Here is a 112,817-nt window from a genome sequence, read left to right as displayed (position 1 = left end):
CCCGTTGGAGTGGCAGCCCGATGCCTTCCTCGACGACAGCGCCAGCCTGATCCGTTGCGCCAGCCACGGCGCGCTGTTCCTCATCGAGTCCGGAGAGTGCGTCGCCGGCCCCTGCGCTGGCGAGCGCTTGCGCGCCCTGCCCTGCCGGGAAGACGCCGAAGGCCTCTGGGTGGAGCTGGACGACTGACCCAACGGGGGATGGGCGGCAAGCCGCGAGGCAACGGCTAGGCTTGCGGCACAAAGATAAAAAAGAGGAAGGAACGCGCCATGCGCCGATTCAGCCTGCGCTTCGTCCTGCTGCTCCTGTTCGGCCTGCTGCTCTATGCCTGCCGCAATGAACCGGGCCCCGTACGGCTCGCCCCTGGCGTAACAGCGGCGGATTACAGGACTTTCTTCATCCAGGCGGTACGCGCCGAGGGGCACCGCATCGACTTCGAGGAGCGTTTCGATACGGCCGTGCGCCGCGCCCTGGAGGCCAAGGGCTATCGCTACCAGGTGGAACACGGCGACCTGCGGGTGATCTACGCCCTCGGCCTGCAACGCCAGCCGGGCCTGGAAATGCGACCGGTGATCACCCAGGATGGCGTCTTCACCCAGACCCAACTGACCGAAGACACCGAGGCCAGGCTGGCGCTGCGCATCCTTGACGAAAGCAACGGCAGGGTCCTTCTGGAAAGCGTGCTGAGCCGCCAACTGCACGATCCGGCGCTGACCCAGGAAGCGTTCGACCGCGGCGTCGCGCAATTGCTGAAGGACTTCCCGAGTCGCAGTCAACCTTGAATGTCACAGGCCGTCGAAGTCGTCCTCGCGGCGCTCGGTGTTCTCGCCGGGCGTCGACAGCCGGGGCGGCCGCCGTTGCAGCCACCACAGGGCGGCGATCCCCAGGGCAGCCATTGCGCCGCGGAATAGCAAGCCGAACAGGTTGCCGTCGGCCTCCATCCCGCCCTCGATCCAGGCAATCAATAGCCGCGACAGGGTCAGGATCGATTGCAGCAGCACTACCAGGATCAATGCCGGCTGCACCAGCGAAGCCCGGCGCAGGGCGAACAGCAGGAACAACGCCAGGGCGAACTGATGGCCGCCATAGAACACCCGCGCATCGCTGACCGCCGAAGGCTCCATCAGCAGCATGCCACTGAGATTGGCCATCTCGTAGGGACGCACCCAGTACAGCACTCCCAGCGCGCCCCATACCAGCGCCTGAACCAGCAAAACCAAACGGGCGAAGAGCATCCCCTTTCTCCTCGGGCCTGTTGCCCCCAGCGGTCAGTTCGACACCGGCGGCGAACGCCCCGGCAACCCTAAGGACAGCAGACCCAAACCGCGCCGACGAGTTCGCTGCGACAATCCGTCCCTGCCCAACGGCAACCCGGCGCGGCGGGCAGCGCATCGCTTCGTCACAAGTGGATACAGCTCACCGGCTGGGTGGCGGCGGGTGCCAGCGGTATGCTCCCGGCATTCGCTCGCAGCAAGGAGAATCCCATGCGCCGCTTCGCACCCCTGGCCGTCCTGGCCGCCACCCTGCTCCACGGTTCCCTGGTCCAGGCCGCCGAACCGCTGGCCATCGACGTCCACCGCGACGCCAACTGCGGCTGCTGCAAGGACTGGATCAAGCACCTCGAAGCCAACGGTTTCAAGGTCACCGACCATGTGGAAGCAGACATGAGCGCAGTCAAGAGCCGCCTCGGCGTGCCCTACAGCATGGGCTCCTGTCATACCGGAGTGATCGACGGCAAGTTCGTCGAAGGCCACGTGCCGGCAGCCGACATCCTCAAGCTGCGCGAACGTGCCGACCTGGTCGGCGCCGCCGTACCGGGCATGCCGGTCGGCTCGCCGGGCATGGAAATGGGCGACCGCCAGGACGCCTACCAGGTCGTCGGCCTGACCAGGAGCGGCCAGGCCTCGGTACTGGCGGAGTACCCGGGACGCTAACGAAAACGCCGTTTCCCCCAGGGGAAACGGCGTTTTTCCTTGTAGCAGGGCGTGAGGATCACTCCGCCAGGCTATCGACCTTCTTCTGCGGCGACAGCAGCCCGTCGGCGCGGAACATCGACTTGATCCCGCGCACCGCCTGGCGCAGGCGGTCGCGGTTCTCGATCAGGGCGAAACGCACATGATCGTCGCCGTAGTCGCCGAAGCCGATCCCCGGCGACACCGAGACCTTGGCGTCCTGCAACAGCTTCTTGGCGAACTCCAGCGAGCCCAGGTGCGCATAGGGCTCGGGGATCTTCGCCCAGACGTACATCGAGGCCTTCGGGTTCTCCACCATCCAGCCGGCCTCGCGCAGCCCCTTCACCAGGACGTCGCGGCGCTGCTGGTACTGCCGGGCGATATCGCGGACGCACTGCTGGTCGCCTTCCAGAGCGGCGATGGCCGCCACCTGCAGGGGCGTGAAGGTGCCGTAGTCGTGGTAGCTCTTGATCCGCGCCAGGGCCGAGACCAGCTCGGGATTGCCGACCATGAAGCCGATCCGCCAGCCGGCCATGTTGTAGCTCTTCGACAGGGTGAAGAACTCCACGGCGATGTCCTTGGCGCCCGGCACCTGCATGATCGACGGCGCTTTCCAGCCGTCGTAGACGATGTCGGCATAGGCCAGGTCGTGCACGACCATCACGTCGTACTGCTTGGCCAGCGCCACCACGCGCTCGAAGAAGTCCAGCTCGACGCACTGCGCGGTCGGGTTGGAGGGGAAGCCGAGAATCATCATGCGTGGCTTGGGAATCGATTCGCGGATCGCCCGTTCCAGCTCGTTGAAGAAATCGATGCCCGGCACCAGCGGCACCGAGCGCACCTGGGCGCCGGCGATCACCGCACCGTAGATGTGGATCGGATAGCTCGGGTTGGGCACGAGGATGGTGTCGCCATGGTCGAGGGTCGCCAGCATCAGGTGCGCCAGGCCTTCCTTGGAGCCGATGGTGACGATGGCTTCGCTTTCCGGGTCGATCTGCACGTCGTAGCGGTCGCGGTACCAGTGCGAGATGGCCCGGCGCAGGCGCGGGATGCCGCGCGAGGTGGAGTAGCCATGGGTGTCTTCGCGCTGGGCGACGGTGCAGAGCTTCTCGACGATATGCGGCGGGGTCGGCCCGTCGGGATTGCCCATGCTCAGGTCGATGATGTCCTCGCCACGGCGACGAGCGGCCATCTTCAGTTCGGCGGTGATATTGAAAACGTAGGGGGGAAGGCGGTCGATGCGCGCGAAACGGCGCGCAGGGCGTGATTCAGCCATGCTGTCCTCGGAGTAACGTAAGCGCCCGGAACCGTCCGAGCGACGCCGGCCGCTGCGGCGGCCTGGAAAGCACCAGCCAGGCGCTTTCTTGTCGGCGAACATAAAGGCCGATAGGCTGCTTGTCGAGTCCCCCCTCGCGTTTTTCATTCCATTTCACAGGAAAAGGCCCATGTCCCGACGCTACTGGCAACTCGATGTGTTCGCCGAGCGTCCGCTCACCGGCAACGGCCTGGCCGTATTCGACGACGCCAGCACCCTCGATGACGCCGCCATGCAGGCCTGGACCCGCGAACTGCGCCAGTTCGAATCGATCTTCCTGCTGCCGGGCGACGACCCACGGGCCTTCGGCGCACGGATCTTCACCCTGGAGGAAGAACTGCCGTTCGCCGGCCACCCGCTGCTCGGCGCCGCCGCCCTGCTCCATCACCTGCGCGGCGGCGACAACGAACAGCACTGGACGCTGCACCTGGCCAGCAAGTCGGTGGCCCTGCGCAGCGTGCGGGCGGGCAGCGGTTTCTACGCCGAGATGGACCAGGGCCGCGCCGAATTCGGCGCCACCCCGGACGCCGGGACCTGCCGCTGGTTCGCCGAAGCCTTCTCGCTATCGGCCAACGACCTGTCCGGGCATCCACCGCGGGTGGTGAGCACCGGCCTGCCCTACCTGCTCCTGCCGGTAACCGCCGAGGCGCTGGGTCGAGCCCGTCAGGTCAACGATTTGCAAGAAGCCCTGGATAAACTCGGCGCGGCGTTTGTCTATCTGCTCGACGTCGACGGGCGCGAGGGCCGCACCTGGGACAACCTGGGGCTGGTGGAAGACGTGGCTACCGGCAGCGCTGCCGGTCCGGTCGCCGCCTACCTGGTGGAATACGGGCTTGCCGCGCGCGGCGAACCCTTCGTCCTGCACCAGGGACGCTTCCTCGACCGGCCGAGCCGGCTCGACGTCCAGGTCGCGACAGACGGCGGCGTCAGGGTCGGCGGCCACGTCCAACTGCTCGCCCGCGCCGAGCTGCTGACCTCGGCCTGACGGTCGGGGTGGCGCTGGCGGCGGACGACGACAACACTGAAGAAGCGAAACGTACAGGAGAACCGCCATGCTCTGGCGCAAAGGACGACGCAGTGACAACGTGATTGATGCCCGGGGCGAAGGAGGCGCAGGCGGCGGTGGCGGCATGCGCATCGGCGGCAAGGGCCTCAGCCTGGGTGGGGTGGCCATCGTGGTGGTGGTCGGCCTGCTGATGGGCCAGGATCCGATGCAGATCCTCGGGTCGCTGCTCGGCCAGATGGACAGCCCGGCGCCGGCCACCCAGCAGCAGGCCGGCGGTCGGGCCCCGGCGGCCAACGACGAGCAGAGCGAGTTCGTCCGCTCGATCCTCGGCGACACCGAGGACACCTGGGAACAGATCTTCGCCAGCGGCCAGGCACAATACCAACAGCCCAAGCTGGTGCTGTTCAGCAATGGGGTGAATTCCGCCTGCGGCTTCGCCTCGTCGGCCACCGGGCCGTTCTACTGTCCGGCCGACCGCCGGGTCTACCTCGACCTGGAGTTCTTCCGCGAGATGGAACAGCGCTTCTCCGCCGCCGGCGACTTCGCCCAGGCCTATGTGATCGCCCACGAGGTCGGCCACCACGTGCAGAACCTGATGGGCATCTCGGCCAAGATCAACGCAGCCCGCCAGCGCGGCGCGCGCATGGAGGGCGCCAACGGCCTGTCGGTACGCCAGGAACTGCAGGCGGACTGCTTCGCCGGGGTCTGGGCCAACCGTGCACAGCAGCGGCTGAACTGGCTGGAGCCGGGCGACATCGAGGAAGCCCTGAACGCCGCCAACGCCATCGGCGACGATCGCCTGCAACGCCAGGGCCGCGGCATGGTGGTGCCGGATTCCTTCACCCATGGCTCCTCGGCGCAACGCATGCGCTGGTTCAAGACCGGCTTCGAGAGCGGCTCGCCGGCCAGTTGCGATACCTTCAAGGCCCAGACGCTCTGAGCCTCGCCGCCAGCCGGGCGCTTAGCGCCCCGGCTGGCTTCCCAGCGCATTCAACTGATCGGCCAGTTCCCTGGCCTCGTAGGCCGAAGCCAACCCGTCGAGATAGACCTTGCCGTTGCGGATCGGCTCGCGCACCCGCGGCGCCAGGCGCAGGCGCCCGTCCACCAGTACCGCTAGAGTGCGCCCCCGGGCCTCGCCGGTCAGCGCGGCCAGGCGGCGGGCGGCCGGTTCGGTGAAGGTGACTTCGACGCCGGGTCGACCGTTCTGGTCGTACAGGACCTCGGCGCGGAGTACGTCAGCCTGGGTCAGGCTGGGCTTCAGCGCCACCAGCATGGCCTTGCCCTGCGGGTCGGCCAGGGTGCGGAACGCGGCGGAAGGCGTGCTGGCGGTGGCATAGACCCCGAAGCTGTGCTGCGGGATCGGCAGCGGATCGCTGGCGCAGGCGGCCAGCAGCAGCGCCAGGCCCAGCGGAAGGAATGCGAGTTTCGAGCGTTTCATGATGAGGTACTGCAGAAAACCTGGGCGGAGCGTCCGTCCGGACGCCAACGCCTATGTTAACGCCGCCCGCGCCGGGCGGGCGAGCAGGCCCTTCCGCGAGGCGACGATCGACTAGACTGGCGGAAATTCACCCCTCTCCCGCGAACTGGTATGATGCGCGCCTTTTCGAGCCGTATGAACCCCACGCAGGCCGCCGCGAGGCCCCTGGCGTGCGTGGGTCGTTTCATGCGGCTCGCGCATTTTCGGGACTCAGCCGTCTGCCGGGATCGTTCGCGATACCGCGCCGACGATACAGCGATGCAACGCCCGCCACGCGGAAATTCGGTTTTCCCTGGTCGGCGGCCGGCTCCGCGGCCGGCCACTTCTGCTGGCGCCATGGGGATCGTTGCAGAGCACATTCAGGGGAATCCAACATGCTGGAAAAGCTGTTTCAACTAAAGGCGCACAACACCACGGTGCGCACCGAGATCCTGGCGGGGATCACCACCTTCCTGACCATGGCCTACATCCTCTTCGTCAACCCGAGCATCCTCGGCGAGACCGGCATGGACAAGGGCGCGGTGTTCGTCGCCACCTGCCTGGCAGCGGCCATCGGCTCGACCATCATGGGCCTGATCGCCAACTACCCGATCGCCCTGGCCCCCGGCATGGGCCTCAACGCCTTCTTCACCTACACCGTGGTGCTGCACATGGGCCACAGCTGGCAGGTCGCGCTGGGCGCAGTGTTCATTTCCGCCACCATGTTCTTCCTGCTGTCGATCTTTCGCATCCGCGAATGGATCATCAACAGCATCCCCCTGCCGCTGCGCTCGGCGATCGCCGCCGGCATCGGCCTGTTCCTCGCACTGATTGCCCTGCAGAACGCGGGCATCGTGGTGGACAACCCGGCAACCCTGATCGGCATGGGCGACCTGACCAAGCCGGCACCGATCCTCGCCACCCTCGGCTTCATCCTGATCGTCGCCCTGGAGGCGCGTAGCGTCACCGGCGCGGTGCTGATCGGTATCCTGGTGGTCACCGCCATCGCCATCCTGCTCGGCGTGACCCAGTTCGGCGGCGTGGTCTCGATGCCGCCGTCGCTGGCGCCGACCTTCCTCCAACTGGACATCAAGGGCGCGCTGGACATCGGCCTGGTCAGCGTGATCTTCGCCTTCCTCTTCGTCGACCTGTTCGACAACTCCGGCACCCTGATCGGCGTCGCCAAGCGCGCCGGACTGATGGGCAAGGACGGCCACATGCCGAAGATGGGCCGCGCGCTGATCGCCGACAGTACCGCCGCCATGGGCGGCTCGCTGCTGGGCACCTCGACCACCACCAGCTACATCGAGTCCGCCGCGGGCGTCAGCGCCGGCGGCCGCACCGGCCTGACCGCCATCGTCGTCGCCATCCTGTTCCTCCTCGCGCTGTTCTTCGCCCCGCTGGCCGGCAGCGTACCGGCCTTCGCCACCGCCCCGGCGCTGCTCTTCGTCGCCGTGCTGATGGCCTCGGGCCTGGCAGAGATCGACTGGGAAGACATCACCGTCGCCGCGCCGGTGGTCGTCACCGCGCTGGCCATGCCGTTCACCTATTCGATCGCCACCGGCATCGCCTTCGGCTTCATTTCCTGGACCGCGATCAAGGTGCTGTCCGGGCGCTGGCGCGAACTGAACCCGGCGCTGGTGATCCTCTCCGTCCTGTTCGTGATCAAGCTGGGCTTCTTCAACGCATGAGCCGTCCACAGTTCGACCCCAGCGCCTACGCCGCGCAACTGGAAGACAAGAAGTCCCGCCTCGCCGGTTTGCTGGCCCCGTTCGCGGCACCCGCGCCGGAGGTCTTCGAGTCGCCGCGCGAGCATTACCGGCTGCGCGCCGAATTCCGCCTGTGGCGGGAAACCGGCAACGAGAAGCGTCACTACGCGATGTTCGAGCAGGGCGACAAGCACACGCCGATCCTGATCGAGGATTTCCCCATCGCCAGCCGCCGCATCAACGAACTGATGCCGCGCCTGAAGGCGGCCTGGGCCGACCCGGCGCTGGGCTTCAAGCTGTTCCAGGTGGAGTTTCTCACCACCCTGGCCGGCGACGCGCTGATCACCCTCTGCTACCACCGGCCGATCGACGACGCCTGGCGACAGGCAGCGGAAAAGCTGGCGGCGGAACTGGGCGTGAACCTGGTCGGGCGTTCGCGCCGCAAGCGTATCGTCGTCGGACGCGACTATGTGGAGGAGGAACTGTCGGTCGCCGGCCGGCGCTTCCGCTACCGCCAGCCCGAGGGGGCTTTCACCCAGCCCAACGGCGAGGTCAACCAGAAGATGCTCGGCTGGGCCTACGAGGCGCTCGGCCAGCGCGACGACGACCTGCTCGAACTGTACTGCGGCAACGGCAACTTCACCCTGCCCCTGGCCACCCGGGTACGCAAGGTGCTGGCCACCGAGATCAGCAAGTCCTCGGTCAATGCGGCGCTGGCCAACCTGGCCGACAACGCGGTGGACAACGTCAGCCTGGTGCGCCTGTCGGCCGAAGAGCTGACCCAGGCGCTGAACGAGGTTCGCCCGTTCCGCCGCCTGGCCGACATCGACCTGAAGAGCTACGCCTTCGGCAGTGTCTTCGTCGATCCGCCACGAGCCGGCATGGATCCGGACACCTGCGAGCTGACCCGGCGCTTCGAGCGCATCCTGTACATTTCGTGCAACCCGGAAACCCTGGCGCAAAACATCGCCCAACTGCACGACACGCACCGGATCAGCCGCTGCGCGCTGTTCGACCAGTTCCCCTACACCCACCACATGGAAAGCGGCGTCCTGCTCGAACGCCGCTGAGCGAGTGGCCGCGCCCCACGGCGCGGCCATGCCTCAGAGTCGCACCGGGAGGCGCCGCGCCAGGTGCAATCCTTCCGTCGTCACCTCGGCGCCATAGGCCAGCACCTCGACGCCCGCTTGCGCCGCCTCGCGCAACGCCTTGCCATAGGCTGGATCGATCTCGTCGGCGGGGCGCACCGCCTCGACCCCGGAAAGGTTCACGCAGTACAGCTGCACCGCGCGGATCCCCTCCCGCGCCAGCGCCGCCAGTTCGCGCAGGTGCTTGGCGCCGCGCAGCGTCACCGCGTCGGGAAAGGCCGCCACGGCGGTTTCGTCGAAGCCCAGGGTGACGCTCTTCACCTCGATGAACAGTGCGCCCGTGGGGTATTCCAGGCGAAAGTCGGCGCGACTGTTCTCCACGCCGTAGGCCACTTCCCGGCGCAGAGCGGTGAAACCGGCAAGCTCCGCGATGTCCCCGGCCAGCAGCGCCTCCTCTACCAGGCGGTTGGCCCGCGCCGTGTTGACGCAGGCCAGGCGGCCCTGCAGGGTCTCGCTCAGCTCCCAGGTCCCCGGCAGCTTGCGCTTGGGGTCGTTGGAGCGGCTGAACCAGACCCGGCAGCCTTCGCTCATGCAATTGAGCATCGAACCGGTATTCGGACAGTGGATGGTCAGGCGCTCGCCACCGGCGCTCTCGATATCGGCGAGGAAACGCTTGTAGCGACGCAGCAGGCGGCCTTCTTCCAGTGGCTGCTCGAAACGCATCAGGGCCGCCAGTTCTTCAGGCCGCAGGCGATCCGCTCCACCGCTTCCTGCAGGCGCGGCAGGTTCTGGGTATAGGCGAAACGCACGTGGTGGCCGGCCTGGTGGCGGCCGAAATCCAGCCCCGGGGTGAAGGCAACGTGCTCGGTCTCGATGAAGTGCTTGCAGAAGGCGTAGGCATCGCCGCCGAACGCGCTGATATCGGCGTAGAGATAGAAGGCGCCTTCAGGCTCCACGGCGATTCCGAAACCCAGCTCGCGCAGGGCCGGCAGGAGGAAGTCGCGACGGCGGGCGAACTCTTCGCGACGCTCTTCGAGAATGGCGATGGTGGTCGGCTCGAAACAGGCCAGCGCGGCCTGCTGGGCCATGCTCGGCGCGCTGATGTAGAGGTTCTGCGCCAGCTTCTCCAGCTCAGGCACCGCCGCTGCCGGCGCCACCAGCCAGCCCAGGCGCCAGCCGGTCATGCCGAAATACTTGGAAAAACTATTCAGGACGAAAGCGTCGTCGTCGACTTCCAGCACCGAGGCGGCGTCCACGCCATAGGTCAGACCGTGATAGATCTCGTCCACCACCAGGTGCCCGCCGCGGGCCTTCAAGGCGCCCGACAGGCCGGCCAGTTCGTCGCGATCGAGCAGGGTCCCGGTCGGATTCGCCGGCGTCGCCACCAGAGCGCCTACACTGTCTGAATCCCAGTGCCGCTCGATGAGATCCGGCGTCAGTTGGTAACGGCTGTCCGGCCCCACCGGCACCAGTTGCGCGGCGCCTTCCACCAGGCGCAGGAAATGCCTGTTGCACGGGTAGCCCGGGTCGGCGAGCAACCAGTGGCGGCCGGGGTCGACCAGCAAGCTGCTGGCCAGCAGCAGGGCGCCGGAGCCGCCCGGAGTGACCAGCACGCGCTGCGGGTCGAGGTCGACCCCGTAGCGTTCGCCGTAGAATTTCGCGATCGCCTCGCGCAGCGCCGGCAGGCCGCGGGCGGCGGTGTAGCGGGTATGCCCGGCGGCCAGTGCGGCGCGCCCGGCCTCGACGATCGGCTCGGCCGTGGTGAAGTCCGGCTCGCCGATCTCCAGGTGGATCACATCGTGGCCGGCGGCCTGCAACTCGTTGGCCCGCGCCAGCAGGGCCATGACATGGAAAGGCTCGATGGCCCGACTGCGCGCGCTATAGGAGGTAGCCATGGATATTCCGAACTTTGCGAGGAAAAACCGATTCTAACCAAGCCATTACGCGGGCGACACCAGCCTCGACAACCGGGAGTAGCGCCAAGGTTATCGTTCTGGTAAGTTCGCCCGCTTGCGACCGCGGGGCCGGAGAGCCGGCGAGGGAACCCTGCCGCGGACAGGATTAGCGAAAGTGAGAGGCGGCCATTCATGTCCACCAAAGCAAAACAACAGAGCAGCCAGCAGATGACCCGCGGCTTCGAACCCTATCAGGAAACCAAGGGCGAGGAGTACATGAGCGAGCGCATGCGCGCGCACTTCACCGCGATCCTGAACAAATGGAAACAGGAGCTGATGGAAGAGGTCGACCGTACCGTGCATCACATGCAGGACGAAGCGGCCAACTTCCCCGATCCGGCCGACCGCGCCAGCCAGGAAGAAGAATTCAGCCTGGAACTGCGCGCCCGCGACCGCGAGCGCAAGCTGATCAAGAAGATCGACGAGACCCTGCAACTGATCGAAGACGAAGAGTACGGCTGGTGCGACTCCTGCGGCGTCGAGATCGGCATCCGTCGCCTGGAGGCGCGCCCCACCGCAACCCTCTGCATCGACTGCAAGACCCTCGCGGAAATCCGCGAGAAGCAACTCGGCTCCTGAGCCGGACCGACGGGGCGCCAAGGCGCCCCGTTTCGTTTCCGCCGTTCCCCGCCGCACCGCCCGCGCCATGAGCTCTTCCTATGTAGGCCGCTTCGCCCCGACGCCCAGCGGCTACCTGCACTTCGGTTCCCTGGTGGCGGCCGTCGCCTCCTACCTGGACGCACGTGCCGTTGGCGGCCGCTGGCTGGTGCGCATGGAGGACCTCGACCCGCCCCGCGAAGTCCCGGGCGCCCAGCAGGCGATCCTGGAAACCCTGGAGCGCTACGGCTTCGAATGGGACGGCGCGGTGGAGCGGCAGAGCGAACGCTTCCCGGCCTACGCCGCAGTGGTCGAGCAACTGCTGCGCAGCGGCCTGGCCTACGCCTGCACTTGCTCGCGCAAGCAGCTTGAGGGATTCGCCGGGATCTACCCGGGCTTCTGCCGCGACGCCGGGCACGCCCGCGAGGATGCGGCGATCCGCCTGCGCGTGCCGGAGCTGGAATATCGCTTCGTCGACCGCGTGCAGGGCGAAGTCCGCCAGCATCTCGGCCGCGAGGTCGGCGATTTCGTCATCCAGCGCCGCGACGGTCTCTACGCCTACCAACTGGCGGTGGTGCTGGACGACGCCTGGCAGGGCATCACCGACATCGTCCGCGGCGCCGACCTGCTCGACTCGACCCCGCGCCAGCTTTACCTCCAGGAACTGCTGGGGCTGAGCCAGCCGCGCTACCTGCACGTGCCGCTGATCGTCCAGCCGGACGGGCACAAGCTCGGCAAGTCCTACCGCTCCCCACCACTGCCCGCCGAGCAGGCCGCCGCGCCGCTGACCCGCGCCCTGCGCGCGCTCGGCCAGCGGCCGCCGGCCGAACTGGCCCAGGCCAGCGCCAGCGAGGCGCTGGCCTGGGGCGTGGCGCACTGGGACGCCACGCGCATCCCGCGCTGCGCTACCCTTCCCGAGGAACGCCTGTAGCCCGCCCGGCGGCTTGCCGGCACCCACCCGCAGCCTGTAGCCTGCCGGCCCAAGCATGAGGGAAGCGGCATGTACATCTACCGACTGGTCCTGCTCCTGGTCGTGGGCATCTATCTCTTTTCCCCCGCCATCATGGACTGGTGGATCGACCCCAACGGCGCCTGGTACCGCCCGTACCTGCTGTGGCTGATCCTCATCGTGGTCACTTTCATCCTGCAGAGCCAGCGCGATGCTGACGAGCTTTAGCCTGACCCAGCTGATCCTGATCAGCGTCGCCTACCTCTCCACCCTCTTCGGCATCGCCTGGATCACCGAGCGCGGCTACGTGCCGCGCCGGCTGGTACGCCACCCGCTGGTCTACACCCTGTCGCTGGGCGTCTACGCCAGTGCCTGGGCGTTCTACGGCACGGTAGGCCTGGCCTACCAGTACGGCTATGGGTTCCTCGCCATCTACCTGGGGATTTCCGGGGCCTTCCTGCTCGCCCCGGTGCTGCTCTATCCGATCCTCCGGGTGACACGCGCCTACCAGCTGTCCTCGCTGGCCGACCTCTTCGCCTTCCGTTTCCGCAGTACCTGGGCCGGCGCCCTGACCACGCTGTTCATGCTGATCGGCGTGCTGCCGATGCTGGCCCTGCAGATCCAGGCGGTCACCGACTCGATCAGCATTCTCACCCGCGACCCGGCCCAGGAGCGGGTCGCATTCGTCTTCTGCACCCTGATCACCCTGTTCGCGATCCTCTTCGGCGCTCGCCACATCGCCACCCGCGAACGCCACGAGGGACTGGTGTTCGCCATCGCCTTCGAGTCGCTGGTCAAGCTGGTGATGCTCGGCAGTATCGGCCTCTACGCCCTGTACGGCGTCTTCGGCGGGCCGGAAGGCCTGGAAGTCTGGCTGCTGCAGAACCAGACCGCGCTGACCACCCTGCACACGCCGCTGGCCGAGGGTCCATGGCGAACGCTGCTGCTGGTGTTCTTCGCCGCGGCCATCGTGATGCCGCACATGTTCCACATGATCTTCACCGAGAACCTCAACCCGCGCGCGCTGATTTCCGCCAGCTGGGGCCTGCCGCTGTTCCTGCTGCTGATGAGCCTTGCGGTACCGCCGATCCTCTGGGCCGGGCTGCGCCTCGGCGCCTCGACCACACCGGAGTACTACACCATCGGCCTCGGCCTGGCGGTGGACAGCCCGGCCCTGGCCCTGGCCGCCTTCATCGGCGGCATCTCCGCCGCCAGCGGGCTGACCATCGTGATGACCCTGGCGCTCTCGGGAATGGTCCTCAACCACCTGGTGCTGCCGCTCTACCAGCCGCCGGCGCAGGGCAACATCTACCGCTGGCTGAAATGGACCCGGCGCCTGCTGATCGTCGCCATCATAATGGCCAGCTACGCCTTCTACCTGCTGCTGGGCGCCGAACAGGACCTCTCCAACCTGGGCATAGTGTCCTTCGTCGCCACCCTGCAATTCCTTCCCGGCGCCCTCTCGGTGCTGTACTGGCCGACCGCCAACCGCCGCGGCTTCATCTCCGGGCTGATCGCCGGCATGCTGGTCTGGGCGATCACCATGCTGCTGCCCCTGATGGGGAACGTACAGGGCCTGTACCTGCCGCTGTTCGACGTGATCTACGTGCTGGACGACTCCAACTGGCACCTGGCGGCGCTGTCCTCGCTGGCGGCCAACGTGCTGGTATTCACCCTGGTCTCGCTGTTCACCGAGGCCAGCGACGAGGAAAAAGGCGCCGCCGAGGCCTGCGCGGTGGACAACGTACGCCGTCCGCAACGCCGCGAACTGTTCGCCGGCTCGCCGCAGGAGTTCGCCAGCCAGTTGGCCAAGCCGCTGGGCGCCAAGACCGCGCAGAAGGAGGTCGAGCAGGCCCTGCGCGATCTCCACCTGCCCTTCGACGAACGTCGCCCCTATGCCCTGCGTCGCTTGCGCGACCGCATCGAGGCGAACCTTTCCGGGCTGATGGGACCCAGTGTCGCCCAGGACATCGTGGAGACCTTCCTTCCCTACAAGACCAGCGAAGAAAGCTATGTCACCGAGGACATCCACTTCATCGAGAGCCGCCTGGAGGACTATCACTCCCGGCTGACCGGCCTGGCTGCCGAACTCGACACCCTGCGCCGCTACCACCGGCAGACCCTGCAAGACCTGCCGATGGGCGTCTGCTCCCTGGCCAAGGACCAGGAAGTGCTGATGTGGAACCGCGCCATCGAGGAACTCACCGGGGTCGGCGCGCAGAAGGTCGTCGGTTCGCGCCTGTCGGCCTTGCCCGAACCCTGGAAGGGCCTGCTGGAACGCTTCATCGACGCCCCCGACGAGCACCTGCACAAACAGCGCCTGGTCTACGACGGCCACACCCGCTGGCTGAACCTGCACAAGGCGGCCATCGAGGAACCCCTGGCGCCGGGTAACAGCGGCCTGGTGCTACTGGTGGAAGACCTCACCGAAACCCAACTGCTGGAAGACAAGCTGGTCCACTCCGAGCGCCTGGCTTCCATCGGCCGCCTTGCCGCCGGGGTAGCCCACGAGATCGGCAATCCGATCACCGGCATCGCCTGCCTGGCGCAGAACCTGCGCGAGGAACGCGAAGGCGACGGCGAGCTGACCGAGATCAGCGAGCAGATCCTCGACCAGACCAAGCGCGTATCGCGCATCGTCCAGTCGTTGATGAGCTTCGCCCACTCCGGCAGCCACCTACAGGCCCTGGAACCGGTGTGCCTGAGCGAAGTCGCCCAGGAAGCCATCGGACTGCTGTCGCTGAACCGGCGTAGCGTCGAAGTAGAGTTCTTCAACCTCTGCGATCCGGCGCACTGGGTCGAGGGAGACTCGCAGCGCCTGGCCCAGGTGCTGATCAACCTGCTCTCCAATGCTCGCGACGCCAGCCCGCCGGGCGGCGCGATCCGGGTCCGCAGCGAAGCCTCGGAACATACCGTGGACCTGGTCGTCGAGGACGAGGGCAGCGGCATTCCGAAGGCGATCATGGACCAGTTGTTCGAACCGTTCTTCACCACCAAGGACCCCGGCAAGGGGACCGGGCTCGGCCTCGCACTGGTCTATTCGATCGTGGAAGAGCATTATGGACAGATAACCATCGAGAGCCCGACGGATCACCAGCGAGAAGGCGGCACCCGCTTCCGCGTGACCCTGCCGCGGCACCCTGGCCCGACGGCCGAGCTGTAGACGAGCACGTCGAGAGAGCTGAATACATGGCACATATTCTGATCGTCGAAGACGAAACCATTATCCGATCTGCATTGCGACGCCTGCTGGAGCGCAACCAGTACCAGGTCAGCGAAGCCGGCTCGGTGCAGGAAGCCCAGGAGCGCTACACCATCCCCTCCTTCGACATGGTGGTCAGCGACCTGCGCCTGCCGGGCGCCCCCGGCACCGAACTGATCAAGCTCGCCGAAGGCATTCCGGTGCTGATCATGACCAGCTACGCCAGCCTGCGTTCGGCGGTGGATTCGATGAAGATGGGCGCGGTGGACTACATCGCCAAGCCTTTCGACCACGACGAAATGCTCCAGGCCGTGGCGCGCATCCTCAAGGACCGCCAGGAGAACCGCAGCGCGGCCCCGGTCTCCGCCAACGGCGGCAAGGCCGGCGGCGAGCGCGGCGCCAGCCCGGCGGCAGCCGACGGCGAGATAGGCATCATCGGCTCCTGTGCGCCGATGCAAGAGCTGTACAGCAAGATTCGCAAGGTCGCGCCGACCGACTCCACGGTACTGATCCAGGGCGAGTCCGGCACCGGCAAGGAACTGGTCGCCCGCGCCCTGCACAACCTGTCGAAGCGCGCCAAGGCGCCGCTGATCTCGGTGAACTGTGCGGCGATTCCGGAAACCCTGATCGAATCCGAGCTGTTCGGCCATGAAAAAGGCGCCTTCACCGGTGCCAGCGCCGGGCGCGCCGGGCTGGTCGAAGCGGCCGACGGCGGCACCCTGTTCCTCGACGAGATCGGCGAACTGCCGCTGGAGGCCCAGGCCCGCCTGCTGCGCGTATTGCAGGAAGGCGAGATCCGCCGGGTCGGCTCGGTGCAATCGCAGAAGGTCGACGTGCGCCTGATCGCCGCCACCCACCGCGACCTGAAGACCCTGGCCAAGACCGGGCAATTCCGCGAAGACCTCTATTACCGCCTGCATGTGATCTCGCTGAAGCTGCCCGCCCTGCGCGAGCGTGGCAACGACGTGATGGAGATCGCCCGCGCCTTTCTGGCTCGCCAGTGCACCCGGATGGGGCGCGCGCCGCTCAGCTTCGCCCACGACGCCGAACAGGCGATCCGCCATTACCCATGGCCGGGCAACGTGCGCGAGCTGGAAAACGCCATCGAGCGGGCGGTGATCCTCAGCGAGAGCCAGGAAATCCACGCCGACCTGCTGGGTATCGACATCGAGCTGGACGACCTCGAGGACGACTTCGCCGCCGACCTCGGCCTCGGCCCGGCGGGCGCCGCGGCCAGCAACCACGAGCCCACCGAGGACCTTTCGCTGGAAGACTACTTCCAGCACTTCGTCCTCGAGCACCAGGACCACATGACCGAGACCGAGCTGGCCCGCAAGCTGGGCATCAGCCGCAAATGCCTGTGGGAACGCCGCCAGCGCCTGGGCATTCCGCGACGCAAATCAGGGGCCTCGGCCGACTCGTAACACCCTGCAACCTGTTACCGCAGACGTACCGCGTAACAGAAACCGGGTTCATCGGTAACGGGAACCCGGTTTTTTTGTGCCCTCCGCCGACCCACCGAAAACCTCAACCCCTTGATTTTACTGGGTTTCGAAAAACTGGCACGGCATCTGCTTATGTATTGGCACAACAACAATAACAAGCAACGACGAAGACAATAAAAACAACACGTAACGACTCCAGCACAACAAAAACAAAATCGCGGAGGCGCAGCTAACTGATTCTTTTGGAGAGGAGTTGCTGTCGGGACCCGTCCCGCAGCCAGTCGGAAGAAGAATAAAACTGCCTCGAGGCAGCGCACAGACTGGTTGGATCGCTCGACGATCATGGCAGCATCAGCGACCAAAGCAATCCGTTTGCTATTGAACTCCCAGCCTGGGAGATATCCCTGAAGCGACTGGCTCAAGGGACGGGTCGACAAACAAAAACAACAAGCCCGAAATCATAATAAAAACAAAGCACGCACCTACTTGGGGGGGAGCTTCGGCTCCCCCAGTAGCTTCACCCCTCCCTCCGTTTTTCCCGTTTTTCCTTCGCCTTACACCATTTCCCCATCCAATGCTAGAATCCGCGCAGACTATGCGGCCATCCGCATGCCTTGCCAGATTCACCGCAGCCTTCCCGGCCCTCTCCCGCTTCGCGGGAACAGGATGTACGGCCCCTGTTCGTTTCTGTCAGGATGCATGGCGCAGTCGGTTCCGGCGCCCGGGACGCCCTGTGCGTCGCGGGGCCAAACATTCAACGGGTACAGAACACGCCTCGCCCGAGAGGTCCTGATAATGCCGCAGCATTACCCGACGTCCGTCCTGTTTGAGCAACGCAGGCGTGCAATCACCCACATCGTGCTCCCGATAACACATCCATGCTGAAAAAGCTGATCCAGACCATTCGTTCCCCCCTGCGCCGTCCGCGCGCCGTCCGTACAACCCCGGAAGTCATCGGTAACAACCAGCACTCCCTGCGCCGGGACCAGTTCAGCCGGAACGCCGTCAAGGTCGTCGAGATCCTCCAGCGGGCCGGCTACCAGGCCTACGTGGTCGGGGGCTGCGTACGCGACCAGATGCTCGGCATCGCTCCCAAGGACTTCGATGTCGCCACCAGCGCCACGCCGGAGCAGGTCCGCGCCGAATTCCGCAACGCGCGGATCATCGGCCGCCGCTTCAAACTGGTACACGTGCACTTCGGCCGCGAGATCATCGAGGTCGCCACCTTCCGCGCCCATCATCCGGAAGGCCAGGACGATGGCGATAGCCGCGCGTCCAGCAACGAAAGCGGCCGCATCCTGCGCGATAACGTCTATGGCAGCCTGGAAGACGACGCCCAGCGCCGCGACTTCACCATCAATGCCCTGTACTTCGACGTCACCAGCGAGCGGCTGCTGGACTACGCCAATGGCGTTCACGACATCCGCAATCGCCTGATCCGCCTGATCGGCGATCCGGAGCAGCGTTATCTGGAAGACCCGGTGCGGATGCTGCGGGCGGTACGTTTCGCCGCCAAGCTCGACTTCGAGATCGAAAAGCACAGCGCCGCGCCGATTCGCCGGCTGGCCCCGCTGCTGCGGGAAATCCCTTCGGCGCGCCTGTTCGACGAGGTGCTCAAGCTGTTCCTCGCCGGCCGGGCCGAGCGCACTTTCGAACTGCTGGTCGAGTACGAACTGTTCGCGCCGCTGTTCCCGGCCAGCGCCAAGGCACTGCAGGCCAACCCCGACTACACCGGCAAGCTGATCCGCCAGGCCCTGGCCAATACCGATGCGCGAATTCGCCAGGGCAAGCCGGTAACCCCGGCCTTCCTCTTCGCCGCACTGCTCTGGCCGGCCCTGCCGGCGCGCGTCGCGCAGTTGCAGGAGAAAGGCATGCCGGCCATCCCGGCGATGCAGGAAGCCGCCCACGAACTGATCAGCGAACAGTGCCAGCGGATTGCCATTCCCAAGCGTTTCACCCTGCCGATCCGCGAGATATGGGATATGCAGGAACGTCTGCCGCGACGCCAGGGCAAGCGCGCCGACCTGCTCCTGGAAAACCCGCGCTTCCGCGCCGGCTACGACTTCCTCCTGCTGCGCGAAAGTGCCGGCGAGGAAACCGAAGGACTCGGCCAATGGTGGACCGATTACCAGGAAGTCAGCGACAGCGAGCGGCGCAACATGATCCGCGACCTGGTCAGCCAGGAAGACGGCAGCGCCCCGCGCAAGCGTCGCCGCGGCGGCAACAGCGGCCGTCGGCGCCGCGGGCCGCGCAAGGAAGGCAGCGGCGGAAGCGGCGAATGATCCAGCGCGTCTACGTGGCGCTGGGCAGCAACCTGGCCGAACCGCGCGAGCAGATCCAGGCTGCCCTCGATGCCTTCGAGCGGCTTCCCGAGACCCGCCTGGTCGCCGTCTCGCCGCTCTATATCAGCGACCCGCTCGGCCCCGCCGACCAGCCGCGCTTCGTCAACGGCGTGGCGGCCCTCGACACCAACCTGGCGCCGCTCGACCTGCTCGACGCCCTGCAGGCCATCGAACTGGAACAGGGGCGCGTCCGCGACCTGCGCTGGGGTCCGCGCACGCTCGACCTGGACATCCTGCTGTTCGGCGAACAATTGCTCGACCTGCCGCGCCTGAAGGTGCCGCACTACCACATGCAGGCGCGCGCTTTCGTGCTCTATCCCCTCGCCGATCTCGCCCCCGACCTGCGCCTGCCCGATGGCCGCCACCTACCGGAGCTGCTCGCGGCCTGTCCGTTCGAGGGCATCGAACGCCTTCCGGGCGCCTGACCCTGCCTGCCCGCCGCTGCGCGGATACCTCGCGGCGGGCTCTTCACACTGTTACCGAAAAGCTGACGAAGGACGCCGCGGATGGGCGTACACTGCGCGCGCAACCGCAGGCGGCGCGGCGTTCGGCAGTGGCAGTAACGCCGTAACAATGCGGTAACACCTGCAATTGACTTCGAGCCACCCCATCCGGACTATAAGTGGCCGTTTGCCCCGCGCCGGCTCATCACCGGCCCAACGAGGAGCCTTTCCATGCCTGATGTAACCCTGACCACCCTGCAAGGGTTGAAGCAGAGCGGCGAGAAGATCGCCATGCTGACCTGCTACGACGCCACCTTCGCCCACACCGCCAGCCAGGCCGGCGTGGACGTGCTTCTGGTCGGAGATTCGCTCGGAATGGTATTGCAGGGTCACGACAGCACCCTGCCGGTCAGCAACGAGGAAATGGCCTATCACACGGCCTGCGTGAAACGCGGTAACAAAGGTTCCCTGATCGTCACCGACCTGGCCTTCGAATCCAGCCATTCCGTGGCCCAGACCCTTGCCGACGCGGTCCGCCTGATGCAGGCCGGCGCACACATGGTCAAGCTGGAGGGTGGGGCCTGGCTGGCGGAGCCGATCGCCCGCCTGGCACAGATGGGCGTGCCGGTCTGCGCGCATCTCGGCCTGACCCCCCAGGCGGTCAACCTGTTCGGCGGCTTCAAGGTCCAGGGCCGCCAGGAAACCCAGGCGCGCCAGTTGCGCGCCGATGCCATCGCCCTGGAGCAGGCCGGCGCCGCCATGCTGCTGCTGGAGTGCGTGCCCAGCGTGCTGGCCGAAGAGATCACCCAGGCGGTGAAGATCCCGGTGATCGGGATTGGCGCCGGTGCGGCGACCGATGGCCAGGTGCTGGTCATGCACGACATGCTGGGTCTCTCGCTGACCGGCCGCTCGCCCAAGTTCGTCAAGGATTTCATGCAAGGCCAGGAGAGCATCCCAGCCGCCATCGCGGCCTACGTCCGCGCCGTCAAGGACGTGTCCTTCCCCACCGCCGAACACGGATTCAACGCATGAACACCGTCAAGACCGTCCGTGAACTGCGCGCCGCGGTGGCGCGCGCCCGCAGCGAAGGCAAGCGCATCGGCTTCGTGCCGACCATGGGCAACCTCCACGCCGGCCATGCCGCGCTGGTAAAGAAAGCCGGCGAACGCGCCGACTTCGTGGTCGTCAGCATCTTCGTCAACCCGCTGCAATTCGGCCCCAGCGAAGACCTCGACAAATACCCGCGAACCCTCGCAGCCGACCAGGAACGCCTGCTCGAAGCCGGCTGCCACCTGCTGTTCACCCCGACCGTCGAGGAAATGTACCCCGACGGCATGGACGGGCAGACCCGCATCCATGTTCCCGGCGTCTCCGAAGGCCTTTGCGGCGCCAGTCGTCCCGGCCATTTCGAAGGCGTGGCGACCGTGGTCAGCAAGTTGCTGAACATGGTCCAGCCGGACCTCGCGCTGTTCGGCGAAAAGGATTTCCAGCAGTTGGCGGTGATCCGCAAGCTGGTCCGCGACCTCAACCTGCCGGTGCAGATCTTCGGCGAGCCGACGGTGCGCGCCGCCGATGGCCTCGCGTTGTCCTCGCGCAACGGTTACCTCGACGAGCAGCAGCGCGCCGCTGCCCCGGCGATCTACCGCACCCTGCGGCAGCTCGGCGAACGCATCCGCGCCGGCGCCGAGGACTTCCCGGCATTGCTCGCCGACGCCCGCCAGGCCCTAGAACAGGCCGGGCTGCGCCCCGACTACCTGGAAATCCGCGAGCCGATCAGCCTGCGCCCCGGGGTACCCGGCGACCGCCAACTGGTGATCCTGGTCGCCGCCTACCTGGGCAGTACCCGACTGATCGACAACCTCTCAGTCCACCTCGATTGACGCATGCCGAGCCCCCGGTTCCCGGGGGCTTGAGCGCTCACCACGGACTCGCCATACTCTGCCGCCCCCCGCGGACCCGATAGGAGTCGCCCCATGCACGCCATCATGCTCAAAGCCAAGTTGCATCGCGCCGAAGTCACCCATGCCGTCCTCGACTACGAAGGCTCCTGCGCCATCGACGGCGATTGGCTGGACCTCTCCGGAATCCGCGAGTACGAACAGATCCAGATCTACAACGTCGACAACGGCGAGCGCTTCACCACCTATGCGATCCGCGCCGAGAACGGCTCGAAGATGATCTCGGTGAACGGCGCCGCGGCACACAAGGCCAAGGTCGGCGACCGCGTGATCATCTGCGCCTACGCACACTACAGCGAAGCCGAACTGGCCAGCCACAAGCCGCGCATGCTGTACATGGCGCCGGGCAACCAGCTCAGCCATACCAGCGAGGCGATTCCGATACAGGTCGCCTGACCTCGCCCCCTCTGGATAAAGCCCGGTTTCATCCGGGCTTTTTCATGTTCAAATAAGTGCGCCATCGAATTCCAACCAGAAGGTCAGCCATGAAGCACCACCTCACTCCGCTGGATGCCACGCAACTCGACAGTTGGCGCGCCCTGGCCGCCCATCGCCAGGAACTGCAGGACTTCAGGATGCGCCAGGCGTTCATCGACGATCCGGAGCGCTTCAAGCGGTTTTCCTTCAGCGCCTGTGGGCTGTTCCTCGACTTCTCGAAGAACCTGATTCGCCAGGACACCATCGACCTGCTGGTGAAGCTGGCCGAGGAAGCACGGCTGAGCGACGCGATCCGGGCGATGTTCGACGGCGAGGCGATCAATGCCTCCGAGCGCCGGCCGGTACTGCATACCGCGCTGCGTCGACCGATCGGCGACAAGGTGCTGGTCGATGGCGTCGACGTGATGCCGGAAGTCCACCGCGTCCTGCACCAGATGACCGAGCTGGTAGGCTACGTGCACAACGGCCTGTGGCGCGGCTATACCGAAAAGCCGATCACCGACGTGGTGAACATCGGCATCGGCGGCTCCTTCCTCGGCCCGCAACTGGTATCCGAAGCCTTGCTGCCGTTCGCCCAGAAAGGCGTGCGCTGCCACTACCTGGCGAACATCGACGGTAGCGAGTTCCATGAACTGGCCAGCCGCCTGAACGCCGAGACCACCCTGTTCATCGTTTCCTCCAAGTCCTTCGGGACCCTGGAAACCCTGAAGAACGCCCAGGCCGCACGCGCCTGGTACCTGGCCCAGGGCGGCACCGAGGAAGAGCTCTACCGCCATTTCATCGCCGTCTCCAGCAACAAGGAAGCCGCGATCGCCTTCGGCATCCGCGAAGAAAACATCTTCCCCATGTGGGACTGGGTCGGCGGCCGCTACTCGCTGTGGTCGGCCATCGGCCTGCCGATCGCCATGTCCATCGGCATCTCCAACTTCAAGGAGCTGCTGTCCGGTGCCTACAACATGGACCAGCACTTCCAGACCGCGCCGTTCGAACGCAACATCCCGGTGCTGCTCGGCCTGCTCGGCGTCTGGTACGGCGACTTCTGGGGCGCGAACAGCCACGCGATCCTGCCCTACGACTACTATCTGCGGAATATCACCGACCACCTGCAGCAACTGGACATGGAATCCAACGGCAAGAGCGTGCGCCAGGACGGTACGCCGGTCACCAGCGGCACCGGGCCGGTGATCTGGGGTGGTGTCGGCTGCAACGGCCAGCACGCCTACCATCAGTTGCTGCACCAGGGCACCCAGTTGATCCCGGCGGACTTCATCGTCCCGGTGAGCAGCTACAACCCGGTGGCCGACCATCACCAGTGGCTGTACGCCAACTGCCTGTCGCAGAGCCAGGCGCTGATGCTCGGCAAGAGCCGCGAGGAGGCCGAGGCCGAACTGCGCGCCAAGGGCCTGCCGGAAGCCGAAGTGCAGCGCCTGGCGCCGCACAAGGTGATCCCGGGCAACCGACCGAGCAACACCCTGGTGGTCGAGCGCATCAGCGCCCGCCGCCTCGGCGCGCTGATCGCCATGTACGAGCACAAGGTCTACGTACAGAGCATCCTCTGGGGCATCAACGCCTTCGACCAATGGGGCGTGGAGCTTGGCAAGGAACTCGGCAAGGGTGTCTATTCGCGTCTGGTCGGCAGCGAGGAAACCTCGGCCGAGGACGCCTCGACCCAAGGCCTGATCGACTTCTTCCGCGGCCGCCATCGCGGCTGATCCGCCTCTCCCCAAAGCCCGGCCCTAGGCCGGGCTTTTTCATTCCGCCCTGCGATTGACCCCGGCGCCTTCCCCGCTCGCGCCTTTGGCACTTGAACATGGCACTCGCCTGGCCCACCCTTGGTCGAACCTGAAGAGGGGCCGCGTGCGGTCTCTCGACACCTTGCGGAGCAGAAAAACAAAGGAAACCGCCATGTTCGAGATCAGCGTCCACCCGGTGCCGGACGCCGTCCGCCAGCGTGCCTACCTGAACGACGACGACTACCAGCGCCTGTACCGCCAATCCGTCGAGAACCCCGACGAGTTCTGGGGCGAGCAGGCCAAGGCCTTCCTCGATTGGTTCAAGCCCTGGCACAGCGTCCACCACGGCGACCTGAGGAAAGGCCAGGCCACCTGGTTCAAGGGCGGCCAGTTGAACGTCGCCTACAACTGCATCGACCGCCACCTGGAACGCCGCGGCGAACAGATCGCGATCGTCTGGGAAGGCGACAACCCCAGCGAATCCGCGCACATCACCTACCGCAAGCTGCACCACAACGTCTGCCGCCTGGCTAACGTGCTGAAGAGCCGCGGCGTGGAAAAGGGCGACCGGGTCTGCATCTACATGCCGATGATTCCCGAGGCCGCCTACGCCATGCTCGCCTGCGTCCGCATCGGGGCGGTGCACTCGGTGGTGTTCGGCGGCTTCTCGCCGGACTCGCTGCGCGACCGCATCCTCGATGCCGACTGCCGCACCGTGATCACCGCCGACGAGGGCGTGCGCGGCGGCAAGTACATCCCGCTGAAGCAGAATGTGGAAAAGGCACTGAAGGACTGTCCGGACGTCTCCACCGTGGTGGTGGTCGAGCGCACCCAGGGCGACATACCCTGGGTCGAAGGCCGCGACATCTGGTACCACAAGGCGCTCCACGCGGCCTCAGCCGACTGCCCGGCGGAAGCGATGGACGCCGAGGACCCGCTGTTCATCCTCTATACTTCCGGCAGCACCGGCAAGCCGAAGGGCGTGTTGCACACCACCGGGGGCTACCTGCTCGGCGCGGCGATGACCCACAAGTACGTGTTCGACTACCACGATGGCGACGTCTACTGGTGCACCGCCGACGTCGGCTGGGTCACCGGACACAGCTATATCGTCTACGGCCCGCTGGCCAACGGCGCCACCACCCTGATGTTCGAGGGCGTGCCCAACTACCCGGACGCCTCGCGCTTCTGGCAGGTGATCGACAAGCACCAGGTGAATATCTTCTACACCGCGCCGACCGCGATCCGCGCGCTGATGCGCGAAGGCGACGCCCCGGTCCGCCAGACCTCGCGCAGCAGCCTGCGCCTGCTCGGCTCGGTGGGCGAGCCGATCAACCCGGAAGCCTGGGAGTGGTACTACCAGGTGGTCGGCGAGAAGCGCTGCCCCATCGTCGATACCTGGTGGCAGACCGAGACCGGCAGCATCCTGATCACCCCGTTGCCCGGCGCCACTGCGCTAAAGCCAGGCTCGGCGACCCGCCCGTTCTTCGGCGTGCAACCCGTGCTGCTCGACGAGAAAGGCAAGGAAATCGACGGCGCGGGCAGCGGCGTACTGGCGATCAAGGCCAGTTGGCCGAGTCAGATCCGCAGCGTCTACGGCGACCACCAGCGGATGATCGACACCTACTTCAAGCCCTACCCCGGGTATTACTTCAGCGGCGACGGCGCGCGCCGCGACGAGGACGGCTACTACTGGATCACCGGCCGGGTCGACGACGTGATCAATGTCTCCGGACACCGGATCGGCACCGCCGAGGTCGAGAGCGCGCTGGTCCTGCACGATGCGGTGGCCGAGGCGGCGGTGGTCGGCTGCCCGCATGACGTGAAGGGCCAGGCCATCTACGCGTTCGTCACCCTGATGGCCGGCAGTCAGCCCAGCGAGGCGCTGCAACAGGAATTGCTGGCCCTGGTCGGCAAGGAGATCGGCAGCTTCGCCAAGCCGGATCACCTGCAATGGGCGCCCAGCCTGCCGAAGACCCGCTCCGGCAAGATCATGCGGCGTATCCTGCGCAAGATCGCCTGCAACGAGCTGGACAGTCTCGGCGATACCTCGACCCTGGCCGATCCGGGAGTGGTGCAGGGGTTGATCGACAACCGCCTCAACCGCTGACCCGCGCAACCGTCCCGCCGCCCTGCGGCGCGGGACGGTTCCAGTCGCTCCGGCGCCTGGGTTAAGCTCGTGCCTGCCCCGTCGTAGCGAGCCCCCCCATGGAAAGCGTCCGTCGCCATATCGAAAGCCAGGTGCTGAGCCTTACCGGGCTCGCCGTCGGCGGTGTCGACTTCGAATCGCCGAAAGGCGATCCGGGCCTGTTCGGCCCCGACGCCGCCTGCTGGAAGGTCCACGGCGACTTCAGCAGCATGATGATCGGCGGCATCGGCGCGCTGCTCCTGCAGATGCTCCATCCGCTGGCCCTGGCGGGGGTGTGGGACCACTCCAATTTCCGCGACGACCTGCTCGGGCGCCTGCGTCGTACCGGCCAGTTCATCTCGGCCACCACCTACGGCCCGCTGGCCGATGCCGAGCGACTGATCGAGCGGGTCCGGCGCATCCACGAAAGCGTCATCGGCCAGTTGCCCGACGGCACGCCCTACTCCGCCAGCGACCCGGACCTGCTGACCTGGGTGCATGTCGCCGAGGTCAGCAGCTTTCTCAAGTCCTACCTGCGCTATCTCAATCCCGACCTGCCGGGCAGCGAGCAGGACCGTTACTACTCGGAAATCGCCCTGGTCGCCGAACGCCTCGGCGCCCGTGCGGTGCCACGCGACCGCCAGCAGATCGCCACCTACCTGGAGGCCATGCGTCCGCGACTGCGTTGCGACGAACGCACCCGCGAAGTGGTGCGGATTCTCTTCAACGCGCCGGCGCCCAGCACCCTGGCCAGGCCGTTCGGCGCGCTGATGCTGCGCGCAGGCGCCGAGCTGTTGCCGGAATGGGCCGGATCGATGCTCGACCTCCCGTTCAGTCCGCTGCAACGCCGCCTGATCCGCGGCAGCGTCAGGCGCAGCGTCCCCTTGCTGCGCTGGGCGGTGCGCAACGCTTCGATGCATCGAGCCTGTCGGCGCATGGGGCTGCCGCCGGTGAGTCACTGAACTTTCGTGCCGTGACAGCAAGAATACCCGTCCAAAGGCTCTGAAACGGCGCGAATCACGGTCGGAACCTTGAGGCCGTGCCATACTCCAACGCACCGCTTAGAACGGAAAACGAAAGAGAGCCATGCCCAAAGGACTGAAACGCGCTGTCAGCGCCCTGCTGATCACCTTCCTCGTCTATTGCCTGCTGGGCTTCCTGCTCATACCCGGCATCGGGCTGCGCGTCGCCAACCAGCAACTGGCGCAATACGCCACCGTCCCCGCACGTCTCGAACGTATCGAATTCAACCCCTTCAGCCTGGAATTGACCCTCTGGGGTCTGCGCCTGGGCGACGAGAAGCCCCCCCAGCTCGCCTTCCGCCGGCTGTACGCCAACCTGCAGCTGGACAGCCTGTGGAAACGCCAGTTGCACCTGGCCGACGTCGAGCTGGAAGGTCCGCATACCGAACTGCTGTTCGACGAGAAGGGCCAGCTCAACCTGGCCAGCCTGTTCAGGATCCCGCCGAGCGAAGCGCCCGAGCCTGAACAGCCGAGCGATCCGTTCCCGCTGCGCATCGACCGCATCCAACTGGCCGAGGGCAGCCTGCACTTCCAGGACCTGCGACCGAGCGAGCCGGTGGACTTCAGCTTCGATCCGCTGGGCTTCGAGCTGCACAACCTCAGCACCCTGCCCGACGACGGCGCGAAGATGACCCTGGTCGCCACCGGCCCGAACGGCGGCCGCCTCGACTGGGAAGGCGACCTGACCCTGGTGCCGATCACGTCCAGGGGCCACCTGAGCGTCAAGGATATCCAGCTCAAGGCCTGGTGGCCCTATGTCCGCGACAATGCCCCGCTGGTGCTGGAGAACGGCGTGGTCAGCCTCTCCAGCGACTATCGCCTGGACCTGTCCAAGGACACCCAGCTGCTGCTCGACAAGGCCGCGCTGAAACTCGCAGACTTCAGCATCAATTCGCCCCAGGGCAAGCCGCTGGCCAAGCTCGCCAGCCTCGACGTGGCCGCTACCACCCTGGACCTGGCCAAGCAGGAAGTGGTGCTCGGCGAAGTCCGCAGCCAGGGCCTGGAGGCCTGGGCCGCGCGCGAGAAGGACGGCCAGCTCGACTGGCAGAAACTGTTCGCCGACTTCACTCCGCCGCCACGCAAGGCGCCTGCACCCAAGCCGGCGGAAAACACCGATCCCGCCAAGGACAGGCCGGCGGAGAAGGACGCCAGCGTCGCCGAGACGGAAAGGGCAACGGACGACAAAGAGTCCGCCAAGGTCGCGGAAGGCGCTGCCGACAAGGTAGCCAAGCAAGAGACGAGCAAGGCTCCGAAGACCGGCAAGGCAACCGGGCAGGAAACGGCCAAGACTGCGGAAATCGACAAGGCGGCCAGCGACTCTCCGCAACAGCTCGCCGACACTGCAAAGACGCCTCCGCCGGAAAGTACGAAAGCCGCCGCGGAGACGCCCGCCAAGCCCTGGCACATCGTCCTGCGCGACGCCCAGTTGCGCGGCTACAAGGCGCACCTGGTGGATCGCCAGCCGGCCACCGAGGTCCCGCTGGAAGTCGGCCCGCTGGACCTCGACCTGCAGAACGTCGACAGCCTCGGCAAGACCCCCTTCGATCTCAAGCTCAAGACCGGCCTCGGCAACCGCGGCCAGGTCCAGGCCAGCGGCCAGGTGGTGCTCGACCCGGTCAGCGCCAGGCTCAAGGTCAGTACCCGCGACATCGACCTGCGCGTGGCCCAGGCCTACATCTCGCCGTTCATCCGCCTGGAACTGCGCAGCGGCTTCCTTGGCAGCGAGCTGGCGGTCGACCTGAAGAGCGTCGAGCCGCTGGCCTTCAGCGTCGACGGCAGCGCCGAAGTCAGCCAGTTGCATACCCTGGATACCATCAAGGACCGCGACTTCGTCAAATGGACCAAGCTGACCCTCAACGGCCTCGCCTATCGGCACGAGGACAGCCTGTCGATCCAGAGCGTGTCCTTCGAGGAGCCCTACGCCCGCTTCATCATCAACGAAGATCGCAGCACCAACGTCAGCGAGCTGATCATCCCGCAACCGGGTAGTTCGTCCGGCAAGGCCGCCGCCGAAAGCAAGAACGCGCCGGCGAGCAAGCCGCTGGGCATCCACATCGGCGGCGTACGGATCAACAACGGCTCGGCGAACTTCGCCGACCTGACCCTGATGCCGCCGTTCGGTACCGCCATCCAGCAGCTCAGCGGCGAAGTCGGCACCCTCGACACGCGCAACTCGCAGCCGGCCAAGGTGGACATCAAGGGCAAGGTCGACAAGTACGCACCGGTGACCATCGCCGGCGAACTGGACCCATTCGACCCGCTGAAGAAGCTCGACATCACCACCAGCTTCAAGCGCGTCGAGCTGACCACCCTGACGCCCTATTCCGGCAAGTTCGCCGGCTACCGCATCCGCAAGGGGCGACTCAACCTGGACCTGCACTACCAGATCGAACGCAGCCAACTGAAGGCGGAAAACAAGGTCCTGCTGGAAGGCCTGCAACTCGGCGAGAAGGTCGACAGCCCGGATGCCGTGGACCTGCCGGTGAAGCTGGCGGTAGCCCTGCTCAAGGACACCAAGGGCAACATCGATATCCAGTTGCCGGTGGCCGGCGACCTGAACAACCCGGAGTTCAGCGTCATGCCGATCGTCTGGCAGACCCTGCGCAACCTGGTCCTGCGCGCCGTGCAGGCGCCGTTCAAGTTCATCGCCGGCCTCGCCGCCGGCGGCAACGAGGATCTCGGCACGGTCCCCTTCGCCGCGGGCAGCGACGAGCTGACGCCGGAAGCCCAGGCCAACCTCGACAAGCTCGCCGATGCGCTCAAGGAGCGGCCGGCGCTGCGCCTGGAAGTGGAAGGCGTGGCCTCCGCCGCGGCTGACGGTCCCTCGATCGGCGCCAAGCGTCTCGAACTGGAATACCAGAACACCTACTACCGCATGCTCCAGCGTCGCGGCGACAAGGTACCGAGCGACGCCAAGCAGCTCGAGGTGCCGGAGAACATGCAGGCACCGCTGCTCGAAGGCATCTACCGGACCCGCCTGAAGCAGCAGCCACCGGCCGAGTGGAAAGAACTGGACAGCGACGAACGCACCGCGAAGATGCGCGAAGCGGTGATCGCTTCCTGGGCCAAGAGCCAGGTGCTGCTGCGCCAGATCGGCCAGGCCCGGGCCACCCGGATCAAGGATTACCTGGTGGAGAAAGGCCAGTTGCCGGACGATCGCATCTACTTGATCGACGTCAGTTTCGCCGAAGGCGAAGACAAGGGTAATGTCGACACCCAATTGCACCTGGATAGCGAGTGATACCTTGCACAAGCGATTCGCCGCCCTCGCGGCCCCCCTGCTCTACCTTGCCTGCGCGAGCGCGCAGGCCGACACCATGCGTTGCGGCAGCGCGCTGGTCAGCGTCGGCGACCGGGCCTTCGAAGTACAGCAAAAGTGCGGCGATCCGGATCACCGCGACGACGTCGGCTATACCCTGGGCAGCTACGATCGCCGGGAATTCAAGGTCGAGGAGTGGGTGTACGGCCCGCGCAACGGCGTGACCTACATCCTGACCTTCGAAGCCAACAAGCTGAAACGCATCGAGTTCAAGCGTTGAATCGCTCGCTTCCGCGTACCGGCCTGGTGGCGCTGCTGTCCCTGCTGCCATTGGCACATGCGCAGGCCGATTCGCTGCGTTGCGGCAGCCGCCTGGTCAGCACCGGCGACAGCAGCGCCGACGTCCTTGCGCGCTGCGGTGAGCCACGCAGCCGCGACAGCCTGGGTTATCGCGAGGTCGTCGGGGAATGGGGCAAGCGCTACGAGGTCGAGGTCCAGGAATGGATCTATGGCCCATGGAACGGCATGCTGTATTTCGTCCGTTTCGAGGGCAACCGTCTCAGCGCCATCCAGAGCCGGCGCGGCGACTGAATCCAGCGCCCATGAAAAAGCCCCGCCGGGCAATCCCGGCGGGGCTTCTTTCTACCTGCTCACAGGCGGTCGCTGAAGTCGCGAACTTCCTGTTCAGCCCTTTCCTTGGACCAGCCATAGCGTTCCTGCAGCTTGCCGACCAGGTATTCGGCATGTCCGTCGGCAGCCTGGAGATCGTCGTCGGTCAGATCGCCCCAACGCTCCTTGATCTTGCCGGTGAGTTGCTTCCACTTACCTTTGATCACATCGGAATTCATCGGTCTTCCTCCTGGTGACGAGGGAAAAGGGGTCGTTCGGCCCGGGCGCTTACTCGACCGACTTCAGGCCATCGGCGGAAACGGCTTTCACGCCCTTGATGCCCTTGGCGGTCTCGATCGCCAGGTCACGCTCGGCATCGCTCTTCACGTTGCCGGAAAGGGAAACCACACCTTTGTTGGTCTCGACCTTGATATCGACGCCACTGACATTCTTGTTGGCGATCAGGCTGGATTTCACCTTGCTGGTGATCCAGGTATCGGAAACCGCTTCTTCGGTTTTCTGCATAGTGTCGTTGGCCGCCAGGCTGATGGGCTGGGCAGCGAACGCATTGGCCATCGAGAAGCTCAGAGCAGTGGCAGTAGCAGCGGCAATAGCGAGTTTGCTGAATTTCATTGCGGTTTCTCCTATGGATTTCGAAAAACTGCAGCCATTCCTGGCGTCAGTTGCATAGTAGATATCGCAAGCGCTGTGCCAGTTTTCCTCTAAAATAAAATCCTTTAAAAACAATAAGTTAAAAAATAAGCTGGAAGCGAGACGGTTGCAGAATGCCGAATTGGCGATGACAGGGCTTGCAAAATGCAAGGATTCGCCCCCTTCGCCGAGAAGCGTGTCGCGGAAACGAAAACAGGGCCCGAGGGCCCTGTTTTCATCGATCACGACTCGACTTACACGCCGGAAGCTTCGGCGGCAGCCACGTCCTTGATCGACAGCTTGATGCGGCCACGGTTGTCCACGTCGAGCACCAGGACCTTCACTTCCTGGCCTTCCTGCAGCACGTCGGTGACCTTGTCGATGCGCTTGTCGCTGATCTGCGAGATGTGCACCAGGCCGTCCTTGCCCGGCAGGATGTTGACGAAGGCACCGAAGTCGACGATGCGCTCCACCTTGCCGACGTAGATCTTGCCGATCTCGGCTTCCGCGGTGATCGCCAGGACGCGCAGCTTGGCGGCCTCGGCGGCTTCCTTGGTTTCGCCGTAGATCTTCACGCTGCCATCGTCCTCGATGTCGATCGAGGCCTTGGTCTCTTCGCAGATACCACGGATGGTCGCGCCGCCCTTGCCGATGACGTCGCGGATCTTGTCCGAGTCGATCTTCATCTGCAGCATGGTCGGGGCGTTCTCGGACAGCTCGGCGCGCGGCTTGGCGATGACCTGGTTCATCTGGCCGAGGATGTTCAGGCGAGCTTCCAGGGCCTGGCCCAGGGCGATCTCCATGATCTCTTCGGTGATACCGTTGATCTTGATGTCCATCTGCAGGGCGGTGACGCCCTTGTCGGTACCGGCAACCTTGAAGTCCATGTCGCCCAGGTGGTCTTCATCACCGAGGATGTCGGTCAGGACGGCGAACTTCTCGCCTTCCTTGACCAGGCCCATGGCGATACCGGCGACCGGCGCCTTGACCGGCACACCGGCATCCATCAGAGCCAGGGAGGCGCCGCACACGGAGGCCATCGAGCTGGAACCGTTGGACTCGGTGATCTCGGAAACCACGCGAATGGTGTAGGGGAACTCGTCCTGGGTCGGCAGCATGGCAGCGACGCCACGACGGGCCAGACGGCCATGGCCGATTTCACGACGACCCGGGCTGCCCATGCGGCCGCACTCGCCTACCGAGAAGGGCGGGAAGTTGTAGTGCAGCATGAAGGCGTCCTTGCGCTCGCCTTCCAGGGTATCCAGCAACTGGGCATCGCGCGCGGTGCCGAGGGTCGCGACGACCAAGGCCTGGGTTTCGCCACGGGTGAACAGCGCGGAACCGTGGGTCTTGCCGAGCACGCCGACTTCGATGCGCAGCGGACGCACGGTACGGGTGTCACGACCGTCGATACGCGGCTTGCCGTTGACGATGTTCTCGCGAACGGTGCGGTATTCCAGCAGGCCGAATACGTCCTTGACCTCGGAAGCCGGGAACTTGCCCTCTTCCTCGCCGGCGAACAGGGCCACGGCCTGGTCGCGCAGCTCGCCCAGACGGTTGTAGCGGTCCTGCTTGATGGTGATGGTATAGGCCTGGGAGATCGCTTCGCCCAGCTCTGCCTTGATGGCGTTGACCAGCACGGTGTTTTCCGCCGGGGCTTTCCAGTCCCAGGCCGGCTTGCCAGCTTCGGCGGCCAGCTCCTTGACGGCACGGATCACCGCCTGGAACTCGTCGTGGGCGAACAGCACGGCACCGAGCATCTGGTCTTCGGTCAGTTCGTCGGCCTCGGACTCCACCATCAGCACGGCGTCTTCGGTACCGGCCACGACCATGTCGAGGCTGGAACTCTGCAGTTGCTCGTAGGTGGGGTTGAGGATGTAGCCGATTTCCGGATGGAAACCGACGCGGGCGGCGCCGATCGGGCCGGCGAACGGAATGCCGGAGATCGCCAGGGCGGCGGAGGTACCGATCATCGCGGCGATGTCCGGATCGGACTTCTTGTTGGTGGAAACGACGGTGCAGACGACCTGCACTTCATTCATGAAACCTTCGGGGAACAGCGGACGGATCGGACGGTCGATCAGGCGCGAGGTCAGGGTTTCCTTCTCGGAAGGACGTCCTTCACGCTTGAAGAAACCGCCGGGGATACGGCCTGCGGCGTAGGTCTTTTCCTGGTAGTGCACGGACAGCGGGAAGAAGTCGCGGCCTTCGGCCGGCGACTTGGCGCCGACCACGGTGACCAGCACGCTGACGTCGTCCATGGTGACCAGTACGGCGCCGGTGGCCTGGCGAGCGATACGGCCGGTCTCGAGAGTGACGGTCGACTGACCGAACTGGAATTGCTTGGTTACCGGGTTCACGGTGTCTTTACCTTCTATGTTGCCTTGGGGGAAATCGGTGGAATGCCGGGAGTCGGACCCGAATCGATTCCTAGAAAGCGCGAAGCTGGAAGCCCGACGCCGATACCCGCCTCGTGTGCGGGTATCGACGCCAGACTTCCAGCTCCTTGCTTCAAGCTGCCGACCGGCGTCGCTTAGCGACGCAGACCCAGACGGCCGATCAGGGCAGTGTAGCGAGACACGTCTTTGCCCTTCAGGTAGTCCAGCAGCTTACGGCGCTGGTTAACCATACGGATCAGACCACGGCGGGAATGGTGATCCTTGCCGTTGGCCTTGAAGTGATCCTGCAGCTTGTTGATGTTGGCAGACAGCAGGGCTACCTGCACTTCCGGGGAACCGGTGTCGCCTTCAGCTTGCTTGTATTCGTTAACGATCTGCGCTTTTTCTTCAACGCTCAGTGCCATGATGGGCTTCCTCTGAGTGAACAGGCCGGGAATCGCTTCCCGTGTTTTAAAAGGAGGAATGACCGTGCCTGCTGACAGCCACCCTCGTATCGGTCTTATGACCGAATCAGTCGACGCGGGGCGATACGCCCGTCGTCGGTCACTTCACCGATACCGATGAAACGACCTGTGTGATCCTGCACCCGCAACCAGCCGAACTTCGGCGCTTCCGGGGCCCGCACCGGCTGCCCGTGCAGCCAGTAGTACGCACTGTGCTCGGACAACTGCAACACCGGCCAATGCAACAGGCCGCTGTCTTCCGGCATCAGGAATTGGTCCAGCGCTTCCGGACCACCTTCGGCATGCACGCGTTCGAGCGTCTCGAGGGTGATCGCCTGGGCCAGGGCGAACGGCCCGGCCTGGGTCCGCCGCAGTGCCGCGACGTGCGCGCCGCAGCCCAGGACCTGGCCGAGATCTTCCACCAGCGTACGCACGTAGGTACCTTTGCTGCAGGAAACGGCCAGGGTCGCACAGGGCGGCTCGAAGGAGAGCAAATCCAGGCGCGTAATAGTAACAGAACGCGCCTCGCGCTCCACTACCTCTCCTGCACGGGCGAGCTTGTACAGCGGCTGTCCGTCTTTCTTCAGCGCCGAGTACATCGGCGGCACCTGCTCTATGTCGCCACGGAAGCGCGGCAGGGCCTGTTCGAGATCGTCCCGACCGACGGTCACGTCCCGCTCGGCGAGCAGTTCGCCCTCGGCGTCGCCGGTGGTGGTGGTGATGCCCATGCGCATCACCGTCTCGTAACCCTTGTCGGCATCGAGAAGATACTGGGAGAACTTGGTCGCCTCGCCGAAGCACAGCGGCAGCACCCCGGTGGCCAGCGGGTCGAGGCTGCCGGTGTGGCCGGCCTTCTCGGCATTGAGCAGCCAGCGGACTTTCTGCAGTGCCTGGTTGGAACTCATGCCGCGCGGCTTGTCGAGCACCAGGATGCCGCTGATGGAGCGGCGGATACGCTTCACCTGGGCCACGCTCAGTCCTCGGTCTCGTCGCCGTGGCGGCGGCCGTCTTCGGCCACCGCACGTTCGATCAGCGCGGACAGCTCGGCGCCGCGGCGGATGCTTTCGTCGTAGTGGAAATGCAGTTGCGGCACGCTGCGCAGCTTCATCGACTTGCCCAGCAACATGCGCAGGTAGCCGGCGGCGTCGTTGAGGATTTCCATGTTCAGGGCGATCTTGCCGGTATCGTCCTGGCCCATGACGGTGATGAACACCTTGGCGTGCGCCACGTCGCGGCTGACCTCGACACCGGTGATGGTGACCAGGCCCAGGCGCGGGTCCTTGATCTCGCGCTGGATCAGTTGAGCCAGTTCGCGTTGCATCTGATCGCCGATACGCTGGGTACGGCTGTAGTCTTTTGCCATTTTTCAACCTGCCTCCAGCGACACCCGGCCACTGGAAAAAAAAGCGACAAACGCCCGGGACAGCTGGAAGCCGGCCCGGGCGCTGTGGTTACGCACTCGCCATCAAAGGCTGCGTGCGACTTCGACCTTCTCGAACACTTCGATCTTGTCGCCGACCTTGACGTCGTTGTAGCTCTTCACGCCGATGCCGCACTCCATGCCGGCACGCACTTCGGCGACGTCGTCCTTGAAGCGACGGAGAGACTCCAGTTCGCCTTCGAAGATGACCACGTCGTCGCGCAGCACGCGGATCGGACGGTTGCGGTGCACCATGCCCTCGGTGACCATGCAGCCGGCGATCGCGCCGAACTTCGGCGAGCGGAACACGTCGCGCACCTCGGCGATGCCCAGGATGTTCTCCCGCAGGTCGCTGCCGAGCATGCCGGTCAGGGCCTTCTTGACGTCCTCGATGATGTCGTAGATCACGTTGTAGTAACGCATATCCAGACCTTCGGCTTCGACGATCTTGCGCGCGCCGGCGTCGGCACGCACGTTGAAGCCGAACAGCACCGCGTTGGAAGCCAGCGCCAGGTTGGCGTCGGACTCGGTGATGCCACCGACGCCGCCACCGACCACGCGGACCTGCACTTCGTCGTTGCCCAGGCCGCTGAGCGAGCCTTGCAGAGCCTCGAGCGAACCGCGCACATCGGCCTTGAGGACGATGTTCAGGGTCTTCTTCTCTTCCTGGCCCATGTTCTCGAAGATGTTTTCCAGCTTGCCGGCATGGGCACGCGCCAGTTTCACCTCACGGAACTTGCCTTGACGGAACAGGGCGACTTCGCGGGCCTTCTTCTCGTCGGCGACCACGGTCATCTCGTCACCGGCATCCGGCGTACCGTCCAGGCCGAGGATCTCGACCGGGATCGACGGGCCGGCTTCCTTGATCGGCTTGCCGTTCTCGTCGAGCATGGCGCGGACACGACCGTAGTTGATGCCGACCAGCACCATGTCGCCCTGGCGCAGGGTACCGTCCTGGACCAGCACGGTGGCCACCGGGCCACGTCCCTTGTCCAGGCGCGACTCGACCACCACGCCACGGCCCGGGGCCGACGGAGTGGCTTTCAGTTCGAGCACTTCCGCCTGCAGCAGGACCGCTTCGAGCAGTTCATCGACGCCAGTACCGAGCTTCGCCGAAACCGGGACGAAGGGAGCGTCGCCGCCCCACTCTTCCGGGATCACGTCGAGAGCGGCCAGGCCGTTCTTGATGTTGTCCGGGTTGGCCTCGGGCTTGTCGATCTTGTTCACCGCGACCACGATCGGCACGCCCGCCGCTTTCGCGTGCTGCACGGCTTCCTGGGTCTGCGGCATGACGCCGTCGTCGGCCGCGACCACCAGGATCACGATGTCGGTCGCCTGGGCGCCACGGGCACGCATCGCGGTGAACGCGGCGTGGCCGGGGGTATCCAGGAAGGTCACCATGCCACGCTCGGTTTCGACGTGGTAGGCACCGATATGCTGGGTGATGCCGCCGGCCTCGCCCGCGGCGACCTTGGCGCGACGGATGTAGTCGAGCAGCGAGGTCTTGCCGTGGTCGACGTGGCCCATGACGGTGACGACCGGCGCGCGGGTGACCGCCTCGCCCTCGAACTTCAGGGACTCGGCCAGTTGTTCTTCCAGCGCGTTCTCGCTGACCAGCTTGACCTTGTGGCCCAGCTCTTCGGCGACCAGTTGGGCGGTCTCCTGGTCCAGGACCTGGTTGATGGTCACCGGGGAGCCCATCTTGAACATGAACTTGACGACTTCGGCGCCCTTGACCGACATCTGGGCGGCCAACTCGGCTACGGTGATGGTCTCACCGATGTTCACTTCACGCACGATCGGTCCTGTCGGGTTCTGGAACCCGTGCTGGTTGCGCTTCTTCAGCTTCGACTTGCCACCACGACCGCCGCGACGGTAACCATCGCTTTCCTCGTCGGTGCTGCGTGGAGCCACGCGCGGAGCAGGAACCTTTTCCTTCTCCTTGACCGAGGGACGGTGCTGGGTGTGCTTGCGGTCGCGGCGGTCATCGTCCTCGTCACGCTTGGGCACGCGGCGCGGCTCTTCCTTCTTGCGCTCTTCCACGGCGGCAGGCTTGGCCACCGGTTCGGCAACCGCGACATCCGCCACCACGGCAGGCTCGGCACCGGCAGTAGCCGCTGCTTCCTGGGCAGCCTTGGCACGCGCAGCTTCCTCGGCCTTGCGCGCTTCCTCTTCGGCACGCTGGCGGGCAGCGGCCTCTTCGGCCTTCAGACGCTCCGCCTCTTCCGCCGCGCGCTGCTCCTCGAGTTCACGCTGGCGCTCGGCCTCGATCTCGTCGGGGCTGCGCTTGACATAGGTTTTCTTCTTGCGAACTTCGACGCTCACCGTCTTGCTGCCACCCACTTTCAGCGTGGTAGTGGTCTTGCGTTGCAGGGTGATCTTGCGCGGCTCGCTGGCGCGATCGCCATGGCTGCCTTTCAGGTGGGTCAGCAGGGCTTGTTTCTCGCTATCCGTTACAACTTGTTCGGCACTGGTGTGCGGCAGACCTGCGTCACGCATCTGCAGCAGCAGGCGCTCCACCGGTGTGTCGACCACCTGGGCCAGTTCTTTCACCGTGACTTGCGTCATGCACTTCTCTCCTCAGGCCGCGACTGCTTACTCGAACCAATGGGCCCGGGCGGCCATGATCAACTTGCCGGCACGCTCTTCGTCCATGCCGTCGATGTCGAGCAGATCGTCGATCGATTGCTCGGCCAGATCTTCACGGGTGGTTACGCCACGCAGCGCCAGGTCCAGGGCCAGCTCCTTGCTCATGCCATCGAGGCTGAGCAGGTCTTCTGCCGGTTGTGCGTCGGCGAGCTTCTCTTCGGTCGCAATGGCCTTGGTCAGCAGGCGATCCTTGGCACGGGAGCGCAGCTCGTTGACGATGTCTTCGTCGAAGCCATCGATGCTGAGCATCTCTTCCATCGGTACGTAGGCGATTTCCTCAAGAGTCGTGAAGCCCTCTTCCACCAGTACCTGGGCCAGTTCCTCGTCGACATCCAGCTCGTCGACGAAGCGCTGCAGGATATCCCCGGTCTCGGCCTGTTGCTTGGCCTGGATATCCGCCTCGGTCATCACATTCAGGGTCCAGCCGGTCAACTGGCTGGCCAGACGGACGTTCTGGCCACTGCGGCCGATAGCCTGCGCCAGATTGTCCTCGGCGACGGCGATATCCATGGTATGGGTATCCTCGTCGACGATGATCGCCGCCACCTCGGCCGGAGCCATGGCGTTGATCACGAATTGCGCCGGGTTGTCGTCCCACAGGACGATGTCCACCCGCTCTCCACCGATCTCGCCGGATACCGCCTGGACGCGCGAACCGCGCATGCCGATGCAGGCGCCCTGCGGGTCGATGCGCTTGTCCTTGGAACGAACGGCGATCTTGGCGCGCGAGCCCGGGTCACGGGCGGCGGCCATCACGTCGATCAACTGCTCGGCGATTTCCGGTACTTCGATGCGGAACAGCTCGATCAGCATTTCCGGCGCGGTACGCGACAGGACCAGCTGAGGACCGCGGTTCTCGGTACGGATCTCCTTCAGCAGGGCACGCACGCGGGTGCCAACGCGGAAGGTCTCGCGCGGAATGATCTGGTCGCGGGCCAGCAGCGCCTCGGCGTTGTTGCCGAGATCGACGATGACGTTGTCGCGGGTGACCTTCTTCACGGTACCGGAAATGATCTCACCGACCTTCTCGCGGTAGGCATCGACCACCTGGGCGCGCTCGGCCTCGCGGACCTTCTGCACGATGACCTGCTTGGCAGTCTGCGCAGCGATGCGGCCGAACTCGATGGATTCGATCTTTTCTTCGATGACCTCGCCGACCTTCGCGCCCGGCTTCTGCTCCTGGACGTCCTCGACGGTGATCTCGGTGGCGGGGTCCTGGTAGTCCTCGTCGGCGACGACGTGCCAACGACGGAAAGTCTCGTAGCTGCCGTTATGACGATTGATCTCGACGCGCAGGTCGACCTCGTCCTCGAAACGTTTCTTGGTGGCGGTCGCCAGAGCCAGCTCCAGCGCCTCGAAAATCACGCCGGCCGGTACGCCCTTTTCGTTGGATACCGACTCAACAACCAGCAGTACTTCTTTGCTCATTGTACGCCTCGCCTTTCAATCCATTGGATCCGCGGATTCGCGTCTCAATCAAAACGGGGAATGATGTTGGCCTTGTCGATCGAATCGATCGGCAGCAGGTACTCGTGATCGTCCACCAGGACCACCACATCCTGCTCCTCCACACCACGGAGAATGCCTTGGTAGTTACGCCGCCCCTCATAGGGCGAACGCAGCCTGATCTTCACTTGCTCGCCGGCATGCTTGGCGAACTGTTCGAGGGTGAACAGCGGCCGATCCATGCCCGGAGAGGACACCTCCAGGGTGTACTCGCCGCTGATCGGGTCTTCGACGTCGAGAATACCGCTGACCTGCCGACTGACGGCTTCACAGTCATCGATGAGGATGCCTTCGGGGCGGTCGATATAGACGCGCAACACCGAATGACGACCCTGGGAAATGAACTCGACGCCCCAGCACTCATAGCCGAGCGCCTCGACCACAGGGGCCAGCAAGGCCTGCAACTGTTCTAGCTTGCTCGACACCTGATCGCCTCGCGTATGTCGTAGAAACAAAAAATGGGCGAAACGCCCATCCCTAAATTGCCACTCGGAACCGTGGCATGGACTGTCCAGCTAACAAAAAGCCCCTAAAAAGGGGCCCTGAAAAACTGGTTGCGGGGGCTGGATTTGAACCAACGACCTTCGGGTTATGAGCCCGACGAGCTACCAGACTGCTCCACCCCGCGTCAAAGCTGGTGCAAGATTATACGACCGACACCCTGGTGGGTCAACCGAACCTTGCGGAGACAAACCCCGCAGGACGGGGCTTGCTTATATGGTACCGAGGAGGGGACTCGAACCCCTACAGCCTATGGCCACTACCACCTCAAGGTAGCGTGTCTACCAATTCCACCACCTCGGCAGAAACCTTTCTCTTACTTCTGTTCAGGAGCCGCCGGTACATCGCCTGCACTTTCCGCAGGCTTGGACTGCTCCTGAAGAACCGGCACATCGTCAGCGGCCGGTGCTTTCTCTTGCTTCTGCTCCAGAACTGCCGGATCCGGCAGTCCGATGTGTTGCAGAGCATCAGACTTTTCTTTAGCGAAGTACGCTAAGCCAAGGCTGGTCAAGAAAAAAACCGCTGCCAGTATACCAGTAATCCGACTCAAAAAGGTAGCGGAACCTTGGCTTCCGAAAACAGTTGCCGAAGCACCTGCACCGAAAGAAGCCCCTGCATCCGCACCCTTGCCATGCTGAACGAGGATCAGGCCAACAAGACCCAATGCCATCAGCAGATGCACGACAATTACGACCTTTTCCAGCATCTTCAGCTTCCCGCGGCACGACAGATCGCGCCGAACTCATCCGCATTGAGGGAGGCTCCACCTACCAGCCCCCCATCGATATCCGGCATGCCGAACAACTCGGCTGCACTTGCCGCCTTTACACTGCCGCCGTAAAGGAGTCGCACACCTTTTGCGACCTCGGCATTTTCCGCTGCCAGTTGCGCGCGGATCGCCGCGTGCACTTCCTGGGCTTGCGCGGGGGACGCGGTCAACCCGGTCCCGATCGCCCAGACCGGCTCGTAAGCCACGACTGCGCGAGCAAAAGCTCCAACACCCAACTCGTCGATCACGCTTCCCAGCTGCCTTGCGACAACCTCCAGCGTCTTGCCCGCCTCGCGCTCCGCCCGGGTCTCCCCGACACACAGCACCGGCACCAGGCCGCACGACTGAGCCGCGGCAAACTTGCGACTCACAACCTCGTCACTCTCGCCGAGAATCAGGCGACGCTCCGAGTGGCCCACAAGGACCATGCTACAACCGACATCCGCCAACTGACTGGGAGCAGTCTCACCGGTCAGCGCGCCTTGCATCGGCTCGACGGCGCTGTTCTGCGCACCTACATCGATCGCCTTGCCGGCCAAGCCCTGGATGACCTGGCTGATGAACAAGCAAGGCGGCATCACAGCTACATCGACTCCGCTCGGCAACGCCAGCTGACGCAAGCCTTTGATCAACTCGGCCACACTGGAATGCGTACCGTGCATTTTCCAGTTACCGGCCACCAAGGGTCGACGCATGCTGTACCTCGCGGGGCAAAGTGGGCGCAGATGTTACTCAACAGTTTCCAGACTGGCAAGCAAAATCAAGCACATACCTCAGAAACAATTTTTGCCAGCTGTTCGGCGTGGGCACGAACGCTAGCTTCCTCGTCGCCCTCGACCATCACCCGGACCAACGGCTCCGTGCCGGATTTGCGCAGCAGGACACGACCGCGCCCGCCCATTTGCTCGGTGACGCGGACGCTGGCCTCCTTCACCGAGGGGTGCTCGAGCGGATCGTTTTCGCCCTTGAAGCGCACATTGATCAGCACCTGGGGGCACTTGCGAATCCCCTGGCGCGCCTCGGCCAGGGTCTGGCCGCGATGCTTGAGCGCCATCAGCACCTGTAGCGCCGCGATGATGGCATCGCCCGTCGTGGTGTTCTGGCAGCAGACGATATGCCCCGAATTCTCCCCTCCTAGCATCCAGTTCCGAGCCAGCAGTTCGGCCATCACATAGCGATCGCCGACCTTCGCCCGCACGAACGGGATATGCAGTTCCTGCAAAGCCAGCTCCAGGCCGAGATTGCTCATCAGGGTGCCGACCACACCACCTTGCAGCCGCCCGCTTTCCTGCAGGTCGCGCGCGATGAGGAAAAGCAGTTCGTCGCCATCCACGACCGCACCGGTATGGTCGACCATCATCACCCGGTCGCCGTCGCCGTCGAAGGCGATGCCGAGGTCGGCATGGTGCTCGACCACCGCAGCCTGCAAGCCATCCAGGTGAGTGGAACCGCACTTGTCGTTGATGTTCAGGCCATTCGGGCTGGCCGCCAGCACCGTCACTTCCGCGCCCAGTTCCCGGAAGACGCTGGGAGCGATCTTGTAGGTAGCGCCGTTGGCGCAGTCGAGCACGACCTTGAGACCGTTGAAGTCGGTGCTGGTCGGCACGCTGCTCTTGCAGAATTCGATGTAGCGCCCCGCCGCGTCATTGATCCGCGAAACCTTGCCGAGACGGGCGGACTCCACCACGGTCATCGGCGCATCGAGCAGTTCCTCGATCATCAGCTCGACGTCGTCCGGCAGCTTGGTCCCCTGCCCGGAGAAGAACTTGATGCCGTTGTCGTCGTGGGGATTGTGCGAAGCGCTGATCACCACCCCGGCCTCGGCGTGGAAAGTCCGCGTCAGGTAGGCGATGCCCGGGGTAGGCATCGGCCCCAGCAACAGGGTGTCGGCGCCGGAAGCGGAGAGCCCGGCCTCGAACGCCGACTCGAACATGTAACCCGAGCTGCGCGTGTCCTTGCCGATCAGGACCCGGCAGTTGCCCTGCCGGCGGAAGGCCATGCCCACCGCCCAGCCCAGCTTGAGAACGAAGTCCGGAGTAATCGGAAACTCGCCAACACGACCACGGATACCGTCAGTCCCGAAGTATTTTCTGCTCATCTTTTGTCTTCCGTGCTCAATCCGCCATTTCAACGGCGGAGATCATTCGCATCACGTCGACGGTCGCCGCCACGTCATGCACTCGAATTATCCGTGCGCCCTTGGCCAGCGCCAGGGCCGCCAGCGCGAGACTGCCGTAGAGGCGTTCGTCCACCTCCCGCCCCAGTACCTTGCCGATCATGCTCTTGCGCGAAACGCCGACCAACAACGGCAGGCCCAGGTCATGGAGCGCCTGCAGATGCCTGAACAGCACCAGGTTGTGCTCCAGTGTCTTGGCAAAACCGAAACCCGGATCCAGTAACAGCCGCTCGCGGTCGATTCCGGCCGCCACGCAGGCATCCACACGCTCCTGCAGGAACGCGCCGACTTCCGCCACCACATCCTGGTAGGCAGGCGCATCCTGCATGGTCTGCGGTTCTCCACGCATGTGCATGAGGCAGACCGCCAGGCCGCTATCCACCGCAGCATCCAGCGCACCGTCGCGCTGCAGCGAACGGACGTCGTTGATCAGACCCGCTCCGAGACGCGCAGTTTCGCGCATGACCGCAGGCGTGGAGGTATCCACCGAAATCACGACGTCCAGCTCGCGGGCGATGCGTTCGACTACCGGAGCGACCCGCTCCAGCTCCTCCGTCGGAGAAACGCTGCGCGCACCGGGACGGGTCGACTCGCCGCCGACGTCGATGAGCGTTGCGCCTTCCCGCACCATGCGCTCGGCATGCCGCAGGGCATCGTCCAGCCGGTCGTAACGGCCGCCGTCGGAAAAGGAATCGGGGGTGACATTGAGGATGCCCATGACATGTGGGCGGGCCAAATCAAGAACCCGACTGCCGCAAGGCAGTCGGGTCGGGTATTGCGGATTGCTCATTCAGGGCTCTCAGTGCTCGCCGGCCGGCCCACCGATGGGAGGGGTGTTCTCGCGGCGGCCCGACTCTTCCAGGTTGGCCGGCGGGGTGCCGGTACCCGAACCACCCTGCCAGTCACGCGGCTCGCGCGGCACGCGACCGGCCATGATGTCGTCGATCTGGTCGGAGTCGATGGTCTCGTACTTCATCAGTGCGTCGGCCATCATCTCCAGCTTGTCGCGGTTCTCGTCGAGCAGTCGCTTGGCGGTACCGTAGCAGTCGTCGATGATGCGCCGGACTTCCTGGTCGATCATCTTGGCGGTCTCGCCCGACACATTGGCGTGCTGGCTGCCGGCGCTACGGCCGAGGAACACCTCGCCCTCCTCCTCCGCGTACATCAGCGGGCCGAGCTTCTCGGACAGCCCCCACTTGGTCACCATGTTCCGCGCCAACTGGGTAGCACGCATGATGTCGTTGGAAGCGCCAGTGGTGACGCCTTCGAAGCCGAGGGTCATCTCTTCCGCGATACGGCCGCCGAACAGCGAGCAGATCTGGCTTTCCAGCGCGCGCTTGGACAGGCTGTAGCGATCTTCCTCGGGGAGGAACATGGTCACGCCCAGGGCGCGTCCGCGCGGAATGATGGACACCTTGTAGACCGGGTCATGCTCCGGCACCAGGCGACCGACGATGGCGTGGCCGGCTTCGTGGTAGGCGGTGTTGCGCTTCTCCTTCTCGGACATGACCATGGTCTTGCGCTCGGCGCCCATCATGATCTTGTCCTTGGCCAGCTCGAACTCGCGCATGTCGACGATGCGCTTGTTGGAGCGCGCGGCGAACAGCGAGGCCTCGTTGACCAGGTTGGCCAGGTCGGCGCCGGAGAAACCGGGCGTACCGCGGGCGATGACGGCAGGATCGACATGGTCACCCAGCGGCACCTTGCGCATGTGCACCTTGAGGATCTGTTCGCGCCCGCGGATATCCGGCAAGCCGACCACCACCTGGCGGTCGAAGCGGCCCGGACGCAGCAGCGCCGGGTCCAGAACGTCCGGACGGTTGGTGGCAGCGATGACGATGATGCCATCGTTCATCTCGAAGCCATCCATCTCCACCAGCAACTGGTTGAGGGTCTGCTCGCGCTCGTCGTGACCGCCGCCCAGGCCGGCGCCGCGATGGCGGCCGACGGCGTCGATCTCGTCGATGAAGATGATGCACGGCGCGTGCTTCTTGGCCTGGTCGAACATGTCGCGGACACGGGAGGCGCCCACGCCGACGAACATCTCGACGAAGTCGGAACCGGAAATGGTGAAGAACGGCACCTTGGCTTCGCCGGCGATGGCCTTGGCCAGCAGGGTCTTGCCGGTGCCGGGCGGGCCGACCATCAGCACGCCGCGCGGGATACGGCCGCCCAGGCGCTGGAACTTGCCCGGATCGCGAAGGAACTCGACCAGCTCGCTGACCTCCTCCTTGGCCTCGTCGCAGCCGGCGACGTCAGCGAAGGTGGTCTTGACCTGGTCCTCGGACAGCAGGCGCGCCTTGCTCTTGCCGAAGCTCATCGGGCCGCCGCGGCCGCCGCCGCCGCCCTGCATCTGGCGCATGAAGAACATGAAGACGGCGATGATCACCAGGATCGGGAAGCTGGCGACCAGCAACTGGGTCCAAATGCTCTGCTGTTCGGGCTGCTTGCCCTCGACCACGACGTTGTTGTTGACCAGGTCGCCGATCAGGCCGTTGTCCTGGATCGCCGGGCGGATGGTCTTGAAGGTATCGCCGTCGCTACGCTTGCCGGTGATGACATAGCCATCCACGGTCACTCGCTCGACCTTGCCATCCTTGACCTGCTGGATGAAGTCCGAGTAGTTCAGCGTCTGTGGCTCGCTCGGGCTCGAGAAATTGTTCATCACGGTCACCAGTACCGCCGCGATGATCAGCCACAGAATCAGATTCTTTGCCATGTCGTTCAATTGACTACCCTCTGAAGCCGGCTCCGTCCTGGAAACCGCTTCACACGACGGCCAGACTCCTTCCGGCCAAAAGTACTACACAAGCGCCCGCGCACGCAGGCGTTGTCTGTAACCCTTTATGAACCCTCGCCCGTCCCGGCACAACAGGTCATCGACCAATAGACAGGCTATAGGGTCAATCATTCCAGTCTATTCCCCGCGAAAGCCGCGTGCGAGCAGATACTGTTCCCGCGAACGATCACGCGACGACAGGGGCTTGCGCATCTGTACCTTGTCGAACATTTCCCGGGCCTGCTTGTGGTACTGGTCGAAACCTTCGCCCTGGAAGATCTTGATCAGGAAATCGCCGCCCGGCCGCAGCACACGGCCGGCCAGGTCCAGCGCCAGTTCGCAGAGATACATGGCGCGCGGCTGGTCGGCGGCCCGCACTCCACTCATATTGGGGGCCATATCGGAAATCACAAGATCTACCGGATGATCGCCGATCGCCTCGAGGATCCGCGCGAACACCGCGTCCTCGGTGAAGTCGCCCTGGATGAAGGTGACGTCGGGGATGCTGTCCATCTCGAGGATGTCCGAAGCGATCAGCCGGCCACGGTCGCCGATAACCCGGCTGGTGACCTGCGACCATCCGCCCGGCGCGGCGCCCAGGTCGACCACGGTCATGCCCGGACGCAGGATGCGGTCCTTCTCCTGGATCTCCAGCAGCTTGTAGCTGGCACGCGAGCGATAGCCATCGCGCTGGGCCATCTTCACGTAGGGATCGTCGAAATGTTCTTTCAGCCAACGCTGGCTGGTTTTGGAGCGGGCCACGGAATACCTCTTCGGGCACCCCCGGTCGGCGGGGGCAGCATCACTTGGACTAAAACTGGGGTAAAATAGACGACTTTTTCCCAGGGGTCTGATTATGGCGCTCACTCAAGAGCAGAAGAAACAGTTCAAATCTATCGGTCACCACCTGAAACCGGTATTGATCGTAGCCGAGAACGGCTTGACCGAAGGCGTTCTCGCCGAACTCGAGCGCGCACTCAACGATCACGAACTGATCAAGGTGAAACTGGCGCTGGCCGAGCGCGACGATCGCCGCGCCCTGCTCGACGAACTCTGCGCGCAGTCGCGCAGCGACCTGGTGCAAAGCATCGGCAAGATGGCGCTGGTCTATCGGAAGAACCCGAAGCCGAACAAGAATCTCTCGAACATCAGCCGTTTCGCCGGCATCTGATGCCCCATCCAACCAAGGTCGGGAAACTTCCCGACCTGGTTCAGACGCCTTCCTCGTCCCGCACCGGTACCGGCTGCAACACCAGCAGCAGGCCACACATCGCCACCGCCAGGTAGTTGAATAGCAGCCAGCGCACCGCCTCGGGCGCCAGCCCACGCACCAGGAAATACACCAGGCAGAGCAGCGCGACGGCGAGCAACAACTGACCGCGAAGGTCTCGCCAGAGGCTCCTCGGCCCGTGGCTCGACACCAACACCAGCGCCTGCAGCACCGCACAGAATCCGGCGAAGCCGATCAGCAGCGGCGTCAACGCCGCGGCTACGGTTTCCACCAGCAACGGCGCCAGTCCGGTCTTGGCCAACGCAGGCAGGACCATGAACTGCAGCAACCAGAGGCCGCCGACCCAGAACGTCTGGGCCAGCAGCCAACTGATCGCGCCTGCGCGCAACGGAGCGCGCTTAGATATGGCGAACCTCGACGATCTCGTACTCGACGTCGCCGCCCGGGGTTCTCACCAGCACGGCATCGCCCTCGGTCTTGCCGATCAGCGCACGGGCGATCGGCGAATTCACCGAGATCTTGCCACCCTTGATATCCGCCTCGTCGTCGCCGACGATCTGGTAGGTCACGGTCTCGTCGGTCTCGACGTTGGCGATGTCGACGGTGGTGCCGAAGATCACCTTGCCGCTGTGCGGGATGGCGGTGACATCGATGACCTGGGCGTTGGACAGCTTGGCCTCGATGTCGCGGATACGCGCCTCGACCATGCCCTGCTGTTCGCGTGCCGCATGGTACTCGGCGTTTTCCTTGAGGTCGCCCAGTTCACGCGCTTCGGCGATGGCCTGGCTGATCTGCGGGCGCAGCACGCCCTTCAGGTGTTTCACTTCTTCTTCCAGGGCGCGGGCGCCCTGGACGGTCATGGGGAACTTGCTCATGCCTTGATTCCTGCGTGGAGATCCTGCAGACGCCGAACGGTCTTCTCGGGACCGAACTTGAGCGCCTCACAGATCGCCTGCCCACCCGCAATGGTGGTGGTGCAGCAGATCTTGTGCTGCAGGGCGTTTCGACGAATGGAGTAGGAGTCAGCGATGGACTGCCGGCCCTCGGTGGTGTTGATGATCAGGGTGACCTCGTCGTTCTTGATCATGTCCACCACGTGCGGGCGACCTTCGGTCACCTTGTTCACGCGACGCACCGGCAGGCCCGCGGCCTCGATGACACGCGCGGTACCGGCGGTGGCTACCACTTCGAAGCCCAGCGCGACCAGGTCGCCAGCCACCTGGGCGGCGAACGGCTTGTCGTCTTCGCGGACGCTGATGAAGGCGCAACCGGCGGTCGGGAGGATCTCGCTGGCCCCCAACTGAGCCTTGGCAAAGGCTTCGGCAAAGCTATCACCGACGCCCATCACTTCACCAGTGGACTTCATTTCCGGGCCGAGGATCGGATCGACGCCGGGGAACTTGGCGAACGGGAACACCGCTTCCTTGACGCTAAAGAACGGCGGGATGATTTCCTGGGTGAAGCCGACCTCGGCCAGGGTCTTGCCGGCCATGACGCGGGCGGCGACCTTGGCCAGCGACTCGCCGACGCACTTGGAGACGAACGGCACGGTACGCGAGGCGCGCGGATTGACCTCGATGACGAAGATATCCTCGCCCTGCACCGCCATCTGCACGTTCATCAGGCCGACCACGCCAAGCTCCAGGGCCATTTTCTTGACCTGCTCGCGGATCTCGTCCTGGATGTGCTGCGGCAGCGAGTACGGCGGCAGCGAACAGGCGGAGTCGCCGGAGTGAACGCCAGCCTGCTCGATATGCTGCATGATCGCGCCGATCACCACGATCTCGCCGTCGCATACCGCGTCGATGTCGACTTCAATGGCGCAGTTGAGGAAGTGGTCGAGCAGCACCGGGCTGTCGTTGGAAACCTGAACCGCCTCACGCATGTAGCGCTTGAGTTCTTCTTCCTGGTAGACGATTTCCATCGCCCGCCCGCCCAGCACGTAGGACGGGCGTACCACCAGCGGATAACCGATGGCCTTGGACGCGGCCAGGGCCTCGTCTTCGCTGCGCGCGGTGGCGTTGGCCGGCTGGCGCAGGTTCAGGCGCTGGACCATCTGCTGGAAGCGCTCGCGGTCTTCGGCACGGTCGATGGCGTCCGGACTGGTGCCGATGATCGGCACGCCGGCCTCTTCGAGGGCGCGGCAGAGCTTCAGCGGGGTCTGGCCGCCGTACTGGACGATCACGCCCTTGGGCTGCTCGACGCGGACGATCTCAAGGACGTCCTCGAGGGTCACCGGCTCGAAGTACAGGCGGTCGGAGGTGTCGTAGTCGGTGGAGACGGTTTCCGGGTTGCAGTTGACCATGATGGTCTCGTAGCCGTCTTCGCGCATCGCCAGCGCCGCGTGCACGCAGCAGTAGTCGAACTCGATGCCCTGGCCGATGCGGTTCGGACCGCCGCCGAGGATCATGATCTTCTCGCGGCTCGACGGGTTGGCCTCGCACTCTTCCTCGTAGGTCGAATACATGTAGGCGGTGTCGGTGGCGAACTCGGCGGCGCAGGTATCGACACGCTTGTAGACCGGCAGCACCTTCAGCTTGTGGCGATGGCTGCGCAGGTTCTTCTCGGTGACGCCTAGCAGCTTGGCCAGGCGCGCGTCGGAGAAGCCCTTGCGCTTGAGCTTGTACATCAGCTCGCGATCGATGGAGGACAGGCCGAGGGTCTTGACCTTCTCCTCGTCCTTGACCAGGTCCTCGATCTGCACCAGGAACCATTCGTCGATGCGGGTCAGCTCGAACACTTCCTCGACGCTCTTGCCGGCGCGGAAGGCGTCGGCGACGTACCAGACACGCTCGGCGCTGGGCACGGTCAGCTCGCGCTTGAGGATGCTGTCGGCCTCCGGGTCGTTCAGGTCGAGCTTCGGATCGAAGCCGGTGGCGCCGACTTCCAGGCCGCGCAAGGCTTTCTGCACCGACTCCTGGAAGGTCCGGCCGATGGCCATGACTTCGCCGACCGACTTCATCTGGGTGGTCAGGCGGGCATCGGCTTTCGGGAACTTCTCGAAGGCGAAGCGCGGGATCTTGGTCACCACGTAGTCGATGGCCGGCTCGAACGACGCCGGGGTGCGACCGCCGGTGATGTCGTTCTGCAGTTCGTCGAGGGTGTAGCCGACCGCCAGCTTGGCGGCGATCTTGGCGATCGGGAAACCGGTGGCCTTGGAGGCCAGGGCCGAGGAGCGGGAAACCCGCGGGTTCATCTCGATCACCACCATGCGCCCGGTGTTCGGGCAGATGCCGAACTGCACGTTGGAACCGCCGGTTTCCACGCCGATCTCGCGCAATACCGCCAGCGAGGCGTTGCGCATGATCTGGTATTCCTTGTCGGTCAGGGTCTGCGCCGGCGCCACGGTGATCGAGTCACCGGTGTGCACGCCCATCGGGTCGAAGTTCTCGATGGAGCAGACGATGATGCAGTTGTCCTTCTTGTCGCGGACCACCTCCATCTCGTATTCCTTCCAGCCGATCAGCGACTCGTCGATCAACAGCTCGTTGGTCGGCGACAGGTCGAGGCCACGGGCGCAGATCTCTTCGAACTCTTCACGGTTGTAGGCGATACCGCCGCCGGTGCCGCCCATGGTGAAGGACGGACGGATGATGCAGGGGAAGCCGACCTGCTCGAGCACGCCGTAGGCCTCCTCCATGCTGTGGGCGATGCCCGAGCGCGGACAGGCCAGGCCGATATCCTTCATCGCCTTGTCGAAGCGCGAGCGGTCCTCGGCCTTGTCGATGGTATCGGCATTGGCGCCGATCATCTCCACGCCGAACTTCTCCAGCACGCCGTGGCGCTCCAGGTCCAGGGCGCAGTTCAGCGCGGTCTGGCCGCCCATGGTCGGCAGCAGCGCGTCGGGGCGTTCCTTCTCGATGATCTTGGCCACGGTGGCCCACTTGATCGGCTCGATGTAGGTCGCGTCGGCCATCGCCGGATCGGTCATGATGGTCGCGGGGTTGGAGTTCACCAGGATGACGCGGTAGCCCTCCTCGCGCAGGGCCTTGCAGGCCTGGGCGCCGGAGTAGTCGAATTCGCAGGCCTGGCCAATCACGATGGGGCCGGCACCGAGGATCAGGATGCTCTTTATGTCTGTACGTTTTGGCATGGGACTCTCGTTGCAATAATCAGGACAGGGTTGCGGTGGCCAGCTTCACACCAAAGCCGACGAACAGGGCGCCGACGCCCGAAGTGGCGCCGGCAGCCAACCGTTGCCGCCGGCGGAACCAGGCCGCCAGCCGCACACCGGTGAAAATCAGGAAGCTCAGGTAAAGGGCGCTGACCAGTTCCAGGATCACCGCCAGCACCAGGAACGACAGCCCCGGATAGGCATAGCCGGGATCGACGAACTGGATGAAGAAGGAGATGAAGAACAGGATCGCCTTGGGATTCGACAGGCTGAGCAGCAGCGCCTTGCGGAACGGCTGGTGGACATCCACCTGTTCGGCCTGCGCCGCCGTCGCCTCGGGATTGCGCAGCTTGCGCCAGGCGCCCCGCAACATGCCGACGCCGAGATAGAACAGGTAGGCCGCACCGAGGTACTTCAGGCCGATGAACAGCATCGGCTCGGCCTTCAGCAGGGAGGCCACGCCGAGGGCCGACAGCAGCATCAGCACCGCGTCTCCGAGGAACACGCCGCAGGCGGCCCGGTAGCCGGTCGCCACGCCACGCTGGGCCGAAGTCGCGAGGACGAACAACGAGTTCGGTCCGGGCAACAGGATCACGAAAACCACACCCAGCACGTAGGTCCAGAAATCGGTTATCCCCAGGGTCGGCATGGCTCTGCTCCTCAGCGACGCTCGGCCATCGCCGAGATGAAGCGGTCGAACAGCGGGGCGACGTCATGCGGGCCGGGGCTCGCCTCGGGGTGGCCCTGGAAGCTGAAAGCGACCTTGTCGGTGCGCTCGATACCCTGCAGGGTACCGTCGAACAGCGACTTGTGAGTGGCTCGCAGGTTGTCCGGCAGGGTGCTCTCGTCGACCGCGAAACCGTGGTTCTGGCTGGTGATCATCACCACGCCGCTGTCCAGGTCCTGCACCGGGTGGTTGGCGCCGTGGTGCCCGTGGCCCATCTTCAGGGTCTTGGCGCCAGAGGCCAGGGCCAGCAACTGATGGCCGAGGCAGATGCCGAACACCGGGATCTCGGTATCGAGGAATTCGCGGATCGCCTGGATCGCGTAGTCGCACGGTTCGGGGTCGCCGGGGCCGTTGGAAAGGAAGATGCCGTCAGGGTTCAGCGCCAGCACTTCGCTGGCCGGTGTCTGCGCCGGCACCACGGTCAGGCGGCAGCCGCGCGCCACCAGCATGCGTAGGATGTTCAGCTTCACGCCGTAGTCGTAGGCCACCACGTGATACGGCAGTTCACCGGCCGGGATCTCCGGATGACTGTCGCTTTCCAGGTTCCAGACGCTGGAGCGCCACTCGTAGCGCTCGGCGGTGGTGACCTCCTTGGCCAGGTCCATGCCCTTCAGGCCGGGGAAGGCGCGAGCCAACTCCAGCGCGCGTTCCTCGGTAGCGTCGGCACCAGCCAGGATGCAGCCGTTCTGCGAACCCTTCTCGCGGAGGATACGGGTCAGGCGACGGGTATCGATGCCGGCGATGGCGACGGTGCCGTTGGCTTTCAGGTAGTCAGGCAGCGACTGCTTGCTGCGCCAGTTGCTGGCGATCAGCGGCAGGTCGCGGATGATCAGGCCGGCGGCCCAGACACGGTTGGCCTCGGCGTCTTCCGGGGTGGTACCGGTATTGCCGATGTGCGGGTAGGTCAGGGTGACGATCTGCTGGGCGTAGGAAGGATCGGTAAGGATTTCCTGGTAGCCGGTCATGGCGGTGTTGAACACCACCTCGCCAACGGTCTGGCCGTCGGCACCGATGGCTTCACCGCGAAAAATGCTGCCGTCGGCAAGTGCAAGTATGGCTGGCTTAGTCAAGAAGACCTCCCGTAAATCAAGCCTGACTGGTCGCGCAGGTGTAAAAAAGCGGGATGACACCGTGAAGAGTCATCCCGCTTTTTTTCGATTCATGCTGCGCTGCTTTTAGTGGACACACTAAAGCTGTAGTTTACAGAATCGCGACATTCCGGTCCACCAATAAGACGACGTGCGGCAGCGCCTCAGCGTAGGCCGAGCACATCCTGCATGTCGTACAGGCCGTTCTCCTTGCCCTCCAGCCACAGCGCCGCACGCACCGCGCCACGGGCGAAGGTCATGCGGCTGGAAGCCTTGTGGGTGATCTCCACGCGCTCGCCCTCGGCGGCGAACAGCACGGTGTGGTCGCCCACCACGTCGCCGGCGCGCACGGTGGCGAAGCCGATGGTTTCCCGCGCCCGCGCGCCGGTCTGCCCCTCGCGTCCGTAGACCGCCACTTCCTGGAGGTCCCGGCCGAGCGCCTGGGCTACCACCTCGCCCATGCGCAAGGCGGTGCCGGACGGTGCATCGACCTTGTGCCGGTGATGGGCCTCGATGATCTCGATATCCACTTCGTCGCCCAGCACCCGTGCCGCGGTATCCAGAAGCTTCAGGCAAAGGTTCACGCCGACGCTGAAGTTGGCAGCGAAGACGATCGGGATATCCTTCGCCGCTTCGGCCAGCAGCAGCTTCTCGTCGGCGCTGAAGCCGGTGGTGCCGATGACCATCGCGCGGCGCGCCTTGCGGCACTGCTCGATGTTCTTCAGGGTTACGGAGGGATGGGTGAAGTCGATCAGGACGTCGAACTCCTCGCAGACCTTGCCCAGGTCCCCGGACAGCGGCACGCCGATCCGGCCGAGACCGGCCAGCTCGCCGGCGTCCGCCCCCACCAGGGTGCTATCCGGACGATCCACCGCCGCCGTCAGCCCGGCGGCACCGCCGGTCTGCTGAACGGCCTCGATCAGGTTCTTGCCCATGCGCCCGGCGGCGCCCACTACGGCTATACGTCGCATAAAACCACTCCACGCGGAACCCGGACGCGGCGGTCAGGCCGCGCCCATGGCTTTGTTTATAGGTCGTCGAAGAAACGCTTCATGCCCTCGAACCAGCCGCTGGCCTTGGGCGAATGCGAGGTGTCGCTCTGCAACGACTTGCGGAACTCCTCGAGCAGCTCGCGCTGGCGCTTGTCCAGGTTCACCGGGGTTTCCACCACCACCTTGCACATCAGGTCGCCGGCGCCGCCGCCGCGCACCGGGGCCACGCCCTTGCCGCGCAGGCGGAACAGCTTGCCGGTCTGGGTGCTTTCCGGAATCTTCAGCTTGACCCGGCCATCCAGGGTCGGCACTTCCAGCTCGCCACCCAACGCAGCGTCGGCGAAACTGATCGGCACTTCGCAGTACAGATGCTTGCCGTCGCGCTGGAAGATCGGGTGCTCGCGCACATTGACCACCACGTACAGGTCGCCCGCCGGACCACCCATGCTGCCGGCCTCGCCTTCGCCGGTGAGGCGGATGCGGTCGCCGGTGTCGACGCCGGCCGGCACCTTCACCGACAGAGTCTTCTGCTCTTCCACGCGCCCCTGGCCATGGCAGGAGCCACAGGGATCGGAAATCATCTTGCCGGTGCCGTGGCAGCGCGGACAGGTCTGCTGGACCGAGAAGAAGCCCTGCTGCATACGCACCTGGCCGATACCGCCGCAAGTGGTGCAGGTGACCGGTGTGGTACCGGGCTTGGCGCCGCTGCCGTTGCAGGTCTTGCAACCGACCAGGGTCGGCACGCGGATGGTGACGGTGGTGCCGCGTACCGCCTCTTCCAGGTCGAGATCCAGGGTGTAGCGCAGGTCCGCGCCGCGCTGCGCGCCGCCGCGCGAGCCACCGCGGGCGCCGCCGCCACCGAAGAAATCGCTGAACACATCGCCGAAGATGTCGGAGAAGCTCGCCCCGCCGAAACCGGCGCCAGCGCCCCCACCCATGTTCGGATCGACGCCGGCATGGCCGTACTGGTCGTAGGCCGCCCGCTTGCTGGCATCGGAGAGGACCTCGTAGGCCTCGTTGGCCTCCTTGAACTTGTCCTCGGCTTCCTTGTCGCCAGGATTGCGGTCCGGGTGGTATTTCATCGCCAGGCGACGGTAGGCCTTCTTCAGGTCCGCCTCGCTGGCGCCACGCTCAACCCCCAGAACCTCGTAAAAGTCTCGTTTCGCCATAACCTTTCCGTCTCAATTAAGGACCCTCCAGACACGCCAACGCGGGAGCAGGCTCCCGCGTGGCGGATCATGCGTACCGGCCTGGCCGGCACGCGGGGCAGAAGCAAGCCGGGGCTTACTTGTTGTCCTTGACCTCTTCGAACTCGGCGTCCACCACGTCGTCAGCGGCTTTCGCCTGCTCGCCCTGGGGAGCGTCTTCGCCCTGCTGGGCCTGTTCGGCGTACATCTTCTGCGCCAGCGGGGTGGAAGCCTGGGACAGAGCGTTCATCTTGGCCTCGATCTCGGCCTTGTCGTCGCCCTTCACCGCCGCTTCCAGCTCGCCCAGCGCCTTCTCGATGGTCGCCTTGTCCTCGGCGGTGGCCTTGTCGCCCGCCTCGGTGATCATCTTGCGGGTCGCGTGGACCAGCGCGTCGCCCTGGTTGCGAGCGGCAGCCAGTTCCTCGAACTTGCGGTCCTCCTCGGCGTTCGCCTCGGCATCGCGGACCATCTGCTGGATCTCATCCTCGGACAGGCCGGAGGATGCCTTGATCACGATGGACTGCTGCTTGCCGGTGGCCTTGTCCTTCGCCGAGACGTGCAGGATGCCGTTGGCATCGATATCGAAGGTCACCTCGATCTGCGGCACGCCGCGCGGAGCCGGCGGAATGTCGGCCAGGTCGAACTTGCCCAGCGACTTGTTCTGCGCGGCCTGCTTGCGCTCGCCCTGCAGCACGTGGATGGTCACCGCGCCCTGGTTGTCGTCGGCGGTGGAGAACACCTGCGACTTCTTGGTCGGGATGGTGGTGTTCTTCTCGATCAGACCGGTCATCACGCCGCCCAGGGTCTCGATGCCGAGGGTCAGCGGGGTCACGTCGAGCAGCAGCACGTCCTTCACGTCGCCGGCCAGGACCGCACCCTGGATGGCGGCACCGACAGCCACGGCTTCGTCCGGGTTGACGTCCTTGCGCGCTTCCTTGCCGAAGAACTCGGCAACGGTCTTCTGTACCAGCGGCATGCGGGTCTGGCCGCCGACCAGGATCACTTCATGGATATCGGAAACATCCAGGCCGGCATCCTTCAGCGCGGTGCGGCACGGCTCGATGGTGCGCTGCACCAGGTCTTCGACCAGGGACTCCAGCTTGGCGCGGGAAACCTTGACGTTCAGGTGCTTCGGACCGCTCGCGTCGGCAGTCACGTACGGCAGGTTGACGTCGGTCTGCTGGGTCGAGGACAGCTCGATCTTGGCTTTCTCGGCCGCTTCCTTCAGACGCTGCATGGCCAGCGGGTCGCCCTTCAGGTTGATGCCGCTTTCCTTCTTGAACTCGTCGACGAGGTAGTCGATCAGGCGGATGTCGAAGTCTTCGCCGCCGAGGAAGGTGTCGCCGTTGGTGGCCAGCACTTCGAACTGGTGCTCGCCGTCGACTTCGGCGATCTCGATCACCGACACGTCGAAGGTACCGCCGCCCAGGTCATAGACGATCACGGTGTGGTCGCCCTTGGCCTTGTCCAGGCCGTAGGCCAGCGCCGCCGCGGTCGGCTCGTTGATGATCCGCTTGACGTCGAGGCCGGCGATGCGGCCGGCGTCCTTGGTGGCCTGGCGCTGGCTGTCGTTGAAGTAGGCCGGAACGGTGATCACCGCTTCGGTGACCGGCTCGCCGAGGTAGTCTTCGGCGGTCTTCTTCATTTTCTTCAGCACTTCGGCGGAAATCTGCGGAGGCGCCATCTTCTGGCCCTTCACTTCCACCCAGGCGTCGCCGTTGTCGGCCTTGACGATGCTGTACGGCACCATCTGGATGTCTTTCTGTACCACGTTCTCTTCGAAGCGACGGCCGATCAGGCGCTTCACCGCATACAGGGTGTTCTGCGGGTTGGTGACCGCCTGGCGCTTGGCCGGCTGGCCCACCAGGGTTTCGCCATCGTTGGTGTAGGCGATGATCGAGGGGGTGGTACGCGCGCCCTCGGCGTTCTCGATGACCTTGACGTTACCGTTCTCCAGGATAGCCACGCAGGAGTTGGTGGTACCCAGGTCGATGCCAATGATTTTGCCCATATTCACTCTCCAGAAACTTTGATTCCGTGCGACCCGCCCGTGGGTCTCGTGCTCGGTTGACTACCCAGATGGGGTCGTCGCGTCGAATTTCAAGCCTGCTCGTCGATGGAAGGCGGGGTTTCCGCCGGCGCCTTGCTGACCACCACCATCGCCGGACGCAGCAGGCGGCCGTTGAGCAGGTAGCCTTTCTGGAACACCTTGAGGACACTGCCCGGCTCGGCCGAAGCGCTTTCCTGCATGGCCATCGCCTGGTGCTGCTCGGGATTGAAAGGCTCGCCTTCCGGGTTCAGCGCCTCCACCTGGTAGCGGCGCAGGGTGTCGTCGAACATCTTCAGGGTCAGTTCCATCCCTTCGCGCATCGGCTTGATCGCCTCGTCATTGGGATCGGACATCTCCAGGCCGCGCTCGAGGGTGTCGACCACCGCCAGCAGGTCGCCGGCGAATTTCTCCAGCGCGAACTTGTGCGCCTTCTCGACATCCTGCTCCGCACGCCGGCGTACGTTCTGCAGATCCGCGACCATGCGCAGCGCCTGGTCCTGGGCGGCAGCCAGCTGCTCCTCCAGTTCCTGCACGCGGGCGGTCAGGTCCTCGGCGGCGCCGGTGGGCTGCTCGGGGGTCTGTTGATCCAGGGTCTGCTGTTCGTCAGCCATGCCACTCTCCTTCAAAAATAAGCTGGCAAATACAAGGCGAACGCATAAGTTCGCAACGTTGCCGGCTATATGGGGACGGCTTTCCACGGTTCAAGGGGCGAGCGGCAATTGCCAGCCGGAAAAAATACTGTATAAATAACCAGACAAAACCCACGGAGCCGCCCGCCATGCTGGTTCACCTGTCCGTTCACAACTACGCCATCGTCGAGCACTTGGATCTCGAACTCGCTACCGGCATGAGCGTGATCACCGGCGAAACCGGCGCGGGCAAGTCGATCATGCTCGACGCCCTCGGCCTTACCCTCGGCGACCGCGCCGACAGCGGCGCGGTACGTCCCGGAGCGGACAAGGCCGACATTCTCGCCAGCTTCGACGTCAGCGCCATCGCCGAGGCCCGCGACTGGCTCGCCGAGCGCGACCTGGAACAGGACGGTCCGTGCATCCTGCGCCGGGTGATCACTGCCGAAGGTCGCTCGCGTGCCTACATCAACGGCACGCCCTGCCCTCTGGGCGACCTGAAGAGCCTGGGCGAACTGCTGATCGACATCCATAGCCAGCACGAGCACCAGTCGCTGCTGAAGAGCGAGACCCACCGGCGCCTGCTCGACGAGTACGCCGGCTGCCAGGAGCTGGCGCGCCAGGTGCAGCTCGCCGCGCAACGCTGGAAGCAGACCAGCCAGGAACTCGAACGCCTGTCGCGTAGCGGCGACGAACAGCGCGCCCGCCACCAGTTGCTCAGTTACCAGCTGGAAGAACTGGAAAACCTGTCCCTCGGCGAAAACGAACTGGAAAGCCTGGAGCAGGAGCAGAAGACCCTGAGCAACGCCGAAAGCCTGCTCGCCGCCTGCCGCCAAGTCGTGGAAATGTGCAGCGAGAGCGATGCCGGCAACGTCCTTTCCGCGCTCAATGCCAGCCTCAGCCGCCTGACCTCGTTCAGCGGCCAGCCCGCCGCCCTCGGCGAAGCGGTCAACCTGTTGTCCAGCGCGCAGATCCAGGTCGAGGAGGCGATCGGCGAACTGAACCGCTTCGTCGACCACTTCGATGCCGATCCCAATCGCCAGCAGCAGGTCGAGGAGCGCCTGGACGTCATTTATTCCCTGGCGCGCAAGCACCGGGTCCAGCCCGCCGAACTGGCCGACCTGCAGCAGCGCCTGTTCGACGAACTGGAGGCGCTGAACGCCGACGACGAAGCGGTCGGACGCCTGGGCGACGAGCTGGCCGCCTACGCCCGGCATTACCAGGAAAAAGCCGACGAACTGAGCCGCCTGCGCCAGGCCGCGGCCGCACCTCTTGCCGCCAGCGTGGAACAGGAGATGCAGCGCCTGGGCATGCCCGGAGGGCGCTTCGCCATCGTCCTGCATCCCGGCGACAGCGCCGAGCCGCAGGCCAACGGACTGGAAAGCGTGGAGTTCCTGGTCAGCGCCAACCCCGGGCAGCCGTTGAAAGGGCTGGCCAAGGTCGCCTCGGGCGGCGAACTGTCGCGGATCAGCCTGGCGATCCAGGTGATCACGGCACAGACCTCGCGCATCCCCACCCTGGTCTTCGACGAAGTCGACGTCGGCATCGGAGGCCCCACCGCCGAAGTGGTCGGACAGTTGCTGCGTCGCCTCGGCGAACGCGGCCAGGTCCTCACCGTGACCCACTTGCCGCAGGTCGCCGCCCAGGGCCACCAGCACCTGTTCGTGCACAAGGAACGCGGCAGCAGCGAAACCCGCACGGTGGTCGCCACCCTGAACAAGGCCCAGCGGATCGAGGAGATCGCCCGCATGCTCGGCGGCGTCGACCTGACCAAGGAATCCCTGGCCCACGCGAAGAAACTGGTCAACCTGGCCGCCCAGAACTGAACGTTCCTTCAATGGAAAATGAAAACGGCGACCCCAGGGTCGCCGTTTTCGCATGGAACCGTTGCGCGACTACTTCTTCTTGCGCACGTAGAGCACCAGATTGTGATCGACCAGCTCGAAGCCGCGCTCGCGGACGATTTCCTTCTGGCGCTTCTCGATTTCCGCATCCATGAACTCGATCACCTCGCCGGTATCGACGCAGACCATGTGGTCGTGGTGGCCGCTATCGGCGAGCTCGAACACGGCATGGCCGCCATCGAAGTTGTGACGCACCACCAGGCCGGCGGCCTCGAACTGGGTCAGCACCCGATAGACGGTTGCCAGGCCCACGTCCTCGCCTGCTTCCATCAGCGCCTTGTACACGTCTTCGGCACTCATGTGGCGTTGCTCGGCCGAGTCGAGCATCTGCAGGATCTTGACCCGCGGCAGGGTCACTTTAAGGCCGGCTTTTCGAAGTTCGCTATTTTCAACCATGTCTGCTTTCTCAGCGCGGGATGTTTCGCAGTATCCCGGAATACGGGTATGATCGGGCTTTTATTTGCCCAGCCAAGATAGTGGAAGTCGCTCACCGATGCAAAACGCCAAGCTCATGCTGACCTGTCTCGCTTTCGCGGGGCTTGCCGCACTCGCCGGTTGCTCGTTTCCTGGCGTCTATAAAATCGACATCCAGCAAGGCAACGTCGTAACGCAGGACATGATAGACCAGTTGCGTCCCGGAATGACCCGACGCCAAGTGCGGTTTATCATGGGCAACCCGCTGATCGTCGATACCTTCCACGCCAATCGTTGGGACTACCTCTACAGCATCCAGCCGGGCGGCGGTCGTCGCCAGCAGGAGCGCGTCAGCCTGTTCTTCAACGACAGCGACCAACTGGCCGGCCTGAACGGCGACTTCATGCCCGGCGTCAGCCGCGACGAAGCGATCCTCGGCAAGGAAGGCAGCACCACCGTCACCCAGCCGGCCGACCAGCAGAAACCGGAAGAGCAGAAAGAAGAGCCGCCGAAACCGGGCTCCACCCTGGAACAACTCCAGCGCGAAGTGGACGAAGCCCAGCCGGTACCGGTTCCGACCCCCGAACCTTTGGACCCCAGCCCGCAATGACGGCTGGCGTTCCACGAAAAAGCCCGGCATTCGCCGGGCTTTTTCATTTCCGCAGGGAACCCCGCGGCTAACCGCCTTCGCGCTCGCTCCGGGCCCGTGCGGCACGCTGCTTGCGCACCTCCTTGGGATCGGCGATCAGCGGGCGGTAGATCTCCACCCGTTCGCCGGCCTCCAGCACCCGCTCCTCCGGGCGAGCCAGGAGCTTGCCGAAGATACCCAGCGGACAACCTTGCACATCCAGCCCTGGAAACGCCTCGGCGATGCCGGAGAGCAGCACGGCCTCGCGTGCGCTGGTACCTGCCGGCACGCTCAGGCGCAGTAACGCCTGTCGCTCCGGCAGCGCGTAGACCACCTCGACGGCGATCTCAGCCATAGAGTTGCTTGGCGCGCTGGCAGAACGCGTCGACCATGGTGTTGGCAGCCTGGGTGAACAGCGGCCCGAGGGTCGCCTTGACCAGCGGCCCGGCGTAATCGAAGGTCAGGTCGAGAGTGATCTTGCAGGCCTTCTCGCCCAGCGCCTTGAACTGCCAGACGCCATGCAGTTCGGTGAACGGTCCGTTTTCCAGGTTCATCTCGATGGAAGCTCCCGGCACCAGCACGTTGCGGGTGGTGAAGCGCTGGCTGAGGCTACCCTTGGCCACGGTCAGCTCGGCGCGCATCAGGCTTTCGCTCTCCTCCAGGACCTGGCTGGCCGAACACCAGGGCAGGAACTCCGGATAGCGCTTCACGTCGTTCACCAGATCGAACAGCGCACGGGCGGGATAAGGCAACAGCGCCGAACGCTGGATATGGGTGCTCATAGAACTCTCACTTCTGCTGTCGAGCGGGCGACTCCCCAAGCATAGCCGGCGGGACGGCGGCATCCGCCACGGCGGCGCGCTGCGCCCGCCGACCGGGGCCAGGGTTCGGCAGAAAAACGCTCAGCACAGCCTGACGCCACTTGAAGACTTTTCTTACAAAACCTTGGCCAGCGGCCAGGAAAAGAGTGGGCATTGTCCGAAATTCACCTCTATCCCTCAAGCGCGACGCCGCCCCATAGCGGTGAAGCCGGCGACTCCCTATAATGCGCCGCCTATGGCTAAGCAGAAGAAACACCCTTCGGGGACCATCGCGCAGAACAAGAAGGCTCTGCACGACTATTTCATCGAACAACGCTTCGAGGCGGGCGTCGCCCTGGCGGGCTGGGAAGTGAAAAGCCTGCGCGCCGGCAAGGCCCAACTGGTCGACAGCTACGTGCTGCTCAAGGATGGCGAGGCCTGGCTGCTCGGCAGCCACATCACGCCCCTGACCACCGCCAGCACGCACGTGATCGCCGACCCGGTGCGCACGCGCAAGCTGCTGCTGCACAAGCGCGAACTGGGCAAGCTGTTCGGCGCCGTGCAACAGAAGGGCTACGCCTGCGTCGCCCTGTCGATGTACTGGAAGAAGCACCTGGTCAAGTGCGAGATCGCCCTGGCCAAGGGCAAGAAGGACTTCGACAAGCGCCACACCGAGAAGGAGCGCGACTCCGATCGGGAGATCCAACGCGCCATGCGCCACGGCAAGGACGACTGAGCGCCTCCCTGCCCGCGCCTCGCTAGTCTTCCTGCACGCTGCGCCGGCGCTGCGAGCGCTTCATCCTGCGCGCCTCTTCCTGGACCTCCGCCAGGACCTCCTGCACATAGTGGATGTGCTGGTTGGACACCTCCCGGGCCAGCTCCGCCTGACCGCTGATGATCGCGTCGTATAGGCGCTGGTGCTGCTCCATCAGTTGCGCGCGGGTTTCCGTGCGCTGCGCGTACATCCCGCCGATATTGGTCACCACGTTGCGCCGCAGCAAGTCGAACAGGCCCTTGATGGTGTGCAGCAGCACGGTGTTGTGGCTGGCCTCGGCGATCGCCAGGTGGAAGCGCGCGTCGGCGGCGCCCTCTTCCGCACTGACCTGGTCGTTGCGCGCATAGCAGGCCTGGAGCGCCTCGAACGCCTCGGTCAGGCGCTGGTGATCGAGGGAGGTCGCACGCAGCGCCGCGTAGTAGGCACATGACCCTTCCAGCGTGTGGCGAAACTCCAGCAGGTCGCGCTGGGCCTCCGGGTTGCCCTCCAGCAGGTGCAGCAGCGGATCGCTGAAAGTCGCGCCCAGCGATTCGGTCACATAGTTGCCGCCACCCTGGCGGCTGACCAGCAGCCCCTTCGCCACCAGTTTCTGGATCGCCTCGCGCAGCGACGGCCGGGAAACCCCGAACTGCTCGGCAAGCACGCGCTCGGCGGGCAGCCGCTCGCCGGACTTCAGCGTGCCCTCCAGGATCATCGCCTCCAGTTGCGCAACGATGTCATCCGACAGACGGCGCTGCCTGACCTGACCAAATTCCATATCCCGACACCCTTACCCGAAGTTTCGTCGCAAAGCCTCTGCCATGCGCCCAGCGCGAAAAAGAGAGGAAGCGTACCGAGCCGCTCCCCGCACCACAAGCGAGCCGCCACGAGCCCCGCACGAGCATCCTTAGACAAAAGTCGTAGACGGGCAAATTGACACGCCGAACGCTCGACTCTTAACCTGAGCGCTCGCTTTTGTAAATTGGTCTTACCAATTATGCGAGCTTTGCCAGGTTCGGCTGCCCAGCGCCCTTGCACACACAGGTCTTGGCGCGTGTCCGATCTGGTCACAGGCAAACCCAACAACAATTAGGGAGCCAACCCCCATGCAAGCCTGGCAACAACTCTATACCCCCCTTGGCAGTCTCGGCCTGTCGGCCGCCGCGGCCGTCATCCCGATCGTGTTCTTCTTCCTCGCCCTGGCGGTATTCCGCCTCAAGGGCCACATCGCCGGCAGCATCACCCTGGCGCTGGCCATCGCGGTGGCCATCTTCGCCTTCCACATGCCCGCCGACATGGCCTTCGCCGCCGCCGGCTACGGCTTCCTCTACGGTCTCTGGCCGATCGCCTGGATCATCGTCGCCGCGGTCTTCCTCTACAAACTGACGGTGAAGAGCGGCCAGTTCGAGGTGATCCGCAGCTCGGTGCTGTCGATTACCGGCGACCAGCGCCTGCAGGTACTGCTGATCGGCTTCTCCTTCGGGGCCTTCCTCGAAGGCGCCGCCGGTTTCGGCGCGCCGGTGGCGATCACCGCCGCCCTGCTCGTCGGCCTCGGCTTCAATCCGCTCTACGCCGCCGGCCTGTGCCTGATCGCCAACACTGCGCCGGTGGCCTTCGGCGCACTGGGCATCCCGATCATCGTCGCCGGCCAGGTGACCGGTATCGACGCCTTCAAGATCGGCGCCATGACCGGCCGCCAACTGCCGTTCCTGTCGATCCTGGTACCGTTCTGGCTGGTGTTCATGATGGACGGCTGGCGCGGCATCCGCGAAACCTGGCCGGCCGCCATCGTCGCCGGCGGCAGCTTCGCCATCACTCAGTACCTGACGTCCAACTTCATCGGCCCGGAGTTGCCGGACATCACCTCGGCACTGGTCAGCCTGGTCTCCCTGACCCTGTTCCTCAAGGTCTGGCAGCCGCAGGGCGCCAGCGAAGCGCTCGCCGCCAGCGGCGGCGCGGCCGTGGCCGGTGGCGGCTACGGCGGGCAACGCAGCGTCGAACCGTCCGCCTACAGCTTCGGCGAGATCCTCAAGGCCTGGTCGCCGTTCCTGGTGCTCACCGTACTGGTGACCATCTGGACCCTGAAACCTTTCAAGGCCCTCTTCGCCCCGGGCGGCGAGCTCTACTGGCTGGTGTTCAACTTCGCCATCCCGCACCTGGACCAACTGGTGGTCAAGGGCGCGCCGATCGCCACCAGCGCCACGCCGATCGCCGCGGTATTCAAGTTCGACCCGATCTCCGCCACCGGCACGGCGATCTTCCTCTCGGCGCTGGTATCGATGTTCATCCTGCGCATCGGAGCGAAAATTGGTATTACCACTTTCAAGGAAGTCCTGGTGGAGCTGAAGTGGCCGATCCTGTCCATCGGCATGGTCCTGGCCTTCGCCTTCGTCACCAACTACTCGGGCATGTCCACCACCCTGGCCCTGGTCCTGGCCGGTACCGGCGCGGCGTTCCCGTTCTTCTCGCCGTTCCTCGGCTGGCTGGGGGTATTCCTGACCGGTTCGGATACGTCCTCCAACGCCCTGTTCAGCTCCCTGCAGTCGACCACCGCGCACCAGATCGGAGTCAGCGACACCCTGCTGGTGGCCGCCAATACCAGCGGCGGCGTGACCGGCAAGATGATCTCCCCGCAATCCATCGCCGTGGCCTGTGCCGCGACCGGGATGGTCGGCAAGGAATCCGACCTGTTCCGCTTCACCCTGAAGCACAGCCTGATCTTCGCCGCGCTGGTCGGACTGATCACCCTGGCCCAGGCATACCTATTCACCGGCATGCTGGTGCACTGACCGCGCCCTGATCGGCCGCGCGTCGTCGATACTGCGCAGGAAATGGCCCGGGGGAGACTCGCCTACGATCGTAGGCCCGGCTCCCTTGGCCATTTCCGCCGTGTCCCGCTCCACTGCGCTCGATGCAAAACCTTTCGACACAACGGAAGAGCCCAATGATCATTTCCGCTTCCACCGACTACCGCGCCGCCGCCCAACGCAAGCTGCCGCCGTTCCTCTTCCACTACATCGACGGCGGCGCCTACGCCGAGTACACCTTGCGTCGCAACGTCGAGGATCTGTCGGCCATCGCCCTGCGTCAGCGGGTGCTGAAGAACATGTCCGAGCTGAGCCTGGAAACCCGCCTGTTCGACGAGACCCTGGCGATGCCGGTGGCGCTCGCCCCGGTCGGTCTCACCGGCATGTACGCCCGCCGCGGTGAAGTCCAGGCGGCGCGCGCGGCGGCGGCGAAGGGCGTGCCCTTCACCCTGTCGACGGTATCGGTGTGCCCGATCGAGGAGGTCGCCCCGGCCATCGACCGGCCGATGTGGTTCCAGCTCTACGTGCTGAAGGACCGCGGCTTCATGCGCAACGCCCTGGAGCGGGCCAAGGCCGCCGGCGTCACCACCCTGGTGTTCACCGTCGACATGCCGGTCCCCGGCGCCCGCTACCGCGACGCCCATTCCGGCATGAGCGGCCCCTACGCCGCGCCGCGCCGCATCCTGCAAGCCATGACCCACCCGGCCTGGGCCTGGGACGTCGGCCTGCTGGGCAAGCCCCACGACCTCGGCAACATTTCCGCCTACCGCGGCAACCCGACCGGACTGGAGGACTACATCGGCTGGCTGGGCGCCAACTTCGACCCGTCGATTTCCTGGAAGGACCTGGAGTGGATCCGCGAGTTCTGGGACGGCCCGATGGTGATCAAGGGCATCCTCGACCCCGAGGATGCCAGGGATGCGGTGAAGTTCGGCGCCGACGGCATCGTCGTCTCCAACCACGGCGGCCGCCAGCTCGATGGCGTGCTGTCCAGCGCCCGCGCGCTGCCGGCGATCGCCGACGCGGTGAAGGGCGAACTGGCGATCCTTGCCGACTCCGGCATCCGCACCGGTCTCGACGTGGTGCGGATGATCGCCCTCGGCGCCGACAGCGTGCTGCTCGGCCGCGCCTTCGTCTACGCCCTGGCCGCCGCCGGCGAGGCCGGGGTGCGCAACCTGCTCGAACTGATCGAAAAGGAAATGCGCGTGGCCATGGTCCTCACCGGGGCCAAGTCGATCGGCGAGATCAGCGCCGACTCGCTGGTCCGCGAACTGGGCGCCTGAGACGCCCGCCAGAAAAGCCTGAAAACGCCCGGGGCGTGACCGTCGTCCCAGGGCCGAGGAAAGCCGATGAGCCTGCCGATTCCCTTTCTCGAGACCGTCGAGCGGCTGATACCGCGCGAACGCCGCTTCGACGACCCCCTGTCGACCCTGGCCTTCGGCACCGACGCCAGTTTCTACCGGTTGATTCCCAAGCTGGTGCTGCGCGTCGAAAGCGAGGACGAGGTCGCCGCGATCCTATCCGTCGCCTACCGCGAGCAGGTCCCGGTGACCTTCCGCGCCGCCGGCACCAGCCTCTCCGGCCAGGCCATCAGCGACTCGGTGCTGCTCGTCCTCGGCGACAACTGGAACGGCCGGGAAATCCGCGCCGACGGCGCGCAGATCCGCCTGCAGCCGGGTGTCATCGGCGCCCAGGCGAACGCCTGGCTGGCGCCGTTCGGCCGCAAGATCGGTCCCGACCCGGCCTCGATCAACGCCTGCAAGATCGGCGGCATCGTCGCCAACAACGCCAGCGGCATGTGCTGCGGCACCGCGCAGAACAGCTACCACACCCTTGCCGGCCTGCGCCTGCTGCTGGCCGACGGCACCCGCCTGGACAGCGAGGACCCGGCCAGCGTCGCGGCCTTCCGCGCCAGCCACGGCGAGCTGCTGGAACGGCTCGCCGAACTCGGCCGCGAGACCCGCGCCAACGCCGAACTGGCCGCGAAGATCCGCCACAAGTACCGGCTGAAGAACACCACCGGCCTGTCGCTGAACGCGCTGGTCGACTACGACGAGCCGCTGGACATCCTCACCCACCTGATGGTCGGCTCCGAGGGCACCCTCGGCTTCATCAGCGCGGTGACCTACGACACCGTCCCGGAACACCCGCACAAGGCCTCGGCGCTGCTGGTTTTCCCCACGGTGGAAACCTGCTGCACGGCGGTCGCGGTGCTCAAGCGCCAGCCGGTCTCGGCGGTGGAACTGCTCGATCGGCGCAGCCTGCGCTCGGTGGAGAACATGCAGGGCATGCCGGAATGGGTGAAGAGCCTTTCCGCCGGTGCCTGCGCCCTGCTCATCGAGTCCCGCGCGGCGAGCCGCACGCTGCTGCACGAACAGCTCGGGCGGATCATGGCCTCCATCGCCGAATATCCGCTGGAGAAGCAGGTCGACTTCAGCGAAGACCCGGCGGTCTACAACCAGCTCTGGCGCATCCGCAAGGACACCTTCCCGGCTGTCGGCGCGGTGCGCGAGACCGGCACCACGGTGATCATCGAGGACGTCACCTTCCCCGTCGAACGACTGGCCGAGGGAGTCAACCGCCTGATCGAGCTGTTCGACAAGCACCGCTACGATGAGGCGATCCTCTTCGGCCACGCGCTGGAAGGCAACCTGCACTTCGTCTTCACCCAGGGCTTCGACTCGCCCGAGCAGATCGCCCGCTACTCGGCGTTCATGGACGACGTGGCGCACCTGGTGGCGGTGGAGTACGGCGGCTCGCTGAAGGCCGAGCATGGCACCGGGCGCAACATGGCGCCGTTCGTCGAACTGGAGTGGGGCGAGGACGCCTATCGCTTGATGTGGCAGCTCAAGCGCCTGCTCGACCCGCGCGGCATCCTCAACCCGGGTGTGGTCCTCAGCGACGACCCGCAGAGCCACCTGAAGAACCTCAAGCCGCTGCCGGCCGCCGACGAGATCGTCGACAAGTGCATCGAGTGCGGTTTCTGCGAACCGGTCTGCCCGTCGCGCGGACTGACCCTCACGCCACGCCAGCGCATCGTCCTGTGGCGCGACATCCAGGCGAAGAAGCGCGCCGGCGTCGACACCACGGCGCTGGAGCGCGACTACCGCTACCAGGGCATCGACACCTGCGCCGCCACCGGCCTATGCGCCCAGCGCTGTCCTGTGAACATCAACACCGGCGAGCTGATCCGCAAGCTGCGCGGCGCCGACGCCCGCCACGCCGAAGGCGCCACCTGGCTGGCGCGCAACTTTGCCGGCGCCATGCGCGCTGCGCGCTTCGCCCTGCTCGCTACCGACGCTGCCCGGCGCCTGTTTGGCGCGCCCCTGCTGGCCAGCGCCAGCCGCGGCCTCAGCCAGGCCAGCGGCGGCCGCGTGCCGCAATGGACGCCGGCGCTGCCGCAGCCGGTACGCCTGGCGCCGCCGCCCGCCCCGCTCGACGACGGGCGACCGAGGGTGGTCTATCTCGCCGCCTGCGTCTCGCGCGCCATGGGCCCGGCCTTCGGCGACGAAGAGCGCGAGCCGCTGCTGGACAAGACCCGCCGTCTGCTGGAAAAGGCCGGCTACCAGGTGGTGTTCCCGGATAACCTGGACAACCTCTGCTGCGGCCAGCCGTTCGCGTCCAAGGGGTATGCGAAGCAGGCCGACGACAAGCGCGACGAGCTGCTCGCCGCCCTGCTCCAGGCCAGCCGCGGCGGCCTCGACCCGATCTACTGCGACACCAGCCCCTGCACCCTGCGCCTGGTCCAGGGTCTGGACGATCCGCGGCTGCAGATCCACGACCCGGTGAAATTCATCCGCAGTCACCTGCTCGATCGCCTGGAGTTCATCCCGCAGGACAAACCGGTAGCGGTGCACGTCACCTGCAGCACCCAGCACCTCGGCGAGAGCCAGGCGCTGATCGACCTCGTCGGCCGCTGCACCCGCGAGGTGGTGATCCCGGAAGGCATTCACTGCTGCGGCTTCGCCGGCGACAAGGGCTTCACCACGCCGGAACTGAACGCTCACTCCCTGCGCAGCCTGAAGGATGCCGTGCAGTTCTGCGAGGAAGGCGTGTCCACCAGCCGTACCTGCGAGATCGGCCTCAGCGAGCACGGCGGGATCGACTACCGCGGGGTGGTCTACCTGGTGGACCGGGTGACGCAGGCGAAGGGCGCGCCTCGGTAGGGCGAATAACCGCCTCGCGGTTATCCGCCGGGCCATGCTCCGCAGAAGCGGCGAATAGCGCCGCTGGCGCTATTCGCCCTACGTCAGGCGAAATGGGTGCTCCGGCGTCGTCGGCCCGCGCCGGGGCGGGCAAAAAATCCGTCGTTAAGCACCTCTTAAGTCAGCCGCGCCTATCGTGCCTTCCACCGCGAGGACATCCCTCGCCGAAACGGAAGCAGGAGGCCTTCATGGCAATTCAACCGTTGCGACTCGATCCGATCACCGTGCTCGGCAAGCAACTGGTCATCGAGCTGTTCGACTGCGTCGACCAGCGCTTCGACGATATCCAGTGGATCGAGGAAAGCATGCTCGAGGCCGCCCGCCAGGCCAACGCCACCATCATCACCTCGGCGTTCCACAAGTTCAGCCCGATCGGCATCTCCGGCGTGGTGGTGATCGCCGAATCGCACCTGGCGATCCATACCTGGCCGGAGTACGGCTATGCCGCGGTCGACGTGTTCACCTGCGGCGACGTGCTCGATGGCGCCCAGGCCGTGCGCGTGCTCAGCGAACGCCTGGGCAGCCGTCGGCACCTGATCTCGAGCATGGACCGCGGCCTCGGCGGCCATCGCCTGGGGCTGCTCAGCCGCAGCCTGGCCGGCAATGGCCCGGTCGACGAAGACAGCCCGACCCTGCGCTGGGCGCTGGGCCAGGGCACGGGGGTGGCCTGATGGATACGCCGATCGAACGCGCCCCGCTGGCTCCCGACCTGAGCCAGGCCCGTTACGCCGTCGACCTCACCGGCCTGGTGCCGGCGGAGGTCGCCGCCGGGCTGCCGCCGCTGCCGCCGAACCACTTCTATTTCTATCCGCCGGACCCGCTGCTGGAAGGCGACGGCGCAATCACCGCGATCGAGGACAGCGACCCCTTCGACCAGTACGTCTACCGCCTGCGCCGGGTGCTCTACCAGGGCCGCACGCGCTGGCAGAACGTGCTGATCGCCGACACCTACAACTACGACCGCGTGTTGATGCTCGACGGCGCGATCCAGAGCGCCGAGAGCGATGAGTCGCTGTACCACGAGCTGCTGGTGCAGCCGGCCATGCTCGCCCACGACGAGCCGCGCGACGTACTGATCATCGGCGGCGGCGAAGGCGCCACCCTGCGCGAGGTGCTGTCCCATGCCAGCGTGCGGCGGGCGGTGATGGTCGATCTCGACCGGGAGCTGGTGGAACTGTGCCGTGAGCACCTGTTCCAGTGGCACCAGGGCGCCTTCGACGACCCGCGCTGCGAACTGCTCGCCGAGGACGGCCGGGCCTATCTCGAGCGCGACCCGTCGCTCTATGACGTGGTCATCATCGACGTCGTCGACATGCTCGACAACGGCCCGGCCCAGGCCCTCTATACCCGCCAGTTCTACGAACTGCTGCACTCGCGGCTGCGTCCGGGCGGGGTGATCGCGGTGCAGGGCCTGGAGTTCTCCCACAGCGACGACAAGCCCCACGCGGCCCTCGCCCGTACCCTGCGCAGTGTCTTCTCCCAGGTCCACAGCTACCGCGCCACGGTGCCCTCGTTCCTCTCCTCCTGGGGCTTCCTGCTGGCTTCCGACTGGCTCGACGCGAACCACTGGCAGGCCGAGGACATCGACCGACGCATCGAACGCAAGCTCGGCCCGCTGTGGCTCGACCACCTCGACGGCGACTACCTCAAGGCCTGCTTCGTGATGGACCGGGAAACCCGCTTCCTGCTCGCCCAGCCGGGACCGGTACTGGAAGACGGCGTACCCTTCGTCGCACCGCCGGATATCGAGGAGATCGAGTTCGGCCCGGCACAATTGCCGGCCCTGGCGAGGACCTGAAGATGTCCGCCGCTCCCCTGGCCAGCGTACCGCTGGCCGTCAACGGCGCGCCCTGCCTGCTGCACCGGGTACGCTTCCGCTCCGCCGCGGACAGCGGCGGCCTGCCGCTGCTGGCCACCCTGCGCGATCCGCAGCCGGTGCTGGCAGTCCTGGCACAACGTATCGAGCTGAGCGAAGACGCGGAACTGCCGGAGACCGCCGTCGACGACGAGCTGCTGGTGATCTTCGCCAACGCCGGGCTACAGACCGGGCACGCCTGGCGCCAGCGCCTGGAAGCCTGGATGGCCGCCGGCGAGGACGAGCGCCAGCCGACCCTGGAAGCACCCTCGTTCGGCGAGCGAGTGCTGTGGCGCCCCGGCCGCGCGCTGGTCATCGGCAATCCCGAACGCTGCCGGGAGCTGCTCGAAGGCCTGGCCGTCTTCGCCTGGCACGAAGGTCACCTGCGGCGCCTGGAAGACGACACCGCGGCGGCCTGGGAGCCGGCCCAGGCCGATGTCGAACTGACCCAGCTACCGCGCCGTGCCGCCCTGCGGCGCCAGGAACATGTGAACCGGCAGGTACGACGCACTACACTCTGGCGCATGGCCTATGTCCGCCTGGAGTCGCACCTGGAGAAGCCGCCGCTGCAACTGAACGGCGCGGTGCGCCGGCTCTACAACGAACTGGCCATGCAGGCCGAAGTGCACGATCGCCTGGCGACCCTGGACGACCGCATCGAAGTGCTGCAGGACCTCTACGAACTGGCCGCCGACCGCCTCGGTGAATACCGTTACTTCCGGGGCGAACTGCGGGTCGAATGGCTGATCGTCGCCATCCTCCTGCTGGAGGCCGGCCTGAGCCTGTGGGAATTGTGGAATCACTGAAACGAGGCTGCCATGAGAATACTGCTGGCCGAGGACGACCTGCTGCTCGGCGACGGCATCCGCGCCGGGCTGCGCCTGGAAGGCGATACCGTGGAATGGGTGACCGACGGCGTGGCCGCGGAGAACGCGCTGGTCACCGACGAGTTCGACCTGCTGGTGCTCGACATCGGCCTGCCGCGCCGCAGCGGCCTGGACATCCTGCGCAACCTGCGTCACCAGGGCCTGCTCACCCCGGTGCTGCTGCTCACCGCGCGGGACAAGGTGGCCGACCGGGTCGCCGGGCTCGACAGCGGTGCCGACGACTACCTGACCAAGCCCTTCGATCTCGACGAACTGCAGGCACGGGTGCGCGCCCTGACCCGCCGCACCACCGGTCGCGCCCTGCCGCAACTGGTGCACGGCGAGCTGCGCCTGGACCCGGCGACCCACCAGGTGACCCTGTCCGGCCAGGCGGTGGAACTGGCGCCGCGCGAATACGCGCTGCTGCGCCTGCTGCTGGAGAACAGCGGCAAGGTGCTCTCGCGCAACCAACTGGAGCAGAGCCTCTACGGCTGGAGCGGCGACGTCGAGAGCAACGCCATCGAGGTCCATGTCCATCACCTGCGGCGCAAGCTCGGCAACCAGTTGATCCGCACCGTCCGCGGCATCGGCTACGGCATCGACCAGCCGGCGCCCTGAAAACCGCCTACCGGAGTCCTCCGATGCCGCGTACCGCCGTCCCCTCCGTCCGCCGGCGCCTGCTGATCAACCTGCTGGTCGGCTTCGTGCTGTGCTGGCTGAGCGTGGCGGCGCTGACCTACCACCTCTCGCTGAAGCAGGTGAACCGCCTGTTCGACGACGACATGGTGGACTTCGGCGAAGCCGCCCTGCGCCTGCTCGACCTTGCCACCGAAGACCAGGCCAGCGAGGACGGCTCGATCACCGAGATCATCGAACGCAGCCGCGAGGCGATCCAGGGCCTGCCCCTGCTGCGCCGCGAAAGCGCCCTCGGCTACGCCCTGTGGCGCGACGGCCAGCCGCTGCTGTCGAGCCTCAACCTGCCGCCGGAGATCACGGCCCAGGGCCCCGGCTTCAGCACCGTGGAAGCCCAGGGCACCCACTGGCGGGTGCTCCAGCTGAATATCGACGGCTTCCAGATCTGGATCAGCGAAAACCTGATCTACCGCCAGCACACCATGAACCTGCTGCTGTTCTACTCGCTGTTCCCGCTGCTGCTGGCGCTGCCGTTGCTCGGCGGCCTGGTCTGGTTCGGCGTTGCCCGCGGCCTGGCGCCGCTACGCGAAGTGCAGGCCGAGGTCCAGCAGCGCTCCGCGCGACACCTGCAGCCGATCGCGGTGGAGGCGGTGCCGCTGGAGATCCGCGGCCTCATCGACGAACTCAACCTCCTGCTGGAGCGCCTGCGCACCGCCCTCGAGGCCGAACGCCGACTGACCAGCGACGCCGCCCATGAGATCCGCACGCCGCTGGCCAGCCTGCGCACCCATGCCCAGGTCGCGCTGCGTTCGGAAGACCCCAAGGCCCACGCCCGCGGCCTGCTGCAAGTCAGTCGCAGCGTCGAGCGGATCAGCACCTTGATGGAGCAGATCCTGCTTCTCGCCCGCCTCGACGGCGACGCCCTGCTGGAGCAATTCCACCCGGTCAACCTCGCCACCCTGGCCGAAGACGTACTCTCCGAACTGGCGCGCCAGGCCATCGACAAGGACATCGAGCTGTCGTTGCACCAGGAGGCCGTGCACGTGATGGGCATCGACCTGTGGCTGAAGGCGATGGTCGGCAACCTGGTGGGCAACGCCCTGCGCTACACACCGGCTGGGGGCCAGGTCGAGATCCGCGTCGAGAATCGCGCCCAGCACGCCGTGCTGCGGGTGCGCGACAACGGCCCCGGGGTCGCCCTGGAAGAGCAGCAGGCGATCTTCACCCGCTTCTACCGCAGCCCCGCCACCAGCAGCGGCGAGGGCAGCGGCCTGGGCCTGCCGATCGTCAAGCGCATCGTCGAACTGCACTTCGGCAGTATCGGCCTGGGCAAGGGACTGGAGGGCAAAGGGCTGGAAGTACAGGTGTTCCTGCCGAAGACCCAGCCGGACGCGACGCGGCCGCCGGCCAGAGGTCCGGACAGCGGGCGGTCACATATCTGATAGCCTGCGCATTGGCCGGGAAAGGGATAGGCTAGCGGCTTCGCAACCTCCCAGGAGACCCGGATGAATATCGGTGAAGCGGCGAAGAAAAGCGGACTGACGCCGAAGATGATCCGTTACTACGAGTCCATCGAGTTGCTCCGCCCGGCCGGACGCAGCGCCAGCGGCTACCGCCACTACAACGAGAACGACCTGCATACCCTGGCGTTCATCCGCCGTTCGCGGGACCTCGGTTTCTCCCTCGACGAAGTCGGCAAGCTGCTCACCCTCTGGCAGGATCGCCAGCGCGCCAGTGCCGACGTCAAGGCCCTGGCGGCGCAGCACGTGCGCGAGCTGAACCGCAAGATCGAGGAACTCAGCACCCTGCGCGACACCCTGCAGGACCTGGTCGAGCACTGCCAGGGCGACCACCGCCCCGACTGCCCGATCCTCAAGGATCTGGCGTCTGGCTGCTGCCACTGATATCCAGCAGCGGCCAGCGCGCCGTCCAGTTCTTCTCCCGCAGGCGCCGCCGGTAGACCTCCGGCTTGCCGGCGAAATGCGCGGTGGGCCGCACCTTCAGCGCCAGCAGGTCGTCGACGCCCAGCGGCGCCAGTAGCTCCAGGCGTTCGCCGACGAGTCGCAGCGCCACCGCCGTGCACGTTTCCGCCCAGTGGCACAGCGCATCGGCGCAATCCCGGTAGGGCCGGTCGCCGTTGCGCAGGTGCATGCGCGCCTGGTTCTTCACCGACCAGGGCGCCTCGCAGCGACGGCGCAACGCGGCCTCGAAGTCGGCGTCGGCCTGCGGGTCGAGGGCCCGCGGGGCGAAATGAAGTACGTCGATGTCCGCCAGCGGCGTGGCTTCGCCGTAGCCATGCAGATGGTCCCATACCGCGTTGCGCACGAAGCCGGCGCCGATCCAGGCGCCCTCCGGGCCGACCTCGCGCAGCACGCGGAGCAGATGCAGGCGCGAGGAATCGGCGGCGATCAGCGCGAGGATGTCTTCCGCCGTTTTCATCCCACCCGCCGCACCGGCCAGGCGAAGCGTCGCAGCAGGCTGGCCGGCAACAGGGTGATGGCCAGCCCGACGAACACCAGCGCGCAGGCCAGCAGGCTGTCCAGGTCGAGGCGTTCGCCGAGCAGCAGCCAGCCGGCGAGCATGCCCGACACCGGCACCGCCAGGGCGAACGGCGTCACCAGGCTGGCCGGGTAGTGGCGCAGGAGGAAACTCCAGATGGCGAAGCCCACCGTGGTCGCGCCGAAGGCGATGTAGAGCAGCGCGCCGAAGCCGCCCCAGCTCATGTTCAGCACTGCGCGCTCGATGGCGTGCGGACCTTCGAATAGATAGGAAAGCGCCAGCAGCGGCAAAGGCGGGACCAGGCTGACCCAGCAGATCAGGCGCAGCATGTCGGTGGCCCCGGAACGCTTGGTGGCGATGTTGGCGAAGGACCAGGCCAGCGCCGCGGCGACCACCAGCAGGAATGCCAGCAGGCTGTCTCCCAGCGGCCGCTCCAGGCCGATCAGGACCAGCCCCGCCGCCGCCAGCAGGAGGCCGAACAACCCGCGCGGCGACGGCCGCTCGCCCAGCCACAGGGCGGCGATGAGGATGGTGAAGAATACCTGGCTCTGCAGCACCAGCGACGACAGCCCGGCCGGCATGCCCTGGGCCATGCCGACGAACAGCAGGCCGAACTTGACCACTCCGAGGAGCACGCCGATCAGCAGGATGCGTCCGAACGGCGCCGGCATCGGCCCGCGCAGGACCAACAGCGGCAGCGCCGCCAGGGCGAAGCGCAGGGCGCAGAACAGCAGCGGCGGGAAGTCGCCGAGGCCGACCTTGATAACGACGAAGTTCAGACCCCAGATCAGGGTCACCAGCAGGGCGAGCAGGATATGTGCAACAGGCATGGCGGCCTCCGGAAAACTTCAGGCCACGCTAGCAGTTGCGTGCGCAAGGGTCGCGATACAGTTGGCGGGAAAAAACATCCGCCAGCCGCTCACTGCAACCAGGGCGGCGGCGGTTCCTCGCGCTCGCCACGCGGCGCGTCGTCGGCCTGGCGCAGCGCCTGGCGACGCGCCTCCTCGCGCTGCGCGGCCTCGATCTCGCGGAGCACCGCGCGCACGTCGGCGGCCTCTTCGGCTTCGACGAAGGTGCCGCTGAGCGGGGTTTCCGCTGTCAGCTCGCCGGCTTCGTAGAGCGCCCACATTTCCTTGGCATAGCGGGTCTGCCTGAGTTCCGGGGCGAAGCGGCCGAAGTAGGCGGCCATGTTGCCGACGTCGCGTTCGAGCATGCTGAACGCATGGTTGTTGCCGGCCGCGTCGACCGCCTGCGGCAAGTCGATGATCACCGGGCCATCCGGACCGAGCAGGACGTTGAACTCGGAGAGGTCGCCGTGCACCAGGCCGGCGCAGAGCATGGCGACGATCTGGCGGATCAGGAAAGCGTGGTGGCGCCGTGCCTCGTCGGGCTCCAGCGTCACGTCGTTGAGACGCGGCGCAGCATCGCCGTCGGCGTCCGCCACCAGTTCCATCAGCAACACGCCATCGAGGAAATCATAGGGCTTCGGCACCCGCACACCAGCCCCGGCGAGACGGAACAGGGCCGCCACTTCGGCATTCTGCCAGGCTTCCTCCTGTTCGCGGCGGCCATACTTCGAGCCCTTGGCCATGGCCCGCGCCTGGCGGCTGTTGCGGACCTTGCGGCCCTCCTGGTACTCGGCGGCCTGGCGGAAGCTGCGCTTGTTGGCCTCCTTGTAGACCTTGGCGCAACGCAGGCTGTCGCCGCAACGCACCACATAGACCGAGGCTTCCTTGCCGCTCATCAGCGGGCGCACGACCTCGTCGATCAGACCGTCTTCGATCAACGGTTCCAGGCGTCTGGGTGTCTTCATCGGTGCTACGCGGTTCCTCGGGGCCAATGTGGAAGGCAAAGGGTCTGACGTTATACGGCAAACGCCGTGCCGAGCACAGCCGGACGCGCCGGCTTTCCGCCGGACTGCGCACCGATCGGCGTACTAGGCTGGTGGCGCGGTGAGTTCGATGCTTTCCGCCACCGCCTGTTCCAGCCGCTGCATCTCCACGTCCAGCGCCTCGGCGCTGTCGGCGTAGCGCTGGGCAACCTCGGCGAAAGCGTCGGCCACGGCGACGAAGGCCTCCACCAGCCGTGGGTCGAATTCACTGCCGGCGCCGGCCTGGATCAGCAGCACCGCCTCGGCGTGCGCCAGCGGCGGCCGGTAGGCGTGCCGGCTGGTCAGTTCATCGTAGCGGTCGGCCAGGGCGACGATCCGCGCCGCCAGGGGAATCCGCTCGCCCGCCAGGCCCTCCGGAAAGCCCCGGCCATCCCAGCGTTCGTGATGGCTGTAGGCGATCTGCCGGGCGAAGCGGAGGAACCCGGAAGGCTGGCCGAGCCGCCGCTCGGCGCTGGCCAGGGCGTCGCGCCCGGCGCGGGTATGGCCCTGTAGCAGGGCGGTGTCGGCGGCGTCCAGTTGCCCGGGGTTGAGCAGGACCCGGTCGGGCACCGCGACCTTGCCGATGTCATGCAACAGCGCCGACTTGCTCAGCAGGTCGACAGCCTCCGGAGTCAGCTCGTCGGCGAACGCCCGCTGCGCCGCCAGGTGCTCGGCGAGCAGCCTGACATAGCGCTCGATACGCGGAAGATGGCGGCTGCGCGGGTTGTCGCGAAGATCGCCAAGGGTCGCCAGGGCTTCGATGACGGCGTCCTGCAACTGTTGCAGCTGGCGCGTGCGACGGCGCACTTCGAGTTCCAGGTATTCGCTCTTGTCGCGCAGGAAATCGGCATTGGCCTTCAGTTGCAGGTGGGTGCGCACCCGCGCCAGGACGATCGGCGGGCTCACCGGCTTGCCCAGGTAATCCACCGCGCCCAGGGCCAGGCCCTGTTGCTCGTCGTCGCGATCGGCGCGGGCAGTGAGAAACATCAACGGGATGTCGCGGGTCAGCGGATCGGCCTTGAGCCGTCGGCAGACCTCGTAGCCGTCCATGCCCGGCATGTTCACGTCGAGCAGGATCAGGTCCGGGCGCGGCTCTTCGACGGCCGCCCGCAGCCCGGCCGGGCCGCTGCCGGCGGTGCGCACGCGGTACTGCTCCTCGAGCAGCTCGCGCATCAGCAGCAGGTTGTCCGGGGTGTCGTCCACCACCAGCACGAGTTCCTGCTCGGGCCTGTCCAGCATGCTCTCCATCGCCCCTCCGGCCTTCGCTACGGGGCCGCCTGGCGGCGACCGTCACTCCGTATTGAAGACGCTGGAGACGACTTCTGCACGCCCGGTCAGGCGCCCGGTGCGACCGTTCAGGGCGTCAGGCGGAAACGCAGTGGCGAATCCTCGGCCTCGGCGCCGTTCTCGCTCTCGCCGAAGGCCCGGCGCTCGATGGGGTCCTGGCCGAAATACTCCTTGATCGGCGACTCGATGGCCTTGCCGCCGGGGCTCACGTGACTGGCGCAACCGCCAAGGAACACCAGGACCACACCGATGACCAGCGCTTTCATCTTCGTACCCCCGTCAGCCCGGCCCATCCGGGCGCTGCGCCGCAGCATGGCGCAGCCCGCCTTAGGGATCGCTTAAGGCATTCAGGCGGCGGCGCGGCTGGCGCGCCACTGGGGCAGGCCGATGAGCACCACGGCGCTGATGATCACCAGCATCGCCAGCCCCTCGATACCGCCGATCCGCTCGCCGGCGAACAGGGTACCGAGCAACACCGCCACCGCCGGATTGACGTAGGCATAGCTGGTGGCCGCCGCCGGCCGCACGTTGCGCAGCAGGTACTGGTACGCGCTGAAGGCGATGATCGAGCCGAACAGGATCAGGTACACCAGCGCCAGCCAGCCGCTGGTGCTCGGCCAATGCTCCAGGCGCTCGCCGCTGGCCAGACTGCCGACCAGCAGCACCGCGCCGCCGACCAGCATTTCCGCGGCGCTGGCCATCGGTCCGGCCGGCAGCGACAGGCGCCGGCTCCACACCGAGCCGAAGGCCCAGGACGCGGCGGCGAACAGGATCAAGCCGGCGCCGGCAGGGCTGGCCTGGAGGTTCGAACCGAGGTTGAGCAGGACGATGCCGAACAGCCCGAGCACGATGCCGCCCCATTCCAGGGTGGTGTTGCGCTGGCCGAACAACTGGCTGAACAGCAGGGTGAACAGCGGCACCGTAGCCACCGCGAGGGCCGCCACCCCGGAAGACACGCCCCAGTGCTCGGCCACCGTCACCCCGCCGTTGCCGCAACTGAGCAGGAGGATTCCGACGATCCCCGCGCCGCGCCACTCGCGCCAGGTCGGCAACGGCGCGCCGCGCCAGCGCAACCAGGCGAACATCAGGCCGCCGGCGATGACGAAGCGCACCCCGGCCATCAGCATCGGTGGCCAGGACTCGACGCCGAAGCGGATCGCCAGGTAAGTGGAGCCCCAGATGAAGTACAGGGCGAAGAACGCACCGAAAAGCAACAGCGGAATGCGACGGGCAGGCATGGAAAGCACTCGACAGGGCAGGCGGGAGAAAGACTTCATTTTATGAGGTCGCCACCCGCCGGTTAAGGCACAGCCGCTGGTTATCGGGACGTAACACTTTTCTTTCCATGGAAATCGGCCATGCTTTCCGTCGATTCGACAACCGGGACCCATCATGGACAAATACGACCGTGCGCTCCTCGCCGCCCTGATCGACAACGGCCGCCTGACCTTCGCCGAACTGGCCCGGCGCATCAACCTGTCGCCCCCGGCGGTGGCCGACCGGGTGGCCAAGCTGGAGGCCGAAGGGGTGATTACCGGCTACCACGCCTCGGTGAACCTGGCCAAGCTCGGCCTGCCCATCGAGTGCGTGATCGAACTGCGGATCACCGAGAAGGATTGCCAGTCGGTGCTCGACGAACTGGCCCGGATCCCCCAACTGACCCTCTGCCACCGGATCACCGGCGACGCCTGCGTGCTGATGAAGGCCGCCGTGGCTTCGATGCCGGAGCTGCAGGACCTGATCGACCGGCTGATGAAGTTCGGCATCAGCAAGACCTCGATGATCCTCTCCACCCCCTTCGCCGACCGCCAGCCGGCAAGCCTGCGGGGGCAGGACGGCAATGGCGGATGTGCGGCGTGAGCCCTGCGCCGGGGTTATCCGGCAGGCGTCGGGATCCGTCCCTTCATCGCCGCCACGAACCCGAACCGTAGGGCACCGGCAAAAAAAAGGCGGTCCCGTTCGCACGGCACCGCCCAAGTCACGGAGTTGCTTACATCGTCGAGCGACAAGGCCGCTCGCCCTATTGGATTACCGCTCGATGATCGCGGTCACACCCTGCCCACCGGCGGCGCAGATGGAAATCAGCCCGCGTCCCTGCTCCGCCACCGAGAGCAGCTTGGCCAGGTTGGCGACGATCCGTCCTCCCGTGGCGGCGAACGGGTGGCCGGCGGCCAGCGAGCTGCCCTTGACGTTGAGCTTGCTGCGGTCGATGGAGCCCAGCGGCTGGTCGAGGCCGAGACGGGTCTTGCAGTACTCGGGGTCTTCCCAGGCCTTCAGGGTGCAGAGCACCTGGGCGGCGAAGGCCTCGTGGATCTCGTAGTAGTCGAAGTCCTGCAGGCTCAGGCCGTTGCGTGCCAGCAGCCGCGGCACCGCGTAGACCGGCGCCATCAGCAGGCCCTCCTGGCGATCGACGAAGTTCACCGCCGCCGCCTCGCCGTCCTTGAAGTAGGCCAGGATCGGCAGGCCGCGCGCCTTCGCCCACTCCTCGCTGGCCAGCAGTACCACCGAGGCGCCGTCGGTCAGCGGCGTCGAGTTGGCCGCCGTGAGGGTGCCGCGCGAGCCGCGCTCGAACACCGGCTTGAGGGTGCCGATCTTCTCCAGGTCGATATCCGGGCGCAGGTTCTGGTCGCGGGTCAGGCCGCGGAACGGCGTCATCAGGTCGTTCTGCCAGCCCTCCTCATAGGCCGCGGCCAGCTTGTGGTGGCTCTCGAAGGCCAGCCTGTCCTGCTCGTCGCGGGGAATCTGCCAGGTCTGCGCCATCAGTTCGCAGGACTCCCCCATCGACAGCCCGGTGCGCGGCTCGCCGTTGCGCGGGATGGCCGGGACCACGTGGCGCGGGCGGATCTTCAACAGGCTCTTGAGCTTGTCCAGGTTGCTCTTGCCACGGTTGGCCTCGAGGAGAATCTTGCGCAGCCCCTCGTTGACCCCGATCGGCGCGTCGGAAGTGGTGTCGACGCCGCCGGCGATGCCGCTGTCGATCTGCCCGAGGGCGATCTTGTTGGCCACCAGGATCGCCGCCTCCAGGCCGGTACCGCAGGCCTGCTGGATATCGTAGGCCGGGGTTTCCGGGGCCAGGCGCGAACCGAGCACGCATTCGCGGGTCAGGTTGAAGTCGCGCGAATGCTTCAGCACGGCGCCGGCCACCACCTCGCCAAGACGCTCGCCATGCAGGTTGTAGCGCTCCACCAGGCCTTCCAGGGCGGAAGTGAGCATCTCCTGGTTGCTCGCCGTGGCGTACACGGTGTTCGAGCGGGCGAAGGGAATACGGTTGCCGCCGACAATGGCGACCCGGCGCAGCTGGGTCATGGAAGAACTCCTTGCTGGAATCGTTTACGCCGAGCCGAGGCTCGACCCGTTAACTGAGCGGTCAGTGGCGCACAGGCTAACCTTAGCCGGTCGCGTCGCATTGGCCGCCCTGCCGTTATCCCGGTCAGCGCGGTCAATTGCGGCGAACAGGTGGCTGCGTAGAGTTGTCCACACTGTTACCCGCGTTCCCTCGGCATCGTTGGCCGGCGGAATCCACCTTCAGCCTTGGAGCCTTTCCACCGGGAGCCCGTTCCATGACCGATCGTTACATCGCCTTCGCCAACTCCCCCGTCGGCCGCCGCCTGGTTGGCGCCGTCGGCCTTCCCTCCCCGCTGCGCCTGGAGCGCTGGCAGGCCGGCCGGGTGCGGCCGGTGGACGGCCCGCTGGTGATCGGCGGGAGCGGCGCGCTGGCCGAGGCCATGCTGCCCTTCGCCGGCAAGCTGACCGACGCAGTGTTCGCCGCCGTCGAGGGACAGTTCGAGCTGCCGCGCTGGACCGCCGAGCACAGCCCGCGGGCCAAGGCGGTGCTGTTCGACGCCAGCGGCCTGACCCGCTTCGAGCAGTTGGTGGCGCTGCGCGACTTCTTCCAGCCGGTGCTCAAGGGCCTCGACAAGTGCCCGAAGGTGGTGGTCCTCGGACGCGCCCCCGAGTCTCTCAAGGACCCGGTCGCCGCCAGCGTGCAACGCAGCCTGGAAGGTTTCACCCGCTCCCTGGGCAAGGAAATCCGTCGCGGCGGCAACGTGCAGTTGCTGTACGTCGGCAAGGGCGCCGAGGACCAACTGGAAGGCGCACTGCGCTTCTTCCTCTCGCCGAAGAGCGCCTACGTCTCCGGCCAGGTGATCCGTCTTGCCGCCAACAGCGCCCAAGTCCACGACTGGAGCAAGCCGCTGGCCGGCCAGCGCGCGCTGGTCACCGGCGCCGCCCGCGGCATTGGAGCGGCCATCGCGGAAACCCTGGCGCGCGACGGCGCGGAAGTGGTGCTGCTCGACGTGCCGCCGGCCAGGGAGGCCCTCGAAGGCCTCGCCGCGCGCCTCGGCGGCCGTGCCGTGGCTCTCGACATCTGCGCCGCGGACGCCGGACAGCAACTGGTGGACGCGCTGCCTGAGGGCGTCGATATCGTCGTGCACAACGCCGGGATCACTCGCGACAAGACCCTGGCGAAGATGAGCAGCGACTTCTGGAACTCGGTGATCAACGTCAACCTCAATGCCCCGCAGGTGCTGACCCAGGCCCTGCTCGACGGCGGCAAGCTGCATGACAACGGCCGGGTGGTGTTGCTGGCGTCGATCAGCGGCATCGCCGGCAACCTCGGGCAGAGCAACTACGCGGTGAGCAAGGCCGGCCTGATCGGCCTGGCCCAGGCCTGGGCGCCGGCGCTGGGCAAGCGCGGCATCACCATCAACGCGGTGGCGCCGGGGTTCATCGAGACGCAGATGACCGCCGCCATTCCGCTGACCATCCGCGAGGCCGGCCGGCGGATGAACTCCATGAGCCAGGGCGGCCTGCCGCAGGACGTCGCCGAAACGGTGGCCTGGTTCGCCCAGCCGTCGTCCGGCGCGGTCAGCGGCCAGGTGCTGAGGGTGTGCGGGCAGAGCCTGCTGGGGGCCTGAGGCGGCCCCTGCCCCCCGGCGACAGGACGCCGACCCGGTAAGGCGGATAACGCCAACGGCGTTATCTGGCCCTGCACCGGGAAACCACCGGTAGCCCCTTCGGACAGGCCCTACCCGCGCCCCTGCTGCCCGCGCCGGCGGAACTCCACCGGCGTCTCGCCGACCCAGCGCTTGAAGGCGCGATAGAAGGTGCTCGGCTCGGAAAACCCGGTGCGTTCGACGATCACTTCGATGCGCTCGTCGGTCTTCAGCAGCAGTTCCTTGGCCAGTCGGCAGCGGTAGTCGGTGACCAGGTCGTTGAAGCGCACCCCGGCCATCGCCAGGCGTTCGCGCAGACGTCGGGCCGGCATGCCGAGGCGCGCGGCGACCTGCTCCAGGGTGGCGCCTCCGTCCACCAGCAACTCGCCGATCAGTTCGCGGACCTGGCGCACCAGGTCCAGGCGCTCCACTTCGGCCAGTTGCCGGCGCGCCAGCGACTCGTGCATGCGCAGCAGTTCCGGGGCGGCGTGGCGCGAGGGTTTGTCCAGCACCGCGGCATCGAATACCAGCGCGTAGCGCGGCATGCCGAGGATCGTCGGGCAGCCGTAGACCGCACGGTAGCGCTCCATCGGCGCGCCGGTTTCGTTCATCAGTTGCACTTCCAGCGGCTTGAACTCGCCCTCGGTGAGCGCGCCGAACAGGCGGATCACCGCGCCGGCGAGCATTTCCGGGAAGTGACGGTTGATCGCCGGCGATTCGCCCAGCGACAGCACCGCGCGCTCGCCCTCCACCTCCAGTTGCGCCTGCAGGGTGTCGGACAGCAGGCGTACGTAGCGCAGGGAATGGCGCAGGCCGGCGCCGAAGGTATCGCTGGAGAGGAACAGGTATTCCAGGAGCAGGCCGTGGAACGCCGGCAGGTGCTCGGCCAGGTGCAGGCCGACATGCTCTTCGCCGCACTCGTCGGCGGCGGCCTTCCAGAACAGGTTCTGTGCGGAATGGGGGAAACGGCCGGCCGGCAGGCCACCCGGCGGCAGCCCGACACGGACCAGGACCCGGTCCGGATCGCAGCCGCTGGCGCGCAGGGCGTCGATCACCGGGCGCATCAGCGCTACATCGTCGGTCAGATCACGCATGGTGTTTTTTCTAGTTATCCATGGGGCGGGCCCATCTTAGGCAGCTTTGCCATCCCCTCTCAAGGAGAGGCCATAGAAATAACCCATCCCGCATGACGGAAAAACCCTCAGATCGACTAGCCGCCGGCGTGGTCGAAAATCTCGATGCAGACGCATCCCGGAGCCGATTGACCGCCCTGCCAGCGGCGTCGGCCAGGCGGCCAATGCCTGCTGCGGGTGCTCGACTAAGCTGACAGCCACCTATTTCGAGGAGATGTCCAATGCCCACCGCCTGGCTCGACCTGCCCGCCCCACCCGCCCTGCCCGGCCTGTTCCTGCGCGCCGCACTGCGCCGCGGCATCCGCGGCAAGGCCCTGCCCGAGCGCGGCCTGCGCAGCCAGGTCACGGTGGACCCGAAGCACCTCGAGCGCTACCGCCAGGTCTGCGGCTTCCGCGACGACGGCCTGCTGCCGCCGACCTACCCGCACATCCTCGCCTTCCCGCTGCAGATGGCGCTGCTCACCGACAAGCGCTTCCCCTTCCCGCTGCTCGGTCTGGTCCACCTGGAGAACCGCATCGACGTGCTGCGCGCGCTCGGCGGCCTCGGCCCGTTCACCGTGAGCGTCGCGGTGGAAAACCTGCAACCGCACGACAAGGGCGCCACCTTCAGCATCGTCACCCGCCTGGAAGACCAGCTTGGCCTGCTCTGGGTCGGCGACAGCAAGGTGCTCTGCCGCGGCGTCAAGGTGCCCGGCGAGATTCCACCGAAAGCCGAGCAGGAGCCGCTGCCGCTGGAGCCGGTCGACAACTGGAAGGCGCCCGCCGACATCGGCCGGCGCTATGCCCGTGCCGCCGGCGACTACAACCCGATCCACCTGTCGGCGCCCAGCGCCAAGCTGTTCGGCTTTCCCCGCGCCATCGCCCACGGCCTGTGGAACAAGGCTCGCAGCCTGGCCGCCCTCAGCGAGCGACTGCCAGCCTCGGGCTATCGGGTCGAGGTGCGCTTCCAGAAGCCGGTGCTGCTGCCGGCCAGCCTCACCCTGCTGGCCAGCGCGGCGGCGGCGGACGGCCAGTTCAGCCTGCGCGGCAAGGACGACCTGCCGCACATGGCCGGGCATTGGAGCCGGCTACAGGGCTGACGCCGGTCCGCCATACCTTGAAGCTTCGGGCGCAAAGCCCGAAGCTATGCGGCTGCTTACCGCCACCGCGAAGAATCCCCCATGGACCTGCACGAACTCACCGCGCGCCTGCACGCCATCCGCGACCGCAACGACTGGCGCCAATTCCACAGCCCGAAGAACCTGGCCATGGCCGCCAGCGTCGAGATGGCCGAACTGGTGGAGATCTTCCAGTGGCTGACGGAAGACCAGTCGCGCACGCTGTCGGCCGAGCAGCTCGAACACGCTGGCCAGGAAGTTGGCGACATCGTCCTTTATCTGCTGCTGTTCTGCGGGGAAACCGGCCTCGACCTGGAACAGGTGGTGCGCGCCAAGCTGGCCGACTGCGAACGGCGCTTCCTGCCATGAGCGACCGCCATTTCGACGAACTGGCGACGCGCTTCGCCGAAAAGATCTATGGCGGCGCCAAGGGTGCGATCCGCCTCGCGGTACTCCAGGCCGACCTCGCCGAGGCCCTCCCGGAGCGACCTCTGCGGGTCCTCGACATCGGCGCCGGGCTCGGCCACATGTCGCTCTGGCTGGCCGCTCGCGGCCACCGCGTAACCCTCGCCGAGCCGGCGCAACCCATGCTCGACGGCGCCCGCCAGCGCTTCGCCGAAGCCGGGCAGGCCGCCGAATTCATCCAGGCGCCCTGGCAGGAACTGCTCGGCCAGCTCACCGAGCCCTACGACCTGGTGCTCTGCCACGCCGTGCTCGAGTGGCTGGCCGAACCCCATGCGATCCTGCCGGTGCTGCACCAACTCTGCGCACCCGGCGGCTGGCTGTCGCTGGCCTTCTACAACCGCGACGCGCTGATCTACCGCAACCTGCTCAAGGGCCACTTCCGCAAGCTGCGCAAGGAACGCTTCGCTGGCGAGGGGCAGAGCCTGACCCCGCAGCGCCCGCTCGACCCGCGCGAGCTGGAACAGGCGCTGGCAGCGCGTTGGCGCATCGAGGCGCGCAGCGGCGTGCGGGTGTTCCACGACTACATGCCGAGCGAGTTCCAGGCCAAGGCCGAACGGCTCGACCTGGTGGAAATGGAACTGGCCTACCGCCGCCACCCGGCCTTTGCCGGGCTTGGCCGCTACCTGCACTGGCTGTGCCGCCCGCAATGAAAGGCGCAGAATGCAGTCTGAGCCTGCAAGGGCCGCCGACGTAGCGCGGCCACGGAGCGTCGAGCATGCAATCGCGACTGTTGATCCTGCCGTTACTCGCCAGCCTGGCCGCCCTCGGTGCCTGCCAGGGCGACAATCCCTACCGTGCCAGCTCCCTGCCCTACCCGCCGCAGCCGGCCGCCGCGGCCAATCCCGGCCTCGATCCCGGGGCCTATCCGGCGGCGCCGCGCGACTACGCCCGCTACCGTAGCTGGAGCTGGGCCGCCGCCGGGGTCAGCGGCTTTCCCCAGGGCCTGGACGACAACCAGTTGCGCGACGCCGTCAGCCAGCAGCTCGACCAGCGCGGCCTGCGCCCGGCGCGGCCGGGCAGCGCGTCCGACCTGCAGGTCAGCGCGTTCCTGCGCAACGAACTGCGCACCCGCCAGGTCACCGACTACTACGGCGGCTACTACGGCAACTACGGCGGCTGGCGCGATCCCTGGTACGGCTATGGCGCCAGCTACCCGGTGACCCGCAGCTACACCGTGCAGGTCACCGTGGTCCGCGTCGAGCTGAACGACGCCCGCAGCGGCCAGCCGGTGTGGGGCAACAGCGCCGAGTTCGACTCCGGCGACTCCGTCAGCGAACAGGCCAAGGCCCTGCGCGAAGCGGTGAAACGGGCGCTGTCGAGCTACCCGCCGGGCTGATCGGCGAGCACCCGGCGGCGGATCGCCTCCATCTTCCTGGGCGAGTTGCTCATCACCGCATCGGCGCCCAGGGCGCGCGCGGTGCGGTAGTCCTCGGCGGTCTCGATGCCGAACATCACCACCTTCACCGGCTCGCGGCGCACGCAGTCCATCGCTTTGCGCGTCCACAACTGCGCCGCCGGCACCTTGTAGGAAGACTCGCCAAGGGTGAAGCGCTCGGTCACCGTCAGTTCGCGGCGCAGCTCGATGCCCATCCAGGTGCCGCCGGCCGGCGGTGCCTCGCAGCGCTCGCCGAAGGCCAGGCCGACCAGGCGGTTGCGCGTCGCATCGCGGCTTTCGAACTGTCGCGCGCGGTCCGCGTAGCGCTGCGCCAGGTAGTCGTTGGCGGCCTTCTCGGTGGAATAGAAACGCACCCGCGACCAGGCCTTCTGCCGCTCCAGCTCGCCGGCCACGGCATCGACCAGCGGCTCCACCGGCAGCGACTTCATGTCGAGGAACACCGGCACCTGCGGCGGGATCGCCCGCAGCGCCTGGCGCAGCGTAGGAATCCGCAGCGGCTTCTGGCGGTAGGGATAGCTGCCGTCCTCGGCCTTGAACATATAGCCGGCGTTCAAGCGCGCCAGCTCGGCCAGGCTCGACTGGCCGACCGCGCCGGCGCCCTGGGTCAGGACCGCCAGGTCAGCGGGGCGATAGAGCACCGGATGGCCATCGGCGCTCAACTGCACCGACAGCCATAGCGCGTCGGCGCCGTTGTCCAGCGCCTTGCGGATCGCCAGCAGGGTATTCTCCGGGTAGTCCGCGGTGCCGGCGCGATGGGCCACCAGCAGCGGGCCCGGGCCATCCGCCGGTACCACCGAGCGTGCCTCGACGCAGCCGGCCAGCGACAGGCCCAGCAGCAGGATCGCAATACTTCGATTCATTTCATTCTCCCGTCGCGCCCTATAGGGCGGGTGCTCGCCAACGTTACTTGTGGAGACGCTTCAAACCCGCGTTTCCTCTTGCCTTTCATCCGGCGCTGAGCTTGGATGTGAACTCTGACTGGAGAAAAACCATGATCCGCCGAATCCTGCTGCTCGGCCTGCTCCTCAGCCTCGCAGCCTGCGAAACCACCCAGCTCGACCGCGACTTCGACAGCTCCCGCGACTTCGCCGCCTACCGTAGCTGGAGCTGGTCGCAACCCGCCTTCGAATACCGCCCCGACGACCCACGCATCAAGAGCGACCTCACCGAGCAACGCATCCGCGAAGCCGTCGCCCAGCAGCTCGACCAGCGCGGCCTGCGTCCGGCCCAGGGCAACGCCAGGGGCGACGTCACGGTGCGCGCCTACCTGATCGTCGACGATCGCCAGGACCAGATCACCACCAACTACGGCGGCGGTTACTGGGGCGGCTACTGGGGAGGGTACTGGGGCGGCCCGGCGATGGCCGAGACGCGCACCGTGAATTACAAGGTTGCCACCCTCCAGGTCGACCTGTTCGACGGCAAGGACGGCAAGCTGGTCTGGCGCGGCAGCGGCGAGCAGATCATGCGCACCAGCCCGCCGAGCCCGGCCGAGCGCGAGCAGGCGATCCGCGAGACGGTGCAGAAAGTCATGTCGCAATACCCGCCGCGCTGACATGCAGCTCAGCCACCGCCCGGCGGAGACCGGCGACCTGGAGACGGTCGCCGGCTTCCCCCAGGACCGCGACGAACTCTTCTATTGCTACCCCAAGGCGATCTGGCCGTTCAGCGTCGCCCAACTGGCCGCCGCCATCGCCGAACGTCGCGGCAGCACCGTGGCCGTGCACGACGGACAGGTGGTCGGCTTCGCCAACTTCTACCAGTGGCAGCACGGCGACTTCTGCGCCCTCGGCAACATGATGGTGGCGCCCGCCGCGCGCGGCCTGGGCGTGGCCCGCTACCTGATCGGGGTCATGGAAAACCTCGCCCGCGAACAGTACAAAGCGCGCCTGATGAAAATTTCCTGCTTCAACGCCAACGCCGCCGGACTGCTGCTCTATACCCAGCTCGGCTACCAGCCGCGCGCCATCGCCGAACGCCACGATCCGGACGGCCGGCGCGTGGCGCTGATCCAGATGGACAAGCCCCTTGAACCCTGACACCCACGCCCAGCGCGTCCTCATCATCGTCTCCAGCGGCCCGAGCACCCCGGCCCGCTGCGCCGCGCCCTTCCACACCGCCACCCTGCTGGCCTGCATGGACGCCGAGGTGACCCTGTTCCTCAGCGGCGAAGGCGTGCAGTTGGCCCGCCGCGCCGTCGCCGACCAGTTGCGCGCGCTGGACGGCGGCGAGCCGCTGCGCCACTTCATCCGCCAGGCCCGCGAGGCCGGCGCGCGCCTGCTGATGTGCCGCCAACCCGGGGTGAACATCGACGAAAGCGAACTGATCGAGGAACTCGACGAAATCTCCAGCGGCGGCGAACTGGCACGGCTGATCCTCGAATCCGAGCGAGTGCTGACCCTATGAGCGCGAACCTGCACGGCCTGGAATTCCCCGACGGGCTGTTCTACGCCCCGGACTACAACCTGTGGCTGCGCGAGGAAGTCGACGGCAGCCTGACCCTGGGCCTGAGCGCCTACGGCTGCGCGTTGTATGGCGAAATCTTCGCCTTCACCCCCAAGCGCGACGGCTGGCACATCGAACGCGACCGCAGCTTCGGCGTGGTCGAGTTCGCCAAGGCTGCCTCCTCGGCCCGCAGCCCGTTGGCCGGGACCCTGCTGGCGAGCAACCCGGCGGTGGTCAAGCGCCCGGCGCTGATCAACCGGGATTGCTACGGCGAGGGCTGGATGGTGCGGCTGCAACCGGACGACTGGGCCTCGGCGCGGGGAGCGTTTCTCCAGGGAGACGCGGCGCGGGAGGCATTCGCCGAGCGCATGCGCCTGGATGGGTTCGATCCGCAGCATCCAGGGGTGCAGGCGCTGGACTTCTGAGACTCCCGGGTTTTACCCGCACTCTGCTCGCGGAGGGCGGATAACGCCGCTGGCGTTATTCGCCCTACCCCAGTTCCCCATCGCCGCCAATCTCCCGAATATCCCCGGAGCCCGCCATGCCCCCACCCCAACCGCCCCGCTTCGACGGCCAACGCTGGAGCAACGCCGACGACGACCGCATCGAGGTGCTGCCCGCCGACCCCGCCTGGCCACAACGCTTCGCCGCCGAAGCCGAGGCCATCCGCACGGCACTGGCGCTGCCCGGGCTGGGCATCGAGCATGTCGGCAGCACCGCGGTGCCCGGGCTCGACGCCAAGCCGATCATCGACATCCTCCTGCTGCCGCCGCCCGGCCACGATCCGCAGCGGCTGGTAGCCCCGCTGGAGGGCCTCGGCTACCAGTTCTGGCGCGAGAACCCGAACACCCAGCGGATGTTCTTCGTCAAAGGCATGCCGCCCTTCGGCCATGGCCGCACCCACCATGTCCATGTCATGCCCCTGGCCCAGGCCGACCGCTACCTGCTGTTCCGCGACTGGCTGCGCAACCACCCCGACGACGCCCGCCTCTACGCCGAAACCAAGCACGCCCTGGCCCGCCGCTACCCCACCGACCGCGAGGCCTATACCCGTGGCAAGGACGAGGTCGTCGCAAGGATTCTCGGCCGGGCGCTGGCGGCGACGCGGCACCCAATGATACAGAGTGGCCTGGTAAGGGGAGAACGCGAAATGCACGCCAGGGAACTGCGTGAAACGCTGGTCGCCGGCGCGGAATCGACGCCAGGCGGCCCCGCCGATACAGCCTATTTCGAGTTGCTGCGCAGCCGGGTAAGCAAGCCCCAGGACTGAGGCGGATAGCGTGCTTCGCTCACTACTGCGACTGTGCGAGCACGGCTTCCACCAACCTCTCGATCACCTCCCCCACCCTCCCCGGCTCGCCAACCTCCACCCAGCGCAAATGCGCGAACCGCGGATCCTCGCGCAGGCCGGTGTATTTGCGGCGGTTGCCTGCGAAGGTGGTCCATGACCAGAGCAGGATCGAATCCCTGGAGCAGAACGCCATCCGCAGCGATTCACGGTTGCCGTGGGACAGGCGGGTGCGCAGCAGGCCCCGGGCCAGGGTGCGGCGAAGGACCCGGGAGAACACCGTCCAGCGCCCGAAATTCAGCCATACCACATGGGTGGCGCGGCCCCAGAGCAACTCGCGGACGGCGCTGTAGTTGCCGTCGGCGACCCAGCGCGGCGCCGTCGTCGCCCGCTCCACGGCGTGCTCGAAGCGTTCGTGGGGCACGGCTTGCCAGCCGGGGCCCCAGTAGAGTCGGTCGAGTTCGACATGCGTACAACCCAGCCTGGCGGCCAGCGCGGCGGAGAAGGTCGACTTCCCGGCCCCGCTGGTGCCGACCACCACCACACGCAGCGGCGCGCCTCGCCCGGCCTCGACGCAGGTCATGCCTTGACCGCGACCAGCGTGTAGCACATCGGGATCGCCAGCGGTCCGTCCTCGTAGAAGTCGTAGAGTTCCTCGCGATTCGAGTGCGGGTACTCCTTGAAGTGACTCAGGCGCAGGCCGGCGCCGAGCAGCCCGCCGAGGATGTCGCCGAGCGGGTGGACGTACCAGTAGCTGGCGATGCCGGTATCGCTGCCGCTGCCTTCGTAGACGATGGCCTCCCGGGATACGTGGGGCGTGTCGGTGAAGTAGTCGTTGCGCAGTTCGAACGGTCGCTCCGACTCGGGTTCGAGCATCTCCAGGAACGGGTGGGTCTCATAGATCGCCAATTGCCCGCCCGGCTTCAGCAGGCCGCTCACCGAGGCGAAGAAGCGCGCGATGTCGGGCATCCAGTTGAGCACACCGATGGTGATCAGCAGCAGGTCGAACTGACCGTTCAGCTCGGCCGGCAGCTCGTAGGCATTGGCTTCGACGAAACGCGGCTGATGCGGCGAGCGCTCGGCCAGTTGCCGCGCCTGGGCGAGGAAGGCGGCGGACTGGTCGATCCCCACCGCACGCGCGACGCCGAAGGCGTACAGCGAAAGCACTTCCCGGCCGTTGTTGCAGCCGACCTGGACCGCCGCCTTGCCGGCCAGGTCCAGATTGCGCAGCACGCCAGCCAGGGTCTCGTCCAGGCAACTGAAGCCGGTTTCCTGTACCGCCAGCGACAATTCCTGCCAGCCGCTGCCACGCAGGTGACTGTCGGCGGACGCGTCCCAGGCGCGTCGGTTGCTTTCCACCGCGTGTTCAAGATCCGTCATGCGAAAACCTCAGAAGTGTTCCCAGGAAGGCCAGCCGAGTCGCGAACCCGCAGCCCACTCAATCGCGGAATTGCAGCCCGATATGGGCTCGGCAGTCGCGTCGTTCCAGGCTGCCTTCCTGGAAAGCGCCGCAGGCGCGGTTTCTCAGAGGCAGCGTCTGTTCCACCACGGTCACCCGCACCTCGTTCGCCGGTTGGCGCTGCTCGGCGGGTCGCGGCGCCTGACGCCGGCCGTTCAGGTTGTCGGCCCCGCCTGGCGGGATGCGCCGGCGCGTCGCGGCGATCCGCCTGCATGCTCAATAGAGACCGGTGGCGCTGCCCCGCTCGAACAGCGGCACCTGGTTGGCCAGGATCATGTTGTAGCTGAGCATGAACGGCACCCCGCCGCCGCTTTCGGCGATCTGGCTTACCCAGCCGATGGGGTTGTTGAACAGCGATTCGTCGGGGCTGAGCACGCCGACGGCGGCGCTGTCCGGGTCGCCGTCCCAGGTCACGTCGCCCCAGTGCCAGCCGAGGCCACGCACGTACTGCGCGCCGATCAGCGCGCCGAGGGCGAAGACCGCCTCGTCGTCGAGGCTGCGCCCCTGCTCCCTCGCATCGCGCACGTAGTCGGTGATGGCGGCGACGATCTGCGCCGGCGTCTCGTCCGCGGCGACGCCAAGCAAGGCGAGCCCCTGTGCCTGCAAGTCCGCCAGTTGCTGTTGCAGGTCCGTTGAAAGCGGATTGATCTCGGCCATCCTTGTTCTCCCGAGGCAAGCGTGCGCACCCGTCCGTCGGGCGCGCCATGAAGCGCGTTATCTTACGGCTTCGCGGCGACGAAAGCGCCCTCCCCAGCCAAACGTAGCGCAGCCGCTAATCGCCTCTTCCCGGAAATGTTGCCTTCGGCTCTACTGGCGAATTTGTGCCATCCATACCCGAGACAGCCCCATGACGCTGATCGCCGCCGCCCAGAGCTGCGCCCACCCCGCCGACCTGCCACGCAACCTCGACGACCACCTGCGCCTGATGCGTATCGCCCAGGCACGGGGCGTGCGCCTGCTGGTGTTTCCCGAACTGTCGCTCACCGGCTACGAACCCACCGCTGCCGCCGCCCTCGCCCAGCCGGCGGACACGCCCCTGCTGCAACCGCTGCGCCAGCTCGCCGAGCAGGCACGGATGACCACGGTGGTCGGCCTGCCGCTGCGCTCGCCGAAGCATGCCAAGCCGCTGATCGCCGCCCTGATCCTCGGCGCCGACGGCAGCCTCGGCGTCTATGCCAAGCAGCACCTGCACGCGGGCGAGGAACGCCACTTCTCAGCCGGCGACGGCGGCCCCCTGCTGGAGATCGACGGCCTGCCGATGGCGTTGGCGGTCTGCGCCGACTTCAGCCAACCCAGCCACCCGGCCCACGCCGCCCGTGCCGGCGCTCGCCTCTACATCGCCAGCGCGCTGATCGGAGAAAATGGCTACCCGGCCGACTCGGCCCTACTGGCCGGTTATGCCCGCGAGCACGGAATGGGCGTGCTGCTGGCCAACCATGGCGGGCCGACGGGTGGCTGGAAGGCGGCGGGCAGGAGTGCGTTTTGGAATGAGCGGGGAGCGCTGGTCAGGGAGACGACGGGGACGGGTGAGACGCTGCTTCTGCTGGAACGGACCGAGATAGACGCTTGATCCTGTGAGACACGATGGCCGCCGAAAGCGAGCGGAGAATTGGCGGAAGGCAGTGGGAGTCGAACCCACCCAGGAACGGCTGCCGTCCCCCACCGGATTTGAAGTCCGGCCACGCCACCGGGCGTGATTGCCTTCCTCTTTGATTTGCAAGAGGTTTTCCTCGAGACGGGAGCTTATCAGGCCGGGGTCCGAAGAAGAAATGCCGGATGTCATGGAAAGTCGTTCGCATGGCCGGGCGAGCAGAGCGTAGCCCAGCCACGGAGCGCTTCACAGGCGTTTCAGGCAATGGCAGTAGACGAAGTGCTGGACCCGGCCGGCGGGAGTGACGTGGTGTTCGTCGCGGTGCTCGGTGAGCTGGAAGGCGGAGCCGAACTCGGCGTGCAGTTCGTCGGCGTCGTAGCGCATGACCGGCAGGCCGCTGCATTCGGTCGGGCCGTCGGCGGCGAAGGTGGCGACGATCACGTGGCCGCCGTGGCGGACCGCCTTCATCACCTGGCGCACGTAGGCGCGGCGGGCTTCGGCAGTGGTAAGGAAGTGGAACACGGCGCGGTCATGCCAGACATCATAGGTGGCTTCCGGCAGGTCGACGCCGGTGATGTCGCCGGCGATCCAGCGCACCTCTTCGCCGCGCGCGCCGAGGCGGTTGCGGGCGACGCGCAGGGCGGCGTCGGAAAGGTCGAGCACCGTCAGGTCGCCGAAGCCTTCGGCGAGCAGGCCGTCGACCAGGGTCGAGGCGCCGCCGCCGACATCGATGATCGCCGCCTCGCGGGGCGCGCCGATGCGTCGGATCAGGTCGAGGGACAGCGTCGCCTCGGCCTGGAACCAGCTCACCGCGTCGGACGGCTTGCTCTCGTATACCCGTTGCCAGTGCTCTCGTTCGGACATGACGACCTTCTCCGTGTTGCGCTGCGACCCATTACCCACCAAGGGCGTTAACGGCACATTAACGCCATAGGCGCTGTTGCGACAGGGCCGCTCCTCAACCGTAGGCACCGCGCAGCGACGTCACGCCGCGCCTTCGCGCCGCCTGGCGGATCAGCAGTTCGCCCACGGCCAGGGCCAGCGCCACGCCGCCGACGATCTTGCCGGCGTAGGCCCAGTCCATCGGCGCGCCGGGGGTGACGACGAACAGGCCGATGCCGGCCAGCACATGCAGCGCGACGAACAGCGCCCAGAGACTGGCCAGGCGGTCGCCCAGCGGCATCCGGTAGGGCCGTGGACGCGGGTCGGCGCGGCGCAGGCGGACGAAGGCCAGGCACATCAGCACATAGGGCATCATGAAAACCATGGCGAAGATCGACAGCAGGGTCCAGAACAGTTCCTCGGCAGTGTGCGCCACCAGGCCGTAGAGCAGCAGCAGGACGATGCTCACCGCCGAGGCCAGCACCGCCGAGCCGATCGGCGTGCCGTGGCGCGAATGGACCACGCCGAACAGCGCCGGCAGCTCGCCGGCCTTGGCCGCTTCCACCGCGGCACGGTTGGTGCCCATGCTCCAGGTGACCATGTTGGTGAAGAGGGTGAACAGGACGAAGGCGCCGACCAGGTCGGCGAGCATCCCGCCGGCGCCGTCGTGGCCGTAGATGTTGTAGAGGGTGTGGGCGAAGATCCGGGTGACGTCGGTTTCCTCGGCCGGTACCGCGGCCAGCACGCCGAGGGTGCCGAAGATGTTGAAGGCGCCGACGATCAGCCCGGAGATCAGCACCGCGCGCGGGATGTCGCGGCGCGCGTTGCGCATCTCCGCGGCGCTGCAACAGGCCAGCTCGGTCCCCATGATGCCATAGACCATCACTCCCAGCGCGGCCATCTGGCCCGGCGAGGACGGGACGATGGAGTCCAGGCTGAAGTCGTTGGCGAAGCCATGGTTCCAGCCGAAGTGCAGGCCGCCGACGCCCAGGGCGAGCACCGCGAGCAGCTTGAGCAGCGCGCCGAGGTTCGGCAGCCACTTGCCCAGGCGCAGCGCGACCACGTTGAACGCCGCGGTGAGCAGCGCCAGGGCGATGCCGATGGCGATCTTGCCCCAGAGGCTCAGCTCGGGGAAATAGAAGGCGCCGAGCATGCTGCCGAACAGGGTGTAGACCGAAGGCATCCACAGTGCGTTGTTGACCCAGTACATCCATGACACCCGGGCCCCCCAGCGGAAGCCGAAGGCGCTGCGCACCCAGTGGTAGACGCCGCCGTTGGCGGGGAAGGCGGTGCCCAGCTCGGAGGTCATCATGGCCATCGGCAGGAACAGCAGGACCAGCACGTAGAGCCACCAGAACAGGCTCGACGGACCGAGGGAGGAAGCCAGGGCGATCTGGTCCATGAAGAGCATCGCCGAGACCGTGTAGAGCACCACATCGCGCAACCGCAGGACCTTGTTCTTGTTGTCGTCCATTGGGGTTCTCCTGAATGTTCGGGTGGGGCGCCGGCGGCGCCCCGGCGCTTACCGGTGACCGGCGCGGACAAGGTCCTCCACGGTTTCCTCGATGCTCTCGCGCAGCACCCGGACCACGGTATCGACCTGTTCGCGGGTGAGGATCAGCGGCGGCGACATCACGTTCAGGTGGACGATCGGACGAACCAGCAGGCCGCGCTTCTGCGCCCGCAGGTGGACCCACTCGCCGATGTTCAGGCTTTCCGGGAACAGCGCCTTGCTCGCCTTGTCGGCGACGAACTCGACACAGGCCATGAAGCGCATCCCGCGCACGTCGCCGACGATGGGCAGGTCGCGGAGGCTTTGCAGGCGCTCCTCGAAGTAGCGGCCGACCTCGTCGGCGTGGGCGAGCAAGCCCTCGCGCTCGATGATCTCGATGTTCTTCAGCGCCGCCGCGCAGGCCACCGGGTGGCCGGAGTAGGTGAAACCATGGCTGAAGCAGCGGCCCTTGTCCGGCTCGGCGATCACCTCCCAGATGCGCCGGGAGAAGATGCACGCGCCCAGCGGCTGGTAGCCGGAGGTGAGGCCCTTGGCGGTGAGGATGATGTCCGGCTGTACGCCGAACACCGCCTGGCTGGCGAAGAAGTGGCCGAGGCGGCCGAAGGAGGTCACCACTTCGTCGGAGATGTACAGCACGTCGTAGCGCTGGCACAGCTCCCACATCCGCCGGTGGTAGCCCGCGGGCGGGACGATCACGCCGCCGGAGCCGAACACCGGCTCGGAGATGAACGCCCCCACCCGGTCGGCACCGAGTTCGAGGATCTTGCGTTCGAACTCCTCCACCAGGCCATCGAGGAACTCGGCCTCGCCCACTCCTTCCGGAGCGCGGTAGTAGTAGGGACAGGCAAGGTGGTGGATGCGCTCGTCGAGGAAGTCGAACTCGGCCGGCCGGTCGGCGCTCTTGCCACCCAGCGACATGCCGAGGAAGGTCGAGCCGTGGTAGGCGTTGATCCGCGTGATGACGTGCTTCTTGGCGCGCTTGCCGCGGCAGTTCTGGTAGTAGTGCATGAGGCGGATCGCGGTGTCCACGGCGGTGGAACCGCCGGTGGTGAGGAACACGTGGTCGAGGTCGCCGGGGGCCAGCTCGGCGAGCTTGCGGCAGAGTTCGATGGCGCGCGGGTTGGCCATGTCGCAGAAGGGATTGGAATAGGCCAGCAGGCGGGTCTGCTCGGCCACGGTGCGAGCCATTTCCTCGCGCCCCAGGCCGATGTTGGTGCACCACATGCCGCCCACCGCGTCGAGGTAGCGGTTGCAGGCGGTGTCGTAGATATAGGCGCCGTCGCCGGCGGCGATGTTCAGCGAGCCGTTGACGCGGTGGTCGTCGAACACGTGGTAGCCGTGCATGTAGTGGGCCTGGTCGGCACGGACCAGGTCGGCGTCGCCGAGGGGGGACGTGGCGTGCAGTCTTGCGTTCATCGGGCTGTCGCTCTTCTCGGATGGATGCTCCGAGGGTGCAAGAGCACCGCGCGGCGGGCCATACCCCATTTTGGGGTAAGCGCTGGGTGCGGCCGACGCGGCTTGCTATCCTGCGGCGACAACGACAAGAACGAGCCGTACCGTCCATGCAGGCCATCGCCCCGAACGCGCTCGACCGCTGGCACGAACACCTGGCGCTGGCGATCCGGCGCCTGCGCCAACCCGACTTCCTCGCCGCGCTGGTCGACGCCATCCACCAACTGGTGCCGATCGAGTCGAGCATGATCAGCCTGGAACGCAAGGGCCACGCGCCCACCCTGCTCTACGAGCGCGGCATCGCCGAGCGCTTCCGCGAGGCGATCATCCGCCGCTACTTCTCCCGCGGCTACCTGCTCGACCCTTTCTGCCTGGCGGTGGAGGAAGGCCTTCCGGAAGGCTTCTACACCCTCGGCGAGATCGCCCCCGACGACTTCTTCCAGAGCGCCTACTACCAGACCTACTACCTCGGCGCCGGAGCGGTGGAGGACGTCTACTACATCCTCGACCTCGGCCCCACCGAGAAGCTCTCGATCTGTCTCTACAACGGCCTTTCGGCGAGCCGCTACAGCGACGCCCAGGTCGCCGCCCTCGCCGGCCTGGCGCCGCCGGTGCTGGAGCTGGCCCGGCAGTTCTGCGCCGGCCGCGCCGACCTCTCGCCGAACCCGCAGGCCGACCTCGCCCCGCGCCTTCAGGAAGTACTGCGCGGCTTCGGTCGCGGCGTGCTCACCGACCGCGAACGCGAAGCCTGCCACCTGCTGCTCAGCGGCCACTCGGCGAAATCCAGCGCGCGGCTGATGGACATCTCCCCGGAGACCGTGCGCATGCACCGGAAGAATCTCTACACCAAGCTGGAAGTCGGCTCGCAGTCGGAACTGTTCGCGCTGTTCATCGAGTGCCTGAGCCAGGGGCAGCGCGTCGGCCCCTGAGACTCAGGGCGAGACGCCGCCGAGCAACTGTTCGGCCAGCGCCGAGCCCTCGCGCAGGCGACGGTCGTTGCCGATGCGGCGGGTCAGGCCGATGCGGTCGAAGTGCTCGAGGATCTGGATGCTGCGCTTGCGGCCGATGCCCAGGCGGTCGCGGAATTCCGCCGGGCGGATCAGCCCGGCGGGGTCGCGCACCTGCACGGCGATCTCGGCCAATTGACGCAGGGTGGCTTCCGGGTAGAACAGGTCGCGCACCACCTGCTGCAACTGGCCCAGGCGCGCCAGCTTGCGCAGCAGGTTGCGCATGGCGGCTTCGTCCTGGCGCAGCTCGCGGGCCAGGTCGCGAACCCAGGGCGGGTCGTAGCGGCCGGCTTCGAGCAGCGGCCAGAGGCGCGCGCGCAGTTGCTCCTCGCTATCGCTCAGGCGCACTTCGTGGCCGGGCAGGTGCAGCCAGGGCCCGCTGCTGTGCACATCGCCGCCGGCCAGGGCGGCGTCGAGCAGGGCGATGAACACCGGCCGCTCCAGCTGCGGCAGGGCGTAGCGACGCAGGCGGTCGCGGTCGGGACCGAGTTCGTCCGGTAGCTCTTCGTGGAAGCGCCGCAGGCCGGCGAGCAGTTGCTCGACCAGGGCGAACCAGCGCTCCCCGGCGAACAACCGGGGGCCGAGACGGGTCTGCACCTCGACCACCTCTTCCGGCAGCCGCCAGTGCTCGCGCGGGCGGTTGAAGGATTGCACCAGGCGTTGCGGGTCGAGGCCGTTCTCGGCCGCGCCGAGCAAGGTCGGCAGCGCCTCCTCCAGGCTTTCCTGGCGCAGCGCCTGAAGCTGTGCCAGACGTGCCGGCGTTCGTCGGTTGCGCGCCGGCGCGGCGCCGTCGAGCACCCGCCCGCCGCCAAGGGTGCGCTGCGCCGACTGGTCGCGCAGCACCAGGCGGTCGCCGTGCAGGGCCTGGATCGGCGCGTTCAGCACCAGTTGGGCGAAGGCGCGGTGGCCAGGCTCCAGTTGTTCGCCTTCGAGCAGGGCCAGGCGTCCGGTGACGTCCTGGGTGCCCAGGTGCAGGTGCACCGGGGTCCAGTGGGTGAAGTCGCGAAGTTCGTCGGGCAACAGGCGGAAGTCGATGTCGACCCGCGTGGTCGGCGCGTGCAGCGCTGCCTGCAGCAGCCAGTCGCCGCGCTGGATCTGTTCCAGCGCAAGGCGCTCGCCGGCGATGTTCAAGGCCACGCGCTGGCCGGCCCAGGCCTGTTGCGCGGGCCGGTTCTGCGCGTGCAGGCCGCGCACCCGTACCGGCCGTCCGGCGTTGCCGAGGAGCAGTTCGTCGCCCACCGCGACCTGTCCGGAGAAGGCCGTGCCGGTGACCACGATGCCGCTGCCGGCGACGCTGAAGGCCCGGTCCACCGCCAGGCGGAAGTATCCCTCGCGGCTACGCTCGCGGACTTCGCCGGCGAGCCCGCCGAGTGCTTCGCGCAACGCCGCGACGCCCTCCCCGGTGCTGCTGGAGAGCGGGAAGATCGGCGAGCGCGCCAGCGGTCCGGAGGCCAGCAGGTGTTCGACCTGGGTCTGCACCTGTTGCACCCGCTGCGGCTCGACCCGGTCGATCTTGGTCAGCGCCACCAGCGCCCGGCGGATACCGAGCAGTTCGACGATCGCCAGGTGCTCGCGGGTCTGCGGCATCAGGCCGTCGTCGGCGGCCACCACCAGCAGCACGCAATCGATGCCGCTGGCGCCGGCCAGCATGTTGTGGACGAAGCGCTCGTGGCCGGGCACGTCGATGAAGCCGGTGGGGCTGCCGTCGCCAAGGTCGGCGTAGAGGTAGCCCAGGTCGATGGTGATCCCGCGTTGGCGCTCGGCCGGGCGGCGGTCGCCCTCGATGCCGGTGAGGGCGCGCAGCAGCGAGGTCTTACCGTGGTCGATGTGCCCGGCGGTGCCGACGATCACGACAGCTCGCTCCGCAGTCGCGGCAACTGGGCGAGGAACGCCGGCTCGTCGTCGAGCTGGCGCAGGTCGAGCCAGAGGGCGTCGTCGTCGAGCCGACCGATCACCGGCAGCGGCAGCCCGCGCAGGGCTTCCTCGAGGTTGCGCAGGGCGCGTCCGCGCAGGCGCCTGGGCTGCTGCGGACGCAGGCACAGCGCGGCGCTGGCCAGCCGCGCCACCGGCTGCGCGCCGCTGCCGATCATGCCCAGGGCGTCGACCGCGGCGACCTCCCAGCCCTCGCCGAGCGCCTCGCCCAGCGCCGGCGCCAGGCGCTCGGCCTGGGCGCGGATCTCCGCCGCCGGGCGGCTGAGCAGGCGCAGGGTGGTCAGGCGTTCGGCGAGGCGGTCCGGATCGCGGTACAGGCCGAGCACCGCCTCGAGGGCGGCGAGGGTCAGCTTGTCGACGCGCAGGGCGCGCTTGAGCGGGTTCTTCTTGATCCGCCCGATCAGTTCTCGGTTGCCGAGGATCAGCCCGGCCTGGGGCCCGCCGAGCAATTTGTCGCCGCTGAAGGTAACGATGTCGGCGCCGTCGGCCAGGGCTTCCTGCACCGTCGGTTCCTTGGGCAAGCCCCAGCGGGTCAGGTCCACCAGGGTGCCGCTGCCGAGGTCTTCCAGCAGCGGCAGGCCGTGGCCATGGGCGATGGACGCCAGTTGCGCGGTGGGCACGCTGGCGGTGAAGCCCTGGACGCTGTAGTTGCTGGTGTGCACGCGCATCAGCAGGCCGCTGCGCGGGCCGATGGCGGCTTCGTAGTCCCTGGCGTGGGTGCGGTTGGTGGTGCCCACCTCATGCAAGCGCACGCCGGCGCGGGCCATGATGTCGGGAATGCGGAAGGCGCCGCCGATCTCGATCAGCTCGCCGCGCGAGATGATCCCTTCCTTGCGCGCCCCCAGGCTGTTCAGCGCCAGCAGCACCGCCGCCGCGTTGTTGTTGACCACGGTGACCGCCTCGGCGCCGGTGAGTTCGCGGATCAGCCCGGCGATCAGGTCGTCGCGGTCGCCGCGTTTGCCGCTGGCCAGGTCGAACTCCAGGTTCAGCGGGTAGCGCGCGGCCAGGGTGATCGCCTCGATGGCTTCGTCCGGCAACAGGGCGCGGCCGAGGTTGGTATGCAACACCGTGCCGGTCAGGTTGAACACCCGCCGCACGCGGCTGGCATGCTGCGCGGCGAGGCGTTCGCCGGCGCGCCCGGCGAGCACCGCCTCGCTCAGTTCGATCTCGGCGAGGGCACCGTGTCGGGCCGGCTCGCGCAGTTCGTCGAGCAGGTCGCGGAGGGTCGCCAGCAACGCCTCGCGGCCATAGCGCTGGTGCAGGGGAGCGGCCGCCGCGCTGCGCAGCAGGCGGTCGACCGAAGGCAAGCGAACGGAACTCATGGAGAAACCTTATCCACAGGGTAGGGTCACCGACACGCCCATCATAGACGCGTCGGCGCATGCCCGCAGCGTCTTCGGCTATTCGCCGCCGGGGGCCAGCAACAGGTTCGGCGAACGCCGCAGGTAGCCGTCCTCGGCCAGGCGCATGTCCAGCGCCAGGCTGGCCAGGTCGTCGGCAAGGGCATCGGCGTGGCGGTCGAACTCCAGGTAGAACTGCTTCAGGTAGCCCTGGCAACTGGGGCAGGTCTCGGCGCGCAGCACGGCTTTTTCCGCCGGCTGCCCGTCATGCTCCAGGGACAGGTAGGCCAGGTGCTTGCTTTCCTCGCAGTGGCTGCACTTGATTCGCACGTAGTGCCATTCGCAGGCGCACAGCGAGCAGCTCAGGTAGCGCAGGCCGGTTTCCTTGCCGCCCTGGCGGATCATCCCGGCCATCGGCGGCGAGCCGCAGGCGGGGCACAAGGTCCGGCTCTCGGTCTCGACCACCGCGCCCTCCTCCAGTCCCAGCAGCCAATGGCTCCAGGCTACTTGCAGGGCGGCGCCGAGGAACGGCACCAGGGCCGCCGGCAGGAGGTCGAACTGACCGCTGAGCAGGGCGATGGCCCAGGCCTTGCGCTGGCCTTCGTCGGCTTCGCGCAATTGTTCGAGTGCCGCGCCGACGGCGGCGTTGGCCGGCGCCGGGTAGCCCGCGAGCAGGGCATCCAGCCAGGGCAGCCAGGCGCCTTCGCGCACCAGCAGGTCGTAGGCCAGCGGCGGCATGCCGTGCTCGCGGCTCTTGCGCAGGCGCTCGGGGTCGAGCGGGGCCAGCGCCGGCGGGTTGTCCAGCAGCGCCTGCTGGAGCCGGCAGAGACCGGCGACCAGCCGCAGGTAGTCGCCCATCGGGTGCCCCTCGGCCAGTTGCAGCAGGCGCTCGCCGCGGCGGGCGAACAGGTCGCGCGACGGCTGGTGCAGGTGCGGGGGAATGTTGGCGGCGGCTTCGATCTGCCCCGGCTGAAGAATGGTGCGTGACACGGGAACTCCTCGGGTCTGCGCCGGCGGGCCGGTGGGCCGCGCCGCAACGATCGGGCGCCCGGAGGGGCGCGGAATGAATGCAAAGGCCCCATCGCTGGGGCCTCCGGTCGGGCGATGGCGACACTATACGCGTCAGTGCTCCTCGCCCTTGCCGACTTCCTTCAGCCAGCCGTTATGGTGCTTGCGCGCCCAGGCGCGGCTGACCTTGCCGTAGAGCATCGCGCCCATCGAGCCCTTGACCCAGATGCCGGCGTAGATGTGCACGATGATGCTGGCGATCAGGACGAAGGCGGCGAAGGCGTGCAGGAGCGCCGACAGGCGGATCGCCTCGATGCCGAACCAGGCACTGAAGTACTGGCGCCAGATCACGATGCCGGTGACCAGCAGGGTCAGCATGCTCAGCAGCAGCACCCAGAACAGCAGCTTCTGCCCGGCGTTGTAGCGGCCGACTTCCGGGAGGTTCTCCTCGCGGTTGCTGACCACGTCGCGCCACTGCTTGAGCCACTGGATATCGCTCTTCTGCACCCGGTTGTGGTGGGCGAAGCGCACCACCAGGCCGAGGAAGAAGACGAACATCGCCAGCCCCAGGAAGGGGTGCAGGATACGCGTCCAGGGACCGCCGCCGAACAGGTTGGTCAGCCAGAACAGCGCCGGGTGGAACAGCGCCAGCCCGGACAGCCCGGCCATGAAGAACAGGATCGCCACGGCCCAGTGGTTGCTGCGCTCGTTGGCGTTGTAGCGCTGGATTTCATTTTTCATTTCCGACTCCTCGAGAGCGCCGCCGCTGCCGCCGGGTCGCGGAGGACCGGCGGCAACGCCCGCGCGCAGGCTCAACGACGCTCGTGCGGGTCAAAGGTGTGTACCGACGGATCGACCTGGTGCACCGGTGCCTCGGCTTGCCCGTGGTCTTCCTCGTCGTCCGCGCGGTTGGGACCGACGCGCACATAGTGGAAGAACCCGGCGAGCACCGTGGCGCCCATGGCCAGCAGCGCCAGCGGCTTGGTCACGCCCTTCCACAGGCTGACCAGCGGGCTGACGCTCGGCTGGTCGGCCAGGCCGGCATAGAGCGACGGCTTGTCGGCGTGGTGCAGCACGTACATCACGTGGGTGCCGCCCACCCCTTCGGGGTCGTACAGGCCGGCGTTCTCGTAACCGCGGCTCTTCAGGTCGACGATGCGTTCGGCGGCGTGTTCCTTCATGTCCTCCTTGCTGCCGAAGACGATGGCGCCGGTCGGGCAGGTCTTCACGCAGGCCGGCTCCATGCCCACCGAGACGCGGTCGGAACACAGGCTGCACTTGTAGGCCTTGTGGTCCTTCTGCGAGATCCGTGGGATGTCGAACGGGCAACCGGTGATGCAATAGCCGCAACCGATGCACTTGTCCTGGTTGAAGTCGACGATGCCGTTGGCGTACTTCACGATCGCCCCCGGGCTCGGGCAGGCCTTCAGGCAGCCCGGCTCGGCGCAGTGCATGCAGCCGTCCTTGCGGATCAGCCACTCGAGGTTGCCGGCCTCGTTCTCGTGCTCGGTGAAACGCATCACCGTCCACGAGTCGGCCGTCAGGTCCATGGGGTTGTCGTAGGTACCGTGGTTGTGGCCGACCTCGTCGCGCAGCTCGTTCCATTCCGAGCAGGCGACCTGGCAGGCCTTGCAACCGATGCACTTGGACACGTCGATCAGTTTCGCCACTTCCTCCTGGTTCCGCACCGAGGGCATCGGCGTGGTGGTCGCGGAGCGGGCGTGGATATCCTGACTACTCATGTTTCACCTCACGCCTTTTCCACGTTGACCAGGAACGACTTGAACTCCGGCGTCTGGGTATTCCCGTCGCCCACGAAGGGGGTCAGGGTGTTGGCCAGGAAGCCGTTGCGCGCCATGCCGGCGAAGCCCCAGTGGATCGGGATGCCGACGTGGTGCACGGTCTTGCCGTCCACCTGCAGCGGGCGGATGCGCTTGGTCACCACCGCCACCGCCTTGATGTAGCCGCGGTTGGAGGAGACCTTGACCTTGTCGCCGGCATTGATGCCCAGCTCCTTGGCCAGCGCCTCGCCGATCTCGACGAACTGCTCGGGCTGGGTGATCGCATTCAGCCGGCAGTGCTTGGTCCAGTAGTGGAAGTGCTCGGTGAGCCGGTAGGTGGTCGCCGCGTAGGGGAACTCGTCGGCCGTGCCGAACAGTTCCATGTCGTTCTTGAACACCCGTGCCGCCGGGTTGCTGATCGCCTTGCGGTTGTCGCGGTGCAAGGGGTTCACCCCGATCGGCGTCTCGAACGGCTCGTAGTGCTCGGGGAACGGGCCTTCGGCCATCTTGTCGACGGCGAACAGGCGGGCCACCCCTTCGGGGTTCATGATGAACGGGTTCATCCCGGCTTCCGGCGGTACGTCGGCCTTGTAGTCGGGCACGTCGGTGCCGCCCCAGGACTTGCCGTTCCACCACACCAGGCGCTTCTTCTCCGGGTCCCACGGCTTGCCGCTGACGTCGGCCGAGGCGCGGTTGTAGAGAATCCGTCGGTTCGCCGGCCAGGCCCAGGCCCAGCCGAGGGTCTGGCCCATGCCGTAGGGGTCGCTGTTGTCGCGGCGGCCCATCTGGTTGCCCTGCTGGGTCCAGGAGCCGGCGAAGATCCAGCAGCCGCTCGCCGTGCTGCCGTCGTCGCGCAGCAGGGCGAAGCCCGGCAACTGCTCGCCGGCCTTGGCCAGGATCATGCCGTTGGCCGGGTCGACCAGGTCGCTCAGGGCCTTGCCGTTGAACTCCCGGGCCAGTTCGTCCGGGCCCGGTTCGTCGGGCTTGAGGTAGGACCAGTCGAGGCCGAGGATCGGGTCGGGGAAGGCCCCGCCGTCCTTGCGGTACATCTCGCGCAGGCGGTGGAACAGCCCGGCCATGATGGCGATGTCCGGACGCGCCTGGCCCGGCGGCTCGGCGCCCTTCCAGTGCCACTGCAACCAGCGGCCGCTGTTGACGATCGAGCCGTCTTCCTCGGCGAAGCAGGAGGTGGGCAGGCGGAACACCGTGGTCTTGATGCTGGCGGTGTCGACGTCGTTGTACTCGCCGACGTTGCGCCAGAACTCCGAGGTCTCGGTCACCAGCGGGTCCATCACCACCATCCACTTCAGGCGCGCCAGCGCGGCGCCGACCTTGGCCTTGTTGGGGAACGAGGCGATGGGGTTGAAGCCCTGGCAGAAGTAACCGTTGACCTTGCCCTGGTACATCATGTCGAAGTAGCGCAGCACGTCGTAGCCGGCGCCCGGCATGTCGAGCTTGGGCAGCCAGTCGTAGCACCAGTTGTTTTCCTTGGTCGCCGACTTGCCGAACCAGGCTTTCATCAGGCTGACGTGGAACTTGCCGTAGTTCTGCCAGTAGGACAGCTGTCCCGGGCGCAGCGGCTTGGCCGTGCGCTTGGCGATGTAGGCGTCGTAGTCCTGCTCGGCGTCCATCGCCAGGGTCAGGTAGCCCGGAAGCGAGTTGGACAGCAGGCCGAGGTCGGTCAGGCCCTGGATGTTGGAGTGGCCGCGCAGGGCGTTCATGCCGCCGCCGGGCATGCCGATGTTGCCCAGCAGCAGCTGGACCATCGCGCCGGTGCGGATCATCTGCGCGCCTACCGAGTGCTGGGTCCAGCCCAGGGCGTACATGATGGTCATGACCTTGCCCGGCTTGGAGGTCTCGGCGATTTCCGCCCAGACCTTGAGCATCATGTCCTTCGGCGTACCGCAGATGTTGCTCACCACGTCCGGGGTGTAGCGGCTGTAGTGCTGCTTGAGCAGGTTGAACACGCAGCGCGGGTGGGTCAGGGTCGGGTCGACCTTGGCATAGCCGTCCTCACCGATCTCGTAGCCCCAGGAGGACTTGTCCGGGTAGGTCCGCTTCTCGGCGTCGTAGCCGTTGAACAGGCCGTCCTCGAAGCTGAAGCCTTCCTTCACGATGAACGAGACATCGGTGTAGTTGCGCACGTATTCGTGCTGGATCTTGTCGTTTTCCAGCAGGTAGTTGATCAGGCCGCCGAGGAAGGCGATGTCGGTGCCGGTCCGGATCGGCGCGTAGTAGTCGGCGACCGAGGCGGAACGGGTGAAACGCGGATCGACCACCAGCAGCCGCGCCTTGTTGTGCGCCTTGGCTTCGGTGACCCATTTGAATCCGCACGGGTGGGCTTCGGCGGCGTTGCCGCCCATGATCAGCACCAGATCGGCATTCTTGATGTCGGTCCAGTGGTTGGTCATGGCTCCACGGCCAAACGTCGGGGCAAGACTTGCCACCGTCGGGCCGTGTCAGACACGCGCTTGGTTGTCGAATCCCAGGATGCCGAGGGAACGCACCACCTTGTGGGTGATGTAGCCGGCTTCGTTGGACGAGGCGGACGCGGCGAGGAAGCCGGTGGTCAACCAGCGGTTGACGGTCTGGCCCTGCTCGTTCTTCTCGACGAAGTTGGCGTCGCGGTCTTCCTTCATCAGCTTGGCGATGCGCTCGAGGGCTTCGTCCCACTCGATGCGCTTCCACTCGCTGGAGCCGGCCTCGCGCACTTCCGGATACTTCAGGCGGTTCGGGCTGTGGATGTAGTCCAGCAGGCCGGCGCCTTTCGGGCAGAGGGTGCCGCGGTTGACCGGATGGTCGGCGTCGCCCTCGATATGGATGATGTTCTGCGCGACGTTCTTGGCGCCGTCGCCCTGGCTGTACATGATCAGGCCGCAACCGACCGAACAGTAGGTACAGGTGTTGCGGGTCTCGACCGTGTGCGCCAGCTTGAAGTGGCGGACCTGGTCGGCGAAGGCCTCCGTGGGGGCCATCCCGAGCGCCGCAAGGCTCGATCCTCCAAGGCCTATACCGCAGACCTTGAAGAATTGCCGACGGTTCATATCCATCGTGCATCTCCTGCATCAGGCAAAGGACACCCGGGACATGGCCGGATGTCTCTGGTTAAAAGATAGCCAGCCTGGCGAGGTACGCCAGCCGGGCATGGCTACGGGGCAGCGAACCCTACACGAACGCTGGGTTTTTCTGCCTTGACCGGAGTCATTACACGGCGGCGCAAACCTTGTCCAGCAAGGTGCGCGGAATCGGGACAGGTCCGAACGCCGCGAGGCGCGCGAACAGGAGGTGATATCCAGGTGCCATTAGACCAAAGACTAATGCCGGGTCGCCTAGGGCTGCGGCGACCCGGCGAGCGGATCAGAGTCCGACGTTCCTGAGGCGATTGGCATGCTGCCGATAGACCTGGGTCGGGTCGCTCTCGAACAGGCTGACCAGGCCGAGCAACTGGTTGACTTCGTCCAGATGGTCCATCCGGTAGTTGTCCTTCACCACGCTGCCCAGGTGGCTGGAGCATTGGCCGACCAGACCGTCGTTGGCCTCGCCGAACAGCAGCCCGGTCACCGCCAGGCCGGCGGAGCTCGGGTCGAGCGCATTGGTCAGGGAGCCGGTGCCGCTCATCGAGTAGTAGCGCACCCCGGCTACCGTCTCCGCGCCCTGGCCACAGGCGCTGGCCGGGATCGCCTGCGGGAAGCGCTGGTTGAACCGCGCGGTGCCGGGAGTGTTGAGACTGTTCAGGGCAGCCAGCGCGTCGCCCTTGACCCACTCGCCGCCGTCGACGATGTCGACCACCGAGAACAGCGCCTCCACCGCCGAGGCGATCACCTCGGTGCCGATCGGCCCGAGGAACTCGCTGAAGCCGGTCACCGCGTCGGCTACCGGCGTGCCCTTGTGCGGCGTGCCCATGGTGGTGACCGAGGCCACCAGTTGCGGCGCCACCCCGGCGACGTAGCGCACGGTCATGCCGCCCTGGCTGTGGCCGATCAGGTTGACTTTCTCCGCGCCGGTCAGGGCCAGGACTTCCTCCACCTGCGCCAGTAGCTGTTCGCCGCGCACCTCGTTGCTGTTCACCGGCGACTGCGAGGTAGCGAAGACCTTCGCGCCGTCCTTCTCCAGGGCCGGCACGATAGCGTGCCAGTAGTCCACCGGGCCGACGCTCTTGAAGCCGAACAGACCGTGGGACAGCACGATGGGATAGCGCGTGCGGGTGTAGTCGGTCGCAGCGTGCACGGGAAGGCTGGCGGCCAGCGCTACCAGCGCCGCCGCGAGGAACGTCTTGTTCTTGTTCATCGTCGAGACTCCGTTCGGATTGGACAGGCAGTTGGCAAGGCACGTGCTGAGCGGGCCGGAACCCCAGCCTGACAGCGCCGCCAAAGGCGTCGAGCCGTGCTTAAGTTGGGCTCCCGGCGCACGCCATTACCCCGGGTAACAGCGCCGCCGTTCCCATTCCGCCCGCCGCGCCGCAAGTGCTGTCGGAGAGCTTTCGACGCCTGTCACCCGGGGCCACAGCGGTGCAGCGCAGCGAGCACCTATCCGATCAGCCAGTCCGCCGGCTTGACCGAAATGCCTGGCGGTTCCGGCAAGCGGGCCGCATTCGGCGGCGGCGCAACTTCCTATGGTGAAGCGTCCCTGGCTACCGGAACCGCGCCATGCGCAACCCCTACCCGCCGCTCGCCGCCGCTCCCTATCCGCACCTGCTGGCCCCGCTGGACCTGGGCTTCACCCGTCTGCGCAACCGCGTGGTGATGGGTTCGATGCACACCGGGCTGGAGGATCGCCTGTGGGACTTCGGCAAGCTCGCTGCCTACTACCGCGAGCGCGCCCGGGGCGGCGTCGGGCTGATCGTCACCGGCGGCTTCGCGCCCTGCCGCGAAGGTTGGCTGCTGCCCTTCGGCAGCAGCCTCACCAGCGCCCTGGAGGTGCCCGCCCATCGTCGCCTGACCCAGGCGGTGCATGCCGAGGGCGGCAAGATCCTGCTGCAGATCCTCCACGCCGGGCGCTATGGCTACCACCCGATGGCGGTGTCCGCCTCGCCGTTGAAGTCGCCGATCAGTTGGTTCACCCCGCGCGAACTCTCCGAGCGTGGCATCCGCAAGACCATCCGCGCCTTCGTCCGTTGCGCGCGGCTGGCCAAGGCCGCCGCCTACGACGGCGTGGAAGTGATGGGCAGCGAAGGCTACCTGCTCAACCAGTTCCTCTGCCCGCGCACCAACCGCCGCGACGACCAGTGGGGCGGCCCGCTGGAAAACCGCATGCGCCTGGCGCTGGAGATCGTCCGCGGCATCCGGCGGATCGTCGGCGAACGCTTCATCCTCTGCTATCGCCTGTCGCTGCTCGACCTGGTCGAGGGCGGCAATACCTGGGACGAAGTACGGCGCATCGCCCTGGCCCTGGAGGAAGCCGGCATCACCCTGCTCAACACCGGCATCGGCTGGCACGAGTCGCGCGTGCCGACCATCGTCACCTCGGTGCCGCGCGCGGCCTTCGCCGAGGTCAGCGCACGGCTGCGCCACGAACTGAAGGTGCCGGTGATCGCCAGCAACCGGATCAACACCCCGGAGGTCGCCGAATCCCTGCTCGCCGCCGGCAAGGCCGACCTGGTATCGATGGCCCGGCCGTTGCTGGCCGACCCGCAGTTCGTGGCCAAGGCCGGTGCCGGCCGGGCCGAGGAGATCAACACCTGCATCGCCTGCAACCAGGCCTGCCTCGATCATGCCTTCGCCAACCGCCGCGCCACCTGCCTGGTCAACCCGCGGGCGGCCTTCGAGACCGAGTTGCGCTACCGCAAGGCGCGCACGCAGAAGCGCATCGCGGTGATCGGCGCCGGCCCCGCCGGGCTCTCCGCCGCCTGCGTGGCCGCCGAGCGCGGGCATCGGGTCAGCCTGTTCGAGGCGAGCGGGGAAATCGGCGGGCAGTTCAACCTGGCCAAGCGGATTCCCGGCAAGGAAGAGTTCCGCGAAACCCTGCGCTACTTCCGCGTGCGCCTGGAACGCCTCGGCGTCGACCTGCGCCTCGGCCACCGGGTGCGCCAGGGCGAGCTGGACGGTCAGTTCGACGACGTGGTGGTGGCCACCGGCATCCAGCCACGCCGGCCAAGGATCGACGGCATCGGCGGACCGACCGTACTCAGCTACGTGGACGTGCTGCGCGGCGCGCCGGTGGGCGCGCGGGTCGCCATCGTCGGCGCCGGCGGCATCGGCTTCGACGTCGCCGCCTTCCTCGTCGCCGCACCCAGCGACGGCCAGCCGCGGGCGCTCGGCGAATGGCTCGCGGAATGGGGCGTGGACCTCGACAACAGCCAGCCCGGCGGCCTCCGCGAACCCGCTCCGACGCAGCCGGCGCGCCAGGTCTGGCTGCTCCAGCGCAAGCCCGGCGCCCCCGGCGCGCAGCTCGGCAAGACCAGCGGTTGGGTGCACCGCGCGCACCTCAGGCACAACGCCGTGCGCATGCTCGGCGGGGTGGAGTACCTGAAGATCGACGAACGCGGCTTGTTGATCCGCGTCGACGGCGAGGAACGCTGGCTGGAGGTGGACAACGTGGTGATCTGCGCCGGCCAGGAGCCGCTGCGCGAGTTGCAGATCAGCCAGGCGGCGGAAAGCCTGCGCTTCCACCTGATCGGCGGGGCGCGAGTGGCGGGGGAACTGGATGCCAAGCGGGCGATTCGCGAGGGGGCCATGCTGGCGGCACGCTTGTAGGGGGACAACGCCGCTGGCGGCATGGCGGCCGTAGGGCGAACAACCGCTCGCGATTACCCGCCGGGCGGAATCCGAGGGCGAGCGATGGGGCCTCGCGTTTTCCTCCTCCGCCCCCGCCTGGTGCATACTGTGCGACTCCCCGTACCACTCCGGCCCGTCCCTCGCCATGCGCGGGGCGCGCTCGCCGTCATCGTTCCAGGAGTCTTCCATGCCCACTCCCCCCTGGTGGCTGTTCGTCCTGCCCCTGCTCGCCGGCGCCTGCCTGCCGCTGCAGGCGGGGATCAACGGCCAGTTGGCCAAGCAGGTGTCCAGCGTCCTCGCCGCGGCACTGATCTCGTTCTTCGTCGGCACCCTCGGGTTGCTCGCCCTGACCCTCTCGCAGCGCGAGTTTCCCGGCCTGGCGGCATTGCGCGGGCTGAGCTGGTGGCACTGGTGCGGCGGTTTCCTCGGCATGTTCTTCATCTTCATCGCCGCCTTCGCCGCACCGCGCATCGGCGCGCTGATGTTCATGGTGCTGGTGCTCGCCGGCCAGTTGGGCATGGCCATGAGCCTCGACCACTTCGGTTGGGCCGGCTTCCGCGAGGCACCGATCAGCGCGCTGAAGCTGGGCGGGTTGGCACTGATCGGCGCCGGCATCTGGATGATCCGCAAGGGCTGAGTACGTCTTGCCGCGGACGCATCGGCCGGCCTATAGTCGGCCTCGGCGTTCTCCACGCCTCCCGTCCGCGGAAAGGGCAGCGCCCAGGCGATCCACCCCACGCATCGCGCATGCGACTCCAGGCCTGCTGGCGGACAAGGCTGCAGAGGAGATCGTATGTCTTTTTCCCGCACTCTCGGCGACGGCCGGATCAATCTCGAACAGCAACGCAAGCGCGCCAAGGAGCTGTTGCGCCAGTGGCGCCGCGACCCGGCCAGCCGTACAGGGCCTCCGGGGCAGGAGCCGCGCCTGGCCGACGCCCAGTGGC

The 112,817-nt window shown here is 66.5% G+C and carries 107 protein-coding genes and 3 tRNA genes (2 of these 110 cut by a window edge); 52 read left to right on the top strand and 58 right to left on the bottom strand.

Annotation, left to right across the window (positions count from 1 at the left end; genetic code table 11):
- Together FOC67_RS00805 and FOC67_RS00800 are read left to right on the top strand one after the other, a co-directional pair.
- On the top strand, positions 1-187 hold the 3' portion of the coding sequence (locus FOC67_RS00805; protein ID WP_073665850.1) for a Rieske (2Fe-2S) protein. 161 nt of this gene lie to the left of the window's left edge; the window shows 187 of its 348 coding nt (coding positions 162-348); the start codon falls outside the window, past its left edge; it ends in the stop codon at positions 185-187.
- Between the two features lie 80 nt (positions 188-267).
- Complete coding sequence (locus FOC67_RS00800) at positions 268-780, top strand: DUF4136 domain-containing protein (RefSeq protein WP_009314234.1); 513 nt, start codon at positions 268-270, stop codon at positions 778-780.
- Positions 781-783: 3 nt separating this feature from the next.
- Here the strand turns inward: FOC67_RS00800 and FOC67_RS00795 are convergent, their stop codons facing one another.
- Positions 784-1,233, bottom strand: coding sequence for a DUF4345 family protein (locus FOC67_RS00795; RefSeq protein WP_004365359.1), 450 nt, complete (start codon positions 1,231-1,233; stop codon positions 784-786).
- Positions 1,234-1,482: 249 nt separating this feature from the next.
- On the opposite strand from FOC67_RS00795, the gene FOC67_RS00790 reads away from it, so the two are divergent.
- Positions 1,483-1,932, top strand: a complete 450-nt coding sequence (locus FOC67_RS00790; protein WP_003095106.1) for a DUF411 domain-containing protein — start codon at positions 1,483-1,485, stop codon at positions 1,930-1,932.
- Between the two features lie 58 nt (positions 1,933-1,990).
- Here the strand turns inward: FOC67_RS00790 and alaC are convergent, their stop codons facing one another.
- Positions 1,991-3,226, bottom strand: a complete 1,236-nt coding sequence (alaC, locus tag FOC67_RS00785; protein ID WP_003111172.1) for an alanine transaminase — start codon at positions 3,224-3,226, stop codon at positions 1,991-1,993.
- A 169-nt stretch (positions 3,227-3,395) separates the two neighbouring features.
- Between alaC and FOC67_RS00780 the strand changes: the two genes are divergently transcribed.
- Positions 3,396-4,250, top strand: coding sequence for a PhzF family phenazine biosynthesis protein (locus FOC67_RS00780; RefSeq protein WP_009314235.1), 855 nt, complete (start codon positions 3,396-3,398; stop codon positions 4,248-4,250).
- A 67-nt stretch (positions 4,251-4,317) separates the two neighbouring features.
- Positions 4,318-5,211 (top strand): neutral zinc metallopeptidase, encoded by an 894-nt coding sequence (locus tag FOC67_RS00775; RefSeq protein WP_003095112.1) that lies wholly within the window; start codon positions 4,318-4,320, stop codon positions 5,209-5,211.
- Positions 5,212-5,232: 21 nt separating this feature from the next.
- Here the strand turns inward: FOC67_RS00775 and FOC67_RS00770 are convergent, their stop codons facing one another.
- A complete protein-coding gene (locus FOC67_RS00770; RefSeq protein ID WP_009314236.1) occupies positions 5,233-5,709 on the bottom strand; it encodes a hypothetical protein in 477 nt (158 codons plus the stop codon).
- 413 nt (positions 5,710-6,122) lie between these two features.
- Here FOC67_RS00770 and FOC67_RS00765 point away from each other — a divergent pair, with 413 nt between their 5' ends.
- Together FOC67_RS00765 and trmA are read left to right on the top strand one after the other, a co-directional pair.
- Positions 6,123-7,418 carry an NCS2 family permease gene (locus FOC67_RS00765; RefSeq protein WP_003095114.1) on the top strand — a complete coding sequence of 432 codons (1,296 nt, stop codon included), beginning with the start codon at positions 6,123-6,125 and terminating at the stop codon, positions 7,416-7,418.
- Complete coding sequence (gene trmA / locus FOC67_RS00760; RefSeq protein WP_009314237.1) at positions 7,415-8,506, top strand: tRNA (uridine(54)-C5)-methyltransferase TrmA; 1,092 nt, start codon at positions 7,415-7,417, stop codon at positions 8,504-8,506. The genes FOC67_RS00765 and trmA overlap by 4 nt, the downstream gene beginning before the upstream one ends.
- 33 nt (positions 8,507-8,539) lie before the next feature.
- Here the strand turns inward: trmA and sfsA are convergent, their stop codons facing one another.
- Together sfsA and FOC67_RS00750 are read right to left on the bottom strand one after the other, a co-directional pair.
- Complete coding sequence (sfsA, locus tag FOC67_RS00755) at positions 8,540-9,247, bottom strand: DNA/RNA nuclease SfsA (RefSeq protein WP_009314238.1); 708 nt, start codon at positions 9,245-9,247, stop codon at positions 8,540-8,542.
- Positions 9,247-10,419: a pyridoxal phosphate-dependent aminotransferase gene (locus tag FOC67_RS00750; protein ID WP_009314239.1), complete on the bottom strand. Its 1,173-nt coding sequence runs from the start codon at positions 10,417-10,419 to the stop codon at positions 9,247-9,249. The genes sfsA and FOC67_RS00750 overlap by 1 nt, the downstream gene beginning before the upstream one ends.
- A gap of 192 nt (positions 10,420-10,611) precedes the next feature.
- On the opposite strand from FOC67_RS00750, the gene dksA reads away from it, so the two are divergent.
- The 16 genes from dksA (at position 10,612) to FOC67_RS00670 (ending at position 30,586) form a co-directional block, all read left to right on the top strand.
- Positions 10,612-11,058: an RNA polymerase-binding protein DksA gene (gene dksA, locus FOC67_RS00745; RefSeq protein WP_003095122.1), complete on the top strand. Its 447-nt coding sequence runs from the start codon at positions 10,612-10,614 to the stop codon at positions 11,056-11,058.
- A gap of 67 nt (positions 11,059-11,125) precedes the next feature.
- Positions 11,126-12,007, top strand: coding sequence for a tRNA glutamyl-Q(34) synthetase GluQRS (gene gluQRS / locus FOC67_RS00740; protein ID WP_003135219.1), 882 nt, complete (start codon positions 11,126-11,128; stop codon positions 12,005-12,007).
- A gap of 69 nt (positions 12,008-12,076) precedes the next feature.
- On the top strand, positions 12,077-12,253 hold the full coding sequence (locus FOC67_RS00735) for a hypothetical protein (protein WP_003095129.1): 177 nt from the start codon (positions 12,077-12,079) through the stop codon (positions 12,251-12,253).
- Positions 12,237-15,188: a two-component system sensor histidine kinase CbrA gene (gene cbrA, locus FOC67_RS00730; protein WP_003095132.1), complete on the top strand. Its 2,952-nt coding sequence runs from the start codon at positions 12,237-12,239 to the stop codon at positions 15,186-15,188. Before FOC67_RS00735 ends, cbrA begins: the two co-directional genes overlap by 17 nt.
- A 26-nt stretch (positions 15,189-15,214) precedes the next feature.
- Positions 15,215-16,651: a two-component system response regulator CbrB gene (gene cbrB, locus FOC67_RS00725; RefSeq protein ID WP_003095138.1), complete on the top strand. Its 1,437-nt coding sequence runs from the start codon at positions 15,215-15,217 to the stop codon at positions 16,649-16,651.
- A gap of 899 nt (positions 16,652-17,550) precedes the next feature.
- Entirely contained in the window at positions 17,551-18,954 is a 1,404-nt protein-coding gene (locus FOC67_RS00720; protein WP_003095142.1) for a polynucleotide adenylyltransferase PcnB, read from the top strand.
- Positions 18,951-19,439 carry a 2-amino-4-hydroxy-6-hydroxymethyldihydropteridine diphosphokinase gene (gene folK, locus FOC67_RS00715; protein WP_003095144.1) on the top strand — a complete coding sequence of 163 codons (489 nt, stop codon included), beginning with the start codon at positions 18,951-18,953 and terminating at the stop codon, positions 19,437-19,439. The genes FOC67_RS00720 and folK overlap by 4 nt, the downstream gene beginning before the upstream one ends.
- A gap of 249 nt (positions 19,440-19,688) precedes the next feature.
- Positions 19,689-20,489, top strand: coding sequence for a 3-methyl-2-oxobutanoate hydroxymethyltransferase (panB, locus tag FOC67_RS00710; RefSeq protein ID WP_009314242.1), 801 nt, complete (start codon positions 19,689-19,691; stop codon positions 20,487-20,489).
- Positions 20,486-21,337, top strand: a complete 852-nt coding sequence (gene panC / locus FOC67_RS00705; RefSeq protein ID WP_003095149.1) for a pantoate--beta-alanine ligase — start codon at positions 20,486-20,488, stop codon at positions 21,335-21,337. The genes panB and panC overlap by 4 nt, the downstream gene beginning before the upstream one ends.
- 93 nt (positions 21,338-21,430) lie before the next feature.
- Entirely contained in the window at positions 21,431-21,811 is a 381-nt protein-coding gene (gene panD / locus FOC67_RS00700) for an aspartate 1-decarboxylase (RefSeq protein WP_003095150.1), read from the top strand.
- Positions 21,812-21,900: 89 nt separating this feature from the next.
- Positions 21,901-23,565, top strand: coding sequence for a glucose-6-phosphate isomerase (gene pgi, locus FOC67_RS00695; protein ID WP_009314243.1), 1,665 nt, complete (start codon positions 21,901-21,903; stop codon positions 23,563-23,565).
- A gap of 193 nt (positions 23,566-23,758) precedes the next feature.
- Positions 23,759-25,696, top strand: a complete 1,938-nt coding sequence (gene acs, locus FOC67_RS00690) for an acetate--CoA ligase (protein WP_009314244.1) — start codon at positions 23,759-23,761, stop codon at positions 25,694-25,696.
- A gap of 98 nt (positions 25,697-25,794) precedes the next feature.
- Complete coding sequence (locus tag FOC67_RS00685; RefSeq protein ID WP_009314245.1) at positions 25,795-26,676, top strand: oxygenase MpaB family protein; 882 nt, start codon at positions 25,795-25,797, stop codon at positions 26,674-26,676.
- A gap of 124 nt (positions 26,677-26,800) precedes the next feature.
- A complete protein-coding gene (locus tag FOC67_RS00680) occupies positions 26,801-29,977 on the top strand; it encodes a DUF748 domain-containing protein (protein ID WP_009314246.1) in 3,177 nt (1,058 codons plus the stop codon).
- A gap of 4 nt (positions 29,978-29,981) precedes the next feature.
- Positions 29,982-30,275 (top strand): DUF2845 domain-containing protein, encoded by a 294-nt coding sequence (locus tag FOC67_RS00675; protein WP_003100541.1) that lies wholly within the window; start codon positions 29,982-29,984, stop codon positions 30,273-30,275.
- The gene (locus FOC67_RS00670) at positions 30,272-30,586 is read left to right on the top strand and encodes a DUF2845 domain-containing protein (RefSeq protein ID WP_003095173.1); all 315 of its coding nucleotides are present in this window, start codon (positions 30,272-30,274) and stop codon (positions 30,584-30,586) included. The genes FOC67_RS00675 and FOC67_RS00670 overlap by 4 nt, the downstream gene beginning before the upstream one ends.
- A 59-nt stretch (positions 30,587-30,645) precedes the next feature.
- Here FOC67_RS00670 and FOC67_RS00665 read toward each other — a convergent pair whose 3' ends face one another.
- The 17 genes from FOC67_RS00665 to rlmE all read right to left on the bottom strand — a co-directional run bounded on the left by FOC67_RS00665 (position 30,646) and on the right by rlmE (position 46,659).
- On the bottom strand, positions 30,646-30,843 hold the full coding sequence (locus FOC67_RS00665) for a CsbD family protein (protein WP_003095174.1): 198 nt from the start codon (positions 30,841-30,843) through the stop codon (positions 30,646-30,648).
- A gap of 49 nt (positions 30,844-30,892) precedes the next feature.
- Positions 30,893-31,237, bottom strand: a complete 345-nt coding sequence (locus FOC67_RS00660) for a BON domain-containing protein (protein ID WP_003095177.1) — start codon at positions 31,235-31,237, stop codon at positions 30,893-30,895.
- A 272-nt stretch (positions 31,238-31,509) separates the two neighbouring features.
- Positions 31,510-33,615, bottom strand: a complete 2,106-nt coding sequence (gene pnp, locus FOC67_RS00655; protein WP_003095181.1) for a polyribonucleotide nucleotidyltransferase — start codon at positions 33,613-33,615, stop codon at positions 31,510-31,512.
- 173 nt (positions 33,616-33,788) lie between these two features.
- The gene (gene rpsO, locus FOC67_RS00650) at positions 33,789-34,058 is read right to left on the bottom strand and encodes a 30S ribosomal protein S15 (RefSeq protein ID WP_003095184.1); all 270 of its coding nucleotides are present in this window, start codon (positions 34,056-34,058) and stop codon (positions 33,789-33,791) included.
- Positions 34,059-34,153: 95 nt separating this feature from the next.
- Positions 34,154-35,068: a tRNA pseudouridine(55) synthase TruB gene (truB, locus tag FOC67_RS00645; protein WP_003100522.1), complete on the bottom strand. Its 915-nt coding sequence runs from the start codon at positions 35,066-35,068 to the stop codon at positions 34,154-34,156.
- 2 nt (positions 35,069-35,070) lie between these two features.
- Positions 35,071-35,460 (bottom strand): 30S ribosome-binding factor RbfA, encoded by a 390-nt coding sequence (rbfA, locus tag FOC67_RS00640; protein WP_009314247.1) that lies wholly within the window; start codon positions 35,458-35,460, stop codon positions 35,071-35,073.
- A 102-nt stretch (positions 35,461-35,562) separates the two neighbouring features.
- Entirely contained in the window at positions 35,563-38,085 is a 2,523-nt protein-coding gene (infB, locus tag FOC67_RS00635) for a translation initiation factor IF-2 (protein WP_003113908.1), read from the bottom strand.
- A 27-nt stretch (positions 38,086-38,112) separates the two neighbouring features.
- Positions 38,113-39,594 carry a transcription termination factor NusA gene (nusA, locus tag FOC67_RS00630; RefSeq protein WP_003095192.1) on the bottom strand — a complete coding sequence of 494 codons (1,482 nt, stop codon included), beginning with the start codon at positions 39,592-39,594 and terminating at the stop codon, positions 38,113-38,115.
- A gap of 44 nt (positions 39,595-39,638) precedes the next feature.
- Entirely contained in the window at positions 39,639-40,097 is a 459-nt protein-coding gene (gene rimP / locus FOC67_RS00625; RefSeq protein ID WP_003095193.1) for a ribosome maturation factor RimP, read from the bottom strand.
- A 126-nt stretch (positions 40,098-40,223) separates the two neighbouring features.
- Positions 40,224-40,300 (bottom strand) — tRNA-Met (locus FOC67_RS00620).
- 90 nt (positions 40,301-40,390) lie between these two features.
- Positions 40,391-40,476, bottom strand: a tRNA-Leu gene (locus tag FOC67_RS00615).
- A 13-nt stretch (positions 40,477-40,489) separates the two neighbouring features.
- A complete protein-coding gene (secG, locus tag FOC67_RS00610; protein ID WP_003095194.1) occupies positions 40,490-40,879 on the bottom strand; it encodes a preprotein translocase subunit SecG in 390 nt (129 codons plus the stop codon).
- Positions 40,880-40,881: 2 nt separating this feature from the next.
- The gene (gene tpiA, locus FOC67_RS00605) at positions 40,882-41,637 is read right to left on the bottom strand and encodes a triose-phosphate isomerase (RefSeq protein WP_003100513.1); all 756 of its coding nucleotides are present in this window, start codon (positions 41,635-41,637) and stop codon (positions 40,882-40,884) included.
- A gap of 65 nt (positions 41,638-41,702) precedes the next feature.
- Positions 41,703-43,040 carry a phosphoglucosamine mutase gene (gene glmM, locus FOC67_RS00600; protein ID WP_003095196.1) on the bottom strand — a complete coding sequence of 446 codons (1,338 nt, stop codon included), beginning with the start codon at positions 43,038-43,040 and terminating at the stop codon, positions 41,703-41,705.
- 16 nt (positions 43,041-43,056) lie between these two features.
- Entirely contained in the window at positions 43,057-43,908 is an 852-nt protein-coding gene (gene folP, locus FOC67_RS00595) for a dihydropteroate synthase (protein WP_003123508.1), read from the bottom strand.
- 9 nt (positions 43,909-43,917) lie between these two features.
- Positions 43,918-45,837 (bottom strand): ATP-dependent zinc metalloprotease FtsH, encoded by a 1,920-nt coding sequence (gene ftsH / locus FOC67_RS00590; protein ID WP_003095200.1) that lies wholly within the window; start codon positions 45,835-45,837, stop codon positions 43,918-43,920.
- Between the two features lie 198 nt (positions 45,838-46,035).
- Entirely contained in the window at positions 46,036-46,659 is a 624-nt protein-coding gene (rlmE, locus tag FOC67_RS00585; protein ID WP_003095202.1) for a 23S rRNA (uridine(2552)-2'-O)-methyltransferase RlmE, read from the bottom strand.
- 94 nt (positions 46,660-46,753) lie between these two features.
- Between rlmE and yhbY the strand changes: the two genes are divergently transcribed.
- Positions 46,754-47,068, top strand: a complete 315-nt coding sequence (yhbY, locus tag FOC67_RS00580) for a ribosome assembly RNA-binding protein YhbY (RefSeq protein WP_003095204.1) — start codon at positions 46,754-46,756, stop codon at positions 47,066-47,068.
- 40 nt (positions 47,069-47,108) lie between these two features.
- Here yhbY and FOC67_RS00575 read toward each other — a convergent pair whose 3' ends face one another.
- The 9 genes from FOC67_RS00575 to grpE form a co-directional block, all read right to left on the bottom strand.
- Complete coding sequence (locus FOC67_RS00575) at positions 47,109-47,516, bottom strand: hypothetical protein (protein WP_009314249.1); 408 nt, start codon at positions 47,514-47,516, stop codon at positions 47,109-47,111.
- A gap of 10 nt (positions 47,517-47,526) precedes the next feature.
- Positions 47,527-48,003 carry a transcription elongation factor GreA gene (gene greA / locus FOC67_RS00570; protein ID WP_003095206.1) on the bottom strand — a complete coding sequence of 159 codons (477 nt, stop codon included), beginning with the start codon at positions 48,001-48,003 and terminating at the stop codon, positions 47,527-47,529.
- Entirely contained in the window at positions 48,000-51,221 is a 3,222-nt protein-coding gene (carB, locus tag FOC67_RS00565) for a carbamoyl-phosphate synthase large subunit (protein ID WP_003095207.1), read from the bottom strand. Before carB ends, greA begins: the two co-directional genes overlap by 4 nt.
- A 19-nt stretch (positions 51,222-51,240) precedes the next feature.
- A complete protein-coding gene (leuE, locus tag FOC67_RS00560) occupies positions 51,241-51,891 on the bottom strand; it encodes a leucine efflux protein LeuE (RefSeq protein ID WP_003095208.1) in 651 nt (216 codons plus the stop codon).
- An 11-nt stretch (positions 51,892-51,902) separates the two neighbouring features.
- Positions 51,903-53,039, bottom strand: coding sequence for a glutamine-hydrolyzing carbamoyl-phosphate synthase small subunit (carA, locus tag FOC67_RS00555; RefSeq protein WP_003095209.1), 1,137 nt, complete (start codon positions 53,037-53,039; stop codon positions 51,903-51,905).
- 182 nt (positions 53,040-53,221) lie between these two features.
- Complete coding sequence (dapB, locus tag FOC67_RS00550; protein WP_003095210.1) at positions 53,222-54,028, bottom strand: 4-hydroxy-tetrahydrodipicolinate reductase; 807 nt, start codon at positions 54,026-54,028, stop codon at positions 53,222-53,224.
- 56 nt (positions 54,029-54,084) lie between these two features.
- Positions 54,085-55,218 carry a molecular chaperone DnaJ gene (dnaJ, locus tag FOC67_RS00545; protein WP_003095211.1) on the bottom strand — a complete coding sequence of 378 codons (1,134 nt, stop codon included), beginning with the start codon at positions 55,216-55,218 and terminating at the stop codon, positions 54,085-54,087.
- 115 nt (positions 55,219-55,333) lie between these two features.
- Positions 55,334-57,247 (bottom strand): molecular chaperone DnaK, encoded by a 1,914-nt coding sequence (dnaK, locus tag FOC67_RS00540; protein WP_003095212.1) that lies wholly within the window; start codon positions 57,245-57,247, stop codon positions 55,334-55,336.
- An 89-nt stretch (positions 57,248-57,336) separates the two neighbouring features.
- Positions 57,337-57,897, bottom strand: coding sequence for a nucleotide exchange factor GrpE (gene grpE, locus FOC67_RS00535; protein ID WP_003095213.1), 561 nt, complete (start codon positions 57,895-57,897; stop codon positions 57,337-57,339).
- Positions 57,898-58,064: 167 nt separating this feature from the next.
- On the opposite strand from grpE, the gene recN reads away from it, so the two are divergent.
- On the top strand, positions 58,065-59,741 hold the full coding sequence (recN, locus tag FOC67_RS00530) for a DNA repair protein RecN (RefSeq protein ID WP_009314250.1): 1,677 nt from the start codon (positions 58,065-58,067) through the stop codon (positions 59,739-59,741).
- Positions 59,742-59,810: 69 nt separating this feature from the next.
- On the opposite strand, the gene fur is transcribed toward recN, so the two are convergent.
- The gene (gene fur / locus FOC67_RS00525) at positions 59,811-60,215 is read right to left on the bottom strand and encodes a ferric iron uptake transcriptional regulator (RefSeq protein ID WP_003095216.1); all 405 of its coding nucleotides are present in this window, start codon (positions 60,213-60,215) and stop codon (positions 59,811-59,813) included.
- Positions 60,216-60,312: 97 nt separating this feature from the next.
- Between fur and FOC67_RS00520 the strand changes: the two genes are divergently transcribed.
- Positions 60,313-60,843 carry an outer membrane protein assembly factor BamE gene (locus tag FOC67_RS00520; RefSeq protein WP_003109323.1) on the top strand — a complete coding sequence of 177 codons (531 nt, stop codon included), beginning with the start codon at positions 60,313-60,315 and terminating at the stop codon, positions 60,841-60,843.
- A 67-nt stretch (positions 60,844-60,910) separates the two neighbouring features.
- Here FOC67_RS00520 and FOC67_RS00515 read toward each other — a convergent pair whose 3' ends face one another.
- Together FOC67_RS00515 and FOC67_RS00510 are read right to left on the bottom strand one after the other, a co-directional pair.
- The gene (locus tag FOC67_RS00515) at positions 60,911-61,216 is read right to left on the bottom strand and encodes an RnfH family protein (RefSeq protein ID WP_003095218.1); all 306 of its coding nucleotides are present in this window, start codon (positions 61,214-61,216) and stop codon (positions 60,911-60,913) included.
- Positions 61,209-61,643, bottom strand: coding sequence for a type II toxin-antitoxin system RatA family toxin (locus FOC67_RS00510; RefSeq protein WP_003100497.1), 435 nt, complete (start codon positions 61,641-61,643; stop codon positions 61,209-61,211). Before FOC67_RS00510 ends, FOC67_RS00515 begins: the two co-directional genes overlap by 8 nt.
- A 274-nt stretch (positions 61,644-61,917) precedes the next feature.
- Here FOC67_RS00510 and smpB point away from each other — a divergent pair, with 274 nt between their 5' ends.
- Positions 61,918-62,397: an SsrA-binding protein SmpB gene (smpB, locus tag FOC67_RS00505; RefSeq protein WP_003100496.1), complete on the top strand. Its 480-nt coding sequence runs from the start codon at positions 61,918-61,920 to the stop codon at positions 62,395-62,397.
- A gap of 22 nt (positions 62,398-62,419) precedes the next feature.
- Here smpB and FOC67_RS00500 read toward each other — a convergent pair whose 3' ends face one another.
- Positions 62,420-63,193 (bottom strand): FCD domain-containing protein, encoded by a 774-nt coding sequence (locus FOC67_RS00500; protein WP_003095221.1) that lies wholly within the window; start codon positions 63,191-63,193, stop codon positions 62,420-62,422.
- 328 nt (positions 63,194-63,521) lie between these two features.
- On the opposite strand from FOC67_RS00500, the gene FOC67_RS00495 reads away from it, so the two are divergent.
- The 9 genes from FOC67_RS00495 to cueR all read left to right on the top strand — a co-directional run bounded on the left by FOC67_RS00495 (position 63,522) and on the right by cueR (position 74,685).
- Positions 63,522-65,204 carry a lactate permease LctP family transporter gene (locus tag FOC67_RS00495; protein WP_003100495.1) on the top strand — a complete coding sequence of 561 codons (1,683 nt, stop codon included), beginning with the start codon at positions 63,522-63,524 and terminating at the stop codon, positions 65,202-65,204.
- A 155-nt stretch (positions 65,205-65,359) separates the two neighbouring features.
- Positions 65,360-66,505 carry an FMN-dependent L-lactate dehydrogenase LldD gene (gene lldD / locus FOC67_RS00490; protein WP_003100494.1) on the top strand — a complete coding sequence of 382 codons (1,146 nt, stop codon included), beginning with the start codon at positions 65,360-65,362 and terminating at the stop codon, positions 66,503-66,505.
- 66 nt (positions 66,506-66,571) lie between these two features.
- Positions 66,572-69,388: an FAD-binding and (Fe-S)-binding domain-containing protein gene (locus FOC67_RS00485; protein ID WP_023098139.1), complete on the top strand. Its 2,817-nt coding sequence runs from the start codon at positions 66,572-66,574 to the stop codon at positions 69,386-69,388.
- A gap of 227 nt (positions 69,389-69,615) precedes the next feature.
- Positions 69,616-70,098 carry an adenosylmethionine decarboxylase gene (speD, locus tag FOC67_RS00480; RefSeq protein ID WP_003095236.1) on the top strand — a complete coding sequence of 161 codons (483 nt, stop codon included), beginning with the start codon at positions 69,616-69,618 and terminating at the stop codon, positions 70,096-70,098.
- The gene (locus tag FOC67_RS00475; RefSeq protein WP_009314260.1) at positions 70,098-71,225 is read left to right on the top strand and encodes a fused MFS/spermidine synthase; all 1,128 of its coding nucleotides are present in this window, start codon (positions 70,098-70,100) and stop codon (positions 71,223-71,225) included. Before speD ends, FOC67_RS00475 begins: the two co-directional genes overlap by 1 nt.
- 2 nt (positions 71,226-71,227) lie before the next feature.
- Positions 71,228-72,088, top strand: a complete 861-nt coding sequence (locus tag FOC67_RS00470; RefSeq protein WP_009314262.1) for a hypothetical protein — start codon at positions 71,228-71,230, stop codon at positions 72,086-72,088.
- 12 nt (positions 72,089-72,100) lie between these two features.
- Positions 72,101-72,766, top strand: a complete 666-nt coding sequence (pmrA, locus tag FOC67_RS00465) for a two-component system response regulator PrmA (RefSeq protein WP_003102236.1) — start codon at positions 72,101-72,103, stop codon at positions 72,764-72,766.
- A 23-nt stretch (positions 72,767-72,789) separates the two neighbouring features.
- Positions 72,790-74,223 (top strand): two-component system sensor histidine kinase PmrB, encoded by a 1,434-nt coding sequence (gene pmrB, locus FOC67_RS00460; RefSeq protein ID WP_009314266.1) that lies wholly within the window; start codon positions 72,790-72,792, stop codon positions 74,221-74,223.
- A gap of 63 nt (positions 74,224-74,286) precedes the next feature.
- The gene (gene cueR, locus FOC67_RS00455) at positions 74,287-74,685 is read left to right on the top strand and encodes a Cu(I)-responsive transcriptional regulator (protein ID WP_003095248.1); all 399 of its coding nucleotides are present in this window, start codon (positions 74,287-74,289) and stop codon (positions 74,683-74,685) included.
- Here cueR and FOC67_RS00450 read toward each other — a convergent pair.
- The 6 genes from FOC67_RS00450 to yedA form a co-directional block, all read right to left on the bottom strand.
- A complete protein-coding gene (locus tag FOC67_RS00450; RefSeq protein WP_003111297.1) occupies positions 74,654-75,220 on the bottom strand; it encodes a nucleotidyltransferase family protein in 567 nt (188 codons plus the stop codon). The two genes, cueR and FOC67_RS00450, sit on opposite strands and share 32 nt — an antisense overlap.
- A complete protein-coding gene (locus tag FOC67_RS00445; RefSeq protein WP_003135252.1) occupies positions 75,217-76,110 on the bottom strand; it encodes an EamA family transporter in 894 nt (297 codons plus the stop codon). The genes FOC67_RS00450 and FOC67_RS00445 overlap by 4 nt, the downstream gene beginning before the upstream one ends.
- 89 nt (positions 76,111-76,199) lie before the next feature.
- Positions 76,200-77,093 carry a PA4780 family RIO1-like protein kinase gene (locus FOC67_RS00440; RefSeq protein ID WP_003095255.1) on the bottom strand — a complete coding sequence of 298 codons (894 nt, stop codon included), beginning with the start codon at positions 77,091-77,093 and terminating at the stop codon, positions 76,200-76,202.
- 123 nt (positions 77,094-77,216) lie between these two features.
- Positions 77,217-78,398 (bottom strand): cyclic di-GMP phosphodiesterase, encoded by a 1,182-nt coding sequence (locus FOC67_RS00435; RefSeq protein WP_009314272.1) that lies wholly within the window; start codon positions 78,396-78,398, stop codon positions 77,217-77,219.
- A gap of 107 nt (positions 78,399-78,505) precedes the next feature.
- Positions 78,506-78,751 (bottom strand): hypothetical protein, encoded by a 246-nt coding sequence (locus tag FOC67_RS00430; RefSeq protein WP_003102243.1) that lies wholly within the window; start codon positions 78,749-78,751, stop codon positions 78,506-78,508.
- Between the two features lie 33 nt (positions 78,752-78,784).
- Positions 78,785-79,675: a drug/metabolite exporter YedA gene (gene yedA, locus FOC67_RS00425; RefSeq protein WP_003102245.1), complete on the bottom strand. Its 891-nt coding sequence runs from the start codon at positions 79,673-79,675 to the stop codon at positions 78,785-78,787.
- 154 nt (positions 79,676-79,829) lie between these two features.
- Between yedA and FOC67_RS00420 the strand changes: the two genes are divergently transcribed.
- Positions 79,830-80,297: an Lrp/AsnC family transcriptional regulator gene (locus FOC67_RS00420; protein WP_003095262.1), complete on the top strand. Its 468-nt coding sequence runs from the start codon at positions 79,830-79,832 to the stop codon at positions 80,295-80,297.
- 168 nt (positions 80,298-80,465) lie between these two features.
- Here the strand turns inward: FOC67_RS00420 and FOC67_RS00415 are convergent, their stop codons facing one another.
- Positions 80,466-81,743 carry an acetyl-CoA C-acetyltransferase gene (locus FOC67_RS00415; RefSeq protein ID WP_003095263.1) on the bottom strand — a complete coding sequence of 426 codons (1,278 nt, stop codon included), beginning with the start codon at positions 81,741-81,743 and terminating at the stop codon, positions 80,466-80,468.
- A 254-nt stretch (positions 81,744-81,997) separates the two neighbouring features.
- On the opposite strand from FOC67_RS00415, the gene FOC67_RS00410 reads away from it, so the two are divergent.
- The gene (locus FOC67_RS00410; protein WP_004365396.1) at positions 81,998-83,353 is read left to right on the top strand and encodes a 3-oxoacyl-ACP reductase; all 1,356 of its coding nucleotides are present in this window, start codon (positions 81,998-82,000) and stop codon (positions 83,351-83,353) included.
- 110 nt (positions 83,354-83,463) lie between these two features.
- On the opposite strand, the gene FOC67_RS00405 is transcribed toward FOC67_RS00410, so the two are convergent.
- Positions 83,464-84,465, bottom strand: coding sequence for an AraC family transcriptional regulator (locus FOC67_RS00405; RefSeq protein ID WP_003095270.1), 1,002 nt, complete (start codon positions 84,463-84,465; stop codon positions 83,464-83,466).
- A gap of 260 nt (positions 84,466-84,725) precedes the next feature.
- Here FOC67_RS00405 and FOC67_RS00400 point away from each other — a divergent pair, with 260 nt between their 5' ends.
- The 4 genes from FOC67_RS00400 to FOC67_RS00385 all read left to right on the top strand — a co-directional run bounded on the left by FOC67_RS00400 (position 84,726) and on the right by FOC67_RS00385 (position 87,402).
- Complete coding sequence (locus tag FOC67_RS00400) at positions 84,726-85,583, top strand: MaoC/PaaZ C-terminal domain-containing protein (protein ID WP_009314287.1); 858 nt, start codon at positions 84,726-84,728, stop codon at positions 85,581-85,583.
- Between the two features lie 81 nt (positions 85,584-85,664).
- Positions 85,665-85,970 (top strand): nucleotide pyrophosphohydrolase, encoded by a 306-nt coding sequence (locus tag FOC67_RS00395; RefSeq protein WP_003102255.1) that lies wholly within the window; start codon positions 85,665-85,667, stop codon positions 85,968-85,970.
- Entirely contained in the window at positions 85,967-86,716 is a 750-nt protein-coding gene (locus tag FOC67_RS00390; protein ID WP_003111303.1) for a methyltransferase domain-containing protein, read from the top strand. Before FOC67_RS00395 ends, FOC67_RS00390 begins: the two co-directional genes overlap by 4 nt.
- A 65-nt stretch (positions 86,717-86,781) precedes the next feature.
- Positions 86,782-87,402, top strand: coding sequence for a DUF4136 domain-containing protein (locus FOC67_RS00385; protein WP_003135256.1), 621 nt, complete (start codon positions 86,782-86,784; stop codon positions 87,400-87,402).
- Here the strand turns inward: FOC67_RS00385 and FOC67_RS00380 are convergent.
- Positions 87,387-88,322, bottom strand: coding sequence for a glycerophosphodiester phosphodiesterase family protein (locus FOC67_RS00380; RefSeq protein ID WP_003135259.1), 936 nt, complete (start codon positions 88,320-88,322; stop codon positions 87,387-87,389). The genes FOC67_RS00385 and FOC67_RS00380 overlap by 16 nt on opposite strands.
- A gap of 131 nt (positions 88,323-88,453) precedes the next feature.
- On the opposite strand from FOC67_RS00380, the gene FOC67_RS00375 reads away from it, so the two are divergent.
- From FOC67_RS00375 to FOC67_RS00355, 5 genes are all read left to right on the top strand, one after another.
- Positions 88,454-89,017, top strand: coding sequence for a DUF4136 domain-containing protein (locus tag FOC67_RS00375; RefSeq protein WP_003095282.1), 564 nt, complete (start codon positions 88,454-88,456; stop codon positions 89,015-89,017).
- A gap of 1 nt (position 89,018) precedes the next feature.
- Positions 89,019-89,501, top strand: a complete 483-nt coding sequence (locus tag FOC67_RS00370; protein ID WP_003135262.1) for a GNAT family N-acetyltransferase — start codon at positions 89,019-89,021, stop codon at positions 89,499-89,501.
- The gene (locus FOC67_RS00365) at positions 89,491-89,868 is read left to right on the top strand and encodes a DsrE family protein (RefSeq protein WP_003095286.1); all 378 of its coding nucleotides are present in this window, start codon (positions 89,491-89,493) and stop codon (positions 89,866-89,868) included. Before FOC67_RS00370 ends, FOC67_RS00365 begins: the two co-directional genes overlap by 11 nt.
- Positions 89,865-90,332, top strand: a complete 468-nt coding sequence (locus tag FOC67_RS00360; protein WP_003095288.1) for a glycine cleavage system protein H — start codon at positions 89,865-89,867, stop codon at positions 90,330-90,332. Before FOC67_RS00365 ends, FOC67_RS00360 begins: the two co-directional genes overlap by 4 nt.
- A gap of 116 nt (positions 90,333-90,448) precedes the next feature.
- Positions 90,449-91,177: a GrpB family protein gene (locus tag FOC67_RS00355; RefSeq protein ID WP_009314288.1), complete on the top strand. Its 729-nt coding sequence runs from the start codon at positions 90,449-90,451 to the stop codon at positions 91,175-91,177.
- Between the two features lie 22 nt (positions 91,178-91,199).
- Here FOC67_RS00355 and FOC67_RS00350 read toward each other — a convergent pair whose 3' ends face one another.
- The 3 genes from FOC67_RS00350 to FOC67_RS00340 all read right to left on the bottom strand — a co-directional run bounded on the left by FOC67_RS00350 (position 91,200) and on the right by FOC67_RS00340 (position 93,239).
- Positions 91,200-91,805 (bottom strand): AAA family ATPase, encoded by a 606-nt coding sequence (locus FOC67_RS00350; RefSeq protein ID WP_196496113.1) that lies wholly within the window; start codon positions 91,803-91,805, stop codon positions 91,200-91,202.
- On the bottom strand, positions 91,775-92,575 hold the full coding sequence (locus tag FOC67_RS00345) for a bifunctional 2-polyprenyl-6-hydroxyphenol methylase/3-demethylubiquinol 3-O-methyltransferase UbiG (RefSeq protein ID WP_009314289.1): 801 nt from the start codon (positions 92,573-92,575) through the stop codon (positions 91,775-91,777). The genes FOC67_RS00350 and FOC67_RS00345 overlap by 31 nt, the downstream gene beginning before the upstream one ends.
- A 295-nt stretch (positions 92,576-92,870) precedes the next feature.
- Positions 92,871-93,239: a hypothetical protein gene (locus FOC67_RS00340; protein WP_078451011.1), complete on the bottom strand. Its 369-nt coding sequence runs from the start codon at positions 93,237-93,239 to the stop codon at positions 92,871-92,873.
- Between the two features lie 262 nt (positions 93,240-93,501).
- Here FOC67_RS00340 and FOC67_RS00335 point away from each other — a divergent pair, with 262 nt between their 5' ends.
- On the top strand, positions 93,502-94,224 hold the full coding sequence (locus FOC67_RS00335; protein WP_003095301.1) for a carbon-nitrogen hydrolase family protein: 723 nt from the start codon (positions 93,502-93,504) through the stop codon (positions 94,222-94,224).
- 40 nt (positions 94,225-94,264) lie between these two features.
- On the opposite strand, the gene FOC67_RS00330 is transcribed toward FOC67_RS00335, so the two are convergent.
- From FOC67_RS00330 to FOC67_RS00315, 4 genes are all read right to left on the bottom strand, one after another.
- Positions 94,265-94,360, bottom strand: a tRNA-Sec gene (locus FOC67_RS00330).
- A 131-nt stretch (positions 94,361-94,491) separates the two neighbouring features.
- Positions 94,492-95,109, bottom strand: a complete 618-nt coding sequence (locus FOC67_RS00325) for a class I SAM-dependent methyltransferase (RefSeq protein ID WP_003095305.1) — start codon at positions 95,107-95,109, stop codon at positions 94,492-94,494.
- Positions 95,110-95,203: 94 nt separating this feature from the next.
- Entirely contained in the window at positions 95,204-96,601 is a 1,398-nt protein-coding gene (locus tag FOC67_RS00320) for an APC family permease (protein WP_039699895.1), read from the bottom strand.
- A gap of 48 nt (positions 96,602-96,649) precedes the next feature.
- Entirely contained in the window at positions 96,650-98,056 is a 1,407-nt protein-coding gene (locus FOC67_RS00315) for an aminotransferase (protein WP_009314293.1), read from the bottom strand.
- A 281-nt stretch (positions 98,057-98,337) separates the two neighbouring features.
- On the opposite strand from FOC67_RS00315, the gene FOC67_RS00310 reads away from it, so the two are divergent.
- On the top strand, positions 98,338-99,021 hold the full coding sequence (locus FOC67_RS00310) for a transcriptional regulator (protein ID WP_010895683.1): 684 nt from the start codon (positions 98,338-98,340) through the stop codon (positions 99,019-99,021).
- A 3-nt stretch (positions 99,022-99,024) separates the two neighbouring features.
- Here FOC67_RS00310 and selB read toward each other — a convergent pair whose 3' ends face one another.
- The 7 genes from selB to lipC form a co-directional block, all read right to left on the bottom strand.
- Positions 99,025-100,950 (bottom strand): selenocysteine-specific translation elongation factor, encoded by a 1,926-nt coding sequence (gene selB / locus FOC67_RS00305; RefSeq protein WP_003457223.1) that lies wholly within the window; start codon positions 100,948-100,950, stop codon positions 99,025-99,027.
- Entirely contained in the window at positions 100,947-102,353 is a 1,407-nt protein-coding gene (gene selA, locus FOC67_RS00300) for an L-seryl-tRNA(Sec) selenium transferase (protein WP_023099963.1), read from the bottom strand. The genes selB and selA overlap by 4 nt, the downstream gene beginning before the upstream one ends.
- 78 nt (positions 102,354-102,431) lie before the next feature.
- Positions 102,432-103,361, bottom strand: coding sequence for a formate dehydrogenase accessory protein FdhE (gene fdhE / locus FOC67_RS00295; protein WP_003116089.1), 930 nt, complete (start codon positions 103,359-103,361; stop codon positions 102,432-102,434).
- Between the two features lie 132 nt (positions 103,362-103,493).
- Entirely contained in the window at positions 103,494-104,120 is a 627-nt protein-coding gene (locus tag FOC67_RS00290; RefSeq protein ID WP_003095316.1) for a formate dehydrogenase subunit gamma, read from the bottom strand.
- A 71-nt stretch (positions 104,121-104,191) separates the two neighbouring features.
- On the bottom strand, positions 104,192-105,121 hold the full coding sequence (gene fdxH / locus FOC67_RS00285) for a formate dehydrogenase subunit beta (protein ID WP_003106793.1): 930 nt from the start codon (positions 105,119-105,121) through the stop codon (positions 104,192-104,194).
- Between the two features lie 8 nt (positions 105,122-105,129).
- Positions 105,130-108,210, bottom strand: coding sequence for a formate dehydrogenase-N subunit alpha (gene fdnG, locus FOC67_RS00280; RefSeq protein ID WP_023518136.1), 3,081 nt, complete (start codon positions 108,208-108,210; stop codon positions 105,130-105,132).
- 307 nt (positions 108,211-108,517) lie between these two features.
- Complete coding sequence (gene lipC, locus FOC67_RS00275) at positions 108,518-109,447, bottom strand: lipase LipC (RefSeq protein WP_003095318.1); 930 nt, start codon at positions 109,445-109,447, stop codon at positions 108,518-108,520.
- Positions 109,448-109,806: 359 nt separating this feature from the next.
- On the opposite strand from lipC, the gene FOC67_RS00270 reads away from it, so the two are divergent.
- From FOC67_RS00270 to FOC67_RS00260, 3 genes are all read left to right on the top strand, one after another.
- Positions 109,807-111,852 carry an NADPH-dependent 2,4-dienoyl-CoA reductase gene (locus FOC67_RS00270; protein WP_015503716.1) on the top strand — a complete coding sequence of 682 codons (2,046 nt, stop codon included), beginning with the start codon at positions 109,807-109,809 and terminating at the stop codon, positions 111,850-111,852.
- A 208-nt stretch (positions 111,853-112,060) separates the two neighbouring features.
- Positions 112,061-112,510, top strand: a complete 450-nt coding sequence (locus FOC67_RS00265; protein WP_003095321.1) for a DMT family transporter — start codon at positions 112,061-112,063, stop codon at positions 112,508-112,510.
- A 156-nt stretch (positions 112,511-112,666) separates the two neighbouring features.
- Positions 112,667-112,817, top strand: partial view of a DUF1835 domain-containing protein gene (locus FOC67_RS00260; RefSeq protein WP_009314299.1) — the 5' portion only. 1,085 nt of this gene lie beyond the right edge of the window; 151 of the gene's 1,236 nt are visible here — the first part of the coding sequence; it begins with the start codon at positions 112,667-112,669; its stop codon lies beyond the right edge, outside the window.

This window comes from Pseudomonas sp. FDAARGOS_761 (genome assembly GCF_013343155.1).
Lineage (GTDB): Bacteria > Pseudomonadota > Gammaproteobacteria > Pseudomonadales > Pseudomonadaceae > Pseudomonas > Pseudomonas aeruginosa.
Note: the sequence above shows the minus strand (reverse complement) of the source record. Positions and strands in the feature narration are given on the sequence as shown.

Bases quoted from the DNA above. Each gene is read 5' to 3' on its own strand.
- FOC67_RS00800 (WP_009314234.1), top strand. From the start codon at position 268: ATGCGCCGATTCAGCCTGCGCTTCGTCCTGCTGCTCCTGTTCGGCCTG.
- FOC67_RS00795 (WP_004365359.1), bottom strand. From the start codon at position 1,233: ATGCTCTTCGCCCGTTTGGTTTTGCTGGTTCAGGCGCTGGTATGGGGC.
- FOC67_RS00790 (WP_003095106.1), top strand. From the start codon at position 1,483: ATGCGCCGCTTCGCACCCCTGGCCGTCCTGGCCGCCACCCTGCTCCAC.
- alaC (WP_003111172.1), bottom strand. From the start codon at position 3,226: ATGGCTGAATCACGCCCTGCGCGCCGTTTCGCGCGCATCGACCGCCTT.
- FOC67_RS00780 (WP_009314235.1), top strand. From the start codon at position 3,396: ATGTCCCGACGCTACTGGCAACTCGATGTGTTCGCCGAGCGTCCGCTC.
- FOC67_RS00775 (WP_003095112.1), top strand. From the start codon at position 4,318: ATGCTCTGGCGCAAAGGACGACGCAGTGACAACGTGATTGATGCCCGG.
- FOC67_RS00770 (WP_009314236.1), bottom strand. From the start codon at position 5,709: ATGAAACGCTCGAAACTCGCATTCCTTCCGCTGGGCCTGGCGCTGCTG.
- FOC67_RS00765 (WP_003095114.1), top strand. From the start codon at position 6,123: ATGCTGGAAAAGCTGTTTCAACTAAAGGCGCACAACACCACGGTGCGC.
- trmA (WP_009314237.1), top strand. From the start codon at position 7,415: ATGAGCCGTCCACAGTTCGACCCCAGCGCCTACGCCGCGCAACTGGAA.
- sfsA (WP_009314238.1), bottom strand. From the start codon at position 9,247: ATGCGTTTCGAGCAGCCACTGGAAGAAGGCCGCCTGCTGCGTCGCTAC.
- FOC67_RS00750 (WP_009314239.1), bottom strand. From the start codon at position 10,419: ATGGCTACCTCCTATAGCGCGCGCAGTCGGGCCATCGAGCCTTTCCAT.
- dksA (WP_003095122.1), top strand. From the start codon at position 10,612: ATGTCCACCAAAGCAAAACAACAGAGCAGCCAGCAGATGACCCGCGGC.
- gluQRS (WP_003135219.1), top strand. From the start codon at position 11,126: ATGAGCTCTTCCTATGTAGGCCGCTTCGCCCCGACGCCCAGCGGCTAC.
- FOC67_RS00735 (WP_003095129.1), top strand. From the start codon at position 12,077: ATGTACATCTACCGACTGGTCCTGCTCCTGGTCGTGGGCATCTATCTC.
- cbrA (WP_003095132.1), top strand. From the start codon at position 12,237: ATGCTGACGAGCTTTAGCCTGACCCAGCTGATCCTGATCAGCGTCGCC.
- cbrB (WP_003095138.1), top strand. From the start codon at position 15,215: ATGGCACATATTCTGATCGTCGAAGACGAAACCATTATCCGATCTGCA.
- FOC67_RS00720 (WP_003095142.1), top strand. From the start codon at position 17,551: ATGCTGAAAAAGCTGATCCAGACCATTCGTTCCCCCCTGCGCCGTCCG.
- folK (WP_003095144.1), top strand. From the start codon at position 18,951: ATGATCCAGCGCGTCTACGTGGCGCTGGGCAGCAACCTGGCCGAACCG.
- panB (WP_009314242.1), top strand. From the start codon at position 19,689: ATGCCTGATGTAACCCTGACCACCCTGCAAGGGTTGAAGCAGAGCGGC.
- panC (WP_003095149.1), top strand. From the start codon at position 20,486: ATGAACACCGTCAAGACCGTCCGTGAACTGCGCGCCGCGGTGGCGCGC.
- panD (WP_003095150.1), top strand. From the start codon at position 21,431: ATGCACGCCATCATGCTCAAAGCCAAGTTGCATCGCGCCGAAGTCACC.
- pgi (WP_009314243.1), top strand. From the start codon at position 21,901: ATGAAGCACCACCTCACTCCGCTGGATGCCACGCAACTCGACAGTTGG.
- acs (WP_009314244.1), top strand. From the start codon at position 23,759: ATGTTCGAGATCAGCGTCCACCCGGTGCCGGACGCCGTCCGCCAGCGT.
- FOC67_RS00685 (WP_009314245.1), top strand. From the start codon at position 25,795: ATGGAAAGCGTCCGTCGCCATATCGAAAGCCAGGTGCTGAGCCTTACC.
- FOC67_RS00680 (WP_009314246.1), top strand. From the start codon at position 26,801: ATGCCCAAAGGACTGAAACGCGCTGTCAGCGCCCTGCTGATCACCTTC.
- FOC67_RS00665 (WP_003095174.1), bottom strand. From the start codon at position 30,843: ATGAATTCCGATGTGATCAAAGGTAAGTGGAAGCAACTCACCGGCAAG.
- FOC67_RS00660 (WP_003095177.1), bottom strand. From the start codon at position 31,237: ATGAAATTCAGCAAACTCGCTATTGCCGCTGCTACTGCCACTGCTCTG.
- rpsO (WP_003095184.1), bottom strand. From the start codon at position 34,058: ATGGCACTGAGCGTTGAAGAAAAAGCGCAGATCGTTAACGAATACAAG.
- rbfA (WP_009314247.1), bottom strand. From the start codon at position 35,460: ATGGCAAAAGACTACAGCCGTACCCAGCGTATCGGCGATCAGATGCAA.
- infB (WP_003113908.1), bottom strand. From the start codon at position 38,085: ATGACGCAAGTCACGGTGAAAGAACTGGCCCAGGTGGTCGACACACCG.
- nusA (WP_003095192.1), bottom strand. From the start codon at position 39,594: ATGAGCAAAGAAGTACTGCTGGTTGTTGAGTCGGTATCCAACGAAAAG.
- secG (WP_003095194.1), bottom strand. From the start codon at position 40,879: ATGCTGGAAAAGGTCGTAATTGTCGTGCATCTGCTGATGGCATTGGGT.
- tpiA (WP_003100513.1), bottom strand. From the start codon at position 41,637: ATGCGTCGACCCTTGGTGGCCGGTAACTGGAAAATGCACGGTACGCAT.
- glmM (WP_003095196.1), bottom strand. From the start codon at position 43,040: ATGAGCAGAAAATACTTCGGGACTGACGGTATCCGTGGTCGTGTTGGC.
- folP (WP_003123508.1), bottom strand. From the start codon at position 43,908: ATGAGCAATCCGCAATACCCGACCCGACTGCCTTGCGGCAGTCGGGTT.
- ftsH (WP_003095200.1), bottom strand. From the start codon at position 45,837: ATGGCAAAGAATCTGATTCTGTGGCTGATCATCGCGGCGGTACTGGTG.
- yhbY (WP_003095204.1), top strand. From the start codon at position 46,754: ATGGCGCTCACTCAAGAGCAGAAGAAACAGTTCAAATCTATCGGTCAC.
- greA (WP_003095206.1), bottom strand. From the start codon at position 48,003: ATGAGCAAGTTCCCCATGACCGTCCAGGGCGCCCGCGCCCTGGAAGAA.
- carB (WP_003095207.1), bottom strand. From the start codon at position 51,221: ATGCCAAAACGTACAGACATAAAGAGCATCCTGATCCTCGGTGCCGGC.
- leuE (WP_003095208.1), bottom strand. From the start codon at position 51,891: ATGCCGACCCTGGGGATAACCGATTTCTGGACCTACGTGCTGGGTGTG.
- dapB (WP_003095210.1), bottom strand. From the start codon at position 54,028: ATGCGACGTATAGCCGTAGTGGGCGCCGCCGGGCGCATGGGCAAGAAC.
- dnaJ (WP_003095211.1), bottom strand. From the start codon at position 55,218: ATGGCGAAACGAGACTTTTACGAGGTTCTGGGGGTTGAGCGTGGCGCC.
- dnaK (WP_003095212.1), bottom strand. From the start codon at position 57,247: ATGGGCAAAATCATTGGCATCGACCTGGGTACCACCAACTCCTGCGTG.
- grpE (WP_003095213.1), bottom strand. From the start codon at position 57,897: ATGGCTGACGAACAGCAGACCCTGGATCAACAGACCCCCGAGCAGCCC.
- recN (WP_009314250.1), top strand. From the start codon at position 58,065: ATGCTGGTTCACCTGTCCGTTCACAACTACGCCATCGTCGAGCACTTG.
- fur (WP_003095216.1), bottom strand. From the start codon at position 60,215: ATGGTTGAAAATAGCGAACTTCGAAAAGCCGGCCTTAAAGTGACCCTG.
- FOC67_RS00520 (WP_003109323.1), top strand. From the start codon at position 60,313: ATGCAAAACGCCAAGCTCATGCTGACCTGTCTCGCTTTCGCGGGGCTT.
- FOC67_RS00515 (WP_003095218.1), bottom strand. From the start codon at position 61,216: ATGGCTGAGATCGCCGTCGAGGTGGTCTACGCGCTGCCGGAGCGACAG.
- FOC67_RS00510 (WP_003100497.1), bottom strand. From the start codon at position 61,643: ATGAGCACCCATATCCAGCGTTCGGCGCTGTTGCCTTATCCCGCCCGT.
- smpB (WP_003100496.1), top strand. From the start codon at position 61,918: ATGGCTAAGCAGAAGAAACACCCTTCGGGGACCATCGCGCAGAACAAG.
- FOC67_RS00500 (WP_003095221.1), bottom strand. From the start codon at position 63,193: ATGGAATTTGGTCAGGTCAGGCAGCGCCGTCTGTCGGATGACATCGTT.
- FOC67_RS00495 (WP_003100495.1), top strand. From the start codon at position 63,522: ATGCAAGCCTGGCAACAACTCTATACCCCCCTTGGCAGTCTCGGCCTG.
- lldD (WP_003100494.1), top strand. From the start codon at position 65,360: ATGATCATTTCCGCTTCCACCGACTACCGCGCCGCCGCCCAACGCAAG.
- FOC67_RS00485 (WP_023098139.1), top strand. From the start codon at position 66,572: ATGAGCCTGCCGATTCCCTTTCTCGAGACCGTCGAGCGGCTGATACCG.
- speD (WP_003095236.1), top strand. From the start codon at position 69,616: ATGGCAATTCAACCGTTGCGACTCGATCCGATCACCGTGCTCGGCAAG.
- FOC67_RS00475 (WP_009314260.1), top strand. From the start codon at position 70,098: ATGGATACGCCGATCGAACGCGCCCCGCTGGCTCCCGACCTGAGCCAG.
- FOC67_RS00470 (WP_009314262.1), top strand. From the start codon at position 71,228: ATGTCCGCCGCTCCCCTGGCCAGCGTACCGCTGGCCGTCAACGGCGCG.
- pmrA (WP_003102236.1), top strand. From the start codon at position 72,101: ATGAGAATACTGCTGGCCGAGGACGACCTGCTGCTCGGCGACGGCATC.
- pmrB (WP_009314266.1), top strand. From the start codon at position 72,790: ATGCCGCGTACCGCCGTCCCCTCCGTCCGCCGGCGCCTGCTGATCAAC.
- cueR (WP_003095248.1), top strand. From the start codon at position 74,287: ATGAATATCGGTGAAGCGGCGAAGAAAAGCGGACTGACGCCGAAGATG.
- FOC67_RS00450 (WP_003111297.1), bottom strand. From the start codon at position 75,220: ATGAAAACGGCGGAAGACATCCTCGCGCTGATCGCCGCCGATTCCTCG.
- FOC67_RS00445 (WP_003135252.1), bottom strand. From the start codon at position 76,110: ATGCCTGTTGCACATATCCTGCTCGCCCTGCTGGTGACCCTGATCTGG.
- FOC67_RS00440 (WP_003095255.1), bottom strand. From the start codon at position 77,093: ATGAAGACACCCAGACGCCTGGAACCGTTGATCGAAGACGGTCTGATC.
- FOC67_RS00435 (WP_009314272.1), bottom strand. From the start codon at position 78,398: ATGGAGAGCATGCTGGACAGGCCCGAGCAGGAACTCGTGCTGGTGGTG.
- FOC67_RS00430 (WP_003102243.1), bottom strand. From the start codon at position 78,751: ATGCTGCGGCGCAGCGCCCGGATGGGCCGGGCTGACGGGGGTACGAAG.
- yedA (WP_003102245.1), bottom strand. From the start codon at position 79,675: ATGCCTGCCCGTCGCATTCCGCTGTTGCTTTTCGGTGCGTTCTTCGCC.
- FOC67_RS00420 (WP_003095262.1), top strand. From the start codon at position 79,830: ATGGACAAATACGACCGTGCGCTCCTCGCCGCCCTGATCGACAACGGC.
- FOC67_RS00415 (WP_003095263.1), bottom strand. From the start codon at position 81,743: ATGACCCAGCTGCGCCGGGTCGCCATTGTCGGCGGCAACCGTATTCCC.
- FOC67_RS00410 (WP_004365396.1), top strand. From the start codon at position 81,998: ATGACCGATCGTTACATCGCCTTCGCCAACTCCCCCGTCGGCCGCCGC.
- FOC67_RS00405 (WP_003095270.1), bottom strand. From the start codon at position 84,465: ATGCGTGATCTGACCGACGATGTAGCGCTGATGCGCCCGGTGATCGAC.
- FOC67_RS00400 (WP_009314287.1), top strand. From the start codon at position 84,726: ATGCCCACCGCCTGGCTCGACCTGCCCGCCCCACCCGCCCTGCCCGGC.
- FOC67_RS00395 (WP_003102255.1), top strand. From the start codon at position 85,665: ATGGACCTGCACGAACTCACCGCGCGCCTGCACGCCATCCGCGACCGC.
- FOC67_RS00390 (WP_003111303.1), top strand. From the start codon at position 85,967: ATGAGCGACCGCCATTTCGACGAACTGGCGACGCGCTTCGCCGAAAAG.
- FOC67_RS00385 (WP_003135256.1), top strand. From the start codon at position 86,782: ATGCAATCGCGACTGTTGATCCTGCCGTTACTCGCCAGCCTGGCCGCC.
- FOC67_RS00380 (WP_003135259.1), bottom strand. From the start codon at position 88,322: ATGAATCGAAGTATTGCGATCCTGCTGCTGGGCCTGTCGCTGGCCGGC.
- FOC67_RS00375 (WP_003095282.1), top strand. From the start codon at position 88,454: ATGATCCGCCGAATCCTGCTGCTCGGCCTGCTCCTCAGCCTCGCAGCC.
- FOC67_RS00370 (WP_003135262.1), top strand. From the start codon at position 89,019: ATGCAGCTCAGCCACCGCCCGGCGGAGACCGGCGACCTGGAGACGGTC.
- FOC67_RS00360 (WP_003095288.1), top strand. From the start codon at position 89,865: ATGAGCGCGAACCTGCACGGCCTGGAATTCCCCGACGGGCTGTTCTAC.
- FOC67_RS00355 (WP_009314288.1), top strand. From the start codon at position 90,449: ATGCCCCCACCCCAACCGCCCCGCTTCGACGGCCAACGCTGGAGCAAC.
- FOC67_RS00345 (WP_009314289.1), bottom strand. From the start codon at position 92,575: ATGACGGATCTTGAACACGCGGTGGAAAGCAACCGACGCGCCTGGGAC.
- FOC67_RS00335 (WP_003095301.1), top strand. From the start codon at position 93,502: ATGACGCTGATCGCCGCCGCCCAGAGCTGCGCCCACCCCGCCGACCTG.
- FOC67_RS00325 (WP_003095305.1), bottom strand. From the start codon at position 95,109: ATGTCCGAACGAGAGCACTGGCAACGGGTATACGAGAGCAAGCCGTCC.
- FOC67_RS00320 (WP_039699895.1), bottom strand. From the start codon at position 96,601: ATGGACGACAACAAGAACAAGGTCCTGCGGTTGCGCGATGTGGTGCTC.
- FOC67_RS00315 (WP_009314293.1), bottom strand. From the start codon at position 98,056: ATGAACGCAAGACTGCACGCCACGTCCCCCCTCGGCGACGCCGACCTG.
- FOC67_RS00310 (WP_010895683.1), top strand. From the start codon at position 98,338: ATGATCAGCCTGGAACGCAAGGGCCACGCGCCCACCCTGCTCTACGAG.
- selA (WP_023099963.1), bottom strand. From the start codon at position 102,353: ATGAGTTCCGTTCGCTTGCCTTCGGTCGACCGCCTGCTGCGCAGCGCG.
- FOC67_RS00290 (WP_003095316.1), bottom strand. From the start codon at position 104,120: ATGAAAAATGAAATCCAGCGCTACAACGCCAACGAGCGCAGCAACCAC.
- fdxH (WP_003106793.1), bottom strand. From the start codon at position 105,121: ATGAGTAGTCAGGATATCCACGCCCGCTCCGCGACCACCACGCCGATG.
- lipC (WP_003095318.1), bottom strand. From the start codon at position 109,447: ATGAACAAGAACAAGACGTTCCTCGCGGCGGCGCTGGTAGCGCTGGCC.
- FOC67_RS00270 (WP_015503716.1), top strand. From the start codon at position 109,807: ATGCGCAACCCCTACCCGCCGCTCGCCGCCGCTCCCTATCCGCACCTG.
- FOC67_RS00265 (WP_003095321.1), top strand. From the start codon at position 112,061: ATGCCCACTCCCCCCTGGTGGCTGTTCGTCCTGCCCCTGCTCGCCGGC.